Origin of the sequence: Sphingomonas sp. (genome assembly GCF_050725575.1) — a bacterium.
Classification (GTDB): Bacteria; Pseudomonadota; Alphaproteobacteria; order Sphingomonadales; family Sphingomonadaceae; genus Sphingomonas.
On sequence record NZ_JBOHHW010000004.1, the window covers coordinates 1 to 115343 of the forward strand.

Here is a 115343-nt window from a genome sequence, read left to right on the forward strand (position 1 = left end):
GGCGCTGCGGATGCAGCGCCACGGCAGGCGGCGCGAACGGCTTGGGTTCGGACCCTCGATGTGTCATTGGTGGAGGCGCGGGATGCGGCGGCGTTGCGCTGTCAGGTGCGTGAGGGCGTTGATCCGGTCGCCGAACGGCGCAAATAGCGCAAAGTGCTGCCGAGCTTCGAGACGGCCGCCCGAGCCTGTTACGAGGCGATGAAGGAGGGATGGAAGAACCCGCGTTGCGCAAGCTGCATATCTAGCCTTGAAAACCATGTCTTCCAATTGATCGGGAGTAAGCCGGTGGACGAGGTGGATAGCGCGTGCCTCCTGGAGGTGCTGTCGCCCATCTGGCTCGACATTGCCGACACCGCCTGGCGCATCTTGCAGCGCAACGGTGCCGTACTGGCAGGCCACTACACAAAAACCCGCCGATTGGAGCGTAGCCGAGACCAGAGCTCACTTCCAGACGTGCTCGGCGACGCGCCGCCAATTGCCACCCATAATCCTTTTCACATCGACATCTTCGTATCCGCGCGCGAGCAGTTCGGTTACGATCGCCGAGAGCGCTTCAGGCGGCACCAATCGCGGCGGCAGCTGGAAGGTCTTGTCGTCGGGATAAATAGCTTGCATGGAAATAGCATACTCGGCGAGTTCCTGCTGATCGAAGACGTAGTCGAGCGCAATGCCGACATGATCGGGACCGACGAGCTGCACTATATGGTCTATATGACGGACAAGCATGCCGGGACCGTCGTCACTGTCCCCCAGAAAGGGGCCGATACCGTTAACACCGACTATACCGCCCGTTGCTGCGCAGCTCTTGATAAGCTCGTCCGGAATGTTTCGGGGATGCGCGTGAATCGCGCTCGCGTTAGAATGAGAGAAAATGACCGGATTGTCTGCTGCCGCCATGACCTCCATTGCGGTGCGATGCCCTGTGTGCGAGCAACAGACAACCATGCCGACCCGCCTCATCTCCGCAAGTATGCTGCGTCCGTGCAGGGACAGGCCAGTATCATCGTCGTAACAACCACCGCCCGCAGCCGAATTCTTGTTGTAAGCAATGAGCATCCACCGCACGCCGAGATCGTAAAACAATTGGACCAAGCCGTGATCGCCATCGTCAAGCGGCCCCATACCTTCGATGTCGAAGACGACCGCGATCTTGCCAAGCTGTCTTGCCCGATCAATGTCAGCAACACTTTTCACCAATAGATATTGATCTTCGCGCATGGAAAACCACCGTCGAAAACTCGCAAGCGTTCGAAGATGCTCGTCGAGCGACTGTGGCCCGAAGCCGACGTTGAGGCTCACGACATCGACGCCGGCGTCCCGGTAGCGATCAAGCTGCGGCAGGAAGCTCATATCACCCGGTCGCAAAGGCATGCAGGCATGGTTGTCCCAGAGCAACGACCCGCCGATTAGCCGCCGGGCTCTCTTTTCGTGCCGCTTTCGAGACATCGTTCCTAATCTCCATGTACGCCACCTCTGTCAGAATTCCCCGAGGCAGTTCGGCTCGGAACTCTCAATTTCCTCTACCCTTGAAAACTATGGGACACGCACGACAATCCTACCGCACTGGTCACCCTTCGCGAGATCACAATAACCCTTCGTTATGGCATCCTTAAACGGCACCACGCGGTCGATAACCGGTCTTAGGTGCTTTTCAGTGATCGCGTTGCCTATGAAGGCTTTTGCCCTGGCGAACTGTTCAGCGATGCGATTATTGTTGTAGAGCGAAAACCCCATGATCGTCGCGGCCGCCTGAATCAGCGGCAGAAACGGGCCCGTGAGTTCGTAGTTGCCCTCGAGGGCACCCACGATGAAGATTTTGGCGTCGTGCGCCAACCCTTCGAAATAACGGGGCATCAGCGATCCGGCGACAGTGTCGAGGATCACGTCCACACCGCGCCCCGCTGTCTCGGTACGCATGCGTTCGCCCACATTCTGGCTGTCGGTAGCGATCACGCAGTCCGCACCGAGTCCAAGCAGAAAATCTCGTTTCTCGTTCGTGCGGCTGGTCGTCAGCACCTGTACCCCCAACAGTTTCGCCATCTGGATGGTAGCGATGCCGGTGGTGCTAGATGCGCCCGTGACGAGGACGGATTGACCCGGCTGGATATTGGCAAGTTCGATAAGCACATAATAGGGAGTCAAGGCATTGCACCAGACAGAGCAGGCTTCCTCCGGAGAGAGGCCATCCGGCCAAGCAACGAGATAGCGTTCGGGCGTCACCGCAAATTCGCCCGCCACGCAATAGCGACCGTCTTCCTGCACCAAGGAAACAACGCGGTCGCCTACCTTGAAGTGGGTGACGCCTGCTCCAATCGCGTCGACCACGCCGCAGGCTTCATGCCCAATCCGCGCCGGCAGGGCGGGCGAGTTATAATAGGTGTCCGCAAGCCAGAAAAGGTCGCCGCGATTGAGCGAAAATGCCTCTACGGTGTAGCGGACTTCGCCGGGTCCGGGCATCGGCAGCGGGACATCGCGAAACAGCAAATTCTCGGGGCCACCGGTGCGATCGAATTGTATAACTGTGGGCATGTCTATTCTTTCCCGGGCTTAGTTGGAAGCTCTCTATCAGGGCGCTTTGTTCATCTGCTCGACCATGCTTTCATAAACGATTTTAGTTGCCGCCAGGTCTTGGACGGCATGCCCATGAGACTTGTAGATCGTGATCTCGTTCGCATCTGTGCGCCCCGCTGCTGTTCCCGACGCAATCTGGCCAATCTCCGCGCGAAGGAAGCGCTCGTCGAGTGCCCCAGCTTCGAGGGCCTCGAGGAACTCGCCGGCCTCGATCATCACTGAGGCGCGGCTATCGGCGAAATAGAGCGACCTCAGCACCAGCGCACGATCCACTTCAAAATATCCCCGCCGATGCGAGCCGACCAGGTTAACGTGCGCACCGGGCAACACCCACTCGCCAAAAACGACAGGTGTCGGCGATGTGGTGACGGTACACAGGATGTCGGCACGCGCCGCTTGCGGGGCATCCTTCGTCGCCTCAACGGCCAAGCCGGTTTCCCGCGCCAGTTCTTCGGCGGCTTGCGTCGCGCGCTCGAGAGTACGGCCCCAAATCCAGACCTTCTCAAGCTTTCTCACGCAGGCGATGGCACGAACGTGCGCGCGCGCTTGACGGCCGCTGCCGAAAATACCCAGCGTCTGCGCGTCCGGGCGCGCAAGGAGATCGGTCGCCAGCGCGCTCGCTGCTGCCGTTCGGATCGTCGTAATCTCCTCGGCGTCAGCAACGCAGGTTAGCCGTCCGTCGACAGGATCGAAAAGCAGGACAGCGCCGAGATGAGCTTGGCGGCCCGCGTGGTCAGGATCGTCGACGACGCTAATCGCCTTGACGCCGAACGCTCCCAGCAATCCCAGCGAACCGGGCATCAGCGCGAACACCTTATTGTCGAGCGGAATAACACTGCGTGGAATATGTACAGCCTGTCCGGACGAGAGAGCGATCATCGCCTCGCGCACCGCCGCTATGCAGCGTCCGTATTCCAAGTGAACGCGCACGTTGCCTGCATCGGCGAAAACAGGTGCGGCGCTCATCGCCGCCGGCTCCTTGGATGTTCCAGCGCGGTCCTCACAAGGTCCGCTTGTGAAAACGCCCGGCATTCATGATGACCGCCAGATTTTCGCCATTGCCGGCGAGCACAGTGACGTCCTTCAGCGGATCGCCATCGACCACCAGCAGATCGGCCATCGCACCTTCGCGCACGCAACCGAGGCGGCCTTCCTCACCCAGCAACTCCGCGCTGATGGCACAGGCGCTGCGTAGGATATCGATGCTAGGCAGGACACGCGAGCGCAGCTCGAATTCGCTGCTCTGGCGCGTGTGCAAGGTGCCCAAAAGATCAGTGCCGAACGCCATTTTGACCCCTGCGCGCTTCATGATGTCGAGGCCTGCCAAGGCATGATCGGCGACCATATGGAGCTTCGCCATACTCGCCGCCGGGAAACCCATTGCCTTGCCTTCTTCCTTCAACGCAAACGCGATCGCCATGGTCGGCACCGCATAAGCGCCGCGCTCAGCCACGAAGGCCGCCGTTGCGTCGTCGATGAGCGTTGCATGCTCAATCGAGCGCACACCAAGTTCGACCGAGCGGCGTATCGCCTCCGCAGGATGGCAATGAGAGGCGACATATTTGCCCGCGCGGGAGGTCTCGTCGACCGCGACCCTGATTTCTTCATCCGAATATTGGCAGCGCTCCAGCGGATCGGTGGGCGAGGCGACGCCGCCCGAACCCATGATCTTGATGTGCGAAGCCCCACGCCGCAATTCTTCGCGAACCGCCCGGCGCACCGCGTCGACACCGTCGGCGACGATACCCGTCGCATCGGTATGACAGGCGCAAAGGCAGGCGTCGTCATCGGCGAGTTCAGAATCGCCCGGACGCATATCGCCATGGCCGCCCGTCTGGCTCAGCACCCGGCCACCATAGAAGAGTCGTGGCCCTTGCAGGAGGCCATCGCGCAGCGCCGACGCGAGGCCGACATCGGCTCCGCCCACATCGCGGAGCGTGGTAAACCCGCGATCGAGGCTCGCCCGCATAAATTGAGACGCGTAGTGCGCGAGATACGTCCTAGGCAACCGCACGACGCGCGGCATGTTGATGCTGGAGGCATAAACGTGGACGTGGGCGTCGATGAGGCCGGGCATCAAAATCCGGCCGCCGCACGGGACAATCTCGGTTTCGCCACTTACGCTCAGGGGCGTATCGGAAATTTCGCGCACAATGCCATCGGCCACGAGGACGTCGCAGCCATCGCGCGTTTCTTCCGACCAACCATCAAAAACGCGCGCGTCGCGAAATAGCACCTTGGTCATGGTCATGATGCTTTCCGCAATTGGCCGCCCTCTTCACGCGACAGCTTCTTTTCAAGGCCTGTGAACAGGGTCGTGGCACGGTCGGAAGAGTTGGGCATGAACGGAATGTCTGGCGAAACGTCGATGACGCGCTGCTGCGCCTCGATCATAGCGCGATCTTCTTCAAAAGCTTGGAGGGTTACCCCTAGGATCATGTCGCGTACCGCCTCGTCGCCGTAGTCGCGGTGGGGGCCCATGGAGAAGAAGTAGCGGGATGTCTTGGCCGTCATCGGAGTTACAGCCTGACAACTGAAGGTTCGTATGCCTTCCGCATCAGCAAGATCGGGCACCTTTCCTCCGAGACGCGCGGCAGTGCCCGCAGGAAAAGAGCCAAACGCCATGAGGAGGACGCCTGGGATCAAATAGTCGTAACAGTTATAGTTGTCGGTGCGCTTTCCGCCTTCGGGTTCCCCGGGTGCGAGTTCGCCTTCGATCCACTGCCCGATGCGAACACCTCGCTCCAGCGGCTTGATCGTCGGCCTCGTCCTCGCCCAAGTCTCGCTCGACCCAAAGCTGCCCGCGTGAACATAGCTCAAATGGCTAAAATCCAGCAGATTGTCGTTGATCAGCCGGGCTTCCGCCGCATAGTCGAGCTGACCGTGGCCCAGAATGTGGTGGGGATCATCCAGTCCCATCGCTGGCGGAATGAGCGCTTCGTCTGCTCCTGCGGGGTCGCCCATCCAGATCCATACCCAGCTGTGACGCTCGGCAATAGGATAAGCCCGGACCTTGGCACGATCCGAGATCATATCCTGCCCCGGAATCTCCACGACCACTCCCTCTCGGTTGTAGAGCATCCCGTGATACATGCACCGCAGCTTGTCCCCCTCACAGCGGCCGAGCGAAAGCGGCGCCAGTCGGTGAACACAGCGATCCTGCAGAGCGCTGAGAATGCCCGCATCGTTGCGCCAAAGCACGATGGGCTCGTCCAAAATATGAATTGACAGCGGTTCGCCCGGCTTCAGATCATGCGACCAGGCCGCGACATACCAGGCATTGCGCACGTAGTTCATGCCTTCTTCCTCATATCTGGAGTCCGACTGCTTCAGAATCCTTCATGCAAACGCGTGGGGATAATGTTCGCGGGCCTTTTCCTCGGTGACTAGGCCGTATTTAAGATCCAGGAGCACAGCCTCAGGATCACGCTCTGAAGGTTTGCCGTAGCCTCCGCCGCCGCCGCACAGCACCTCGACCCGCATTCCCTTGGGAAGATCGAGTCCGGTAACCTTAGTGGTCGGGGTCACCCGACCATCCGGATAATGCAGCACTACCTGGTTCGCCTTGCCCGGAAGGCCGCCTTCCTGACCCCAAGAGGGCACTTTAGTGCGTTCGATAACGGTTAACATGCTGGCGTCGTTCAACAATCGGTAATGGAGATTCCAGCCCAGGCCGCCGCGATATTTACCCGGGCCACCCGAGTCGCTAGCAAATTCCCATTTGTCGAACTGAACGAAATTCGACTTAGTCTCCTGAAGTTCCGCCGATGGCAATGTCGACTGAGCTAGTGAAAGCACGAGCATTGTCGGACCGTCCGCGTTCGGAAACGCCCCGAGGCCGATCGGCTGCGGAGCGGCCGCGACCTGAATTTCACGGGTCGCGTCATCGAACCTCCAGAACATGACGCCGCACAGATCGGCGGCACTTCCCGACGGCACCTGCCCCGGCATAGCCGCGGCAAACGCCTGGAACAGGGCTTCCATCAGCTGCATGAGGCCCCACCCATACATGAAAGTGGGCTGTGGAGGGATCGGATGGAACATCGAGCCCGGTCGTGTGATGACCTTCAGGGGACGGAAATGGCCCTCATTCGGCGCCTCGTTGCCCGCGAGCATTGCCAGCACGATTCGACAACACGACACCGTCGAGGGAAAAGGATTGTTGAGTGGTCCCCGGAGAGCATCGGGAACACCTGACAGATCGAAGGTAATCTCGTCGCCCTCGACCACCAATTCGACGTCGAAATGAATCTCCTCGTCGTCGATACCGTTATTGTCGAGATGGCCCGTCCCCTTATGGCGGCCGTCGGGGATGCGCTTGATGAAATCTCGGACAACAGCCTCGCCGTGCTCGTACATACGCTCGGTACAGTCGTTGAACGTCTGCATCCCGAAGCGATCGATCACGCGCAACAGTTCGTCGGCACCCGCCCGACAGCAAGCCACCTCGGCCAGAATGTCACCTTTGACGGCGCTTGGCGCCCGGCTATTGGCGAGGATTATCCTGAAAATCTCCTCGACCAGCTGGCCGCGCCTATAGAGCTTGACGCCCGGAAAGATCACTCCTTCCTGAAATAGGTCAATCGTATCGGTACAATAGGGATTTTTGGCGCCGATGTCGGTCAGATGGCCCTTGCTGGCCGTGTAGCCAACGAGTTCGCCGTCTCGAAAGACCGGCATGACTATTGCCAAGTCTTGGGCATGCGAACCGGTCCCGAACGGTAGATTGTAAATGATCATATCACCGGGTTCGAGCGCGGTTTCGCCGCCTACCGCCTCAACCGCCCCTTCAACGCAGAAGCTCATGGTGCCCATGAAGGCAGGTAGCGTGGGCCCTTGGGCAAGCATGCGTATCTGGCGATCATAGATGGCGACGGCAAAATCCAGATTTTCGTATATCGTTGGCGAAAAGGAAGTGCGGATCAGCACACGCTTCATTTGATTCGCGGCTGAATTAAGCGCATTGCGGACAATCTGGGTGGTGATCGGATCGGCACGGTCCGCACGGCCGGTCGATTTGTTATTGTGTGGCGTATAGACGTGCTGCTCAACGAGCCCGTGCATGTTCATCCTATTGCCCTTTCGACTGCAGGGAGAGGCAGCCACTTTCATCGACGCCGTAGGTAAAATCGCTGTCGACGTAGGTCGTCGTAGTTGGCTCGTAGACGATGGCGGGGCCAGAATATCGCTTGCCTACGTCCAGAGCGCCTCGTTGCACGGTGCTGAAAGTCATCCGCCGATCTTCAACGAAGGAGAAATATTCACCTTCCTTCGGAGAACCCAAGCCTTGGTATTCATATTTCTCGCTGCGCACAGGTAGAGCTCGGCGACGAGATGCTCGTATCGTGACCAGTTGGATCTTCGCGTCCAGCGTCGCTCCATAGTGGCGCACATATTCCGCATGGAAGAGCGCCTCAATCTGCTCGAGATTTTGCGTAATCCGTCCGTCTTGATGCTCGGGCGACACCGAAAGCGTGTGCTCCTGCCCCATGAACCGAAGGTCCAGCGTCACTGTCAGCGTCTCTTCAAGGGCCTCTTTATCGCTGTTCTCATCGTCCATGAGGATACGCAACAGTTCGGCAAGCACTGTATTGGCTTCGTCGATTGCTTTGGCCGACAGGGGCGTAACATGTGTGCGAGCCCGACTGCGCAGCAGATCGGCTCCGAGCAATCCCCAAGCCGAAAAGTTTCCCGCATGCGGTGGGACAAGAATCTTGGTAATGCCCAATTCGCGCGCGATCTGCGTCGCCATCATCGGCCCGGCGCCACCAAAAGGCAGCAATTTAAACTCGCGTGGATCGATGCCCTGCTCGATCGTCAGATCACGTATCAAGCTCGCCATGTGATTGCTTGCAATGGCGATCACGCCCTTGGCGGCTTGCTCAATCGTACAATCGAGTCGCTCAGCAAGCGGGGTCAGAGCGCGCTCGGACGCTTCCCGGTCAAGAGACAGGCCCGACGCGAGCTCGCCTCCACCGAGCATGCCCAAATAGAAGGCCGCATCTGTCGTGGTGGCGAGCGTACCGCCACGACCATAACATGCCGGCCCAGGCTCAGCGCCAGCGCTCCTGGGGCCAACTGTCATGAGGCCTCCGACATCGACATCGGCGATCGATCCGCCGCCCGACCCGATCGACCGGACATCGACCCAAGGTGTCTGGAGCGGCATGCCATCCACCTCACCTGCGTGGAGAAGACGCGGGCGACCACCGATGATCAGACACGCATCGAAGCTGGTTCCGCCGACATCCGCAGTAATGAGGTTCGGGATGCCGAGGCGCTGCGACAACTGCGAAGCGCCTTCCGCGCCGCCCACCGGACCCGAATTGATTGTCTCGAACGGGCGCTCCTGCGCGTCCGCGAAAGTCATTGAGCCGCTACCAGAACGCATCATTAGGCAAGTTCCAGCAAAACCGCTCTGCTTCAGTGTCCTATCGATATGATCGAGATAGCCCGACATCCGGGCCCGGACGAAAGCATCAACCACCGTGGTGCTTCCACGCTCATAGTCGCGATACTCACCCGAGACCTTATGCGAGACCGAAATATGGCCGTTGAACCCGGCCCCGCGCAGAATCTGTTCGGCCTGCAACTCATGTTCGGGGTTCGCATAGCTGTGAAGAAACATGATAGCGATGCTGTTCACGTTCGCCTCTCGGAAGGTATCGTACGCGTCAAGTACATCCTGCTCTACTAAGGGTAGCTGGATCTGCCCGTCGAAGGTGCAGCGTTCGCGCACGCCGAGGCGCAAGTCGCGGCTAACCAGCGGCGCCTTCGGTCGCCAGTACATGTTGTAAGGTTCACCCCGCGACGCATTGCGGATTTCAAGGACATCCCGGAAACCTGCCGTCGTGAGCATGCCGATCGTCGGGCCGCGCCGCTCCAGCAGTGCGTTCAGCCCGACCGTCGTTCCATGCAGGAAATAGCGGGCATCTTTAAGCACGGCATGCGGAACACCAACTTCGACGGCATTAATGCATCCCCTTTCGGGGTGAGCCGGAGTGGTAGGAACCTTCGCCACGACAACCGAGCCATCAGTCTCATCATAATAGACAAGATCTGTGAATGTACCGCCGATATCTACACCAATTCTTGTACTCATCAACAATTTCCCAAAGCAATGGCGGCGCGAATTGACGAGCGGTCAGCTAATCCACTATGCAATAGCGACGAGTTGTGCTCGCTTGCCATTAAAAAACTGCCCGAGTTAGCGCTTTGATGCAACGAGTGCGAACGCCAGTTGAACTATATTACTGAGGCAAGTCTGCGCTGTTGCCTCCGGCTTGTGCAATCGCGCAATCGGGTGGGCATGGGCTCATTCCGGGTAGGAATTGTTCGTGCACCAGGAAACGTTGCCCGCGTAGGGCTGACGAGGCTTGCCTCCACGACCGTTTTCGTGGCTCAAGCCCGGTGCTTGGCATCGGGTCGATGCCTTGCTTCCCACACTCTTCGGTGTTGTCTCGTTTGAATTTTGGGCAGTGTCTCAGTTTGAATTTCTGCTTCCGATCGAACTAAGCCGTTCATAGGCTTGAACCGATCGCCCAAAAGCCGACACTGGCGGTCAGCCGCTAGCCCGGAGGGGCGGCGGCATGCTGCCTTGCTCGTTGGCTCTCATCAACCATGCGTCAGGCGACTCGAAGTCCCAGGCAACCGCGATCGCCTGGTGGACGGCGGTGGGCAGCATCGCCTTGGCGCTTGGCCCGATCGTCGGCGGCCTGCTTCTGGGCGTGACAAGCTGGCGCAGCATCTTCCTCGTCAATTTACCAGTTTGCTTTATCTGTGCAATTTTGGCGCTGCGCGTGCCGGAGACCGAGCGGCAAGAGACTCACAAACGCGGGCTCGACCTGACAGGCCAGTTGCTCGCGGTCCTCGCACTCGCCGGCATCACCGGTGCGGTGATTGAGGCAAGACCACTCGGACCCAATCCAATCACGTTCGGCATTGGTGCTGTGGGCCTCGTCGCAGCAGTCGCGTTCGTATGGGTGGAAGCGCGCAGCGCGCCAATGCTGCCGCTCGAGGTATTTTCCGACCACAACTTCAGCGCCGCGACTGTTTACGGCGTGGCGGTGAACCTCACGCTCTACGGCGCGATCATTGCTTGCTGCGGTTAAGCCTCAAAATGCGGCATCGCCCAAGTGCAGGGCGGCTCCTAAATACTCGTTTGGAGGTCAAGCGGTCTGAGAGCAGCCAGGCAGCAGAGTCTCCACAGCGGAAATTCAAACTGAGACACTACCTATAAGGTCTGGATATCGCCAATTTGATTGACTAGGAGATACCATAGTAAGTTTGGCCGCGCTGGCCAACCTGTTCGACGCACCGATCCTGCCTGACTTGGACGCGAAATACGGATCGGCTGCCTTCAAGGAGGTCAAGACGATTGTCGGCGAGCTGGTCTAATATCGACGGTTTGACGATCGCACCCTTCGCCCCCGGCGACGAGGGTGCGATCATCGCCCTGATCGTACCGATTCAGTCGGCCGAGTTCAGTATTTCGATCACCGAGGACGATCAGCCCGATCTGCGCGACATCCCGGGCTTCTACCTACAGGGCCGCGGTGGCTTCTGGGTGGCGCGTGACGGTGGGCGCGTTGTCGGGACGATCGCGCTCAAGGAATTCGGCGATGATCAGTGCGCACTGCGCAAGATGTTCGTAGCGCCGGACTATCGCGGGTCGCCATATTTCCTTGGCCAAGCGCTGCTCGACACGCTGTTGAGGCAAGCGCGCAACACCGGATTGCGTCGGATCCTGCTCGGCACGACCGAGGCATTCGTCGCCGCGCACCGTTTCTACGAGCGCAACGGATTTACTGCCATCGCCAAAGCGCTATTGCCCGCCGACTTCCCGCTCGCGCCAGTCGACACGCGGTTCTACGCGCTCGACCTGTAATCGAGTGCCGCCGCGGCGTTACGCCGCGCGCTAAGTTCGCGGGAAGCAAATTATGCACCAACAGGTGTCGGTAACCGCCACCGAGAATGCCAGCCGACCGGTTTGGTCGGCCGCTCGATGAGAATGCGCGGTCCCGGCAAACCTTCGCTCAACATATCGGACCAGATGGCGGCGAGCTCGCGCAGCCGAGGTATGAAGGCAGCGCGGTTGTAGGCGTCTTCGACCTTCTCCTTCGGCACATGTGCCAGCATCAGCTCGATGACCGCCTGTCGTTTTGTCAGAGACATTCGGGCCGGCAAATATCGTCATCATCCGGCCGCCGTCGCAATCTACAATCCGAACGAGTTACGCGGGCTGGCCCTCGGCATCGGCGTGCTTGTCGGAGTCGGATTGGGTCGCGCCCTCGCGCTCGGCTGCGTCGGGATATTGCCGGACCTCGCGAGGATGCCGTGGGGCGGTTCGTTGCGGCCGTGATACCTATCTTACAACAATCATGATCGGCCAAATGACCGGAAACGGCCGCAACCACGCCCCGCGTATCTGGGCATTAAACCAGAAGCGCATGGGGTGCCGATTGAACTGGCGTCAGGGGCACGCCGGCTTTCGGGCGGTCATGCGTGATACTCCGACGCTGCATCGGCGAACCAAGACCGCAAATGACCGGCTAGCGTCACGTCGGCCACAATATCAAACACTTGATCGCCGTGTTCGGGGATAAAGAGGATGGGGATGTGCGCCAGCAGTGTTCGTGCGCAGGTGCCCGCGCCGAAGACACGGGGATCAGTATCGAGGCTACACCCCTTGGCGATAAGCTCGCGGCACCGGGGGCCTTCGAGCCGCCACCGCCGTCGGCCGGCCGAAACATCGGCAAGATGGTGTAACCGCCCCTTGCAGGCGCGCGCAATGCGTTCACTGATCTTTTCGGCAGAACTGAAAACGGCCCACTCGCCCGGCGCAAGCCACGCGACGCGGAGCGTGTCACTACTCATCGTATTCGGTGCCGAAGGCCAATTCAGCGCGAACGCCTTGCCCAGCGCCTTGGTAACGGCACTATCCGATCTACGGACTCGTAACACGCAGATATCTACCGGGAACTCCGAGATCGACAGCGCGGGCACATTCAACCGCCAATGAGGGTTGTCCTCAGCCATTGAGACGTTCCCCCGTAGGATCATAAGCGCAGAGTGTCGTGATACGCACGCGGCTGCCGCGCGCCTCGCCCGAGACGAGCGTCAATTCCTCCCCCAGCCTGCTGCGACCTCCGCGCACCATGCCAAGGGCGACGCCCCGTGCAAGGCTCGGACTAAAGCCTGCGGACGTAATATAGCCCTCGCTCCCTTCCAGAACACCTGCGCTGCGAAGATGGCTGCCTATGGGATAAGCGGCGTCCGAACCAATCGCGTCAAGCCCGACGAACTCGAGTCTGTCTTGGCGAAGGTTCTCGGGGCGGGTGAGCGAACGGCGACCGACAAAGTCATGGCTGCGCTTGAGTACATGGCCCCAGCCCACATCGCCTGGCGCCGTGGTGCCGTCGGTATCGGCGCCGATGTGCAAATAGCCTTTCTCGGTGCGCAACAAAGTCCAAGCATCTATGCCGACCGGCGTGAGACCAAATGGCATTCCAGCTGTAGTGAGGACGTCCCAGAGCGCCCCCGCCTGATCGCTTGGTACATTGATCTCGAATGAGACCTCGCCGGTAAAGCTGACCCGCTGTACGCGGGCTGGAATTCCGGCTACTTCGCCTTCCCGAAAAGTCATGTGGGGGAAGTCGGCGTGATCGAGAGCAAAATTGGTCCCCGCGGCCGCCAGGACCTCACGTGCTCTGGGTCCACTCAACGTCAGCACCGCCCAAGCGGTTGAGACCGGCGCCACCAGCACGGCGAAATTGGGCCACTCGCATTGCAGCCACTCTTCCAGCCATGCGGCGATACGATCTGCACCGGCACCAGTCGTCCCAACCAGGAACCGGTCGTCCGCCAAGCGGGCGGTGATTCCGTCGTCGATGATGACGCCCAACTCGTCCAGCATCAGGCCATATCGCGCGCGCCCCACCTTCAAAGTCGACATAGTATTGGCGTAAATCCAGCTAAGGAATTCCGCCGCGTCCGGTCCGACAACCTCGATCTTGCCGAGTGGCGAGCCCTCAAATAGGCCGACCGCGCGGCGTACGGCCAGCGCTTCGCGCTGTTCGGCGTCGTGCGGCGTCTCGCCCTCGCGCGGATAATAAGCGGGCCGGAGCCAGCCGCCATAGTCTTCGAAGACTGCCCCCGCCGTCTCCTGTCGTTCATGAGTGGGCAGACGCCGGAACGGCCGGAACAGTTCGCCCCGCGCACGCCCAGCGAGCGCTCCCATGCTGACGGGCGTATAGGGAAAACGGAAGCGGGTGGTGCCGGTTTGCGGGATCGAGCGACCGGTCAATTCGGCCATCAAAGCCAGCGCATTGACGTTGGAGGTCTTGCCCTGGTCCGGCGCCATGCCGAGCGTGGTGTAGCGCTTCAAATGCTCGACCGAAATGAACGCCTCGCGCGCGGACAGTTCAATATCCGCCGTTGTCACGTCATTCTGGAAATCGACGAACGCTTTTCCAGGCGCGTCGACGTGCCATAACGGCTCGATCGTCCAGGCAGGATCCCCCGGCCCGGCTTTTGGAGGGATGCCGTCCGGCGCACCGGCGCCAGCACCCGCGGCCAATATCGCATCGAACGCGAAAACGCCTGCGGCAGCGCCGACGCTCGTTTCCGCCTGAACCGAAACCCCGGGCACGAACGCGGCGACGTCTTCTTCCCAGGCAAGCTTTCCACCCGACTGCGAGAACAAATGCACGACCGGGTTCCACCCCCCCGACATGGCCAGAAGGTCGGCACGGACGGCGCGAACGCGCCCGCCTGCTTCGCGCACGCGAACCGCGCTTAGCGCGGGGCCGCCCCTGGTCCCGACAACCGCGCCCCCGGCGGTCACCTCGACGCCCTTCTCCCGCAACGCTTCGAGGAGTTCCGCGGGCGGCACAGCACGGCTATCGACAAATGCCGCGATACGACCGCCTGCTTCGAGCAACGCGTGCGCGGTGCTATAAGCGTCGTCGTTATTGGTGAAGATAACGGCTTGCTCGCCGGCCAGCACCGCCCAGCGCGCCAGATATTGACGGACCGCAGAGGCGAGCATGACGCCGGGCCGGTCATTGCCTGGGAAAACTAACGGGCGCTCCAGCGCTCCCGTGGCGAGCACGACCCGCTTGGCGCGCACCGTCCACAGGCGTTGGCGCGGCATGTTGGAAGGCGCCTCTGGCCCGATGACATCGCCGACCCGTTCGACCAGAGTCAGACTGTTATGGTCGAAATAGCCGGCGGCCGTCGTCCGCGTCAGGATTGTCATATCAGGTGCGCTGGAGAGTTCAGCCTCCGTCCGCTCCACCCACTCAAGGCCGGGCAAGCCGTCGATTACTGCGGCTTGCCAAAGTAACGTGCCGCCAATGCGCGTATCCTGCTCGATAAGCATGACTCGTTGGCCCGTTCGGCTTGCGGCAAGGGCGGCCGCCAAGCCCGCCGGACCGCTGCCCACGATTAGCAAGTCGCAGTGAGCAAAGCGGCTCTCATAGCGATCGGGATCCGCCTGAATCGACGGTCGACCCAGGCCAGCGGCTCTGCGGATGATTGGCTCGAACAAATGCCAGTTGGGCCAGATGAGCGTCTTGTAGTAAAACCCTGCGGGGAGAAAACGGCCGAACAGGTTATTGAGTGCGCCAAAGTCGAAGCGAGCGCTCGGCCAGCAATTGACCGGTTTCGCTGTCAGACCGCGATAGAGTTCGACTTCAGTCGCGCGGGGGTTCGGTTCGGTGTATGCACCCTGACCGAGCTGCATCAACGCATTTGGCTCTTCCACGCCTGCGGCCAGCAGGCCCCGCGGACGGTGGTATTTGAACGAGCGTCCGACAATGGAGACACCGTTGGCCAGGAGCGCCGACGCCAGGGTGTCCCCGGAAAAGCCGTTCAGCGTCCGGCCCTCGTAAACGAAGTCGAGCGGTTGAGTGCGATCGATCAAACCGCCAAGGTCGAGGCGTCGCGCGCTCATCGGCCGTCTCCTGCACCCGCCGAAGGTGCGGCTTCACCCATTCTAAAGACTGCCTTGATCTCATGGGTGAGAGTGTCGCGAGCCAGATTGAACCACTGTCCGCAGCCCGAGACATGGACCCAGCGTTCAAAGTGGATTCCTCTGGGATTGGCGCGCGTGAACAGATAGTCGCCCCAAGCCTCGTCGGAGACTTGGTTATAGGGCTCGGGTCGCGTGATGTGGCTTTGTCCGCCGCAACGAAACTCGACTTCGTCGCGCGGGCCGCACCAGGGGCAAGCAATCAACAGCATTCTCTTGCCTGTCAGTGCGCGATGCCCGAGGCCGCAGCCTCGTCGATCAGGGCGCCGGTTGCAAAGCGCTTCAGCACGAAGGGTGCGGCCAAGTCGTGCGCCCGACCGGTCGCAAGATGATGCGCCAGGAGGAAGCCGCCTGCCGGAATAGCTTTGAAGCCGCCCGTCCCCCAGCCGCAATTAATATAGAGTCCGGGCACAGGCGTTTCGCCGAGAATCGGGCTCGAATCGTGGACGACATCAACGATGCCCGCCCAGTGACGTGCTAGGCGCACGCGACCGAGCGACGGCATCTGGTCCGCCACCGCCGCGATTACGCTGCGGATCGTCGGTGAATTTCCCCGTTGAGCGTAAGATGAATAGTGATCGAGCGCGCCGCCGAATACCAGCCCGCCCTTGTCAGACTGACTGATATAGAGACCAGTACCCAGCGACAACATGACAGTGTCGAGTACCGGCTTTAACGGTTCAGAAACGAAAGCCTGCAGGGCATAACTGATTACAGGCAGCTTGAAGCCCGCGAGGTTTGCCATCACGCTCGAATGGCCTGCTACCGCTAGTCCCACCTTATCGGCGAAGATGGTCCCTCGGCTTGTTTCAACGCCAATCACGCTACCGGTCGCGTTCTTCAGAAACCCGGTCACCTCACAATTCTGTATGATGTCAACGCCCAGCCTGTCGGCGGCCCGCGCATAACCCCAAGCAACAGCATCGTGCCGCGCCGTACCTGCGCGGTCCTGTACGAAGCCGCCCCAAATCGGCAAGCGAGCCGTTGGCGCGGTGTTGAGGATTGGGATCCGGCGCTTAACCTCCTCGGCCGAAATGATCTCCGTGTCGACACCGTTCAGCTGCATGGCGCCGACCCAGCGCGCCGCGCCTTCCATCTCATGACGGCTGTGCGCCACCGCGACCACGCCGCGCTGGCTGAACATGATGTTGTAGTTCAGCTCTCGTGACAGGCCCTCATATTGCTTGAGGGAGAAATCATACAGACGTGCGCTCTCCGGAAAATAATAGTTGGACCGGATGACGGTGGTGTTGCGCCCAGTATTGCCGCCGCCCAGCCAGCCCCGCTCCAAGACTGCCACGTTGTTCACGCCATGCTTCTTTGCGAGATAAAAGGCGGTCGCCAACCCGTGCCCTCCACCGCCGATAATGACTACATCATACTTCTTTTTCGGCTGCGGTGAGCGCCACAGAGGTTTCCAACCGATCTGGCCCCGCAGCGATTCAGCAAACAGCCGCAGAGCGGAATATTCAGTCATTCTGGACGCTCCAACATGGGGTAATACACAAAACGACGCTCGCTCGGCTGAGGCACCATTTATCGCCTCAAGCTCGGGCGCCCGGCATATTCGGCCCACTGATCATGACGGCAACCATCCGCTTCGCCGCGATGACGCAGCACGCTTCAAATCACATGGAAATACACACCTCCGGCGACGGCCCGATGTGGAGCATCGGTCCGGCGACATCGCTCCGATAACGACCGTCGCTTATCAAAGCGGAAATCGCGCGACGTTGGTCAATTGCCGAGCTACGGGCCGATGCCAATTCCTCATCAATTGTCGCCGCGGTTAGGTCGCTAATATCTTCTCGCGTCGCTTTGCGAGCTTCTAAAAGTCCAACTTTAGCTCAACACCTCCGGTCCGGGGGCTATCATCTGCGGCACGGCCGAATCCGCCATTCGGAAAAGAAAGTGTTCGAAACACGCGGTCGCGTTCGTTGGTCAGATTCTTGACGAAACCGGTCAATGTCCACATCCCTCCTGAGATGCCCGCACGCAAATTGACGAACTGCCGAGATGGGTTTGGATCTGAATTACCGGTGAACAGGTAGGTCAGGCTCCTATAACGGTAATCGGCGTGAGCCAGGAATGATAAATTGTGGGTGATTCGGTGCGACCAATCGGCCGACACGCTCGCGGTCCACCGCGGCGTGTAAGGTGCTCTCCCGCCGCCATTAGCCACCTTGGCATCCAGATAGCCGACGGCGGTAGCAATCGAGAACGATCGCGTCGGATAGAATGTCGCCTCCAGTTCGCCACCGTTGATCGCTGTTTTCGGAATGGTGGTAGCAGTCCTGAACGGCGGTGCGGCAATAACGGTTGAAAACTGCTGATTGGAATAGTCAATGTGAAAAACATTCGCATTGATGACGGCGCGAACACCCCCGATGTTGAACGAGCTCTTAATGCCAGCTTCGTAATTCTCGGTATGCTCTGGTGCCGAAAATGCACCAGTATTAAAGAAGCCAGCTCTGAATCCTTCGGAAAATGTAAAGTATGTCATCAAATCAGGTGACCACTTATATGATAACTGGACTTTTGGCTGAAAACGATCAGCTGTTTCCTCTTGAGAATTCCGAAGAATACCTTGGGCGTCGACGACCTGAATGATGATCGTTCTGTTACGATCCGTATATTGGGTGTCGCGGTATCTTTGGCGATCATAGCGGCCCGCCACGGTCAGTTCCAACTTCGGAGAAATGTCGTAGGCGACCTGCCCATAAATGCCCCACCAGCGATCCTTGCGCTCGTGCCATGAGGGGAAGACATTGATCAGGGGACCGCATTTCGATGAGTCGAGGCCGAACCCATCGGCGCAGCCGGCGGCGCCGCTCGCAGGCGCAAGAACCAAAAGCGTGTCGAACCCGTTGACCGCGGTGCGCTCGAGGTAATTGCCGCCAATCACCCAGCGCAACTTACCTGAATCCCGCGATTGCAGACGTAGATCCTGAAAAAACGTCCGATAATTGTCTGCGCCGTCGAAGATCAGATCAACCGGCGCAAAGGCTGGCGCCGCGGATCCGAACACAGCAAGCGGAACGACACAACTTGGAACGCCGGGCGGTGCAGGGACCGGGGTCCCAAGTGGCCCAAGTACAAATGTCGCGGGAACGACCGGATTGTCTGGATTGTCATAGCAAATGCTGTTCTGAATGGTTTGCTTGGTGCGAGTGTAAGCACTTATGGAAATCAGGTCAGCGAAGCCAGCATCATATTGGCCGCGCGCTGAGAAGCTATAGACTTCATGATCCTGCTTGCCCAAAAAACGGCGCCGTGAGTTGAGGGCCGAGGAGAAGTCTTCAATCAAGACAGGCGATGGAAACTTTTCCTGGAAACCGGCGCCACTGATCACGTGGTTATACGTGCCGGTTAACTCAAAACTCAAATTATCGGTCGGCTGGAGAAGCAGTTTTCCCTTAAACAATGTTTGGTCGATGGGATCATATTGTCTGCCGCTTGACGGATCCGTGAGCAAGCCATCCCGCTTGCGCTTATAACCTTCGATACGGAACAAAACCTTGTCCCGCACAATCGGTCCAGACGCGACGCCCAGAACGTTCCGGTCGTCGCCGGTCGCATATTGAGCCCGCAACATCCCCTCGAAATCGTTGGTCGGGCGCTTCGTCGTTATATTGATCGCTCCCGCGATGGCGTTGAAGCCGTAAATCGCGCTTTGTGGACCGCGTAGAACCTCGATCTGCGCGATATCTGTAAGGGTTCCGTCGGACAGGGAGTCAAGGGAATCGATCGGCACGCCGTCGACCAGAAAACTGACCGAGGTCCAGCCTTGCTGCCCATTGCCGATGCCTCTCAAGGAAATAGTGCTCGCGCCAGCGCTAAAAGAAGAAAAATCCGAGAAATTCAAGTTGGGCGTCAAACTGGCAAAATCGCCAAAGCTCTGAATGCCCGCCTTTTCGATTCTCTCAGTCGTAAAGGCGGTAACGGAATCGGGAACATCCTGGAGCCGCTCGCTGAAACGGCGCGCGGTCACGACGATATCGCCTTCTCCCCGACTCCCTGATGCATTTTGGCTGTCCTGAGCGGATTGGGATTGGCTGTCCTGCGCGGATTCACGCTGAGCCTCGGGTGCACTCTGAGCAATCGCGGGCCCCGTGAGCAATCCGATCAAACCCGCAGCGGCAGATCCCGTTAGCAGCCCCTTCATCATACTTCTCTTAGACAAGCCTCATCCCCTCCCGTCGGTCATTCTTGTTTCCCGAACTTTAGGATGTAGAAGGCATCAGGGAGCCGCTTGGTTCAACCTCGGTGAAGGGTGGGGCAATAGCGCAATCGGGTGGGCAACCTCTAGGTAGACGTTTCGTCTTCGGCTGGTAGCGCCGTGGAGAGGCTAGCAGCCGATGCAGCACTGCGGTTGGTGACGCCAAGTTTAGCGAAAATCCGCTTCATATGATATTTGATCGTATTCTCCGTCAGACCTAGGCGGCGCGCGATCAGCTTATTTGACGCGCCATCGCGCATGCAAGTCACGATTTGCAACTCGCGCTCGCTCAATGCGTTGATCTGATGCCGCCCAAGCGTCAAAGCACGCAGGACCGCCGCTGCATGGCGTCGGGCGCCCGCGGAAGCTTCGCCAGTGGCAGAAACTATTTGAACCAGGGCTTCAACCCTGTGGCCTTCCTCTGCAACCACTGCCGTGGCGTGTTCCTCCGCGGCAAGGTTCAAAGCTGTTTCCATTTCGCGTCGCGCCGCCGCCGTATCGCCCAACGCATCCAGAGCGAGGGCGTTCAGCAGATGTCCCTTAACCCGAGTGCGCAAGCGTTGACCACGTTCGCCGGCCACGATCATAGCCGCCGCCTCCTTCGCCGCTTCGCGTGGTTCGCCGTTTGCCAAAGCCCAAAGCGCAAGGGCCGTAGCGACCGCATCGGTGAGTCGCCAAGGCAGCGCGGCGTCTTTTTCGCCAATCGCCCGGACATGAGCGATCAGCTTCGACGCGGTTTCCAGTTCATCGGCACGGATCAGCCATGCGGCACGGACGGCGATCAGCAGTTGGTCCGTGTGACGCACTCCAACAATCTCTGCCCTAACCATGGCGTGCTTCACAAAATGGTCCATCTCCGCAAGTCCGCCGCGGCGGTAAGCGATCTCGGCCAATATGGGATGGGCGATGGCATAAGGCTCGAACCAAGCCTCCGCCTCGCCGAATAATGCCAATCCCTCGCGCATGTCTTCAGCCGCGTCTTCGACAAATCGCCGTTCGTATATGCTGGCCGCGGTCGCGATCTTCGCCATGGCCAAGATGGGCACGTCGCTCACCATTCTCTCCAACGGGAGCCGTGACATGGACGCCGCAAGGTCCGCCGACTTACGATAAGCGCCGTGGGCGAGGGCGAGGAAGACATGGTGATACTGCAGCCAGAAGCCGGTGAACCGGGTCATATCCATGCTGCGGCAAATCGCTTCGCTACGCGCCAATGCTTCGCGCGCTCCAGCTAGATCTCCGCGCATCTCTAGGATCACGCTCATCGCTGTTTCACATGAGACCCAAATAAGCGGATCATTGGGCGCCGCGGCCTTGATCGCAGTTGTCAGGAATGCGTCGTCTATCTCCGTCCCCTCAAGATAGACGCGGCAAAGCAGTTCTATTGCGTAGCCTTCAATCTGAAGGTCGGTATCATGGCCATGGGGGTCGTGGATAAAACCGCGTGTTTCGCTGCGTACGGCCTCGAGCATTGTCCAGGCTTCGCGGAACAGGCCGGATTTGAAATAGGCCAGCGCCGCCATCACGCGAAGCCGGGGATGTGCGGCAATCTGATCGAGCGGTAGGCCACGCAGGATCGCCCGCAGTTCGCTGGCGCCACCGTCTGAAAAAACATGCCAAGGGCGAAGCTCTGAGAGTAGTCGCGTGAGTACCCTTTGGTCGCCCACAGACTGGGCGTGCGCAATCGCTTCGGGATAACGGCCCTGCCTTTCAAACCAGTCTGTTGCTCTCCGGTGAAGTTCGCAAACGTGAGTGTTTGGCAGCTTCGATTGCGCGCGGGCGTATTCAACGAGCAGTGGATGAATGCGATATCCATCCCCGCCGCGTGGCGAGCCATCCGTTCGGCATCCGATAAGGCCGGGAAGTGCGCTAGCAAGGCCGTCCAGCAAAAGCGCACTGTCTGTGCGTTGGCGCACAGTATCCACCAATCCGGGTTCGACCTCATCAAAGATCGACAGATCGGCAAGAAGGCTTTGCTGTTCGGTCGTCAGAGTAGAAAACACCTGTTCGGCAAGAAAGTCGGCCAAGTCACCGAACCTCCCGCCAAAGTGCCGCGAAAGATCTTCGGTGCCGCCCGACCGTTGGCGCCAAATTCGGAAAAGCTCGACCGCCACCGGCCAACCTTCGGTTCGCTCGATTATCATCGCGAGATCCTGGCTGTCGGCCGGCATGTCCATCAGGCGACTGATCTCATCCCCATTGAACCGTAATTCGGACGAATCGATCACTTGCACGGCACCTTGGACCCGCAAGTGAGAGACAGCCAGTTCGGGTTTTCTACGTGCGCTCAACGCCACGTGAACGCGCTCGGGCGCTGTCTCAACGAGAACTTGAAGCAGACCATTGGTGTCAGGCGTTTCGATCCGGTCGAACGCATCTATGACGATGACGATGTCCTCATCGGCGAATTCCAGCGCGAGAAGGAGGGCATCGAGCGCCCTCTCGGGTTCTGCATCCTCAGTATGGAGCAACCCCGTCTGCGTCATATCGACGCCGGCATTGTGAATGGCGCTCGCCAGCATGCGAATGAAAAGTGCCGGCTCGCGTTCGCGTTCTGCCGCAGTATACCAGGCGACCTTTACGCCGCTGGTCAAGAGAGCTTCGCGCCACTGCGCGAGCGCTATCGTCTTGCCTGCGCCGGCGGGTCCAATCAATTCGGTCAAACGACCGCCACGTGCTAGATTCAGCGACCGCAGTACCGAACTGCGTTCGACTAGCCCCATTCCCACCCGATGCGGAGCGAGACGCGCGGAAGCACCTTCGCTGAGGCGAGGCGGCGTCTCGCTAATAGACTTGGTGGTTTGTGGTCTGATCGTAGAACGCTCCATAACCGCATTTACGACAAAGGACGACCACCTCCATCACGCTACTAGCCATAAGCGTCCGTCGCTTAAACGTCCATTAGGAGCCGGCGAAAGCTCGCTCGACGACGAAGTCGCCAGGATGGCTACCTGAACCTTCAGCCATCCCACATTCTAGTAGAAGCTGCTTGGTTTCGTTGAGCATCGCTGTGCTCCCGCAAATCATGACGCGATCGCGACCACTGTCAAATCTGGGCTGTCCGATATCACTGAAAAACTTGCCGGAACGGATCAGGTCAGTAATCCTTCCCATTGTGTGAAAAGGCTCACGGGTGACGCTTGGGTAATAAATTAAGCGGTCCCTGACGAGGTCCGCAAAAAAATCATGGGCAGGGAGCTCGTCTAACAGGAGTCCTTGATAGCTCAAATCGGCGATTTCTCGGCACGTGTGAGTGATGACGACCTTGTCGAACATCTCGTATGTCTGCGGATCGCGCGCGATACTGAGAAAAGGCGCGAGTCCTGTCCCAGTCGACAGCAGATACAGAGTGCGACCCGGGCGAAGTCCACCCATCACCAGTGTGCCCGTTGGCTTGCGACCGATTAAGATTCGATCGCCACGACCAATTTGGCGAAGGCGAGATGTGAAGGGGCCGTTCGGCACTTTGATACTGTAGAACTCTAGCGTCTCGCTCCACGAGGGACTGGCAATCGAATATGCCCGCAACAGCGGACGGCCTTCAATGGTTAGGCCGAGCATGACAAACTGGCCGCTTTGGAAACGAAATCCGGGATCTCGAGTTGTTTGAAAGCTGAAGAGCTCATCGGTCCAATGGTGGACTGCGATGATCTCCTCATCGAAAAACGCCGGGGATTTGGTAACGACCGCGTTCTCCGTCGTCATTGGAAACTTGAAATCTGGTCGAGCGCCTTTTTCTGCTTGGCGTGTTTGGGAACCGTTGCATTGTCAGCGGGATGTCCAACCACCAGCAGAATGTAGGCCTTTTCATGTTCTGGCCTGCCGAGAATCTTGTTCAGAAAGCTCATCGGGTTTGGTGTGTGGGTTAGCGTGGCGAGGCCAGCGTGGTGAAGGGCCGCGATCAGGAAGCCGGACGCGATTCCAACGGACTCTGGCACATAGTAGTTCTTGCGAGGCTTACCGTTCTCCATACCTTTGCGCTCGCCGAAGATAACGATCAGCCAAGGGGCAATTTCGAGGAATGGCTTGTTTGCGTCGGTACCGACCGGCTCGAGAGCGGACAGCCATTCCGCTCCGGCACGGCCTGAATAAAAGTCGCGCTCTTCGTCCTCTGCCGCTTCCCGGATTTTAGACTTCAGTTCCTGGCCACTGATAACTGCAAAGTGCCACGGCTGGTGGTTTGCACCGCTCGGCGCCGTCCCTGCCGCAAGCAAGCACGCCTCGATAACCTCTCGCGGTACAGGTCTGTCGGTGAAGTCGCGGACGGTGTGGCGGCGCTTGATCTCCGCATAAAACTCTTTCGACCGCGCGATCATCTCTTCGTCGCTGAAATCCATCCGATCGGGCAGCGGCATAGGTTCGTAAGCCATCATATCTCTCCTGATGTCGAGAAGGCCTGTCTATATTACCTGTGTAAATCGCCTGTCAATATTAACTTAAAACTTTCTAAGAGTCTGCGGGTCGGTTACAGCGTCCGAATGGCGAACAAAGCGATGAGCAAATCTGAATCACCGGTGGAAACGGTTGTCGCGGCGCTTGTCGCCGGCATTCGAGAAGGCCATCTTTCCCCGGGCCAGCGGCTCGTCGAAGGCGAACTAGCATCGCGCCTTGGGGTCGCGCGGACAACGATTCGCGAGGCTCTTCAGCGTCTCGAAGTTAATGGCCTTGTCACCCAGGAACGCCATCGCGGTTTTCTGGTCCGGCAGCTTTCTCAGGCGCGCCTTCAGGACATGTATGAGGTCCGCGAAGCTCTCGAAGCGCTGGCTGCTCAACTGGCGGCGCCCAAAATCAAGGTTCGCCCCGACGCGTTAGTAGCCGTCATGGCGCGGCTTAACGAGGCGACGGCGACGAAAGATCTCAAGGCGTTCACCGAAGCAAATCATGATTTTCACAGTCTCATCCGGCATATTTCCGGGAACGAAATTGCGGAGGACATGCTCGAGCGGCTTGATTTGTCTGTTTATCACCTCCAGTTTCGGCTGCTTATCGAACGGCCCCAGGTTTTCTCGACGAACGAGGATCACCAGCGCATTGCCGATGCTCTCTTCGCGGGCGACGGTAATCTTGCCGCGCGCGAGTCAGCCAAGCACGTCCGTCATTCCCTCGGCGAACTGCTAAAGCTTCCGGCAACAATGTTCGGTCAGGGTTGAGAGGCTGTTTGGGAAATCGCAATTGAGGGATTTCGCGTGTGTTTAGTCCCGGCATTGATGGTGTAACATTCAGCCTCAAATGCCGGGACTGAACATCTAACCGGGTGGCGCGCTTAATCGACTGCACGGTTCTCGGTGAACTCTTCGATCGGCCGACTGACTTCGACCTGCTGACCTACTGGTAGGCAGCGACCCGGCAGCTTGAGGCCAAACTCCATCCGCATCGCGCGACGCTGCGGGCCTCGCTCGCGGTGCGAAATTGGTGGACTTGCTGAGCCCGCGAACCTCAGGGCAGACAGCATCGGCAGAGCCGGACGCCGCAGGCTGGCGAACATCATTGTTCGTGTCAGCGGAACGCTCGACCGCGCGACTCACGATCTACTGCGTCTCGGAAACGAAACGGAAGTCCTCGATCCGCCGGAACTGCGCGAGAATATTATCCAAATCATCTTGATCATGCTAGCGATCAATCGAGTCGAAATTTGAAAGAAAAGCCTTCCTGCTACGGCTGAAGCATACTCGGCCCTCATCTTGGCATCCAGCAAGAATTCGATCGTGCCTTACGCAAGGCGCTACCACGACCCTATTCCAGGCGCCCGATCAGCCGTTCGCGCGCAGCGGGCCAGTCGTCTTCGGTGATCGAATAGAAGACGGTATTTCGCCAAGAACCGTCCGGGCGCCGCTTATGCTTGCGGAACGTTCCCTCGAAGCTCGCGCCGAGCTTGGATATGGCGGCGCGCGAGCGTGCGTTGCGCTCGTCGGTCTTGAACTGGACGCGAACCAAGCCGCTCGCAAAGGCGTGATCCAGCAAGAGGAGTTTTGCTGCCGGGTTTATCGTTGTCCCCTGCGCGATCGGGGAATACCACGTTCCGCCAATCTCGATGCCGTCATCTTCGAGGCGGATGTCGAGATAACAGCTTTGCCCAACGACCACACCCTCAGGGTTAAAGACGACGAATGGCATCCAGCGCCCGGCAGCGCGTTCGCCGAGCAGCCAGTCGAAATAGGCGTCAAACCCCTCGGCGATGTTGAACGGCTGCAGCGTCCAGATCGCGGGGTGCGCCCCCGCCACCGCAAGCGACGTACGATGCCGTTCCTCGACCGGTTCAAGTGTGGCGTAAGCGTTGGACAGTTTCATGGCAGTCAGCGTTGCGGACATCTATCGGCCTCCTTCGACGGCGCGGATCGCATCGAGCGAGGTGGTCGAGGTAACCGCCTGCGGGTCGGGTTGGCAACCGTCTGACCTATCGGCGGATTGATTGACTCGCCGCCTAAGTTAGCGAAAATCCCCCGAACGATTGGCAAACGCCGAAAGCGCTATTTCGACTGAGACTCGACTCGCTTCTTCCCGCTAGCCTTGTGCGGCTTGTGGGGGGTGGCAAGCGCGCGTTTTAAAGCCGCCTCCATGCGGGCGGCGGTCTGCGCCTCAGAGTAGGAATCGTCAGGCATGGGCTCATCGGGAACCACCAAGAAGTCTCCAATGGTAGACGTGCTGGCGGACTATCTAAACCGCCAGCCCAAGGAAAGCGACTATGCACTAATCGGGCACATCGCGCTCCAGCAGACCGGCCTAGGTCACCGACTCGTTATGTCGCAACCAAATCCGGATTGAAGCGAGTTGGACGGAGGCGAGGAAGTTGTCGTCGCGTTTGTCGTATCGGGTTGCGACGGCACGGTGTTTGAGCTTGTTGAAGAAGCGCTCGACGAGGTTGCGATATCGGTAGAGGGACGGGCTGAACGCGGGGATGCGTTTGCGATTGAGCATGGGTTTGACGCAGGCCCATGCCCCGCGCACACCGCCGGACAGCGCTGCACCAACTTGCGGCGGCTGATCGTGCATGAGGAGGTTTACGACCGGCTGATCCCCAAGCTGGTGTCGGTTTACAAGGCGATTGCCATCGGCGATCCGAGCGCGCCCGAGACGCTCGTCGGTCCGCTGATCGATGGAGATGCCTTTGCGGCGATGGAAAATGCGCTCGAAGCCGCGCGCGCGGCGGGTGCACGTGTCCACGGCGGCCGCCGGGTCGACGTACGATCGATCCCGATGCGCCGCTGGCCCATAGTGCGGGCTAGTCTAGTGGCGACCTGCTCGGCAAGATGGAGCGCTTCCAGCATGAAGAGTTCGCGCTCCGAAGCCCTATCTTTTCCAACTATGAGCTCTTGTGCCAAGTGACCTCGAACAACGCTCGGATCATCCGCGCCGCTGTGCTCAACAAGGGCGGCGACACGTTGCATGTGATCTTGTAGGGCGATGAATTCGTGAAGCGCTAAATAGGAAGGAACACTTCAGACGCTAAAGTGGGATTTCGGTCGTGTATTTGATCTGACGGAGCGCGAAAAGCGACGAAGCAGTCGCAACGACAGCCTGTTTGAGTAAAGTTCGCATCAGGAAATGCTCGTAATCTTCGACATCCCCGACAATGATACGAAGCATAAAATCCCACTCTCCCGAAATCGAATAGCATTCCATGATCTCGCTCCGCCCGTCGACAAAGGTGCGGAACTCGGCCTCCGAACTTTCTCCATGCGATTTCAGGCGAACATGGCAGAAAACGGTAACGCCCTTGCCCATCAGGGCCGGATCGATCAGCCGCACGGCGCGGCCGAGCACGCCGTTCGCCTCAAGCGCCTTGACCCGACGCCAGCACGAAGCCGCCGAAGCTCCGGCGATGTTCGCTAGGTCGACACTGGACAATGTAGCGTCACCCTGCAGTGCCCGCGTGATTCGCCGGTCGATATCGTCGATTTGAACTGTTCGTTTCAACTGGCACCTATTTCTCGCGTACATATTGCACAAAGCGCTCGGAGATTTCAAATCTGATAAGCATATTTCACGCAAATATGCAATTTTGACGATATGGAAAGCAGTGTCATTGATCGGTTCGCCAGCGCGGCGACGGGAGTACTTGCGTCACTGCGTGAGCAGCAGCCGGACTCGCTTCTGAAGCTCATCGGCGCGCATCGCACGGATCCGCGAGCGCACAAGATCGATGTCGGTGTCGGGGTCTATCGCGACGCCGCCGGACAGACCCCGGTCTTCGCGGCGGTGAAGGAGGCGGAACGGCGCCTGAGCGACACGCAGGAATCGAAGTCATATCTCGGCGCTGCCGGCGATACGGTTTTCGTCGATCTCGTTCACGCGTTGGTGTATGGCGACGCCGTGTCGCGCAATGTCACGGCCGGAGTGCAGACGCCCGGGGGCACTGGGGCGTTACGTTTGGCATTCGATCTTCTGATGGCGGCCAGTCCAGGCGCACGCGTTCATGTCGCGCTACCAACCTGGCCGGTTCATCATTCGATCCTCAAAACGGTCGGCGCGACCGTCGTGACGCATCGGCACTGCGATTTATATACACAAACCTTGTGCTTCGATGAGATGCTGGCGGCGTTCGAGCGGGCTGAAGCGGGCGACGCGGTGCTGCTCCATGGGGCCTGTCACAATCCCACCGGCATCGACTTTTCGCTCGACCAGTGGCGTGCGCTTGCCGTTGTCTGCCGTCAACGTCATCTGCTGCCGATCATCGACTTCGCCTATCAGGGGCTGGGCGACGGCGTGGATGCGGACGCGGCGGGGCTGCGGCTGCTCGTCGCGACGGTCGATGATGCGATCGTTACCTATTCGTGCGACAAAAATTTTGGCCTTTATCGAGACCGTGTTGGCGCACTGTTCGTCAAGGCCGGCGACGCCGCAAGTGCCGAAATATACCAAGCCAATTTGCTGACACTGGCGCGCTCGCTCTGGTCAATGCCGCCAGATCACGGCGCAGCGGTGGTGCGGCTGGTTCTGCAAGACGACGACTTACGCCGGTCTTGGTCGGCGGAACTCGACGACATGCGCATCCGGCTCGCTGACGTGCGCGCATGTCTCGCCGCAATCGATCCACGTCTCGCGTCGATCGCGGCGCAGCGCGGCATCTTCTCGACTCTACCGCTCGGCGACGCGGCGGTGGCGGCGCTGGCTGTGGACAGCGCGGTCTACATGGCCGCACCCGGGCGTATCAACATCGCAGGGCTCGTTCCTGCGCAGATTGAGCCGTTCGCGCGCGCGGTGCTCGCTCATATTCCAGCAGGAGCCAGTCATGAATGATGTCGCCTTGCTGCGCGAGAATGCCGACACGTCCACCTCATGGGGCACGCTCGAATATACCGACTGGCGCGACGAGAACATGTCGTGGAAGCAGACCTGCTATATCGGCGACTGGAGCTATCTCGACGAGTTTCACCTGAGCGGCCCCGATGCGCAGCGCTTCTTTTCCGATCACGCGATCAACAGCTTGGCCAAGTTTGACGTCGGCCAGGCCAAGCACGCAGTGTTCTGCAACCTTGCCGGCAGGGTGATCGGCGAGGGTGTGCTCCAGCGGCTGGGCGAGGAGGAGTTAGAGTTCCAGTCGCGCGGCCCTGCGGTACTGTGGCTCGCCTATCGGCTCGAGAAGGGCGGCTATGCGGCGAAGGCGACCATAAAGCTAGACAAGTTCAAGCTCCAGGTGTCCGGTCCAAACGCGCTGGCAGTCTGCGAAAAGGCGGCTGGTGGCCCGCTCAGCAATATCGGTTTTATGCGCTTCCGTGGGGGTGCCGTCGCCGGAGCGGAGTTGATCTTTTTACGCCAAGGTATGGCGGGCGAGATCGGCTTTGAACTGCAGGGACCGCGCGACAAGGCGGAAGCAGTGCGCGCCGCGATCCTCGACGCGGGCGCCGAGTTCGGCATCCGGCGGCTTGGCTCGCGCACCGCGATGATCAATCATCTCGAAGCCGCGTTCCCGACCGTGACGCATGACTATCTTCCCGCGATTGAAGACACGCCCGAGGCCGAGTTCTACGCACTCCATGCCGGTCGGATGCCCGCCTATGGGTCGCCCGACTGGTTCCGCAGCTTCGCGCGCACGCAGAAGGTGAAGGGCAGCTTCGAAAGTAATGATCCGAGGGACTGGTATCGCTCGCCCATCGAGCTCGGCTGGCAGAAGTCGATCAAGTTCGATCATGAATTCTATGGCCGCGCCGCGCTCGAAGCCGAAATGGCCGACATCAAGCGCGTCCGCCGCACGCTCGTGTGGAACAGGGATGATGTGATTGAGGTGTTTGCCTCGCTGTTCGAAAATGACGTGCCCTACGAGTACATGGAGTTCCCGCGCCACCAGTGGAACGTGATGTACGCGAGCAAAGTAATGGACGGTGAGCGGCTGGTCGGCGTTGCCACCTCGCGCGGCTACAGCTACTATTTCCGCAAGATGCTGAGCCACGTCGTGATCGACGTGGATTATGCGGAGCCGGGCACCGAATTGACGCTAGTCTGGGGCGAGCCTTGGACGCGCCAGAAGACGATCCGCGTCACCGTCGCGCCTTCCCCATTCAAGACGGACAATCGTCGAGCTGACTTAACGGTGCCCACGACATGAGCGCGCCCTTCTCGGTTGAGATTCAGAGGGCGCATTTCATAGATGGCGAATACGTCGCTGGCGACGCGACGTTCGATATCTTCTGTCCGGTGGATCAAGCACCGCTCGGGGCGATGGCGACCGGCGACGAAGAGCATGTCGACGCCGCCGTCTCCGCCGCCACGCGGGCATTCCCGGCTTGGGCGGCGCTGGGTGCGGAAGGGAGGCTGCCTTATCTGAAGCGATTCGCCGAGGAGATCGGCAAGCGTGCCGACGCGCTCGCCATCGCCGAGGCGAACGACGCCGGCGTGCTGCTCGCGCGGATGCAGCACGGTATCGTCCCGCGCGCGATGCTCAACATCACCTGGTTCGCCGAGGCCGCGCTGACGCTCCGGGACCGGGTAATCCAGACGCCGCAGGCGACGCACCATATCCGCCACGATCCGGCGGGCGTGTGCGCGATCATCACGCCGTGGAACTCGCCGCTGATGCTGACGACGTGGAAGGCGGGACCGGCGCTCGCGAGCGGCAACACGATCGTTATCAAGCCGCCCGAATGGGCGCCCTTGTCGTGTGCGCTGCTCGCCGAGGCGGCGGCCGCTGCCGGACTGCCGCCGGGGGTGTTCAACATGGTGCATGGGCCAGGTGCGACCACCGGTGCCGCGCTCGTTGCCGATCCGCGGCTGGCGCGGATCTCGTTCACCGGGTCGGCGGCGACCGCGCGCCTCATTGCCGGGGTCGCGGCGCATAATCTGGTGCCGTGCAGCCTAGAGCTTGGCGGCAAATCGCCGTTCATCGTGCTGGCCGACGCCGATCTCGACCAAGCGGCGGCGACGGGCGCGCTGATGTATCGCAATGCAAGCCAAGTGTGTCTGGCGGGCACGCGCTTCCTGGTCCATGCCGATATCCGCGATGCGTTCGTGGAAAAGATGCGCTCAGTCGTCGACAAGCTCGTCATCGGCGATCCGCGCGATCCGGCGACCGAGGTCGGCCCAATCATCCACCCGCGCCAATTCGAGCGGGTGAAGAGTTATGTCGAGCGCGCGATCGTGGGCGGCGCGACGGTGTTGTGGGGAGGTGAAGCTCACCCATTCGGGCCGCTCTATTTCCAGCCGACGATGCTGACCGACGTGGCGAACGACGCCGAGATCGTGCAGGAGGAGGTGTTCGGCCCCGTCCTCGTCCTCCAGACCTTCGGCGACGATGCCGAGGCAATCGCGCTCGCCAACAGCACCCGCTACGGCCTGGGCGGCGTGTGCTTCGGTGAGACCGTGCATGCGACCTCGGTGGCGGAACAAGTGCGCACCGGCTTCATCTGGGTCAACAGCTTCGGCATCCGCGATCTCGCCGCGCCGTTCGGCGGGCGCGGCCAATCCGGTATTGGGCGCGAGGGCGGCGACTGGAGCTTCGATTTCTTCTGCGACGTTAAGGACGTGATGGTGCCCGCCAAACCCTTCGTCCCCAGTTTCGCGCATCGGTGAGGGCATCGGTATGGGTCAGATCGTCGGCGCGGCGCTGGTGTCGCATCATCCGGGGCTGATGCAGGATCAGGATTTCCGCATCCGCATGGGCAACGGCGCGGATTCGGACCTGATTGCCGGGTTCGCGCGGTTGCGCGAGAAGCTTGATGCGGTGCGGCCCGATGCGGTGGTGATTCTTGATACGCACTGGTTGACCACTGGTTATCATCTGGTCGATGCCGGCGCGCGTTACTCGGGATCGTACATCTCCGACGAGATGCCCTGGTATCTCAACGGCCAGGCCTATGACTATCGCGGCGAGCCCGCGCTCGCGCGGTTATGCCAAGAGGTCGCCGAGGAACGCGGCGTGATGACGCTGGCGATCGACGATCCCGCGCTGCCGAGGCACTATGCGACGATCAACGTCGTGAACAAGCTGATCCGGGGTGAGCGCGTCGTCACGGTCGGCAATTGCCAGAACTGCCAGACCGAACGTTTTCTCGAGATGGGCGCGGTGCTCGGCGAGGCGATCAGCCGGTCGGGCCTCAGGGTTGTACTGCTCGCCTCGGGTGCGCTCAGCCACAAGTTCGTCGAGATCGACTGGCGACAAAGAAATCCGCGCATCTATGATCCCGAGAACATCTCCGATCCCGCCAACGCGACGAGCGACCGCGAGGCAATCGCGCTGTTCGAACAGGGCCGTCACGACCTGATCGTCAAACGCTTTCCGAGTGTCTACCGCAAGATTCCTTGGGAGGGGCTTGGCGGCCATTACCTGCAGATGGTTGGCGCGTTGGGCGGCGCTGAATGCCGCGCCAAGGGCGAAGTGCTGTCCGAATATGAGAATGCGCGCGGGACGGGCAATGTCCATATCTGGTTCGACGTTGACGCGGGAGAGGCGCGATGAGCGTTCTCGACGGACCTCGGATCGAGCGGCGTCAGGTTATTGTTAGGGGCAGCGCGTGTTGGGGGACGATGACGGGCGACATGCTGCATCTCGACGATGGCCGCAGCGTCGATCCGCGCGATCTCGTCCACCTGCCGCCGCTCGCGGTCCCGCCGAGCAAGATCATCGCGGTCCACCTTTCTTATGCCTCGCGTGGGATCGAGAGCCGCGACAACCCCAAACCGACCGAGACGCCGACCTATTTCACCAAGCCGATCACGTCGCTGAACGGCCATGAAGGCGAACTGGTGAAACCCGATGGCGTCGCCTACCTAAACTACGAGGGCGAATTCGCGGTCGTCATCGGCAAGCTCGCGCGCAACGTCACGCCCGACGAGGCGTGGGACCATATCGCCGGCTTCGCGCCCGCGCTCGACATGGGCGCGCAGGATTTCCGCGACACCGATCAGGGTTCGATGCTGCGCGTGAAGGGCATGGACGGCTTCTGCCCAATCGGACCCGGCATCGTCTCGGGCATCGACCCGCGTAACGAAACGCTACGGGCGTATCGCAACGGCCTGCTGGTGCAGGAGGCGCGGATTGGGGAAGAGATGATCTGGGGTCCCGATTACATGATCGCCGACATTGCGCGCTATATCACGCTGCTGCCCGGCGACATCCTCCTGACCGGCACGCCTCAGCATTCGCGCTCGCTCGATCCCGGCGACACGATCGAAGTCGAGATCAGCAATATCGGGCGGCTGAGGAATCGCGTCGTCGCCGGGCCGAAGCCCCGCGCCGAGGGGATCGGCCATCCCCCGATGGACACCCCCGAAGTGCGTCGCGTCGCATTGGGCTTCGACGAGCGCGTGCGCCCCGATCTGGTCGCGAATTATCGCGAGGCAGCGATCCGGAACGGGGAATGATCGCGATCGACTATTTGGCGACAGCCTTTTCGGGGCGACTTTTGACTGACGCCGAGGACATGGTGCCGTTCCTGACCGACTGGCGCGGACTGTGGACCGGCCGCGCGCGCGCCGTGGCGCAGCCCGACACCCCGAACGATGTTGCGCGTGTCGTGCGCTGGTGCGCCGCGCATCGCGTGGCCGTTGTGCCGCAGGGCGGCAACACTGGCTTGTCGGGCGGCGCGACCCCGGACGACAGCGGCACTGCGATCGTGCTGTCGCTTGCGCGGCTCAACCGTGTGCGCGGGGTCGACACCGTCAACGACACGATCACCCTCGACGCCGGGTGTATCCTGCAACACGTGCAGGAGACAGCGGACGCGAACGACCGGCTGTTTCCGCTGAGCCTCGCCGCCGGAGGGACCTGCACGATCGGCGGCAATCTCGCGGCCAATGCCGGCGGCACGTCGGTACTGCGTTATGGCTCTGCGCGCGCGCTATGCCTCGGAATCGAAGTCGTCACCGCATCGGGCGACATCTGGGACGGGCTGCTGGGCTTGCGCAAGGATAATAGCGGCTATGACTTACGCGATCTATTCATCGGCTCGGAAGGGACGCTAGGGGTCATCACCGGTGCGGTGCTGAAGCTGTTCCCGAAGCCGCGCGCGAAAGTGGCGGCATTCGTCGCGGTGGCCTCGCCCGGGGCGGCGCTTGCGTTGTTCGCCCGCGCACGCGCCGCGCTAGATACAGCGGTCACCGCGTTCGAACTGCTGTCGGAAACATGCTTGGCCGTCGTGCTCGAACATGTCGCCGCTGCTCGCCGCCCACTCGAAACGCGGGCGCCCTGGTACCTCCTGATCGAATTGACCGACCAGCGCAGCGAAGACGCCGCGCGCGCCGATCTCGAAACGCTGCTCGCGGCGGCGCATGTTGAGGCGTTGATCCTCGACGCCGCGATCGCCGGCTCGATCGCCCAGTCGCGCGCCTTTTGGGGCCTGCGCGAAGGCATCTCGGAGGCGCAGGGTGCCGCAGGCAAGACCATCAAGCACGACCTCGCGGTGCCGATCTCGCGCATCGCCGACTTCCTCATTGAATGCGACGCAGCGGTGGCGTCGCGCTGGCCCGATCTGCGCTTCGTTACTTTCGGACATCTGGGCGACGGCAATCTCCACTATAACTTCTCAGCGTCGCCCGGCGCCGACCAGGCGGCGTTCCTCGCCCGGCAGGACGCGATCAACGCGCTCGTCCACGATCTGGTGCGCGCGCACGGCGGGTCTATTTCGGCCGAACATGGGCTCGGCGTGCTGCGCCGCGACGAGGCGGCGCGGTTCCGGTCGCCTGTGGAAGACGCGCTGATGCGCGCGATCAAGCAAGCCCTCGATCCGCTCGGCATCATGAACCCCGGCAAGCTGCTTGCCCTACCTGACACCGCAGGGTGAAAGGGCGATCATGGCACTTCCCCGCGACATTATCGACACGCTCGCTCGCCGGCTCGATGACGCCGAGCGATCGTGCACGCAGTTGCGGCAGTTCTCGCTGGCGCATCCCGACATGACGATCGACGATGGCTATGCGGTGCAGAAAGCATGGGTCGCGCGCAAGACCGCTGCCGGACGCCACGTGATCGGCCATAAGATCGGGCTGACCAGCCGCGCGATGCAGCGCGCCACCAGCATTACCGAACCCGATTACGGCGTGCTGCTCGACGACATGCTGTTCACGACCGGCGATACGCTGCCGTTCGATCGCTTCATCGAGCCGCGCATCGAGGTCGAACTCGCCTTTGTGCTGCGCGAGGCACTTGCGGGGCCGGGTGTGACGCTCGAACAGGTGCTGGCGGCGACCGCCTATGTCGTCCCCGCGCTCGAGCTGATCGACGCGCGGATCGACCGGATCGACGCGGCGAGCGGGATGACGCGTAAAGTGTTCGACACGATCGCCGACAATGCAGCCAACGCCGCGATCATCGTCGGCGACATCCACACTCCGCCCGACGCGCATGACTGGCCCTGGGCATCGGCAATCCTGCGGCGCAATGGCGGGATTGAGGAATCGGGGGTCGCCGCCGCTGTGCTCGAGCATCCCGGCAACGGCGTCGCTTGGCTCGCCAACAAACTTGCGCCCCACGGCGTAGCGCTGGAGGCAGGGCAGATCGTGCTCGGCGGATCGTTCACCGCGCCGGTGACGGTCGCGCGCGGCGACGATTTTCTTGCCGATTACGGGTCGCTCGGCATGATCGCGGCGCGCTTCGCATGACGCCGCTCGCCAACCCATTCAAGGCGACGCTGCGCGCGGGCCGACGGCAGATCGGGCTGTGGCAGGCGCTCGCCAACCCCTATACCGCCGAGATTTGCGCGGGCGCCGGGTTCGACTGGCTCCTGTTCGACGGCGAACATGCCCCCAACACGATCCCGACGATGCTCGCTCAGCTTCAGGCGGTGGCGCCGTACCCGGTGCATCCGGTGGCGCGGCTGCCGGTCGGCGAAACTGCGCTGATCAAGCAATATCTCGACATAGGTTTCCAGACATTGCTGATCCCGTTCGTCGAGAGTGCCGAGCAGGCGCGGATACTGGTGCGCGCGACGCGCTATCCGCCCGCCGGCGTGCGCGGCATCGGCACGGGCCTCGCGCGCGCGGCGCGGTGGAACCGGACGCTAGACTATCTCGACGCAGCAGATGCTGAGATTTGCCTGCTGGTACAGATCGAAACGACGGCGGGGCTCAGCGATCTCGACGCGATTCTGGCGGTCGACGGGGTCGACGGCGTGTTCGTCGGCGCTGCCGACCTGTCGGCTGCCATGGGCTATCGGGGGCAGCCGTTGCATCCCGAGATGGCGGCGGTGATCGACTCTGTCATAGCGCGGATCGTGGCGGCGGGCAAGGCGGCGGGAACGCTCGCGCTCGACGTCGACACCATCGCGCGCACCGCCCGCGCCGGCTGCTCGTTCATCGCCGTCGGCACCGATGTCGGACTGCTCGCCAAGGGCAGCGTCGAACTCGCGCGCGGCGCGGGCGGAGTGGTGGCTATTGAAGGAATGACGTGATGAAGATCGGAATCGTCGGCGCGGGTGCCATCGGTGGCTGGCTGGGGGTAAGGCTGGCGCGTTCGGGCCACGCGGTTAGCGTGCTTGCCCGTGGCGACACACTCGCCGCGCTGTCGGACCGCGCGTGGCGGCTGGAAATCGGCGGTGAAACGCTCGACGTCAAGGTGCGGGCGAGCGAGCGTGCAGAGGCGCTGGGACCGCAGGATGTCGTGTTTGTCACGGTTAAGGGGCCAGCGCTTCCTGCCCTCGCGCGGACGCTGACGCCGCTGGTCGGTGCCGATACAATCGTCGTCCCGGCGATGAACGGCGTGCCGTGGTGGTTCCTGCTCGGCGGCGGCGGCGAACTGAGCACAACGCCGCTCGCCTCGGTCGATCCCGATGGTGCGATCACCTCCGCCATCCCGCTCGATCGGGTGCTCGGCTGCGTCGTCCATGCTGCCGCGACGCTGCGTGGACCGGGCAACGTCATCCACAAGGCCGGCAACCGCCTGATCCTTGGCGAACCCTCCGGCGCGGCGTCGCCCCGGCTCGACGCGGTCGCGGACGCCCTCATCGCCGCAGGGTTCGACGTCGAGCGCAGCGACCGCATCCGCTACGATATCTGGTACAAATTATGGGGCAACATGACGATGAACCCCATTTCGGCGATCACCGCCGCGACCTGCGACAAGGTGCTCGACGATCCGCTCGTCGCCGCGTTCGCGCTACGCGCTATGGCCGAGGCACAAGCCATCGGCGCGCGCATCGGCTGCGCGATCCCAGAACGCGGGGAAGATCGCAATGCCGTCACGCGACAATTGGGCGCATTTAAGACCTCAATGCTGCAGGATGCCGAAGCTGGCCGGCCGCTCGAAATCGACCAGCTTATCGCCGCGCCGCGCGAAATTGCGCGGATGCTTGCGATGGACACGCCGAACATCGACGCCTTACTTGGCCTGACGCGATTGTTCGCTCAAACCAAGGATCTCTATCCGCGATCCTCGAGAGCCAGCGCAGACAAGGCCCCGACCGCGCCGATCATCTCAACCGATGAGCAATTGAAAAACACCGAATGAAGGGATCATCTATGGACCGCCTGAAACCATTCGAGTGCCTTGTCGCTGGGCGAAATCTCATCATCAAAAGGCCGCTGCCTGACCGCTCGCATGTTCCGGCGAGGTAGCGCTGAGCTCGCCTGTCACAGGATCGCGGCTGGCCGGAACCCAGTGACCCTCGGCGAGCCAGGCGTCGTCCTTCGCCGCCTGATGCACACTCAGCCCGCTCGCGGCGAGCAGCGCGGGATCAAAGTCGCCCTCGACGACACGCGCCTGCGGGGTCGGATCGTCAGCGTCCATCGCGAACAGCCCGACCGCCGGTGCATTGGCGGCATCGACCGCGTTCATGCCGAAATCGGTCATATTGAGCACGCACTGTACGGTCTTCTGATGCAAGCCCATGTTCTTCGACGCGAAGCCGCTCACCCCGACACCGTCCTTCAGCATGATCCCTACCTCAAGCGGCAACACGGTGTATCCGCCAGGTCCCGCCGCCGCCACCAGAGGTTGTTGGATGGCCGCGGAATCGACGATGCTCACGCCGTCGACAACGATCGTCGTCTTGCCCCAGCACACGCAGTTCGAGGAATGGCAGAGCGCGGCGATATTGCCCCATTGGTCAATCGCGGTGACGGTGTCGGAATGACCGCCAGCGCGCGGTTGCATGAAGCTGCCTGCGCCGTTTATCGCTTGCCATAATGTGTCGGCATGGGACCGGGTCCGGCGGACCTCGGGATCGAAACTGATGTTCTCAAACCCCGGCACGGCCTCTATCCCAGGAAAGCCGGACAACATTATGTTGTTGGTGATGAGGTTGATGTCACGAAAGCTTTCGGGCGAGCGGGTCCAATGCCCCTTCGCCTTGATTCCTGCGGCGTCGGCGAGGTGAAGCGCCTCGATGAGGTTGGTGGAGCCCGCGCCGGCCTCCGGGCCGCCCAGCAATGCGATATCGTAACCGCCGCGCGAGACGGTAATCGGAGCGTGCCATTCGACCGCATAGCTTGCGATGTCTTCGGCGGTCATTGTCCCGCCGTCGCGCTGGACAGCTTGGGCGGCGCGCTTTGCCCATTCGCCCTCGTACATCCAACAAGACCCATATTCGGCGACGCCTCGGAGCGTCGCCGCCAGCGCGATCTGGCGAAAATGATCGCCCTTGCTGTAGAGGGCTCCGTCGGGCCGCACGAATATCGCCGCCGTTTCGGGGAGCCGACGCAAGTCGTCTCCACGCAGCGCGATATAATAGTCAAGCTCCTCGCCAACCGCGAAACCATCTTCGGCAAGCTCGATTGCGGGCGCGAAGATCTCCGCGCGGGGCAACTTGCCGTATCGCGTCAGCATCGCGTCGAGCGCACGGAAGAAGCCGCCGACAAGCGCAGCGCGTCCGGTCGGTTCGCTGCCACCACCTGTGATCAGAGCCTCTTCAGCGGTGCGTATTCCCGCCATCTTGCCGGGGATCGACAACGGATCGGTTTCACCGAGACACGTCTTCCACCCGGCGCTGAGTGTCGCCACTTCGCCGCTCGCCGCAACATGATAAGCGAGGCCGAAGATGCCGAAGAAGCTGATGACCGCCCCGGCGCCGAGCACGATTTGCGCCATCGCCGCCGCCGCCGTAGCGTCGGCCGCGGATCCGCCCTGCTTGAGCGCCTCGAGCCCGATGCGCGCGGGCAGCGCATGATGTGCAGTGGTGACGATGCCATTGCGGCCCGTGGCGGTAGGATTGCCGGGCTTGCGCTGGCCCTCAAGGTGCCACCAGCGTTCGCGTTCGGCTGTCGGCCACGCAGTCGGGGAAAGGGTCATGCGAAACTCCATTCGCTAAGAAGGATTGGTTTGCCTTCAGAAATTCGCTGTCAGCGCGAACGTGGACCTGCGTGGCCGAATCACCGTTTCGTTCGAAGGGACATAGGCATTCAGCTTGCCGGTGGCGGGATCGCGCTTGGTAATCGGATAGGATCAGTCGCGAATTGCTGCAGCAATGTCTGCATCAACCGGATACCGCGCATGACAAGCTCGTCGAGAATCGATCTCTTTCCACAAACGAACCATCGATGGCCTTTCACCGGTGACGCCTCACCTCCCGATCTCGTTCCCTACTTTCGGCAATGCCCGCCAAAGGCGCCGCTATTCATTTCCTTCGGCGCGGCTTGGGCGTTGACTCCAATCGTGCGTCCTTCAGCCGTCCCACGGCCGCCGATTTTTGATCGACCGCCGGCGCCATTAAAAATTCGCCGATGCGGTCAGCGAAAACGTCCGCGGCCGGATCAGATAGGCCTGCGACGGATTGGTCTGTCCCGGCAGTAGGCGAGTAGTCGCGTAACCGGTGAGGCCATTGGCATCGGTGACGTTGGCAACCGCTGCCTGCACGCTATAGTTCCCGAACTTCAGCGATGCCCGCAGGTCCAATGTCGCATAACCTGGCGTCGTGTAATTGGGATTGGCGAAGCTCAGCGGGAACGAGCTGGTGATACCGTCCTGATAGCGCACGGTTGCGCCAAGGCCGGCCTTCACGTCCTGGCCAAGCTCAAACGCATAATCGCCGTATCCCGCGAAAGTGTAGCGGGGAGAACCCGGCAGGCGATCACCGGCGCGGGCGCCGAGAAAAGCGCCGGGTGCGGCGTCGATACGCCGGATCTTGGCAGCGTTATAGCCGAACGAGCCGCCAATCGTCAGCCCCCCGGGGACGGCATAGGACGCCTGTGCCTCTACACCCTTGACCTTGGCGGAACCGCCATTGGTGATCACCGCGAGCCCCAAAGGCGTTAGACTGGTCAGCTGTACGCCTTTCCAGTCGATATAATATAGCGACAGATCGTAGGTCAGCCGTCGATCAAGCAGTGAGCCCTTGGCGCCGAATTCATAATCTGTTGTCGTATCGGCTGTGAACCTCGCGAAGTTGGGATCCGGCGTAATGTTGGGGCCGCCGGGGCGATAGCCCGTCGCGGTGCGCGCGAACAAGCTGAGCGTCGGCGTCGGACGCCAGCGAAGATTGACCTGGTAGAGCACCTTGTTCTCGTCGATCGTGAAGGGCATGTCCACTTTTGGGCCGGGATTGCCCAGCAGCAGGCCATTCGATACCTGTCGTCCACGCTGTGAATTCGACGTGTAGCGAATACCGCCGGTCAGATCGATCTCGTCAGTGAAATAGACCGTCAGATTGCCGAAGCCAGCCGTTTCCTTGTAATTATCAAAGATGTCAGCGTTGATGAGATTGTCGAAAGGTGCCGGCAGCAATGCGCCGGTTGCCGTGAAATCGGTCGCGGTCGTCCGGTACAGGCTGCGCTGAGAGGTGTGATAGAAGCCGAGCAGGAATTCGATGGGGCCGAACTTACGGCTGGCGAAGCGGAATTCTTCAGTATCGGCATTGGTGGTCGGGGCCACATCGAATCTCACGAAAAACCCGGCCGGCGGCGGACCGCCCAAGAAGAGCGGCAGCAATGCGCCATAGGTCCGGGTGCCGTCGCTGGTCTGATCCAAACGATTGGTCGTATGGCTGTAAATCACCGTCGCCGTGCCAAGGTCGGTCTTCAAATCCGCCACCGCTTCGTAAAGTCGCAGCGCGGCAATGGTGTGCGCCCCGGCCTGATCGGACTGCATGCGCTTCCCAAACGAAGACGTGCCCGTCGCCTGGACGTTATCCTGGATCAGCGTGCCGATCGTGTCGGTGTTCTGCGTCAGGTATCGCCCGCGCAGCGTCAGACTGTCGGTCGGCTTGAGGACGACACCAAACGCGCCGCCCTGTGAGTCGGTCTGGCCGTAATTGTCCTTGCCGCTAAAAACGTTGGTAATGAAGCCGGGATCGCGCCGCCGAAAGCCCGACGCGCTGACCGCCAGAACATCTGGCACGATCGTGAGATAGGCCGAACCGCGCGCGGTAAAGCCCAGGTTTCCGCCTTCGGCGACGCTCCCGCCGAACTGGACCGACCCGGACAGGCCGCGCTGCGCGGGATCGGCGTTTTTCGGGATGACGCGGACCAGGCCGCCGAGCGACGACGCCCCGTACAGCGTGCCCTGTGGCCCTTTCAACACCTCGATCCGTTCGACATCGACCAGGTCGGGATCGGGCGTCGAATAGGCGCCGATCGCATAGGCGCCGTTGGGCGTGAATGGCGCTTCGTCGAGATAGGTCGCCGACGTGCTCGTCACCTGCAGCGAACCGGTATAAAGGCCGCGCAGAATGATCACGCCCGTGCCGCCGGCGGAGCCAAGCGCCTGGTTGAGATTGGGGATCAGGCTGGCATAATCCTGAAATGAGCGGACATTTTGCGTTTTCAAGATGTCGGCGCTTATTACCGATACTGCCAGCGGCGCATCCTGAAGCCGCTCGGAGCGCTTTGATGCAGTGATGACGATGTCCGGTTGATCGTTCGAAGGTGGGTTTGCTTCCTGGGCGTCGGCCACGGGCGCGGTCTGCGCATGCGCGGCGGACATCAGCATCATGGACGCGACCGTTGCGACCGATGCGCCTCTCACAAGTGAAATTTTCTTCATTTTCATCCCTCCCTTGAAACAAGCATCGGTCCTTCGACCGTGCCCTTTAAAACTGAGCAGCGCCGGCCTTGGCGGCGAGGCTATGATTACAGGCAAGTGGTATCCGGGCGCTTCTCCAGCGCAGGCCATGTATGATGCCTTCGATGTCTTCGCTCGCGCTGAGCAGATACCGGGTCGGACCGATCCAAGTTGAATGCGCGCTTAGCCCTTCGAGCAAGCGCGCGATGTCCTCCTTGGTCAGGTCGGGTGCCTCGCCGCGGTCGAATGCCCTTTGAACCGTCCCCCGGGAAGATCGGGCCAATCGAGCCAGGATGACGCGACTTTTCGCCGAGATCATTTTCGACTCGCGCTGGAACAGCGGCCTTTGAGACGGTTGAGACGGTCTTCATCGGGTCCCAGCGTGTTCGGATATTGTCATCGATCCGACGTCCCCTAATGCCAACTCGCGCGCTGTGGCCTGATCTTGGGCCAACCCGGGGCGATCCAAAGGCAGCGCCGTGAAGCTGACGGTGGCGAGGGCTGCCTTTGTCATTATGGCGCCCCCAAATAGGAAAAATCCTCACCGTGCATAACACCAGACTTTCTCCACGTGGTGGCGCTAGGATACTATACTGTATTTTGTTGCCGTCAATGCGCGAGGACCGGTGACGCAAAGCACCATGCTTCCGCTGCAAGGTAAATGGAATATAACGTAAAACCAATATGATAAGACGCACCTGCCGCCAGACTCGGACTGCTGTCTAGAATGTATTGATGCATCAATGCGCTCGTACAGGCTTGTCTGTTGGTCGAAAGCGTCGCAACCTCCGCGGTGGCAGCATCGTAGTACGCAAGCCGAAGGTACCGAAAAAGCTGATCACCGCCCCGAGCAGGGACTGCGTGAGCGCTGCGGCGAGCATCCCGTGGTCGCCGAGCGCCCAGATCGAATGCCTCGATGCTGACATGTGCTGCCAACGAATTGTCGCTGTGGTCACGATCCCGTTGGTCTCGGTTGCTGTCGGATTACCGTGCTTGCGCCGCCATTCGAGCGCGAACCAATGGCCGGGGTCTTCGGTGAATCGGCTTCGCCGCATGCTCGTCTCCATCTGACGAGCTAACTTACCGATGGCATGATTCCCGGGGAGCATGTGTGGACGACCCCTGCGGTGCAAGAGCTTTTTTGCTGCGATGAGCACCGGTCGGGTGCATCCATGTGTTCGGCCTGTTCGCGCAGCACCGCATGGCTGCTGGCCCTGATGAAGTCCGCGGATCGATTCCCTAATCACGTCATCGCGCTCGAAGCGCTCTGCTCCCCTGGGTTTGGTCGATCCCCGGTCTGACCGGTTTGTCATCACTACTCAGCCGCTCCTACACCATCCTGCCACCAGCTTCAGCGAGCAGCGCGGACAGCGGTCACGCGGCGGCCGCCACGTAGACCTCGTTTCGCACCATCACCGTCCAGGCGATGCGTGCTGTCTTATTGGCGAGCCCGACGGTCGCGATCTTCACTGGCTTGCGCTCGAGAAGCTGCGCTAGCCAAGGCTGGCGGCTCGCGTCCTTTCGGGCCATGCGCATCACCGCAGTCGCGCCGACGACTAGCAGCTTGCGAAGATATCCGTCGCCTTGTTTGCTGATGCCGCCGAGCCGCTCCTTGCCGCCAGAGCTGTTCGCGCGAGGTGTCAGGCCTAGCCACGCTGCGAACTAGCGGCCGGACCGGAACAGCGAAGCATCCGGCACTGCGGCGGCGATCGCCGAGGCCGTGATCGGACCGATGCCGGGGATCGTGGCCAATCGACGGCTGGTGTCATTGGCTCGGTGCCAGGCGAGGATCTGGGTCTCGAGGCGATCGACCTCGCTTGCCAGCGATCGTAGCTGAGCGCCAATGGTGTGGAGCGCTGACCGGGCATGCGCTGGCAGCGTCTCCTGTCCCTCGTGGAGAAGCTTCATCAGCGCGGTGACCCCGCCGGGCCCCTTGCTGGCAACGATGCCATACTCCGATAGATGAGCCCGCAGCGCGTTGATCGGTGCGGTACGTTGCCGGCTCAACAGATCACGGGTCTTATGGAGCATCAGCACCGCTTGCTGCTCGACGCTCTTCACCGCCACGAAGCGCATCGTCGGGCGGGTCACCGCTTCGCAGATAGCCTCGGCGTCCGCAGCATCGGTCTTCCGGCGCTTCACGTACGGCTTCACATATACCGGCGGCATTAAACGGACATCATGACCAAGCGCGAGCAACTCCCGCCCCCAGTGATGCGCCGATGCGCACGCCTCCATCCCGACCAGGCATGGCGACAAGGGCGCGAAAAACTTCAGCACCTCCGCGCGTCGCAGCTGGCGGCGGATCAACACCGTGCCATAGGCGCTAATCGCGTGGACCTGAAACACACTCTTCGCCAGATCTACTCCGACGGTGAAGACATCTTGTTGCATGGATCGACTCCTAGACGTGGCTCAACGACCACATCATTGCACAGCTACGCTGGCGCAGGGGTCGTCCACCCCATCACGTCACAAGGCGTGCATTTCATCTCTATTGCCAATCACTCGGATGCGCGTCTCCTGTGTCAGTGCATCTCGGGTCGCCCGGCCAGCACCTTTTTCCCGCCGGGCTGCGGTTCGCTCAGGAAGGTGTGAATGTCCGTCACATCCTTCTCTGAGAGGACATCCGAAAACGATGCCATGCCTGCATAGGAATATGCGCCGCCACGCACGATATCGTTAAACGCCGCATGGGTTTCGGGGCTGATTTTCCAAAGATTGGGATAGGCGCCCAGCGTGTTGCGGACGCCATGGCATCGAAGGCAATTCGCGTAATACAGGGCCGTGCCGCGGTCCACCGAGGCCATGTCGCCGCGATATTGGGCAGGCGCATCAGTAAAAGCGATCGGCGTGCGACGCAGCGGCATCCGGACTGGCCCGCCACCGATTTTGAACACCAGCAACCGTTCGTTGTTCTCCCGCTCGATCGCTGCCGCGCCGGGTGGGAAAGCGATATGCATTGCGCCGCCATATCCGGCCGCGACCGCGATATATTGAACGCCATCGATCGTGTACGCCATCGGGGACGACATGATCCCCGTGCCGATGTTGATCCTGCGAAGGATGGCCCCATTGAACGCATCGTAGATCGTCAGAACGCCATCACCATTGCCCTGAAAGACAAGCCCTCCGCCCGTCGCCATCGTGCCGCCATTCCAGAAGTGCTGAGGCTTGGAGCTCCACACGGCCTTATGTTTCACAGGATCCCACGCGGTCAGCATGCTATCGAAACGCGGACGCGGCTGACCGGCAAACATGGCTTGCCTGGACTTGTCCTGCATCGAACCGTCCAACGCGGGAAGCGATGTCGCAACCCCCTGGAGGATACTATAAGGCTTGTAAGGCTGCTCTGCGACCGTGAAGGACATCGGCGTCTGGAGCACCGGAATATAAACAAGCTTCGTTTGCTCGCTATAAGCCATGGGTTGCCAATTATGCCCGCCGGATTCGGCGGGCCAAATAAGTTTTAGCCCTTTCGAATAGTCCGACTGCGGGGATATGACCGGGCGTCCCGTTTTCTTGTCCACCCGCTCGGCCCAAGTCACCGTCGTGTATTTCTCCGCCGACAAGAGCGCGCCCGACACGCGGTCGAGCACGTAGAAGAAGCCGTTTTTCGGTGCTTGCATGATCACCTTGCGCTTTTTTCCGTCGATGTCGATGTCGGTGAGCACCATGTTCTGGGTGGCGGTATAATCCCAGCTATCGCCCGGAGTTGTCTGATAATACCATTTCATGCGCCCGGTCTTCGCATCCAGCGCAAGGATCGAGGACAAGAACAAATTGTCCCCGCCTTTAGGGCTTCGCGTCCAAACAGGATGCGGCATACCATTGCCCGTGCCGATGAAGACGATATCGGTTTCGGGATCGTAAACCATGCTGTCCCAGGCGGTTCCGCCGCCGCCCAGCTCCCATTTCGAGTCCGAATCCCAGGTCTTGCGCGCCATGGCGACCTCGGGATGCTCGTCGCCTTTCGCCGGATTTCCGGGAACGATGTAGAAGCGCCATGCCAGCTTACCGGTTTTGCGGTTAAAGGCTGTCACATAACCTCTCGCGCCAAGTTCGGCACCACCGTTGCCGATCACGACGACATCGCCAGCCACCCGGGGGGCGCCGGTGATCGTGGAACTCATCTTGCGATCGACGAAGCTGTCGGACTTCCAGAGTTGCTTGCCGGTTTTGGCGTCCACGGCGGCGAGATAACCGTCGAGCGTCCCAACATACACAATCCCGTCCGAAATCGCGACGCCGCGATTGACGACATCGCAGCACGTGCGCCGCGCATACTGGCCGTCGACTTCCGGATCATATTGCCACAGCGGCTTTCCCGTTTTCGCATCGATCGCGTAAACGACACTCCAGGGGCCGGACAAATACATGACGCCATCGACGACGACAGGTGTCGCTTCCATGCCGCGGTGGGTCCGGCCGCGCACGACAAAGTCATCGAACTCCCAGGCAAGGCCGAGCCTGGAGACGTTATCCTTCGTGATGTATGCATCGGTATAGTAGTGCGCCGTCTCGCGCTGCCAGCCGGAGCTTTCTTGCCGGTCGCAGGCAGTCGCAAGCATCAGCAGGCCCGCACAGCCAAGCCATAATGACGGACGCGCTGTGCGTGATGTTTGATGTTGCATGAAACGGTTCCTTATCCCTTGGTCCGACATGAAGAGCACTCGCTCAGGGTTCGCTATCGGCGATCAGCGTTGTTGCCGCCCGATAAAGAACCACGCGGTCGGGAGCAGCACCAGCGTCACCAGCATCAATGCATAGCGCAGCCCGACAGAGCCCATGATCGGGCTGATCTGGGATCCGGCGACGAACCCCAGCAGATAGCCGACGGTCGCCGATGACATGAACAGCGCCAGCGCGCGTGCCCGCTGCTCGACGGAGAAATAATCGGCGATCAGCGATTGTGCCGGAGGGATCGAGCCAGCCTCGCCAGCCCCGACGCCGAACCGCGTAAAGGTAAGTCGCCAGAAATTCTGCGCCATCCCGCACAGTGCAGTCGCCCCGCTCCATACAATCAGTGCGACCGTGATGACTGTGCGGCAGTTGCCCCCGTCCACCAGCCGCGCGACGGGGATACAAGGTTGCATAGAGCGCCGCAAAACTGAATCCCGACGGCAGGCCGAGCATCATGTCAGATACCTTGAATTGTGTCTTGATCGGCTCGAGTGGAACCGAAATTATATTGCGATCAACATAGGACGAACAGATTAGGTCCAGCGCTGGCCGGGGAATAGAGCGACCAGACCGGCGCAGGTTCTATTCTGTCCACCCTGTCATTGCACCTGAGCAAGCAACCGCTCCGTCGCGGCCTCCACATTCGCGGCAACCAGCGGCAACGGTAGCGCGCCGGGTTTCAGCACCACATCATGAAAGTCGCGAATATCGAAACGGTCGCCGAGTTTTACCCGCATCGTTTCGCGCATTCGCAGAAGTTGGGTGTCGCCGAGCTTATAGGCGAGCGACTGCCCAGGAATGTCGCAACTGTAGCGGATGCTTTCGCTGCACACTTCAGCTTCGGGCATGAAGCCGTTCTCGCGCATATAGTCGCGCGCCTGATCGAGGCTCCACCCCAGCGCGTTCATGCCTGTATCTACAACGAGCCGACAGGTCAGGAACGCATCCATCATCATCCGCCCGAATTTTTCCTCCGGCTCTATGTACATCCCCATTTCGCCGGCGAGCGTGGCGGCGTATTCGGCCCAGCCCTCGTTATAGGCATTGATGAAAGATGCCTTGCGCAGCGGGTGGAGCAGGTCATTCTCGCGCTGGCTGGCGAGGTGGAAATGGTGCCCCGGCACAAGTTCGTGATAGTTGAGCGCGCCGATATTAGGCAGTGCGTTGCGCGACAGGTTTTGCACGTTGAAAATGAAGCGCCCCTTCTCCTGGATCGGGCTTGGCGGTTCGTAATAGCCGAAGGTCATCGATCCCGAGAGGGCAGCAGGCAGCGCGGCAACACCGTGATCGGCCTTTGGCTTGAACGCGAAATAATCACCAATATGCGGCGCGATGCGGTCGATATAGCGGCGGAAGAAAGCACCGATCGCGTCCTCGCCTTCGGCGCGCCAGGCTGGATCGGCCTCGATCTTTTGCAGATAGGCCGGGGCGTTGCCGACAAAGCCGATCTCGTCGAACAAGCCCTGCATCTGCGCGCGCACCCTCGCCATCCGGTCATGCCCGGCCTGGTGGATCTGCTCCGGCGTCATGTCGAGGGTCAGATGCATCCGGGCGAGCTCGGCATAGAGTTCGGCGCCCCCCGGATATTGCGAGAGGCCGACCGTGTCGGGCGCAAGACGGCGATAGTCGGGGTCATTGAGCGTCGCCAGCAAGGCGTCGAACGCGCCGTCAACTTCGTCGGCGATCCGGGCTAGGATAGGCTTGCATGCCGCGGGGCCACCGACGGCCGCCAAACGGCTGGGATTGACGTCGAGCATTTGCGCCGATGCCTCCTTGAGGCCCGTCATCAGCACTATCGCCTGATCGAGCTGAGCCCGGGGCATCCGGATCCCGCGCTCGGCCTGGCCTTTGGTTCGCGCGTCGAATTGTCGGACCAGGCGCGCAAAGTCTGACACAAGTCCAAGATAGCGATCGACATCGCCAAATGATTCGAACATAAAACTTGCAAACAGAGTACGATACGATCCGAGCAAAAATCCTCCCGCATAAGCGGTAGGCGCGAACATCGCGAAGAAGCCTGCCTTGACCGGATCGAACACCAGCCAGTACCATTCGCCTTCGCGTGCCCAGCGCGCGGCATTCATCCGCGCAACCGCCAGTGTTGTCGCGACATCGTGCGGCAGTGGAGATGCGTCGATCGTGTCGATGTCGGCAACGAGCGCGCCCGCGCGAGCGGAGCGCGCGATCGCTGCAGCTTCGGAGAGATCGGGCAGGCGATCGATCGGCCGTTCCCTATCCGATATGGTCCATGGCCCAGCCTCGGTCATTTGCCACACCCGATCGATGAGGCACAGGGCGCGAGCAAGCGCGTCGTCATCCAAATACGACATTTGCGTCCTCTCAGTCAGCCGCCGGCCTTAAATGCATCATTGCATTCAATGTCAACTGATATGATTCGACGAATTGCCCTGAGGATCGGACTCGAGCATTGTCGACAACGAGCCGAGCAAATAAAAATATGCACTATCGCTTAAAGGTGAAATCACAGAGACAAGTGATCACTCAGGATCGGCGAGCGCAAAGCACCGCCGGTTGAGGCGAGGGTCAGCGCGTTCGCACTGGCGGCTAGCCCTCTGTAGGCGCAGGAAACGCCGGACGAGTAGGCGCCAGCGTCTCTACAGAGATCATTGTCACGGCGAGCAAACGCCAAGAGAAGCTGCGCGACGTGCCGTCGGCTGTAAGCGCGGTATCCGCAAAGACCATCATTGGTCACGTCGAAGTTTCTTGCGCACCACGACGACGCCGCTGCGGTCAGCGGTAGCGACGTCGACATCTCCTGATCATGCGGAGGAACTCGTCAGGCGCACCATAGGGCGCCGAAGGGTCTCGCTGACCGTCGAAACCGATCACGCCATGGTCGTCGTAGAATCTACGCCGGCCGGACAGATCGTGCTCATGTCGCTGGGTGTTTTCAAACCTTCCCGGGCTGCGTCCAGCCATCTCCGTAAAGCTGGGGCCAGCGGACGCACTCCTTTTTGGCGAACCCGCGCCGGCACGATCGGTGGAGACCGACGGCTGGCCGTTCCAATCGATACCGCGACACGCGTCGCTCCCCGACTTGTCTCAATCAACCACCAATCGACGACGGTTCGTTGACAGATGCACTACTGTCTGCCATCGTCCTGCTCGGCTTACCCGCCCAGGAATCGGAGCCGCGCGCAGGAGGCGCCGCCATGGTCAAGATCGCCCGCACCTCACGCGATCTCGTCGACTACGTCGTCTATCCAGGACCAAATCTACCGGTCACTGGCCTTAAGGCGGCAGCCACCACGGATTCGGCGATCGTCACCGAAACGACGATCAAGGTGCTGAAAGCGCGCGGCAAGCCGGTCCATGCGGCGATCATGGTGCAGGCGGCGGTCGAGCCGTTCATGACGAACCATGCTGATCTGATCACCTTCCTCTTTTATGAAGCCAAGACCGGCAGGGCGCATCAGCTCGACAGCCTCGGCGGCTTCCCGTCAGGGCTGCCATCGTTCAAGCCGGTGCCGACGGGAACGGGCCCCTATGCCTCTCCCGGCATGGCACCCTCGGGGATCATTCCAGGGTTCCTGCCGGGCCTTAAGGCGATCCACGAGAAGTTCTGCACACGGCCTTGGGCGGAGTTGTGCGAGGGCGCGGTAAGCAGTGCCGAGAGCGGCAACGCCGTGTCCAACTTCGAATACGGGGTCAATATCTTCGGCGAGAAATTCATCGCCTACTTCCCCGAGGGTCGCGGCCGATGCGCCGCGGATGCTGCCGATGACCGAAGCGCGCGCCGTCACGATCGAGGACCGCCTGCGGTCCGGCGTCGTGGAGGATCTTCACAAGCTCGGCGTCCGTGTTTCAGTAACGCCCTGCTCCGACCCCCACATGGGTTCGTATTCGGTAATCGCGCGCGATGAAACCAGTAGCTCCCAGTCCGCGATCGCTGCCTCACCGCGCTGCGCTGCCGCGGATTGACTATCGTGATGCACGTCCGTGCTCTTTCAGAGCTTCCGCAGCGCACATGACCGCCCGCGCATCGATGAGTTGGCGTGTCTATCAGAACAAGGCGCATCATGATGAGATGTGACGCCTCGGACGAAGGTCACGTTCACGACCTTGTTGGAAGGGGCGACCGGCGCGTGCCTCTCGGCCGCGGCCCTGAGCCGTCATCTGCGCCAGCGCTACTTGGAAGAGGCCGCACCCGAGTTGTCGAAGCTATGAATTTCGCCCTCGAGCCGCGGAGCCGTCCGGAAAACCCGACGTCAACCTGCAGCGACGATATTCCGTGCCAACCTACCATGCGACGGCGCGGCTGACCCCGCCCAATTTGGAGATTCGTCATGACCACCGCGTCCGACCTCATAAGTGAAGCCGATCGTGAATCATTCAGGAAGAACGGCGCAGCGGTGATCCGCGGCGTTGTCGAACCTGAGCTCATCGACGCCATGCGGGTGGCGATCGATGAAGCGATGGCGGACGGTTGCGCTCCACACTATTGGCTGCAAGAGCAAGGCGACGGCGCCTTCTACAATGGCCTGTTTCACTGGATACACTATCCGGCGTTCGCCAGTTTCGTGCAGTGCTCACGACTGGGAGAGGTCGCGGCTGCGCTGCTCGACGCGGAACGGATCAACTTTTTCTACGACCATCTGTTCGTGAAGGAAGCCGGGTCGCCGATGCCCAGCCCGTGGCATACGGACGCCTATTACCATCCGGTCGTAGGCGGCCAAGTTCTCACCATCTGGACTCCGTTCGACCGGGTGACGCCGGAGAGCGGATCGCTGACCTACATTGCCGGATCGCATCTGTGGTCCGATGAAAAGATGGGCGAACGCCTCAAGGATATGCCAACGCCGGGAGAGGCGATCGAAGGCGAACAGGTGTTGACCTGGACGCTGGAGCCCGGCGACATCCTAGTCCACGACGCCCGGACGGTTCATGGCGCGCCCGGCAATCTTACGCGGGGTCGCCGCCGAGCCCTGGCGACTCGCTGGTTGGACCAGGACACACGCTATCAGCCCGTCGAAGAAGACCTTTGGGCGATGGGGCGCAAGGCCGGCAATTTGCTACCCGAAATCGATGTCGCGATCGGCCAACCTTTTGATTCGAAGCTGTTTCCGCAGGTCTGGCCCCGCTGATCTCATTCCCCCGTGTGATTAGTGGAGTTCAGGTGCAAAATGCGCTCTTCCCTGGCCCATAATGTCATCAACCGACGCTCTGTTCCCGCCATCTGAGGTTCCTCAAGCGTTAGAAAGATTTGGTAATGATGTTGAAATATTCAACCCCTCTCGCCTGTCTGGCATGGTTCGTCACGGCGCCCGCCCTGGCGGGCGCCGTGACGAATGCGCCGCCGCACGTCACTCAAGGCTACGACGCCTTCGAACAGACGATCGCCGCCCCGTGCCACGAGGTTTTTCGGTTGATGGAACAGCCCGACCTCTGGATAGCGCAATATGGTCCGCTGAAACCCACTAATCCGGAAAGTGCGTACCAGGTGGAACATCTCAGGGGCACGATGGAGGGGCAGCTCCGTTACGAGCGCCGCATCGCGCGGATTCCCGACCGCAAGCTTGTCGTAGCCATGACCGATGGAGATTACCAGGCTTTCGCCGTTCAGACCTTACGTCCGGTCACTGGCGGTTGCCGCGTGGGAATCGAAGTACTCTTCGGAAGTCCCTGGACGACCGAGACCAAGAACAGCGCAGACGCTGTTCGGTTCGAGGAGAGCTTGCATCGCCTGAACATGAAATTGCTATCCGAGATGGGGCTCAGGTTGAAAGTCTTGGCTGAAAAGCGCTGATCCATTGAGCGGACAGGCTGGTCGCTAGCTTCCTATCGATAGGCTATGACGAGTTTGCTGCTAATGCTAGGACGCCTTGATGAAGGGAACAAATAATTTGGACTCACATCTGTCCGGAGCGGGTAACGATCGGATGATCGAAGGCCTCAATTCTGGCCTGCGTTGGATCAGCGCCAGTGACGGCGCGCGCATCCCTTATGCCGTCGACGGCCCTGGAGACAAAGTCTTGTTGCTGCTTCATGGCGGCAGCGGATCTTACCGCGATTTCGAGCACTTGGTTCCCCTCCTTGTCCGCGCCGGACTACAGGTTGTACGGCCGGAGCTCAGACCCCATGCGCTTACTGAAATTCCCCTAGGTGCGGATATCTCCCATGCCCGCATCGCCCGTGATCTCAAGGAAATTCTCGATGCGCTCGGTGTTCAGACCGCACATGTTGCGGGCTGGTCGCATGGGGGCTGTGTGGCCCTGCAGTTCGCTCATGATTTCTCACATGCGACCCGAACGCTAGGCGTGTTCAACGGCTTTGCCTTCTTCGATCACGGGGGCTGGTTCAAAGCCTTGCGGTTCAAGGTTCGAAGCGCGTGGCTGGCGCTGCGTGCTCCGCGGTCCCCCGTCATCCGCGAGCGAAATGCGCGCGAATTGCTGCACATGATGATGCTCGGCGACGCTGCGCAACAAGCGAGCCCTGAGGCGTGCCGACTCTATGAAGAGGCGGCGATCGGTAACATGTTCGGACCACAAGCTCGTCTTGTACGACGGTCGATGGCCAACACATTGCGGTTCGATGCGCGATCCTGGCTTGCCTCCATGACCATGCCGGCGTTGGTCGTGACCGGGACTCGCGATCATGTCCCGACGGCCTTCAGCGACGCGCTGGCGCACATGCTGCCAGATGCCGAACTCGCCCGTTGGCCCGATGGCGACCATGGGATCCTCTTGGCCGACCCCGAAGGCTTCGCCGCCCGGTATCTTCGATTCATTGCCGAACATGGCGGCCGCCCTTGAACTAATTTGTGCACGAGCATCGCGCCTTGCCGTCCCTCGAGAGCTTGGCGAACGCCAGGTTGCTGAGGCGAGGGAAGGGGACGTCAATCGCGCCGTCGCGGCCCGCGGAGCTTTCGACCACGGGCCATGGCCGCGCCTGTCGCATGCCGTCGGCTGCGTCAATCAGGATAAGAACGCATTGTTCGAGGGCAACGGTCTATGGCGTGCGGTACGCCCTGAAAGGTGCACAGCCGCTGCTTGTGCCCAGGGCAGGGCGCTGTGGCTCTGCAGGCGTTCACTCGAGCACGACGCTTAAGCCTGATCGATTGATGTTTCCGCTTCGGCAGACGAGGTCGCCCTCCAATGTTGGGCGCGATACCTTCCAAGTCCTTGGAGGCGCTCTTCCAAATCCGCCATGATATCATGCGCGGGCCGATCAGCACATGATAAGATGAGGCTGCATATATTCCTTGAACCCGTCGTGGCCGAACAGCCAGCCGACGCCCGATTGTTTGGCGGGGCTGGCACCCTGTCCATTCGTGCTGCCGTTATGCGTGTTGATGTGGACAACAGCCGTGTCGATCCCGGTCGCGAGCGCCGCCGCGCGCGCGCGATCCGACGACCAGACTGAGGCGGTCAGGCCATAAGGACTATCATTCGCCCTTCTGACCGCATCGGCATCGTTGTTGAATTTCATAATCGGCAACAACGGCGCGAATTGTTCTTCACGAACCAGCGGATGCGAATCGGAAAGATCGGCAATGAGCGTCGGCGGAACATAAAAACCGCTGCTGCCCGGGGGTATGTTCGCGCGCGCGATCACGCGTCCCGCCGCCTCGGCCGCGCTCAGCAATGCCATGGATTTGTCATACTGTATCCTGTTTTGCACCGGGCCAATCGTGGTATCGGGCAGCGAGCCCGCGCCGACCACGGCCGAGTTTACATGTCCCGCAAGCGCCTCGCAGAAGCGCTCGTAAACGGCGTCGTGCACATAGACCCGCTTCACCGCTCCGCAGATCTGGCCGCAATTGGTGAAAGCACCCGAGTAGATGCCCGCCGCGGCGGCAACCGGCTCGGCATCGTCAAGGATAATGGCGGCATCGTTGCCGCCCAGCTCCAGCGTCAACCGCTTCAGCGTCGGCGCGGCGGCGGCCATCACCGCGCGTCCGGTAATGGTCGAGCCGGTGAAGGAAAGTTTGCGGATGTCGGGATGTTCCGCAAGCATGGGGCCAACAGTGCCATCGTCGCCGAGGATCTGTATGAGGCCCGGCGGCACGCGATCAGCCCATAAACGCCCCAGTTCAAGTGTTGCGGCCGGTGTGGTCGGCGCGGGTTTGACGATGATCGCATTGCCGGTCAGCAAGGCCGGGCCGATCTTCATCGCCGCGAGCACCAATGGGTAATTCCAGGGAATGATCCCCGCGACGACGCCGAGCGGCGTAAAGATGCGCCGATGATCGGGATGAGTTTCGTCGAACAGCGACTCGGTTCGATCGGAATGGAGCGTCGCGCTGTAGCGCAGCATGAATGCGGTGAATTGCACCTCCTGCTGAGCTTCGCTTATCGGCTTGCCTTGTTCGAGCGTGAGCAGATGCGCCAGATTGTCGGCCTCGCGATCGACGCAATCCGCCAGAGCATCTAGCAGCGCGCGTCTTTCGGACAATTGCGACGACCGCCATTGTTCAAAGGCCTGGACGGCCGCGCTCATCGCCTCTTCAACCATTGCTCGATCGGCTGTAGCGTAGGAGCAAAATGCCTGCCCCGTGGCCGGATTCACCACCTCTGCACATTCGGCGCCGGACGTTAGCCGGCCGGCGACGAGGCAATCGAATGGTTTCAGGCGGTCCATAGATGATCCCTTCATTCGGTGTTTTTCAAGCTTCAGGCGTCAGGCCGCTTCGGTAGCGCATACCGCAGCGATCCAGTCGTCGATCAGGTTCTCAAGCACCGGGAGGGTGACGGGTCCGGCCGCCATCAACGCGTCGTGGAAGTCGCGGATGCGGAACGCTTCGCCGAGCATCGTTTCGGCGCGCTCCCGCAACTCGCGGAACTTGAGGTTGCCGAGCTGATAGGCGAGCGCCTGACCCGGAAAGCCGATATAGCGATCGACCTCCGCTGCGATGGTTTCGAGCGGCATCGCCATATGTTCCTGAAAATAAGCGATCGCCTGGCCCCGGCCCCAGCCCTTGGCATGAATGCCTGTGTCGATGACGAGCCGCACCGCGCGCCACATTTCCATTTCCAGCCGGCCATAGCGCTTTTCGGGCGTGTCGTAGAAACCCATCTCCTCGCCCAGTCGCTCGCAATAAAGCGCCCAGCCTTCGAGGCAGGCCGAATAGCGCATGCCGGCAGCGCGGCGGAAATCGGGCAGATGCTCCATTTCCTGGATAAGTGCGAGATGCATCAAATGGCCGGGCCAGGCCTCGTGCAGCGCGAGCGGCAGGTGCATGTAGCGCGGACATTTGCCGGGAAGCGATGTTATCCAGTGCACGCCCGCCAGGCTGGCGTCGGCCGGGTTGGGCTGCGCATAGGCCGGGGGCATTTTCTCGGCGATGGATTCGGGAATGCTCTTCACGCCATAGGTGGTGCGCGGCGTCCGGCCGAAAAATTCAGGAATGCGAGCGTCGATCCGTTTCGAGAGAATCTCGATCTGCTCGCGCAACGCCTCCGCGCTTTCGGCGAATTGACTGTTGTCGGTCTGTAGCCGCCGGCGGAGGCCGGCAATATCCCCTTCAAAACCGGCATCGGCGGCAACGGCAAGCATGTCGCCGCTGATGCGTTCGACTTCCAGGCGGCCGAGGACATGGATATCCTCCGGGTGATGGTTCTCGGTCGTGTATTGCTTGATGAAGTGGCGATAGAGTTCGGCTCCTCCGACATCGTCGATGCAAGCGAGGCCGTCGCGCGCCACGGGCAGCAACTGTGTCTCCAGAAAGTCGGCATAGTCGAGGAACGCCCGGTACACCTGGTTCTCGACCGCGGCCTTTCCTTCCTCTGCGAAGGCCGCCCAGGCCGCAGACCGGCCCGCCACGCGCGCCAATGGCTGGTAAAAGGCGTTGTCAGCGACCGGCATCGAAACCTGGCCACGCAACAGTCCGATCGCGCGCTCGATCACCAGTCGCGGATAACGGAAGTCCTTTTCAACGCCGGCAGCGAGCGCGGCACGGACGCTTTCGAATGCCGCAGGAATCGCGGCCAGACGGGCGATGTAAAGCCGTGCATCGGCCGGGTTCGCGAGTGCACTCGTATTCGCCCAGTAGATCAGCCAGAATTCGGGGCCCATCGGGTAAAGCGCCGGCCGCAGATGCGCGCCGCACGCGACCGTCTCGATCAGCGCGTTCAGCTCATGATCGAGCAGCGCCCAGGTCGCCCGGTCTTGCGCGCCGAGCGCCCCCGGGTCGGTCGCCGTCAGCTCGGACAGGGCATTTCGGGCCCATGACGCGCGCCGTTGGTGATCGGCCGGCGCCTCGCGCAACAGCAATTCGGCGTCGGTCGCGACTCCCGCCTGGATCGCGCTGATCGGGAATTCGTCGCACTGGAACGCCCAATAATTCGCAGCCAGGCCGGCAAGAGCGTTTGCGGCGGACCTCTCCTCATCTGGCGAAGCGGACGGACTTGGCTCGCCCCTCGCTCCTGCTGCGCCGCTCACGCCCGGACTCCATCCGCGACGGCCATGCGGCGCGGGTCGGCGACGGCGGTGAGCGTGCCGGTCGCTTCGTCGCGCGCGATCACCGAGAAGCTGCCCATGTGACAATCATAGCCCGAGACGACGCCGACGCGCACGCCGAGCTTGTGCAGATCCTCGACCACGCCTTCGCTCAGCCGGTCCTCGATCACCACGGTGCGGCTCTCGGTCATCGGCAGCATCCGCGGCGCGTCGACCGCCGCATAGGGATCGAGCTTGAAGTCGAGCAGATAGGCGAGCACCTGCGGCAAGGTACAGTGGATGTTGCCCGGCGATCCGGCCGAGAACACCGGCTTACCGTCCTTCAGCACGAGCGTGTTGCCGATGATGCAGCGCGCCCTGGCGCCGGGCACCAGGGTCGAGTCCATCGGGCTCTGCAAATTGCCGAAGGTCGCATGGCTGCCGACCATCGGGACGCCGCCGATCACCATGCCGGGGATCCCTGAGCCCTGCAGCGTGTCCATCATCTGCACCCAGTTGCCCTCGGCATCGACCACCGCGATCTCGCAGCTGCCGCTCGGCTGCTTGTCGTCCTGCTTCATCAGCCGCGGCTTTCCGCCGCCGCCTCCGAACGCCGACATGAAGTCGCCACCGCCAACGCCGTCGCCGGCGAGCTTGATGTGTTGCGTCAGATCGACCCTGGGCCGCGACCCCCGGATCAGCTTCGCCAGATGCGCGTGATAGCCATCGTCGAGCACCTCCGCCGTCGGCACGCCATAGACCTGATCGTCCTGCGCATATTCCCAGTGGCGCGCGCCCTGCCTGAGCGCATGACCCATCGCCCACCAATGCTCGGCTGATCTCGGCGCCATGTCGCGGATGCCGAGATGCTTGAGCACCCCCATCGCGACGCCGGTGAAGAACCCCTGTGCCTGCGGTGGGCCAAGGCAGACGATCTCATATTCGTTATGCTGGAAGCGCACCGGATCGACCCAGCGCGGCGGCGTCTCGGTCATGTGTTCGGGCGTGATCTTCCAGCCCATGTCGTTTGCCTTGGCGACGAACTTTTCGGCCCAGGCACCGGTGATCATATAGTCGGGATCGGCCTGCACGCCGCGCATCGTCGCGGCCAGCCCTAAGGGCACGAACACCTCGCCGACGTTCGGAAAATAGCCGTTCGGCTGATAGAAATCCCGGCCCTCGGAGAAATAGGTGATGAACTTCTCGCCGAAGATATTGACGCCATATTCGAAGGTCGAGACGACGTGGCCGCTCTCGGCCCACGCAACCGCATCCTTGCACAGTTCGGCCCAGGGCTTCGTCGCAAACTTCGCGTGGATTTCCTTCAGCCCTGGCATAAAACCCGGGACTATCGCCGACGGCGGCATCGCGGCGTAGGGGCCGTTGCCCGGCGGAATAGGGCGGAACGGCGGCAGGCCCGAGGGGTGCCCGCCGAGACTGTCGAGCTGGTGCAGCCTGCCGGTCTTCGCTTCGTAGTAAAGGAAGGTGATCAGCCCGGCATGATTGGTCATGAACGGTTCGACCGCGGCCTGCACCATGCAGCCCGCAATCGCCGCGTCGGCCGCGTTGCCGCCCGCCTTCAGCACGTTGAGCATCGTTTCGGTGACGATCGCATTGTCGGTCGTCACCGCTGTCTTCAGACCCGCCACCGGCACCTTCGGGCCGGGATTACGGAGGTAGCTGTGCAGGTTCTTGGTCATTACGCTCTCCCGATCGGTTCGATTCTCACCCCAGCACGACGGTCTTGTTACCGTTCATGAATACGCGGTGTTCGGCGTGCCAACGGACGGCGCGCGACAGCACCGAGGCTTCGACCTCGCGGCCGATCGCGACCATCTCGTCGGCGGTGACGGCGTGGGTGACGCGGCGGACGTCCTGTTCGATGATCGGGCCTTCGTCGAGATCGGGCGTGACGTAGTGCGCGGTGGCGCCGATGATCTTCACGCCGCGGGCGTGCGCCTGGTGATAGGGTTTGGCGCCCTTGAAGCTAGGCAGGAAGCTGTGGTGGATGTTGATGCAGCGCCCCTGGAGCCCTGCGGAAAAGTCGTCCGACAGGATCTGCATGTAACGCGCGAGCACCGTCAGGTCGGCGTCGGCTTCGTCGATCAGCCCGGCGAACGTGGCCTCCTGCGCGGCCTTGCCGCCGGTCATCGGGAGGTAGTGAAAAGGCAGACCATGCCATTCCACCGTCTGCTGCATCGCTTCGTGATTGGAGACGACGCCGACGATATCGATCGGCAACTGGCCGATCTCGGTCTTGTGGATGAGGTCAACCAGGCAATGCCCGAACTTCGAGACTGCGATCAGCACGCGCATCCGCTTGGCGAGATCGTGGAGCCCCCAGTCGAGCCCCAGCTCGGTGGCGACCGGAGCGATCGCCGTACCCAGAGTATCGAGCACGACCGGGCTGGCGATCGCGATCCGCGAGAAGAACGTCGCCGTATCGGCGTCGCCATAGACCTCGGCCTCGCGGATGTCGCAGCCCTGTTCCGCGAGCAAAGGCGCGATCGCGGCGAGGATGCCGGGCCGGTCGGGCGCGCGGAAGGTCAGGACGAAACGATGATCGGTCATGCAATGGTTCCCCCTGGTCCGGCGAACAGGCGCGCGGCATATCCCGCCATGGTCTGGTCGACGACGATGCGGTAGCTCGGCGCGCCGGCCTCATCGGCACGCCGCCCCAGCAACAGGCTGGCCTCGCCGAGCAGCGAATTTGCCACTGCGGTGACCGGAAAGACGTCATCGGAAAAATCGAGCGGACAGTGCGCGGCGAGCGCGTCGCGCGCACCTGCTCCGCTCAGCCGGAACGCGGCGCGGGCATGCCCGAGGTCGGTGATGAGCGCGGCGACTCCGGCGCATTCGCGCCGCAATCGTTCTACCAGTTCCGACACTGCAGTTTCCTCACCCAGCAAGGTCCATTCTCCGGGCGAGGTCCAGCATATCCCGACCGTTTGCGAGGCGTCGGCGACGCCGCGTCCTGGTGGGGGCAGCGCGACACCCAGCACATCGGCGAGCGGCTGGTCCGCGCCGCGCAGCTGCACGCGGACGACGCCATAGAACGGGTCGAGATCGAACGTCATGCCGGCGCGCGCAATACCCGCCGAATTCGGTGCGCGGCGGTCCAGAAGCGTCGGCTCACCCATCCAGCTTTCCTCCTTCCGGGTCGTGGAAGCGTGGATCGGTGAGCCGTCCCTCGCGCCATTCGCCCATGTCCCACAGCCTGACCGCCTCGCCGATCCGCGCCTGCCCCTGGCGCACCAGCGCCATCGCGAGCGGACGGCCGAGCGTCGGCGACAGCACCGTTGAGGTCACCCAGCCCTCCGTGCCGCAGGGTTCGCGCGCATCGGCTGGCAGGACGTGGGCGCCGGCGTTGATGACGCCCTTGCCGTCGGTCACCTCGACGCCGATCAGTTGGCGGCGATCGGTGCGCAAGCCGTCGGGCCGCGTGGTCGAGCGTCGGCCAACGAAATCGCTCGCCTTTTTGGCGACGACCGCGCCGAACCCGACATCCTGCGGCAGGGTCGTCCCATCGGTGTCCGAGCCAACGTGGAGGAAACCCTTCTCGATCCGCATCGCCATCAGCGCTTCGACCCCGAAAGGCGTGATCTGATATTTGCACCCCGCGCGCAGCAGCGCATCCCACAGCGCCGCGCCATAGCCCCACGGTACTGCGACCTCATAGGAGAGTTCGCCGGTGAAACTCACCCGCTGCACGCGTGCTCGAACGCCCCCGACTTTCCCCTCGCGATAGGCCATGTGCGGGAAGCTGGCGGAGGCGAGATCGATATCGGTGCCGAGCTCGCTCAGCACGTCGCGTGCCTTCGGGCCCGCCACGTTCATCACCGCCCACCCGGTGGTGACGTTCTCCGTCAGCACCTCCAGATGCGGCCATTCGCACTGGAGCCATTCCTGCAGCATGTCGGCGGCGGCACTGGCATGGCCGCTCGTTGTGCCGACCAGAAAATGATCCTCTGCGATCCGAGCGAACACGCCGTCATCCCACACCACGCCATTCTCGCTCAGCATCAGCCCATAGCGGCAGCGCCCGACTCTCAGCGTCTTGACCTGGTTGACGTAGATGCGCTCAAGGAACTCGGCGGCGTCCCGCCCCTTGACCTCGATCTTGCCGAGTGGCGAGGCGTCGAACAGCCCGACCGAACGACGCACCGCCAGCACCTCGCGTGCGACTGCGGCCTGTTCGTCCTCGCCGACCTTCGCGAAATACGCCGGGCGCGACCAGCCGCCGTAATTCTCGAAGACGCCGCTCGCTACCTTTGCCGCATTTTCTGACGGCGTATGCGCGAGCGGCATCAGGTCGTCTCCGACCGCGCGGCCGGCTAACACGCCGATTGTCACAGGATCGAATGGGGGACGGAACTTGGTCGTCCCGATCGCCTCTGGCGCCTTGTCGAGGAGCCCGGCCATCACCCGGATTCCGGCGACGTTCGAGGTCTTGCCCTGGTCCGAAGCCATGCCGAGCGTCGTGTAGCGCTTGACGTGCTCCACTGAGCGGAAGTTCTCCCTGACCGCAAGCTGGACGTCGCCGACCGTCACGTCGTTCTGGAAATCGAGCCACGCCTTTGCCGCCGCCGGATCACCGTCGGCGTAGTCGCGCGTCGGGCCGACCGTGGCGTCGAAGTCGTACTGGCCTGCCGCGGCGCCGACCAACGTCGCGTTCTGCGCCGCCTCGGTCGCGAGGAACGCCTGGGCGGACGCGTCGAACCCGAGCCGCCCGCCGCTTTGCGAATGAAGGTGCACCGCCGGGTTCCAGCCACCCGACATAAGCAGCGCATCGCAGAGCAGCGTCTCGCCCGTCGCCCCCCCCCTGACCGGGCCGATCGTCACCGCCTTTACTGCCCGGCCGCCCTTGGCGGTGACCGGCGCCTGGCCGGCGATGACACGGATGCCGCGCTTCGCCGCCTCGGCCACCGGCGCGGCATCGGCGCGAGAATCGACGATCGCCGCGACCTCGATCCCCGCGTCGTGTAGTGCGAAGGCGCTCGCATAGGCGCTGTCGTTGGTCGTCGCGAGCACCACCTGCTGCCCGACCGCGACGCCATAGCGCTCGGCATAGGTCCGCGCCGCCGACGCCAGCATCACGCCGGGCAGGTCGTTGTGGGCGAACGCCAGCGGCCGCTCGAACGCGCCGGTCGCCAGGATCACGCGGCCCGCTCGCACCTTCCACAGCCGCTGCCGGGGACCGCAGCGCTCAGCCGGCGGCAGATGATCGGTCAGCCGCTCGGCGAGCGCGACGAGGTCGTGGTCGTAATAGCCGAACGCCAGCGTCCGGGTGAGTACGGTCAGGTTCGGTGCCGATAAGGGCGCGTCGAGCGTCGGCTCGCTTTCGATCAGCAGCACCCGCTCGCCGCTGCCGGCGGCATCCAGCGCTGCCGCGCGCCCCGCCGCCCCGCCGCCGACGACCAATGTATCGACATGCGCGAAGCGATGTTCATAGGCGTCGGGATCGGAGGTGGTCGGTGCGATGCCCAACCCGGCCGCCTTGCGGATCCATGGCTCGAACAGCTTCCAGCTCGGCCACATGAAGGTCTTGTAATAGAAGGCCGCCGGGATGAAGCGCTTGGCGATGCCGTTGACCGCCATCAGGTCGAGGTTCGGACTCGGCCAGGAATTGACCGGCGCGGCGACCAACCCCTCGTAGAGTTCGACCTGCGTCGCCTTCATGTTGGGCACGGAATGCGCGCCGGTCTCGAGCTGGACGATGCCGTTCGGCTCCTCCAGCCCCGCCGCGATCAGGCCACGCGGGCGGTGGTATTTGAAGCTGCGGCCGATAACGTCGATCCCGTTGGCCAGCAGCGCCGAAGCGAGCGTGTCGCCCGCAAAGCCGGTCAGCGCCTCGCCGCCCCACCGAAACGTGAGCGACCGCGCGCGGTCGATCCGTGTGCCACCGGTCGCCAGCCGCCAGCCGCTCACGCGGCGTCCTCCGGACACGGATCGCCCATTGCATAGACCGCGCGGATACGGTGCGTCACAGTATCGCGCGCGACGTTGAACCAGCGCCGGCAGCCCGCGGCATGGAGCCAGCGCTCGCGATGCTCGGCCTTGGGGTTCTGGCGATAAAACAGGTAGTCCGCCCAAGCTTCGTCGCTCACCTCGCCAGCTCCTGCGTCGGTCAGCGGCCCCGGCCGCTCGATATGGCTCTCGCCGCCGCAGCGGAACTCGATTTCGCTGCGCGGGCCGCAATAGGGGCAGTTGATCAGCAGCATCAGTGCGCGATCCCCGACGCTGACGCCTCGTCGATCAAGGCGCCGGTGCTGAAACGCTCGAGCTGGAACGCGCGCGCCAACTCATGCGGCGCGCCGGTCGCCATTGCGTGCGCCAGGCACCAGCCGCCGGCTGGGATCGCCTTGAACCCGCCCGTTCCCCAGCCACAGTTGACGTAGAGTCCGTCAACCGGCGTCTTGCCGATAATCGGCGTCGAATCGTGGACCACATCGACGATTCCCGCCCATTGCCGCAGGAACCGCATTCGCGAAAACGCCGGGAACAGCTCGATCACTCCCGCCGCCGCGCGCTCCATCCACGGGAGATTGCCGCGCTGCGCATAGGAGAGGTAGAGGTCGAGGCCCGCGCCGATCACAAGCTCGCCCTTGTCCGACTGTGACAGGTAGGTACCGGTCGCCGGCGACAGCACCACGGTGTCGAGGCATGGCTTGACCGGCTCCGACACGAATGCCTGCAGGGCATAGGAACTGACCGGCAAGCGAAAGCCCGCCTTGGCCGCGAGCGTGCTGGTATGTCCCGCTACAGCCATGCCGATGCGGTCGGCCATCATCAGCCCGCGGCTGGTCTCGATACCGCGAACCCGTCCGCCCTCGATAATGAAATCCTTGACCTCACAGTTCTGAATGATGTCCACCCCGAGCGCCGACGCACCGCGCGCATAGGCCCAGGCGACCGCATCGTGGCGCGCCGATCCCGCGCGCGGCTGGCACAACCCGGCGAGGATCGGGAAGCGGCGTGGTTCCAGGCCCGGGATGCGCCGCATCACCTCGTTGCCGTCGTGCAGCTCTGCATCGACACCGTTCAGCCGCATCGCATTGGCCGAGCGGCGCAGCATCTCCACCCCGTGCCGGTCGTGCGCCAGCATCCACATGCCGCGCTGCGAGAACATGATGTTGTAGTTGAGGTCGCGGCTCATCGTCTCGTACAGCCGAAGCGAAAAATCGTAGAACGCTGCGCTTTCAGGGAAGAAATAGTTCGAGCGGATGATCGTCGTGTTCCGCCCCGTGTTGCCGCCGCCCAGCCACCCGCGCTCGATCAGCGCGATGTTCGTCAAGCCATGGTTCCTCGCCAGATAATAGGCCGTCGCCAGCCCATGCCCGCCGCCGCCAATGACGATCGCGTCGTAGCCCGCCTTCGGCTTGGAATCGCGCCAAGCAGGCGCCCAGCCGCGCTGACCGGCGAGTCCCTCGCGTAACAGCGCCAATGCGGAGTATCGACTAGTCAAGATCGCAATCCATGAGCCTAGGATGCAAGACTGTATGGCAATTGGCAACCGCCTTTTCGCGATGGCGGTTTTTTTGTGAGCGCGGGAGTGCGGACAGGAAAAAATACACTATTGCACTTTAGTGAGCTTAAGCGGATAGTCCGACGATCGTCCACGCCAGGTCGCACCAGGGATCAGACGTGAGCGAACGGCCGATTCAAGAACGTGATCGAAAGCAGAGGCGGCCGTCTGAAGGGGGAGCGTAATGAACTTTCGCTGCACAAGCTTTGTATGCGCCAGTGTCTTCGCGCTCGTCGTCTCGGGTAGGGTCCGGGCGCAGGACCGGCCGGTGCCGGCGTCCGCCGCGGCGCCCGAGCCCGACCAGGGCAACGACATCATCGTCACCGCGTCCAAGCGCGCGGAGAAGCTGCAGGACGTGCCCTCGGCGATCAACGCGATCAGCGGCGAGCAGCTCGTCCTGGCCGGCGTGCAGAATCTGCGCGACTATTCCTCGCTCGTGCCCGGATTCTCGCTGCGCGACATCGGCAATCCCGGACAGGCGACGATCGTGCTGCGCGGCCTCAACACAGGGCCGCAGCAAGGCACCGCCACCTCCGCTTTCTACATCGACGATGCGCCGTTCAGCGCCAGCGGGTTCATCTCGGCGGGCTCGTTCATCAACCCCGATCTCGACATCGCCGATGTCGAGCGGATCGAGGTGCTGAAAGGCCCGCAGGGCACGCTTTACGGCGCGAACAGTCTGGGCGGCCTGGTGAAGGTAGTCTCCAAGCGCCCCGACGCGCATGCGCCGCTGTCGGGCATGGCGATGATTGAGGGCACGACGATTGACGGCGGCGGCACCGGCTATGCGCTGCGCGCGGCACTCAACGTGCCGCTGGTCAGCGACGTACTCGCGATCCGCGCCAACGGCGTCTACCGCCGCGCGCCGGGCTGGACCGACAATGTCGGCACCGGCACCAAGGACGTGAACCATTCGCGGATCGCCGGCGGCAAACTGGCGCTGCGCTTCACGCCCGGCAACCGCTTCACGTTCGACCTGACCGGCATCTATCAGGACATCGACAATAACGGCTACGCGCAGCAGGACAACGTCACCAGCACGCTGACGCCGCGATACGGCCGCGACAAATACCTGAACGTGCTGGATTTGGGCAGCCACCTCAGATACACGCTGGCCAGCGGCATCGCCACCTACGATCTCGGCCGGGTGTCGTTGATCGGCTCGGCGTCCTACGCCAAGTACGACACGCGCGTGAACTACGATTACACCGAAAACTATATCGGCTACACGCAGATCGTGCCGACGCTGGCGGCGATCATACCGCCGGGCTCGCAGGGCATCGCCGAGCTCAGCCCCAACATGAAGAAATTCTCCGCCGAGCTCCGGCTCGTCTCCAGACGGATCGGGCCGATTGAGTTCGTCGCCGGCGGCTTCTACACCGACGAGAAGAATCATTATCGCGTCGATATCCTGGTGAACAATGCGGCGGGCGTACCGCTGCCGGGCGCCGCCAACCTGCTGCTGAAATCGGATACCCTGTCCAATTACGAAGAGGAGGCGGCGTTCGGCAACCTGACCTTATATCTTACCGACAAGCTCGATGTGACCGGCGGCCTCCGTTATGCCCACAATTCGCAATTCGCCGAGACGGGTGGGCCGGGATCGCTGACCTTCTACGTGCCGCGCGCGACGGTCGATTTCAATTTCAGTGACTATGTCACGACCTATCTAGGCGCGCTCCGCTGGCGGCCCACCCCGTCGCTCAGTTTCTATGCCCGGGCGGCGAGCGGCTACCGTCCCGGCGGTCCGCAGACCAACCCGACGCCGCCGGCCGGCGCGCAGACCTCGATCCGTGCCGACACCACCTGGAACTATGAAGCCGGTGTGAAGGGCTCGATGCTCGGCGGCGTTTTGTCGTTCGACGCCTCGGCCTACCATATCGACTGGAAGGACATCCAGCTCAACACGCTGTTCGGTGGCGTCACGCTCCAGGCCAACGGCGGCGACGCGAAGGTCGACGGCGTCGAGCTGTCGTTCACTGCGCGACCGACACGGCTGCTGACGTTCTCCGCCTCGGCCGGCTACACGAATGCGAGAATCAGACGGATCGATCCGGGCGTGCGCACCTCGACCGGCGCGAACATCGGCGACCGCCTGCCGCTTACCCCCGACTGGACGGTGTCTCTGCTCGGCGACCAGCGCGTGCCGCTGCGCGGCGATGCGACAGCCGATCTCGGCGCGACCCTGCGCTTCCGATCCGACATGCCGAATTCCTATCCGGGATCGGCGCTCAACCCGAACATCGAGATCCCCGATCTCACGACGCTCGACCTGCGCGCCGGCGTCGATTTCCACCGCTTCACGGTTCAGGCGCGGGTCGAGAACGTGCTGAACGCGGCAGGCTACACCACCATCACGACCAACAAGATCTATGCCGCGCAGCCGGTCGCGTCGCAGGGCATCGTGATCCGCCCACGTAGCTTCACGCTGAGCCTCACAACCAACTTCTGAACGAGACCTGATGCCATCATGACCGTTTTCACCAACGCCCGCCTTTTCAACGGCACGAACGAGCGGCTCATCGGCGGGGAGGCGGCCTTCGCCGACGGCCGCATGGCCGAGATATGGGATCGGCCGCCCACTCTCGACGATGGCGAGGCGATCGACTGCGACGGGCGCACGCTGATGCCCGGCCTCATCGACGCACACATTCATGCTTATTCACAGAGCGACAATTTCCACGACAATGTGGGTTCGTCGGAATCACTGGGGGCGTGCTGGGCATATCAAATGCTGGAGCGGATGCTTGATCTCGGCTTCACCACCATGCGCGATACGGGCGGCGCCGATTACGGCCTTTTCCTGGGGCTGGAGCGCGGCTGGATCAGGGGCCGCAGCTCTATTATTGCGGCAAAGCGATCAGCCAGACCGGCGGTCACGGCGATTTCCGCAACTCGCACCATTGTGGCGACCATCCTCTGGTGTGCTGCTGCGGCTCGCTCAACGTGATCAGTGCGGTCGTCCACCGGCGACGCTCTCGATTCGATCCGATTCGTCGACAACGAAGTGCTGACGATTGTGGACGAAATGGACTGCTACGGCGCCTATTGCGCCGCGAATATCCATCCCGACAACGCGCTGAAGCGCGCGATCAAGCTTGGATGCATCGTTGCATTTGTAAGGCGCGCGGGCGAACCGGAACGTTTGGAGCCAGGGGGGATGAGCGCGCTTGATCACGGGCGGGATGCAGCGAGGGACGCTCAATGTCGGCGCATTACTCGACTTCGCGGCGGTAGCGCATCCGGATGTCCCGATCGTTTCGCAAGCCACTGACGAGCCGACCTTCCAATACGATTATGCCGGGCTTTCGCGCCGCGTGGCCGCGCTGGCGCACGCGTTGCTTTCGCTGGGGATTCGCTCGGGAGATCGCGTGGCGACGTTGGCCTGGAACACGCACCGTCACGTCGAGCTCATGTACGCCGTGCCGCGCATCGGTGCGGTATTGCGTACGGCCAATCCGCGGTTGTCCGACGATCAGCTCGTCTACATGCTCGATCACGGCGGTGCCGGTTATTTGCTCCTCGATCCCACCATGCTGCCGCTCGTCCAACGAATTGCGCCGCGGCTCGCGCATGTCCGCCGATTCGTGATGCTCGGCGCTGCGGCCCAAGACGGCAAGGACGCGCTCGGGGCGCTCGATTACGAAACGCTGATTGCGTACAGAAGTGTGTCGTTCGACTGGCCGGAGGTCGACGAATACGCGGGCGCCCTGCTGTGTTATACCGGCGGCACCACCGGCGATCCCAAGGGCGTGTTGTACAGCCATCGCTCGATCGTTCTTCACGCGCTCGCGGCGGGCCTGACCGGGGCGATGAACCTCAGCGCGTTCGATGTCGTGATGCCGTGTTCGTCGCTCTATCGCGCGAGCGGCTGGGGGTTGCCTTATATCGCCCCGATCAACGGGTGCGCCCTCGTCCTGCCGGGTAGCGATTTTTCGCCGCCGGGCCTGCATGCCCTGATCGAGCGCGACGGCGTAACCTTTGCCGGCGGCGTGTCGACGATCTGGACGGGTCTGCTTGCGCATCTCGATGCAACGGCGGCTCGAACCTCGCTCAGGCGCGTGATGATCGGCGGCTCGGCGGTCTCGCGCACGATGTTCAACCGGTTTCGCGAGCACGGCGTCGAGGTACTGCAGTTGTGGGGGATGACCGAAACGAGCCCGCTTGGCGTCGCCGCGACGGCGACGCCCGCGCTGGCCGCGGCGACCGGTGGCGATCTGGAGGCGACCCTGTGGGCGCGACAAGGGCGCCGGGTGTTCGGCCTCGAATTGCGGATCGTCGATGATCGAGGCGGCCCGGTCCCTTCCGACGGCGAGACTTCGGGCGCGTTGCAGGTGCGCGGACCGTGGGTCCTACAGCGCTATTATGGCGCGCAATCCGACGCGGTTGATGCCGATGGCTGGTTCGACACAGGCCACGTCGCGACGATCGATGGTCAAGGATTCGTTCGCCTGACCGATCGCGCCAAGGACGTGATCAAGTCGGGCGGCGAGTGGATAAGTTCGATCGACCTCGAAAATGCCGCGGTGGCCTGCCCCGGCGTGCGGATCGCCGCCGCGTTCGGCGTCCCGCATCCCAGATGGGACGAACGGCCGGTGCTGGTGATCGAGCGCGATGACGACGCCGGAGTGGATGCTGCGGAGATCAGGGCGTTTCTGTCGACCCGGGTCGCGAAATGGTGGATACCCGACGCCATACTGTTCGAATCGGTGCCGCTGACCGCGACCGGCAAGATCGACAAGAAGGCGTTGCGCGCCCGGTACGACACTTTATTCATGTCAGGAGCAAACGAATGACACAGATCATCCTGGAAAATGCGCGTCTGTTCGACGGGTTTAGCGAGGATTGCGCGACCGGCATTTCTGTATTGGTCGAGAATGGCACGATTCGCGAGGTTTCGGACAAGGAGATACGTAGCGACGATACCCGGCGCATCAACGTCGCGGGCAAGACGCTGATGCCGGGGCTCATCGACCTTCACATCCACGCTTACGCGAGCGATGTCAGCATCGCGAAGGTCGATTTCGCCGACGCACCTTATCGTACAGCGCACGCCATCCGGATGCTCGGCCATGCGCTCGATTGCGGCTTCACCACGGTGCGCGACATCGGCGGCGGCGACTGGAGCCTTGCCCGTGCGATCGAGGACGGGCTTATCCGCGCGCCTCGCTTCTTCTACGCGGGCAAGATCCTGTCGATGACCGGCGGCCACGGCGACATGCGCCAGATGAGCGAAAGCGAGCATAATCACGGCTATTGTTCTTGCAACAGCATGAATACTCTTGCCGTGGTAGCAGACGGCGTTGACGAATGTCTGAAAGCGGTGCGCGAGGAGTTGCGGCGCGGCGCACACTGCATCAAGATAATGGGCTCGGGCGGGGTCGCCTCGCCCACCGACCCGATCTGGATGAACCAATATCGCGAGGACGAAATCCGCGCGATCGTCGGCGAATGCAATGAGCGCCGTACGTATGTCGCGGCGCATTGCCACCCTGCAAGCGCGGTCCGGCGCTCGATCGAATTCGGTGTGCGCTGTATCGAGCACGGCACGCTGATGGATGCCGATACGGCCGCGTTCGTCGCCGAGAATGGCGCGTTCGTCGTACCGACGATGGCGATCATCTTCGCGCTGGTCGAGATGGGCAAGCAACTCGGCTTCCCACCGCAGAGCCAGGAAAAGGCCGAATTCGCAGGCAAATCGGCGGTCGCTGGCATGGATCACATGCGCTCCGCCGGCGTGAAGGTCGGGTTCGGCACCGACCTGCTCGGTGTAACCTACGACCAGCAATGCCGCGAATTCACGATCCGTAGCGAGGTGTTCACGCCGCTCGAAATCCTGCGCCAAGCGACGTCAGTGTCGGCTCAAATCCTGATGCAGGACGACAATCTAGGCTGCGTCAAGCCCGGCGCGCATGCCGATCTGATCGTCGTCGATGGCGATCCGCTCGCCGACATCGGGCTGCTTGCCGACGACGGTGCAAAACTCGACCTGATCATGCGCGGCGGCGAACTGGTCAAGAACCGGCTGTGACGCGTTCTTAGCGGCTCGCTCACAGGCGCGCTGCTCCGAGCGCCGCTTCGGCACTTGCGTCCGTCGTCGATGATACTCGGATTGCGTTCGGATCGACGGCCGCCGGCCTCGGCATCGATAATCTATGTCGTTAGGTTCGCGCGGGCGTTCAAGGCGGCGATCCGTGGGGGCCGAATTTTGCCGTCGGTTTTGCCGCGTGCGGCATCCATCGCGTCATGGCCGCACAATATATCCATGTAAATACGGGCTGTCCGACGGCGCTCTGCGGTGGTGTTCTTCACGCCAATCGCATAATAGCCGATCTGATGAAAATATAGGATGCGTGCACGAATCACCGCCTCCTCGTCCAAATAGCCCAGCACCCGGAAAAAACGTTCGAGGACTGCCATGCGATGGCGGTCCGCGCGCTCGACCGCCCATGCCGCCCGCTGATCCGATCGTGACCATTCGCGCACGGCCATGTCGAAACGATGGTCATAGCCATCCTCTTCGATCAGTCGGGCAATGACGTGGTCGATCCATTGGGCGGCCGAACTCGGCGTGGTCCCCGGCCCTTCGTCGGGAAGGAAGTGACATGTGCTGTCCCAGCGGGCCAGCAGCGCGCTGAGCAGTTCCTCGCGATCGCGAAAATTGTGGTAAAAGCCGCCGCGGGTGACGCCGAGACGAGTCGCGAGCCTATCGACCTTTACACCGGACACCCCCTCCTCGATCAGCGCGCGACGCGCGGTGTCAATCCAGGTCTCGACGGCTACCTTGACTGAGCGCCCTGCCATGCGTTGCTCCCATTCTGACCGAATTTCATGCAGACGCTATGCTTTATCCGATGCCCGTCCGCAATGCGGCTGGTGACGTCCGCGAGCATGGCAAGGGCATATTCGGTATTTACACTTCAATTCGATGCACTAGTGTATCTCTATTGTTAACAGGGAGCAGCGCCGTGACACGCCACGACGAAGCGATGATGATGAAGGCGATCGTCCAGATCGAACAGGTGTGGCGGGAAGTCCGGCACGGCCTGTTCCTGCGCCGCGATCTTGGCGAGCCCATCACCGACCTGCCCGATATCGGAGAAGAGGCGGCGATGGCTCGCGGCGCCCGCGCGCGCGGGATCCTGAACGACATCGATGCGATCGACGCAACACTGCTTCCCGGCGAGATCGCGACGACGCTGGCGGTCGCTCGGGTTGTTGCGACGCGGCTCGCGCGCGAGGGTGAATGGTACTGGCTGGTGTTCGACCCGCTCGGCGTCGGTTTCTTCGCAATGTTCGCGCCGACCGCCTATTGTGCTGGATTCCTGCTCAATTCCATCCACGCGATCCTCGCGGCGCACCCCTTTGCTCGGGTCGGCGATCTCGATCGCTACCTGGCCCTTGTCGAGGATTACGCGCGGCTCATCGACCAGATTCGTGAGCGGACCGAGGGACAGGCGGCGCGCGGCATCCGCATGCCCGTCGTGCAGCTCGATCAGTCGATCGAGCTCGTCGCGCGGCTCTCCGCGTCCGCGCCGGCAGCGCTCGCGCCTTCACCCGACCGGCTGGGCGCGGTCGGAACGGAGGAGGGGCGCAGGCGGATCGACCAACGCATCTCCGACCGTGTCGTCACCGCCTTTGCGAACCTGGCGGCGTTTCTGGCCGATCCTGCCTATCGCGCCGCCGCGCCGGAGGGGGTGGGTATCGCGCAATATCCCGGCGGCGCGGAGGTTTATTCCGCACTGATCGAGCAGCACACGACGCTCGCGCTGACCTCCGCCGAGATTCATGCGGAGGGCATCCGGCGCATCGCTGCGATCCGCGCCGAGATGGGGCGGCTGAGCGAACAGGCCGGGCTCGATGGCACACCCGAAGCCTATGCCGCAGCGATCGATGCCGATCCGGCGTGGCGCGCGGTGGATGTCGACGGAGTCGAAGCGGTGTTCCGCCGCTATATCGACCGGATCGCGCCGCACATCGACACGCAGTTCAACTTCAAGCCGCGCGCGCGACACGACGTCGCGGCGCTGCCCGCTGAGCTCAGCGCGTCGATGACGTTTGGTTATTATGAGCCGCCCACTGCCGACCGGCCGATCGGGCGCTACCTTTTCAACGCCGAAAACCTGGCGCGCAACGCAATGCACAACGTCGCCGCCCTGAATTTCCACGAGCTGGTCCCGGGCCATCATTTCCACTTCGCCTCGCAGCGCGAGAACGACATGCTCCATCCGCTGCGCAAGAATGCATTCTTCAATGCGTTCAACGAGGGCTGGGCTGAATATGCCGGTAAGCTGGCGGGCGAGATGGGCATGTATGCGGCACCCGAAGAGCGGTTCGGACGGCTCGTCATGGACGCATTCCTGACCTGCCGACTGGTCGTCGATACCGGTATGAACGCGCTCGGCTGGAGCCTCGAACAGGCACGCGACTATATGCGGGCGAACGCGTTCATGCCCGAAACCGAGATCGCTTCCGAAAGCGTCCGCTATTCCTGCGACATTCCGGCGCAGTCGCTTGCCTACAAGCTCGGCGAGCATTTCCTGGTCGATCTGCGCGAGGCGATGCGAAGCGCGCTCGACGATCGCTTTGACATCCGTGACTTCCATGACGCGGTACTGAAGCCGGGAGCGTTGCCGCTGCCGATGGTCGCGGCCAATGTCGCGACCGCGACGAACGAACTCGCGGCGACGTGAGCGGCACGGCCACCGTGCAACCCGCCGGCGCGGCGGTGTGGCACCGTTATAGCCCCGCCCGGCGCTGGGGATTGCTGGCGATCCTGTTCCTCGTCTCGCTATCCAACTATGTCGATCGTCAAGTGATGTCGGTGCTGATCGAACCGATCAAGGCCGAGTTTCAGGCCTCCGACACGATGATGGGGCTGCTCAGCGGCTTCGCGTTCGCGGCCTGCTATGCCGTACTCGGCATTCCCGTCGCGCGATTGTCGGATCGCGGCAACCGGCGGATAGTCATCACGCTGTCGCTGGCAATCTGGAGCATGATGTCGGTCGCCTGCGGGTTCGCCCGGAACTTCACGATGCTAGCGCTAGCGCGTACCGGCGTGGGCGTCGGCGAAGCAGGAGCGATTCCGCCGGCACAATCGCTGATTGCTGATTATTTTCCTCCCGAACAGCGCACGCGCGCGCTCGGCATTTTCATGGCCTCGGCAACGGTGGGCTATCTGATCGCGTTCATGGCGGGGACACAGCTCGCAGCAACCTATGGGTGGCGTATGGCGTTCATCGCACTGGGCTTGCCCGGTTTGCTGCTCGCGGCGCTGGCCTGGCTCGGGCTTCATGAGCCGCGCGCCGGACGCTCGTCGGCGACCGCACAAGCGCAACACGAGACATTCCGCCAGACACTTCGTGCGCTTGCAGACAAGCCGAGCTACGTGTTCATCAACGTCTCAATGGCCCTGTATTTCCTGGTCGCCTATGGCGCGATCACATGGCTTCCGGCCTATATGGGCCGCGTTCTGCGACTGGAGCTGACCGAGATCGGCGCCGCTTATGGCGCGGTTTCAGCGCTGGGCGCGTTGGTGGGAACGCTTGGCGGTGGTTTTGTCATCGATCGGCTCGCCAAGCGCAATCCACGCCAACTGGCGCAGGTGCCGGGACTGATCCTCATCGCCAGCTGTCCCCTTTATGAACTGGGGTTGTTGACGAATACTTTCGGTGTCTTTCTGGCAATGGTGTTTATCGCCGGCGTAGGCCTGAGCGCGGCGGCACCCGCGATGTTCTCGGCGCTCCATCTGGTCTGCGGCTCGGCGCGGCGTGCGATGGCGGTGGCGATAGCGTTCTTCTTTGCCAACCTGCTCGGGCTCGGCTTCGGGCCGCTGATCACGGGCGCATTGAGCGATCTGTTCACGGCGCAGTTCGGCCCTGTTGGGCTGCGATATGCGCTGATGGCGGCGCTGGCGCTGCTGATACCGGCCGGCATCGCGCTGTGGCTGGGTGGGCGGACGCTGGAAGCCGATCGCGAGGCGTGATGAGGACCGCAAATATGTCGGATATGATTGGGCGTCGGCTATTCGGCACGTCGCTGAAGTCATGACCGCACGAATTATCGATGGTCGCGCCTGCGCCGCGCAACTGCGCGCCGAATATCCCACGCGAATCCGGTCGCTGCACGAGCAAGCCGGTGTCACCCCCGGACTGGCGGTGCTTTTGGTCGGTGACGACCCGGCGTCTGCGGTTTATGTGAGCAACAAGGTCCGGGCGTGCGACGCGGTCGGCATCCGGTCATTCACGTTCTGCCTGCCGACCACGATTACCCACGCCGAACTTCTTGGGCGGATCGTCGAATTGAACAACGACGATCGCATCCATGGCGTGCTCGTGCAGCTGCCGCTCCCACCACATATTGATATGCGCGAAGTCTTGGCGACGATTGCCGTCGATAAGGATGTCGATGGCTTTCATCTCTATAACGTCGGTGGACTCGTTACGGGCGGAACGGTCTTTTCGCCATGCACGCCCTATGGGGTCGTCAAATTGTTAGAAAGCGAGGCGATCCCAATTGAGGGGCAGAATGTCGTCGTCGTCGGCGCTTCGAACATCGTCGGCAAGCCGATGGCGCTGATGCTGATGGCGCGTAATGCGACCGTTGCGATCTGCCACGCCAAGACGCGCGATCTCGCGCAATTCACTATCCTGGCGGACATTCTGGTCGTCGCAGCCGGGGTGCCGAACCTCATCCTGCCGCAAATGGTCAAGACCGGCGCGGTGGTCATCGATGTCGGTATCAATCGCCTGCCCGACGGGCGTATTGTCGGCGATGTCGATTTTGAAGGCGTCGCGAAAAAGGCTTCCGCGATCACGCCGGTCCCAGGTGGCGTCGGCCCGATGACTGTGACCATGCTACTCGACAACACCATCCGGTCCGCCGAGCGCATGACGGCGGCTGCGGTCGGACTATGGCGACCATCGTCTCTCTAAAAAGGGGGCGCTATGTCAGCAAACTCACTTTCGCCGATTTGAGGCACTGATCACGTAAACAGGATGTCTCCTGGCGCGAGCGCGCCGACAGCGTAACCATCCGCCGAGAATGCCAGAACTACCTCATCAAGCCCGGGGATTCGTCAGCGTAATCTCATCAGACTCAAGTGTCCCGAATCTGAAGTTCGCTATTGTTTAGACTCAATTGTGCGCGAGGCCGGTTTCCTGCGAAGGGGAGGTCGATGAGGAAGTTGCGCCTGGCGATAGTGGAGTTGACGGCGTCGGATCGGGCCGAACTGGGGGGTTTGCGAGCCGGCGGAAGACGGCGCAGGCGCTGGCTCTGCGAGCACGGATCGTGCTTGGCTGCGCGTCGGGGATGCACAACAAGGATGAGGCGTCAGCGCTTGGCGTTGACCCGGTTGCGGTGAGCAAGTGGCGGCGCCGTTTCCTGAGCCACGGCCTTGATGGTCTGCGCGACGAGCCGCGTTCTGGCGCTCCGCGCACGGTTGACGATGTCCGGATCGCGGCGGCGATCACCCTGACGCTCGAGAGCCTGCCTGAAGATGCGACGCGCTGGAGTTCGCGGGGGATGCCGCGGGCCAGCGGCCTGTCGGTCTCGACGGTGCAGCGGATCTGGTGGGCCTTCGGGCTTCAGCCCCACCGCGAAGGCACTTTCAAGCTGTCGACCGACCCCGATTTTGTCGACAAGGTAAGGGATATTGTCGGCCTCTATGTGAGCCCGCCCGCGCACGCCATCGTGCTGTGCGCGGACGAAAAGTCCCAGATAGAGGCGCTTGATCGCAGCCAGCCGCTGCTGCCGATGCGCCCCGGCCAGATCGCCAAACGCACCCATGACTATACCCGCCACGGCACCACATCGCTGTTCGCCGCGCTCGATATCGCGACCGGCCATGTGATCGGCAAATGCTATCCCCGGCACCGGGCGAGCGAGTTCCGCAAGTTCCTCGACGAGATCGAGGCCAATGTCCCGGCCGATCTCGACGTCCACCTGGTCATGGACAATTATGCCACCCACAAGACCCAGATCATCCGCGACTGGCTGGTCAAGCGCCCGCGCTGGCACGTCCACTACACGCCAACCAGCGCCTCATAGGTCAATCAGGTCGAACGCTTCTTCGCGTTACTCACCGAGCGGCAGATCGGGCGCGGTCCATCGCAGCCTCGACGCCCTCAGCCAGGCCATCACCAGCTTCATCGAACAGCACAATGCCGATCCCAAACCCTTCCGATGGACCAAATCCGCCGATCACATCCTCGCATCCATCGAGCGATTCTGTAGCAGAAATATGCCCCAACGAACTTCCGGTTCAGGACACTAGGGGCTGTGGGGATTTAGGATTTCCACAGGGGGCGAGAACGTGATTCAAGCTTTTGAAGCAAGCGGTGCTATGGATTGTGCGAAGGTGCGCATCGCTGTCGGTGCCTTCGGCGGGCTCAGTTCACCGTCGCACCGTACGGAGCGAGTTCAAGCACGAGGCTGTTGCGCTGCGGGAGACGAGCGGGTGAATAACAGTACGACCCGGCTTGGAATTGGGTGGCCGCACCTCGACCGAAATCGCCGTTGCTTCCCAACGAACACTCATCAGGGAAGCCCTCGGCCCTGCACCGGCTCAAATTCCGCGACCCGCGCCGGATAGGGCAGGTAGGGAAAGCGCACCTTCAACCAGTCAGGGTGGGTCGCGCGCTTAAGGTAACCCTCCCGATTGCCCAATTGCATAATCTCGCTGGCGAGCGCCACGTCTTCGACCGACCGCTTGGTCTGCATCGACATCGATCGCGACGTGAATCGCCCGCGGGTTCTAGAGCGGCTAATATCATCGCGCTCGACTTCGCGCCCGCCGATCAGCTGGGACGCCAGCTTGGCCGTGCCGCCGCCATCGCTGGCACCAGCTCTGAGCAATAGTAAATTTCCGCAGTTCTCGATGATCGTGTGGGCACCCTCGCCGTAGACCGCCTTGACCTGGGCGAACGACTGAAACCCGATCGTAACGCAACCGCCGAACTTCCGAAGTCGCGCCTGTGCGTCCCTGAGCCCTTCGATTCGGCCAAGCGCGTCGAGTTCATCGACATGGAACCAGATGCGCCTATCGCGCGAGGGTGATAGCGACAGCGTCTCGAGAATGGCAATGTTCATCCAGCAGGAGAGGAGGCCCCTCAGCGCTGCGATCTGATTGGCAGCATAGGGCATCCAGAGCGAGCCGGGCGCTTCGCGGACCCATCGCCGGATGGAGAAAGGCTCTCCCTGCAATTGGGCAATGAAACGGAGATGACCGATCACGGGCGCCAGCGTCCCCAGAATGCTGGCCAGCATTCGCTCGCCGCCTTTTTCGAAATACCTTGCGGCTGAGGTGCCTGCGCAAAGGCTCTTGAGTTCCTCGACGGTTCCCTCGCCCAGCATCGTGATCAGCTCGCTCGAGTTGCCGAGGCGGAGCGTGACGAAATTCTCGATCGCGGCGGCGAGCAACTGCTGGGCATAGGTGATCCACTGGTCGTGATCGCCTTGGCCGAGGTGCGGAAGCAAGGATTGGGCGAGGAACGCATAGTCGCTCGGCCGCTCGATCTCACTTAAGAGATCCCAGCGGGCGCAGCGACGATCGAACGGATTGAGGATGACGTCGCCATCTTGGAAGAATGCGCTCATCGCCGCGCCTTCCGGATCGGCGACCACCTGTCGATCACCGCGCGCGATCGCATCCGCCATCAACCCGCGCAGCGCCGTCGACTTGCCGGAGCCGGTCGCGCCGATCGCGGCGACGTGCATGGTCTCGTCCTCGGCGGAAAGCGGGACGCCGGCGAGCGCCACACCGCTGGTGAGGCGCGCGCGAAGTAGCCTTTTCCAGCCGCCGGCGGACACGCGCAGCCGTGTGCCGCGAAGATGCTTGGTGTTGCGAGGCGAGGCGGCGAGCCGCGCGGCGATCACACCGATCAGAAATGCGAACGTCGCAGGCATCATCACCGCCATCGGCCAACTCTCCGCGCGGAAGGCCTGGTAAAGCCACACTCCCAGCGCGCCGCCGCCGAGCCAACCGAGCACGGCAAACACGATCGGCCGCGCGGTGCGCCGGTCAACTCCCTGTACGACGCCGACCGCGACAACGCCGGGCAGTACCGCGAGCGCGAACCAGAGATGGTAGTGGTGAAGCGCAAGCCAAGCCCAGCGCTGATCGAGCCAAGGCTCGAGGTGATGGCGATGGTTCCAGTGCTCGCGCATCAGGTCAGGCATCGCAAACCGATCGCCCAGCGGGATGACAAGACGGATCAGAGGCCAGCACAAGCCAATAGTGATCGCTGCCGACAGGAACGCGATCTGCTGGACACCAGCATCGATGCCGCCACCGCTTGCCGTTGAAGCGCCTGTACTCAGGTTCGCCATCAGCGTTCGGCTCCATAATCATAGTCGCGGCCCTGGGTTGGCGAGGCCTTCGCCGCGGCGAGCGCGTCGCGCATATTCTCAGGCGTGGGTTTGGGCGCGTTGACCCGCGCCGCAACCATCGCGCGCAATTCCTCGGCGCGCTTGCTCGTCGGTGCAGCGGCCGATCCCGCGCTTCTGCCAACCGCGCCGAACCGCTCGTGCGACGGGCTGCCTGAAACCGGCGTGGTGGGCGCTCGCTTGCGTTCCTCCCCCGCGGACGACGCGCCGGTCTGCTCGGGCGCGGGGCGCCCAAGCACCTGGCGCAGGAGCGCGGTTACACCGCGTTCCTTCTCCCGGCTTGACGGAACGCCGGTGTAAGGAAGCGTGTCGCTGCCCGGACGCGATGACGATGCGCTTCCCGGCTCATAATCGAGCGCCATGTCCTTTGGCCGCTCGCGCGCGAGCGCGTGACGCAACTGCGCTTCGTCCGCGAAATCGTCGCGGCCATAATGGAGCGCGGCGCCCGCGCGGTGACGCGACAGCGCGACATAGGTAGCGTGCGCGTCCAAGCCCGGTGTTGCCAGCACATGGGTGCGGTCGACGGTCATCCCCTGAGCCTTATGGACGGTCGCCGCGTAGCCATGATCGACATGCGCGTAGGATTTGAGATCGACATGGATCCGCCGCCCGTCGTCGAGTCTCACTGCCAAGAAATCGCTCGCCGCCTTTTCGACGGTGCCGCGCGTGCCATTCTTGACGCCGAGATCGCGCTCGTTCCTGAGGAACAGGATGCGATCCTGTTCGGCGAACTGGCGTAAGCCCCCCTCGGTTTGCACCGTGACATCGCGGCCAACGTCTCCCGCACGCGCGAGGCGCTCGCGTGCGGCCTGGTTCAACATGGCGACCTCCTTGTTCAAATGGGTGAGGATGATGCGCGATGCAGCGGGGTCGGCCCGGCGTTCGGCGTCCCAGCGATCGATCAGCGTGGCGCGGGCGGCGTCGCGTGTATCGGCGGCATGGACCATGCCGGCGTCCGAATACGCGGCGATCGCCTCGCCGGTACGCCCGGTGGCGAACGCTGTCGTCGCCTCGCGCATCCATTCGGCAGTCTGGCGTCGCACCTCGCCGATCTCGGCAGCGCCGTGGCGCTCGGCGAGCAATCGGAACGCAGCCCCAGCCTCGATCGCCTGGAGTTGCTGCGCGTCGCCGACCATCACCACCTTGGCGCCGGCACCGGCGGCTTCGGCGAGCACGCGCTGCAATTGCCGCGTGCCGATCATGCCGGCCTCGTCGACCACCAGCACATCGCGCGATGTCAGCCGATCGCGGTCGCGCGCCCAGGCATGTTCGAGGCTGGCGACCGTGCGCGACGCTATGCCAGAACCGCCTTCTAGATTCTCGGCGGCGATGCCCGAGAGCGCTGTGCCGCGCACCGTATAGCTGGCCGACTCCCACGCCTCACGGGCGACGCCGAGCATCGCCGATTTGCCGCTGCCGGCATAGCCGACGACAAGGCTAAGACCGGTGGGCCGGGTGACATGGTCGAGCGCGTTGCGCTGATCGGCACCCAGCATCATGCCCTGCTTTTCCGCGGCGGCGACCGCATGCGCGACATCGTGCGTACCGAGCGCATGCCGCTCGGTGGCGAGCTCGTCCGCGCCTCGAATCAACGCTTCTTCGGTGCTCAGCATCGAAGCCGTCGTGAAGCGCTCAGCACCGCGGCCGTCGCGGCCCAATGCGAGCACCGAGTCATGGCCGCGCATTGCGGCAAGCACTTGGTTGAACTGTTCGTGCCCATCCGAATGACGATGCGCGAACATCGCCAGGTCACGATGCGTGAAGGTCGCCTGTTGCCGCGTCAGCGTCTCGAGCCCCACGCTGGGGTTCGTGATGATCGCGACGCCATTTCTGCTGGCGATCTCGCGATGATCGCCAACTCGTTCTGCCTCCTCGCCCTTCTCCTCGCGCCGCGCGGCGGCGGCACCGATCTTGTGCTGCGGTTCGAGCTCGACGCCCTGCTCTTCATAGCTGCGATGATCGATGCGCGCTTCGATACCGAGCGCCGCGCACCGGTCGTTTACGTGGGACGCCCAATTCTCGCGCCAGCTTTGCAGTAGCGCTGTCCCGTTCCACTCGCGAACTTTGGCAGCGAACCCGTCCGGTCCGACCGCGCGCATCGCGAGCATGACATGCGCGTGCGGCTTGGCCTCACCGTCGGCGCCGACGTCCCAATGCACATTGAGATCGGCGACCATGCCGCGATCGACGAACTCGGTCTTCACAAAATCGCGGGCAAGCGCGATCCCCTGTTCCCGCGATATCTCGCGAGGAATGGCAAATTCGACCTCGCGCGCGAGCTGCGCGTCCTTGCGCTTTTCGGTCACCTCGACCTCGTTCCACAGCGCTTCGCGATTGCGCAGGTGCTCGGGCGCGCCCTCGGGCAGCATCACCTCGGAATGGACAACGCCGGCCTTGTTGGTGAAATCATGATGTCGGCCAAGCCGCTCGTCATGGAGGCGGGCCGCCGAGCGATAGGCCGCCGCCGCGACGGCGCTGCGGCCCGCGCCGCGTCCGATCACTTTTGCCGAGAAATGGTAGATCGCCATGATGGCAACCCAATTACGCCACAGACCGCGACGTCGGTACGACGTATAAGCGCGCGCTCATACGCTAGAGCGCTCCTGAGAGATTTCAGCCGTTGAACCGGGGATCAGACGGCCCAATTCGGCTGCATCGACACGCCAAATGGAGATGCACGATGCGTAAGGTCAGGGACTTTGATGCCGAACTGAAGGCGCTGAACGACCGTGCCAAATTGCTCAAGCAGCGCAAGGTCCAGCAATTCGGAGAGCTGATCGAGGCGACGGGTGCCGATGCGCTCGAGCCTGATCTGCTTGCCGGCGCTCTCCTTGCGGCGGTTGCGGAAAAGGACAAGGCAACCACGTCGGCATGGGGTCGTCAGGGTGCCCAATTCTTTCGCGACACAAGCCGGCGATCCTCGCGGCGGGCTGCTGGCGGTGGTGAAAGCGGCAAGGCGACAGACGCAGGCTCGCAATCGGCTTGATGCGGCACGATCCCGGTCGGACACGAGGGCTTGGGTAGTGGCACGCCGCGAACGCACGCGGCATCTGATTGAGCTGGGTGGTCTCGTGCAGAAAGCCGAGCTGGTCGGCATCGCCGACGACGACCGTGCTTTGCTGTACGGGGCATTTCTCGCGCTGGCGCTGCAGATGCAGGGCGAGGATGCGGCCGAGGTCAAGCTGCTCTTCCGGCGCCGGGGCGCGCGCGCCTTTGCGACCGAAGCGGAAGAAGCCGCCGCCACCCCCGCGCAAGGCAAAAGTCCGAGAACTCCGAACATGGATGCCAGGCCAAAGGACGAAGCATAATGTCTGTCTCAAACCTCCCGAATAGCGGCTATTCGGATTGAATCATGGCCGACCGCGAAACGACCGTGCCTGTGCAAATCATTCGTCGCGCAGATGCGGCAACGCAGCTTCGACCGCCGCTTTCGCCGCAGGCAAATAGCTCTGCCACATCGGCTTGCCTTCGAACTTCGTGTTCTCCGGATTGCCGTCTGAGCGACAAAGCGCACGGGCGGCCGCTTCAACGGCTTTCTCGATGTTCAACATGATCGGGTCTCCATCCAATCGGCCGGCGCTGAGACGCGGGAGAGCATAGTTCAAAGTCGGCGCGAGGACACCCATTCCCGGTCATATGCGCCACGTCATGGACGAACGCCGGTGGCGTTGTCGCCGTCAGGAGCACGGGGAAAGGGGAAGAGCGAGTTGCGGGGCTGCACCTCAACATTCCCGGCGGTCGTAATTGGCGTTGCTGGTAGCGCTGCCGCGCCCTCGAACGTCGGACGGGCCATGAACAGGCGCGCCTCCTGCCAGCGCGGCGCCGACGCAGCCGCTGGTGGACGCTCGGCATTTCGACCGATGCGCGCGGTGTAGGCGATAGTTTCCGCTGGCAGGGGCACGCCGCCTTGCACATAGCGCTGATAGCGACCCGGACCTGCATTGTAGGCGGCCAGGGCACCCGGCCACCCGTAGCGCGCGGCGAGCTCGGCGAGGTATATCGCGCCACCGATCATGTTCTTCCGCGCATCGAACGGATCGGCACCGAGATTGTAGCGCGCGGTCAGATAGGCCCATGTCGCCGGCATGATCTGCATGCAGCCGATCGCTCCCTTGACCGAGACGATCCGCGCATTGCCGCCGGACTCCGCAAGCATGACGCGCGTCACCACGTCCTCGGAAAGACCCGAGCGCCGCGCCGCTTCCGGCACATATACGGCGCATCGGTTGGACATCGCCGACTCTGGCGCAGCGCGAAGCGAAGGCGAAGCCGAGCCGGCGATGGCGACGACGGCGAGCGTGTTGATCCACCGCATCGTCATGACCATGTCCGCAGCGGAATCGCACGACCGATCACTTGCGCGCGATCGACCGGACCGAAATAGCGGCTGTCGAACGACGCGCGGAGCGCAGGCGCGATCAGCACGAGTTCGTTGCGGGCCAGACGCCGGCACCTTGACCAGCGCGGCAGCGGACGGCCGAAGCGGTCGCGCGGCAGCGCGGTCGCAACGGCGCGCCCGTCGATCGTGACACGCATATTGGTGCGGCAGAAGGTCGCGCCGGCGAGCGCCGCGACCGGCTTCACCAGCAGCGCGCCTGCCTCGACATAGCGGCGCCCCGCCATGAAGCGGGTCAGTGCGGGCGACGGTCGCACCGCGACCAGATCACCCACGCGCGGGACCGCGTGGGGCTCGATCCGATATAGACCGAGCGGCACGCTCGCCGAAGCGTTCCAGACGAGGCGCAGTTGCGGGCGATGCAGGGCCGGGAGGAGAAGCGCCGCGAGCGCGGCACCCGCCCCGGCGAGCACGCCGACGCGGAGCGGATGGCCGCGCAAGCCAGCGGTCGCCGCAGCGGCGCCGGTGGCGTTCCGGTCGAGCGCGCCGGCCATCACTGGCGCTCCGCCGTGTCGCTGGGACGGCGCATGGCTGGCAGCACGGTTCCGTTATTGGGATCGGAGGTGGACGCGCATGCGCCGCGATCGCACCAGGCGCGCAGGTCTTCGATCGTATAGACGACGCGGCCGCCAATTTTCCGGTAAGCGGGACCGGTGCCGTAGGTGCGATGCTTCTCGAGCGTTCGCGCCGAAAGACCGACATAATGAGCGGCCTCCTTCGTGCGCAGATAGCGCGTATCCTTGATGATGTCGGGCATGTTGGACTCCGTGGATTTCGAAGCCCGCGAGGCGATGCGGGCAGCGCCTCGCGAGCCCGGCGATCATCGGCGTCGAACGGCGTCCACGGGTGGCCGGAAAGCGGGGGCGCGCGATCCGACCACATGCGATTGACGATAGCGTCTATGCTTTGGGGCGTGCTCCAAGCAGCCCCCTATACCCTCCGGCCACCATCTCGGTCGCCGCCTCGGCGAGACGGCGCAGATCCGAACGCTCGGAACTCAGGCGCCAGTCGTCGGGAACCGGGTCGAGCAATTGCCCGGCAATGTCGCGGAGCGACGCGCCGTCGCGTTGCAGATCGTGGATGCAGATCATCGCTGCCTGCCGGTGCGCGTAAGGGTTCGTCGGCGCGCGCAGCGGTGCGCCAATCCCAATCGCGCGTCGGAACAAATCCGCAGCGCGGATACGGTCGCCGTGGCAACGGTCAGGGTGAAGATAGAGCCCGAACGGCTTGCCGGGCACCGGCTCGAGATCAGCGGAAATCCAAAGCGGCAATTCCGGCATCCCATGCCTTCGGATCAGAAGAGACGCCCCACCGGGCGCGGCAATGCGAACGACACGGTCACCCCAGTTCGATGGCCGGAAGAGCAAATCGCCTATCGTGCGTGCCCAAGGGACCGGCCGCATCACCGTCAGAGCGGTCGTGTCGAGCGATGGCAGCCAGGTGATCGGCGGCGCCTCGGTTGCCGGCGTGTCGGTATCGACCGCGAAAGGTGAGGCCCCAAAGGGACCACCTCCGCGCCAGCGGGTGCTCGGGGAGATCTATGATGGTTCGCGCCGAACGCCGGATGGCGGTTTGGGCGAGCTCGGAACTGCGGCGAGCGGCCGCACCGGCCCCCGCCCAGATCGCGCGGAAGTCGGGATTGCGGCGGACCCATTCCCATGCAAAGCCGCGCGCATTCAACGTCAGCAGCACCCGATAAGCCTCGGGCAAACGCATTCTCTGATAACCTGGCATCGCCATACTCCTCGATGCCCCCTGCGACGTCGAAGTATGTTGCGAATGATTCGCGATACAATGCCAGCTACGCTTATCGTCGAATAAGCATGACTTATCCCAAGTGGTTAATATTACAACCAAAATGGATCAAACGAAAGCCCCGCCCGGTCGGTCCGGGCGGGGCTTGATCCGGTCGGCTCAGTCGCCGTTGCGGCGGGTCGGGCGCGACCAGATCAGGTTGTAGGTCTCGCCGTCCTCGTCGTCGAACAGGTTGGCGTAGATCGGAGCGGTGAAGCTCGGATCGTCGAGCTTGAGGCCCAGATATGCGCGGCCTTCGTTGGACTCCTTGGTCCAGGCGGCGCCGATTTCAGCCCGGCCGACGAAGACCCGGTGCGAGGGCGCATTGTCGTTGGCGCGATTGCTGTCGGGAACGATGCGGACGCCCTTGGCCTGGACGCCGAGGGTGACGATGTCGCCGACGAACTCGTTGTTGGCGGTCTTCTTGAAGGTGCCGATGGTAGCCATGTTAAGTCTCCAGTCTTGATCCACGAGCCCCGTGCCCATCACGGCCTCGATGGCGTTGAAGGTGACCGGGGCTGCCGCGGCTGCAGGCCTCAAGGGACCCGGTGCTCGCACCGGGATGGGACCCGCAAGCGAAGCTGGAGGACGGCGGAGGGGCGCTTTTTTGTCCCCGCGAGGAATGACGGCAAAGCCGGCAGGGGAAAAAAGTGACCCAAAGCCGTTGCGGCCCCGAGCGGCAGAGGCGAAGCCGGTCTCGGTCATCAAGCCATTTCGAGAGGCCGTTTGGGCGTGGGTCCGGATCTGCCGGAAGGAGACGTGGCCCCAGCATCACCGCCCGTCCAGAAGCCCGACACCATGAGCGAGCTGCCGGATAGATCCACCTGCAAACAGGCGGGGTCCGCTCGGTCTCGATCCCCGCTCCACCAACAGAAGCCCCGTTGTTAGAAGGCTTCAGGCCGTGCGGAGTCGCGCTCCTGGAACCTTGTCCGACGATGACCGCAGCATAGTGGACCGCTGGCTCGCCATCTGCATGCCGCAACCATCGAGCCCTCGTTTTCTGCGGCGAGCGGCGAGACGCCTGATCCTATCGCCCCTTCCGGGCAATGGCATCGTGGACCTACAGAAAAGCCCCGCCCGGAATGACCGGGCGGGGCGATGTGAGGAGAAATGACGTCGATATTGCTGCGATCAGGCGACCGGATCGGCGAGCCTGTGCGCGGCGACAGCGCCGCTCAAGCCACCCGCGACAAGCGCAACGGCGAAGCTGGCAAAGCCTGCAAGCGACGCGAAAGCGCTTGCGACCGAGAAGCCGGCAATCGCAGCGGGGATCGCGAAAACGGCGATCAGCATACCGCGTGCTGGGCGGCTGGAAAGCGAGACAGCCGCGAAGCGACCGAGCGCGATGACGCCCATGAAGGCGGCAATGCCGATGACAATCGACGGCAGCGGAGCGATGCCGAGCGCGGCGCTGCCAAAGCCGGCCGCCAGGCCGGCGCCGATCGGCAGCGCCAGCGTCGCACTGGCGAACAGCGCGTAAATCAGAAAACCGACACCGATCAACGTCAGTGGAAACAGGATAAGCATGACGTCACGTCCTTTTCGTCAAAGGGTTGGACGCGCTTCCACCAGCCACCACAGCGCGTCAGGAATATAGCAGAAAATGCCCGACGACGAAACCGTCGCCGGACTCGGTTCGGCGCTCGCGCGTACCGATCAGGTTGAAAAAACGTCATATTCGCGAACGACATGGTCGGCGTCGCCGTCGTAATCGTCACTCGGCATCGCGTTGTACCCATCGTCGGTCTCGATTAGGATGATGATGACCTTGAGGGTGCACGCCAGGTTCCAGGCGTAGCGTTGTGCTGTTTCAAGTGACATGTCCGGTTCCTGTCGATCCGGAGCGGGGCCTCTCCCCGCTCGACAGGCGCCGACGCATCCGGCGTCCGGCCGCGATCACCGCGTCAGGAGGCGCAGCCGAGTAGCGGCCGCATGCAAAGCATAGCGGACCCTTTACGGGTTGAACGTGGAAGGCCGTAGGTCGGAAAGGACTAGCGCCTCCAAGAGCGGGGAGAGGTTCCGCGGATGACCGGAAGGGTGATGGTGGTTGATACCGTGGGAATATCGGCTTGGCTTATCGGGCACCGGGAACGTCCAGACGGTTCCATCGGCAAAAACGTCTGCCGTCTCGATCGGCGCGAACTTGCCCTGTGCAGCGGTCGTCTGTTCCGATCTTTCCCGTCCGACTGCGATTTGCTTCTATGGCCGGCTCAGGAGGTTGAGCCCGCACATGGACCGAGTCGAAGCATTGATCACCAGGCTCGCGCCCGTACCGATCTGCGACGAATGTATCGTCGAACGCCTCAATCTGGCGGCGCTCCATCAGGCTAGCCAGCGCACGCGTGAGCTTGCCGGCCAGCGTGGTTATGAGCGCACAACGGCCGAATGCGCCACCTGTGGCGAGTCCAAATCCGTAGTCCGGAGATGTCCGCGATAAACGCTTGGTCGGCGCGGAACCATGGGCACATAGCAGCGGTCATTCGAACCGCCAGACCGGGATGCCCATCTTGCGGGCCTTGTCGAACAGATTCTCCTGGATGCCGCCGCCGGGGAACAGGATGATCCCGACGGGAACGGTCGCGAGCACGGCGTCGTTGCGTTTGAAGGGCGCCGCTGCTTTGCTGTGCTTGACGAAATCCGGCGCGAACGGGATTTGCGGGACATTGCGCTGATCGGCCCAGAGCGATGCGATCTTTTCGGCGCCGCTTTTCGATCCGCCGTGCATCAGGACCATCGTCGGATGCTTGGCGAGCACGCTGTCGAGCACCGACCAGATGGTGCGGTGATCGTTGTAACTGGCGCCTCCGGAGAGATAGACCCGTTCCCCCGATGGGATCAGCACCTGCTTGTCAGCCCAGCGGCGGGCATTGATGAAATCCCGGCTGTCGACGATGCTGGCGGTCAGCGCCTTGCGGTTCACCATCGATCCCGATCGCGGCATCCACGCTTTTCGAAGATGGGTGCGGAACTGGTCGGCGAACGCCTCGCGGAAGGCTTCCATCGCGTCGCGGCGCTCGATCATCGTGCGGCCTTCGGCGATCGCCGTTTCGAGTTCGACCGATCCGACCTCGCTGCCATCCTGCTCGCGTTGGAGGCGTTTCTGCGCCAGCTCGTTGCGATCGAGTTCGCGTTCGATCCGCTCACCTGCCCGGTGGAACACATTAGTGAACCCCCAGAGCAAATCTTCGAGATCGGGTTCGAGCCGCGTATCTGCCAGGCAGGCGGCCATCGCGTCGAAGGTGTCGGCGGCCGCGGCCTCGACCAGGCGACCCTCTGGCAATGGTCTTGGGTCTGCTTCGTCCTCGAAGGGTCTGCGCCCGTATAGTTCAAGTTCCTGGAGGAGGTGGGAGAGCGAGGATTCCTCATGCTCGGGTTCGTCGTGGCGTTCGGGGTCGGTTGTCATGGTGGTCGCCTCGTCGTTTGACCGCGCCTCTCGCGGCCTTCGTGGCGACGACAGGACGGTGGGCGGACCGGGTGCGCACCCTCGAGCGAAGCGCTCGGGCGCGACAGCGCCCGACGGGGGCCGGAGCACAGCGGAGGACGGCGAAGCGCGGCTATTTTGCTTCGCGATGCAAAGCGGACCCGAATGGTGCGCGGCGGAAAATAGCCGCGGCGCAGCCGTTGCGCGGCAGGCCCGCCTGCCGTTCCAGTCGCCCTCTCAAGAAGGCCGACAGGCGCGGCTCTTGGTCGACGGAGTGGCAGTATCGGACTGAGCCCGCATGTTGCGAAGAGGCCGCCGCTACCCCTCGCTCTTCTCGGCCTTAACCTGTGGGCAGGAGCAAGCGTGTGGCATCCTCGGGGAGGAGCTGGCGCGCAAGGTGCGCGCGAAGCCGGTCGAGACCCAACAGCCGAAGGTCGGCATTGAAGTCGTCGAGCTGGGGTTCGAGCACGATCATCGCGATGCCAGCCGCATGGGTGCGCTCGGTCAACGTCGCCACGGCATGGGCGCCGGCGGGATCGTCGTCGCGGGCGACATAGAGGCGTCGCAACTCCGGCGGGAAGGCAGTCGCGGCGAGATGAGGTGCAGAAAGACCCGCGATCATCGCCAATGGAGGGACCGCCATGCGCAGGGACAGCATCGTCTCGATGCCTTCGCCGGCAACCATCACCGGTCCTGATGTGCCCAACCGGACGCCGTGTCCGAGCAGGTCGCCCATCGCCCTGCGCGGCGTTGCGACCGGCGCCTTGTCGGTGCCCTTGGCATCGAGCCAGGTGCGATGAACGCCAGTGATAGTGCCGTCGAGGTCGGTCACCGCTGCGATCAGTGCCGGAAAGGCATGCGGCGTGTCCGGTACGTCATCCTCATTCGGGCGATACCAGCAACGGGAATGGAAACGCAGCCAGCGTTCCGATGGGATGCCGGTGATGATGCGATGGCGAATATAGAATTCGGCAAGAGTGCCAGCGATCGGCTTCGATGCCGCGAACAGGCGCCGGGCGGCCTTGCGCGATCCTGCCGGCGGTCGAGGTTCGTCCGGATCGAAGTCTGGCCGCGCACGGGGCAAGGACAGGAAGGTGCGTGCTTCCTCGATGGTCTCGGCGAGCGAGCGGTGCCCGCAGTTGAGCCCAATCAGGTCGAGCAGATCGCCATGTTCATGGGTCGCGGCGTCGGTCCATTTGCCGGCAGCGCCCTTGCCATGCTCGCCGCCTTTTAGCCGGACATAGAGACTGCGTCCCGCTGACCCCAAGGCGTCACCGACAATCCAGTATCGGCCTTCGCGCCGGCCATTGCCGAGATAATGGCGACAGACTGCCTCGGCATTGCGCGCCAGGGCACGCGACAGGTCTGATGCGGGACCAGCCATGACATCCTCCGCAAGAAAAATGGGGCCTGCCGCTGCGGACAGGCCCCGAAGGAAGGGCGTCTATTCAGCAGCGACCGCGTACGCCTCTTCGGCCTCCAGATCATGCTGTTCATCCGGCGCGACGATGTCGACGGCCTGTTCGCCGTCGTTTGCCGCCGCCGGTTCGAGTGCCGGCGTGCGCAGCGGTTCGGCGAGCCAGCCGCTGCCGGCGAGCAGCCTTTCAGCTGCCTCCGCCATCTCCGGCTTCTTGAGACCGGCAAGACGCCCGGCTGCCTCGTTTCCCTTAGCCTCCTCGACCGCCGACAGGATGCGGGGCTTGGTCACCCGACCGAGATAATTGCCGATCGTGGCAATCCATCCGGCCGCGACCATGTCGAGGCTCGCGGCCCGCGCCAACACATGCGAATGCGCGATCCGACCCGCGACCGCGCGCGCGGACACCCGGCTTTCGTTGTAGCGATTGGCCGGCTCCCACACCGCATTGATGCCGAACGCCGCGCAGTGCGCAAACAGCGCCGCCTGTTCATCACCGTCGAAGGCGATCAACGTCTCCCACAGTTCGGCGGGCGCATCGGGCAGACGCTCCGACCAGCTCTCTTGTCGCTGGTTAATCGCCTTCGCCGAACTGCTGTCGTTGAGACCCGGCGCGTGAACGCCAAGTCCGGCACCTCGGACCGACACCTGCATGCAGCTGTTCTCCGCGGCATAGGTGTAGAAGGTGTCGAGCACGAGCGCATGGAGCACCGCCGCAAATGCGATCTGCGGGCTCGTCGCCACGGCATCGCGCAAGGCGAGCGTCCGGTGGGTGGTGAGCTCGGTCACCAGGCGGTCTGGAAGCGGGCGGAGCATGTCGTCCTGCTCGTCCTCATCCTCGGTCTCGGCTGCCGTACCCGGCACGCCGCCGACACTGATGATCGGCCCCGCACCAACATCACCGAGGTCGGAACCGTCATCGCCATCGTCGATGGACCGGCCTTCGCCATCATCGATCACTGGCTCTTCGGCGGGCTCATCCGCTGGCCGGACGAAGCCGCGCTCGATGTGGAGCGAGCCGTCGACGTCAATGCTGACGAACACGCCGGCACGCGCCATCTCCGTCGGCTGATAGACCAGCGGCCGCGAGACGATCGCACTGATCTCCTCGTCGATCGCCGTGACGCGGGCATCGACCTCGTCTGGGACGTCGCCCGCGCCCGACCATTCTTCCTCGAGTGCCTCGGCTTCCTGGCGAAGCGACGCGAGCTTGGCCTCGTCCTCGTCGGTCATCTCGGGCTGTTCGCCGTCGATGACCCGCATGCCGTCATCATAATCGTAGGCGAAATCGACCGCGACCGCGATCCACTTCCAGCCTTCTTCCCCGATCCGGGCGCCCTCGGCTTTGAGCTTCTCGTCGACTTGGGCGTCGAGCAAGGCGACGTCCTGCAGGAAGCCGCCCTGGTCGTCCTCGAACAGATCGCGCAGCACATAGCCGCCGGCCGCGACATACGCATCGAGTCCCAGGAAACGCACCCGCTTGTCCGTCGCGCGCACCGAATCCTCGGTGAGCTTGGCGCGAATCATGTAGGGCTGCTTGTTGTAGCTGGACTGGAGCAGATCCCAGACCTGCTCCTGGCGCTCGTGGTCTTCGGAGACCGAAAAGGCCATCAGCTGTTCGAGCGTCATGCCATCGTCGACATAGACCTCGTGCAGCTTGGGCGAGACGGAGGCGAGGCGCAGCCGCTGCTTCACGACGGCGGGGGTCGTCATGAAGGTGGCAGCAACAGTCTCGACGTCGGTGCCCTGAGTGACCAGCTGCTGCATCGCCCGGAACTGGTCGAGCGGGTGCAGTGCCTCGCGGTGCACGTTCTCGGCGAGCGAATCTTCCTCGGCCGAGATCTGCTCGTCCTCGCGGAAGATGCAGGGCACGGGCTCGGTCTTGGCCATGCGGCGCCGTTTCACCAACTGCTGCAAGGCGCGGAAGCGGCGGCCGCCGGCGGGCACTTCGAATAGGCCGGTGTCGTTGCCGTCGACATCGCGCTGGACGCGGACAGTCAGGCTCTGCAACAGGCCACGGCGGGCGATGTCGACGGCGAGCGCGTCGATCGAGACGCCAGCCTTCACCCGCCGGACGTTGGCCTGGCTCAGCACCAGCTGATTGAACGGGATGTCCCGCGAACCGCTGAGGACGATCTTCACATGCTTGGTCATGGGTCTTCTCCATGACGGGCGGCCGGGAGACTCTCTCTCGACCCTCAACCCGTCATGGAGCCGGCGCAGCCCTCTCCCTCTAAAGGGTGAGAGCCGCGCCAGCGGTGATCGACAATGAGATCGGATCAGCCCGGGCCTGACCGCGGTCGATCCGATCGGCCGAACAGGATTTCGGTCGCCGGGATCGACCCACAGCGCCTGGCGCAGGATGCCCAGACAGAGAGCGGCACGCCGGTGTCGAAGGCGATGTCGATCTCGATCCGGAGCCCGAACGGCAGCCGGACTTCCGCGAGCTCGCGGAGGCTCCAGGGGCCGGTCTCGGGACAACCAAAGCCCAAATCGGCGAGGCCATGAAGCACGTCACCATCCGCAGCGAGCTCGGAAGCTAGCCAGACTTGCGGCCCCAGTGGGTTGAAGAACTTCACCACTGGGGCGGGATCAGGCTCCGGTTTGTCGAGCCGGACAGCGGCCCGTCGATTGATGTCGTTCGCCCGCAACCCGTGGCGAATGGTGGGAGGGAGGACGATCATCGGATCGCTCCTTTCGATATCAAGAGAGGAGCCGCGCCGCTCAGGCGGCAGCCGTGAGAAGCTTGGCTGCCTTGCCTTCGAGCTCAAGGCGGGCGTCCTGATGGGGCTTGTCGCGCGCGAGCGCGGTGATGCCCTGGACGAAATCGAAGATCGAGGCGGGCGGGTGGCCTTCTTCCTGCAACACCGTCGCGATGATCTTCACGGTTTCGCCGCGCGAGAAACCGCGCTTTCGAAGAAAGGTCTCGCGATCCTCGTCCTTGCGGGCGACGATGCGTTCACGCGCCGCTTTGATTCCCGCCATGAATGGGGCCGGCGACGATGATGCGAAATTCTCCAGCGCTGGCGCCGCCTCATGCGCGAAGCGATTGGCGGCGAACTTGCTGTGCCGGATGCTGATTTCCTCGAAGCCTTCGGCACCCCAGATGTTGCGGTTCATACACACCGCCCGGAGATAGAAAGACGCCATGCCCAGTGTCTTCGAGCCGACCTCGCTGTTCCAGCAGTAGAAGCCGCGAAAGAAGAGATCGGGATCGCCGTTGGGCAAGCGCCCGGCCTCGATCGGGTGGAGATCGTCGACGAGGAATAGGAAGACGTCGCGGTCGCTCGCATAGAGCGTCGTGGTATCCTTGGTAATGTCGACCAGCGGATTATAGGTCATGGTCGACCAGTCGAGCAGGCCCGGCACCTTCCAGCGCGTGTCGCCGGTGCCGTTGCCGGCGATCTTCATCACTGCGGCGACCAGTTCGTGATCCCAGATCCGGCCGTAGTCCGGGCCGGTGACGGCGCGCAGTTCAACCCGGCCATCCTCGGTTTCGAGGGTCTTCATCAGTTCGGCGCGATGCTCGATCAACCCATGCTGCAGGTTGATTCCGGCTAGTGGTGCCGGGAGCTGGCGCAGATAGCCGGCCGGGGCACCGACCAAGCTGGCGAGCTGGCCGAAAGACCAATGGGTCGGCGTGACGGGCTGATCGCGGCCGGGCACGATCAGCGCCAGTCGTTCGGCGTTGTCGCGGCTGGCCTCGACCCGGACCTCGCGGGTTTCGACGGTGCGGGTGGTCGCGCGCTCGGACCGGGCCTTCACCGCGGCATGAAGTTCGGTCAGCGAGAGGAAGCGCTCGTCGTCGGGACGCGAGAACCATTCGGACGAGACGCGGCCGATGCGCTCGCCACGTGAGATATCGACCTTGTAGCCGGCGGAGGCCGGACGCGGCGCGGGGGATTGGGACAGAAGAGTAGCCATGGATCATCTCCGCGACGGGCGCCGAGAGCCTCTCTCTCAACCTCAACCCGTCACGGTTCTTCCGGCCTCCCTCTCCCTCTGGGCCGGTCGGCGGCGCGCCCATCTGGCACGAGCCGGCAGACCCCTGAAAACACAATGGCGCCCTTGGTGAAGCCGGCCGGCGCGGCGGCGTGCGCGCGGACCTGGGGGCCAGCCGGCGCCGTGCCCTCCGGCCCGAGCCAAGAGCGCATGCGCGGTCGCGAAAAGACGCGCGACCTCTGGCGGCGCCCGCCGCCGCCAGTGTGCGCACCACTGAAACCGCGTGCAATTGGGGGCGTTGCGGGGGCGGAGCCGCCCGCAGAAGGGGTCCGACGCGACCTTGGCGCGGCGGCAGGGGAAAACCTTCCCCTCAAGGTTCCCGCGGCGCCAGAACTTTAATTTGCTGGGGAGCAATGCTGACTCGAGCCTTCGATCAACCGCTGAAGGCTACGGTAGAGGATCAGCCGGCGTCGGCCGACCGTAATGGTTTCGAGCGTCCCGTCTGCGATCAACGCGAACAATTTGGTACGTCCGATGCCGGTAATGCGTATCGCATCCGCAATCCGCACCGACAGCATGGCGGTGGTTTGGGCGGTGCTTTCGAAGGGAGCTGCTTGGGACATAGGCGCATCGTGAACACGCTGCGCGCGGCCATCAAGATCACGAATGGCCCGATCGTATGATGGGCTACGTTGCGGCGCGTCCTTCGTAGATTCTCATCGGGCCATTATAATGGCGAACGCTTGGATTCTTACCATGCGGCGTCGGTAATCCGCCGTCGCGCCTGTTCATGCTGCCTCCTTCAGCTTCCGTTTCGACAACTTGCTGACTGACCCGGCGGCCCGCTTGGCGCGACCCGTGACATAACCCTCCCAATCTCCCATCAACGGCCGGCGCTTCAGAAAAGCGTCGCGCCGCCGATAGGCGCGGGTGGTCTCATCCCCGATCTGATGTGCAAGCGCCTGCTCCACGACGCTTTCAGGATAATCGGTCATCTCTCCCATGTAGTCGCGGAATGCACTGCGCATGCCATGGACGGTGTAGTGACCAAGCTTCATTCGCCGCAGAACCATCGTCATCGCCATCTGGGACAATGACTTGCCTCGTTTTTGCCCTGCGAAGACGAAGCTGTCGGGTCCGCAATTTGACTTTCGTGCGAGCGCACGCAGCATATCGACGGCGGTGGAGGGGAGCGGAATGCGATGCTCAAGGCCCATCTTCATCCTCTCGGCGGGGACGGTCCAGACGGCGGCGTCCAAATCCACTTCAGCCCACGTCATACGCAGTGTCTCATTCGTCCGAGTGGCGCACAGGATCGTCAGCTCGAGCGCTCGGGCGGCAGTTGCCGGACGCGTGTTGAGCGCCTGCCAGAACGCAGGCAGCTCTTCGAAGGGCATCGCCGCGTGGTGGCGGGCTTGTTTCTTGCTGCGGCGTTTCGACAGAAGATGTTCGAGGTTGCCCTTCCAGCGGGCCGGGTTCTCCCAAGGGCTTTGGATGTGGCCGGCGACTTTGGCCGCATCCAATATAGTCTCGATCCGACCGCGCAGGCGCCCGGCGGTTTCCGGCACCACGCGCCAGATCGGTTGGAGGATAGCGAGCACGTCTTTCTGCGTGATTTCGGCCATGGCCTTCGTCAACACCGGCTTTGCATAGGTCTTGATGGTGTTGCGCCACTGCTGCCGATGCTTTGGATTTTTCCAGTCGGCTTCGTGAGTATCGATGTAGCTGTCAGCGAAGGCGCCGAAGAGATTCAGGTTCTCGCCGGCGCGTGCGGCTTCCTCCTCGGCCTTGGCCGCCGCCTCCAGGGCGAGGCGCCGTTCCTCGATTGGGTCTAGCAGAGCCGCAATCTGTTCGCGCGCGTCGCTAGAGAGCTCACGCGCGCGGGCAAGCGAGACGTCCTGGGCCGATCCGAGGCCCATCTCGCGCCGCTTTCCATTACGCTCCCAAGCATACACCCATCGCTTGGAGCCATCCTTAGTGATGAAGAGGTTGAGCCCGCCACCGTCGCTGTGCTTGCCGCAACGCTTTTCGGTCTGAACACGCTTGGCGCTGAGTTTGTGGAGGGACCGTCCCATTGACTACTCCAAGGCCAGACGACCTTCTCGGCTCCCGCAGCAACCCGGTTAGCAACCCGGTTTGAGTCGCGGTTTGCAGTGAACCAGGGCGAACTTTGATGAATTGTTCGACTCAAGCCACGAGCCAGAAAAGTCTTGTTTTTCTGGGCTTTAGGTAGCAGAAAACGGTGGAATTTGAAAGGCCTGCGGCCGGGGAGTTCGAATCCCTCCCGCTCCGCCAACCACCCCCTTCGGGGGACTCCCAAAAACCATCCTAAAGTGCTATAAAACCTCACGAAATCCGGTGATTTTTGGTTCACCGAATTTCACTCAATCCCAAATTACCCCGCACAAAGTGTGGGGTAAAATGTGGGGTAAAAATGAGGTGATTCTCATGGGAAAGCTCACGGCGCTCAAAATTAAGAACCTGACCGAACCCGGTCGCTACTCCGACGGGGACGGCCTTTCTCTCGAATTGAATGGCAAAGGATCGGGAAGATGGGTCCTTCGGGTTCAGTCGAACGGCAGGCGACGCGACATTGGCCTCGGGTCTTTGAAGGGAGTTTCCCTGGCCGACGCCCGCGATGCGGCCTTCGTCATGCGCAAAAAGATCGCACAGGGGATCGATCCGGTCGCGGAACGCAGGCAGGAACGCCAAATTGTCCCAGTCTTCCGTGATGCCGCCAAACTGGTGCACGAGGAACACGAAAAGGCGTGGAAGAATGGCAAGCATCAGAACCAATGGCTTGCGACCCTGACCACCTATGCCTTTCCCAAGATCGGCGACCTTCCCGTCGATAAGATCGAGGGCCCGGCGATTCGGGAGGTGCTGGTCCCGATCTGGCTGTCCAAGCCGGAGACCGCGAGGCGAGTACGGCAACGGATTGGCACCGTTCTCGATTGGGCCTGCGCCAAGGGATTTCGCGCCACCGAGGCGCCGATGCGGTCTCTTTCCAAAGGGCTACCTCGTCAGCCCAAGAAAGATGGCCACTTTGCCGCGATGCCTTATTCGGACGTTCCGGCCTTCGTCGAGAAGCTTAGCGAACGTGAATCGGTTGGGCGGCTCGCATTGGAAGCGCTCATCCTAACAGCCGCGCGTTCGGGCGAGATCCGGGGTGTGATCTGGTCGGAGATCGATCTGAACCTTGCCCTGTGGACGGTCCCAGCCGAGCGCATGAAGATGGGGCGGGTCCATGTCGTCCCGCTGTCGCCGCAAGCCATCGCCGTGTTCAAGCGCGCCAAGAAGTATAAGGCTGGAGTTGGGAATCTGGTTTTCCCTGGTCAGGATGTGAAGAAGCCCCTCTCCGACATGACGCTCCTTAAAATCCTTCGAGGCATGGAACTCAAAGTGACTGTGCATGGCTTCCGATCCGCATTTCGGGATTGGGTAGCGGAGCAAACAGATTATTCCGGCGAAGTAGCGGAAGCTGCGCTCGCCCATACGGTCTCGAACAAGGTGGAAGCGGCTTATCGCCGGACAGACTTCCTAGACAGGCGCAGGCTCCTGATGGGCGATTGGGCGACCTTCTGCAAAAAGTTGTCTGCCACATCGGATGACGAAAGAGAAAACACGCCGGAAATCGCAATCGCCTGAGCAACAGCCCCCGCTCGGGAGCCACTCTTTGCTGAAGGTGTTATCCAAAAATAATTTTTCGAAAAATCGCTAAACAATCGCCGATTTCCGCTGATCACCCATGGAAGGGGCTGCGCCTCAGTTTGGCCTGCAGCCCTCGAACGTTGGGGAATTATCTAAATGGTAGCGATCTTCACCGGCGCGGGCACCGGCATCGAGCGGAGTTCGGCACGGACGCTTGGTGGCTCGGGGCTGCTCGGATCGGCAACGCTGGGTCGCTCGGGCGAGCAGGCCTATGTCAACGCGGCGACCGGCAATCTGATGCTGACGGCGGTCGACGAGATGCTGCTCGGCCGCGGTCCGGATGCGGTGATTTCGCGCACCTATAACAGCTTTGGCGGCTGGGACGGCGACAATGACGATAATTGGCGCGCGAGCGGGTATCGCCGTGTCTTCGGCCTGGCGGGCGGGACCGGCTATGGAACGGTCGGCAGCACGGTCAAGCGCACCGACTGGGACGGGTCGGAGGTCACGTATAGCTGGAACGCCGCGAGCAGCGCTTATGTCGCGACCGATGGCGCGGGTGCCTATGACACGCTGACCAGGACGGGCACGAACTGGACCTGGGTCGATGGCGACACTCAGATCCAGGAAGTCTATGACGACAGCAATTCGGGCCGGATCACGAGTCAGTCCGATACCAGCGGCAACAACAGTGTCAGCTATGGCTATACCGGCACGCTGCTGACGCAGATCACCACTGCTGACGGTGGGTACACGCTGCTTAAATATGGTGGCACGGGCGGCCTGCAACTTCAGTCTCTCGAGACCCACAGCACCTCGCCGACCGCGACGACCACGCGGGTTTTCTACAGCTATGACGCCAATGACCGGCTCAGCAAGGTTCAGGTCAACCTGAACCCGGCGGATAATAGTGCGACTGTAACAAGCGGCGTGCCGACGACCTATAATTACGAGACCACCTACACCTATGACGACGCCAACGGCATCAGCCAGCGTGTCGCCTCGATCAGCCAGAATGGCGGCGCGCTGGTAGAGTTCAAATACGACACCGGCTTCCGGGTCTCGGAGATCAAAGAGACGATCGCGAGCGGCGCCACACCCGTTACGCGCACCACCACCATCGCCTATGATACGGTCGCGCGCATCACCACGGTGACCGATGCGTTGGGTCAAGCCACTCAGCTAAGTTATGATGCGTCGGGCAATCTGCTGTCGCTGACCCTGCCGCCATCCGGCACCAGCGATCCCGCGCCATCGGCGAGCTTCACCTATGAGGCGGATGGCGACCTCGCCACGATGAAGTCGGCCGGCAATACCGTGGTCTATAGCTATGACAGCCGCGGCAACCGCACGCTCGAGCGTGACAGTCTCGGCAACACGGTCACGCGCACCTTCAGCGCGAAGAACGAGCTGCTCAGCGAGACGCATTATACCGTGCCCGATCCGGACGGCGTTGGCAGCACCCCGCCCTCCGGCGCGATGACGACGCGCTACGCTTATGATGCCAAGAGCAATCTGCGCTTCGTCGTCGATGGCGAGGGACGCGTCACAGAATATGTCTACAACCTCTATAATCAGCGCACGGCGGTAATAGGCTATGCGGCCAATCTCTATACCGGCACGCCTGACCTGGAGACCTGGGCGGCGGGCATTGCCGACAAGAGCACGACCCAGCGCACCGAGACGATCTACGACTTTCGCGGCAATATCAGCGAGGTCATCAGCTACGCCAGAGTGACGACGACAGGCGCGTTCGACACCACATCGGAGCGCAACCGGACGCTCTATGTCTATAACGGGCATGGCGAACTCCTGTCGCGCTATGCCGATGGCACGGGCGTGACCGAAACGTTCGTCTATGATGGGCTTGGGCGCGTCATTTCCTCGGCCGAAACCGTTACCCCGCCCAATCTTCATGTCGGCGCCGATAATCCCGGTTACTGGACGACTGCCAACACCGACATCGACCAAGTTACGGGCACGGCAGCGGGTACTGCGCTGTCGCTGACCGCAAAATCCCAGAATCTGGCGATCGCAAGTTCATCGACCCACCAGACTTCGGTTGCGGAAGGCGATACGCTTACCTTCACCGTTCAGCTGATCGGCGGCACCTTCACCACTGCCAGCTTTGGGTTGCTCGGCGGCTCGTCCTTGTTCGGCGACACTATCAGTGACTCCAGCGCAGTCATCGTCTCGGGTCAGGGTACCCTGACGCGCGTCGGTAACGGCAGCCTGTTCCAGGTCTCCGGCCTGGCCACCGATGCCGTCACCACGGTCAGCATCACACGCAAATTCACTCGAGTGGGTGGGGAGAGTGTCACGTCGCGGGTCTATGTCGGCTCGGCCTCGGCCGGCACTGCTCTTGGCAATTCGATCATCTTCTCCAAGGCCACCCTCACCCGCACGCCGGCTGCTGCATCCACCATCACGACCAATTTTGCCTTCACCGACGGCTCGGGCAACTCGGCAACCAAGGTCACCCTTGCGAACGGTCTGGTCCGCACCTCGACCTATGACCGCACCGGCAACCTGCTGAGCTATGCCGAGTCCGGCACCGGAATCGCTTCTCCGTCGACCACCAGCTACAAATATGATGCGCTGGGACGGCTGCGCATGGTCACCGACCCCACCGGCCAGCGCGATTTCTTCTTCTACGATGCCGATGGCCGCAAGATCGCCGCCGTCGACAGCGACGGCTCGGTCACCGAATTTCGCTATAATGCCGCAGGACGCGTCACCACCACCATCGCCTATGCGACAAAGCTCGCACCCCAGCTCCTCGTGCCCGGACAACCTGGATCGCTGATCGACAGCAGCGGCAATCCCGCCAGCCTCACTTTCGCATCGATCCGGCCCGCCACCGACACCGCCAACGACCGCTGGGGGTGGAATTACTACGATACATCCCAGCAGCTCATCCGCACGATCGATGCCACCGGCGCGGTCACGGTGTTCGAGTATGACGGTGCCTCACAGCTCGTTACCACTGCGGAACTGGCGACACGAATGACCGTTGGTGAGTTGACGGCGCTCAAGACCGGGGCTCCGCCGACCAATATCTTCCCCAACCCCAATGCGGCGTCGCAATGGGGCACGGCCAACGGCGCAACGATCAACCTCGACGGTCTGATCGGCGGTGCCAATGCCTACCGGCTGAAAGCCAGCTCCAGCGGCCTTGCCTTTGTGCCGGCCACGACCAGCGTGCCGGTCAGGGCGGGCGACACGCTGACCTTCACGCTCGATCTGCTCGCCGGCTCTTCGACCAGCATCACCGCCAGCATCGGTCTGAGAGGGAGCACGAGCGATTGGGGTGCCGCCGTGAATTCAACCGCGGTCGTGATATCGGGGACAGCCACGATCACCCAGACGGTCGGCGGGCTGTTCATTTCCGGGCTCGACCCCAATGCGGTCACCCGGATCTCAATTACCCGCACATTTCTGCGGACCGAGACCGCGTCTGCCATCGTCTATGTCGGGTCGGGCGCCTCGGGATCAGCCCCCAACAACTCGATCCTGTTCGGCAATCCCGTCCTGATCCGACCGACCGGTACGCCGCCCGCGCTTCCAGCTCTTGATGCTGTGAACGACCGTGCCTCGCGGCTGTTCTACGACAATGCCGGCCGGCTGATCGGCAGCCTCGACGCCGAGGGCTATGTCTCGAAGGTCATCTACGACAAGGCCGGGCGCAAGATCGAGACGATCGCGCGCAAGACCAAGCCGAGCACCACCACCGGCAGCTTTGCCACCATCTTCGCCAGCGCCGCCGTCGACGACGCAAGCGATATCCATAATTGGTGGGTTTATGATTCGCGCGGCCTGATGCGCGCGACGGTCGATGGCGAAGGAACGCTGACGCGCCTTGACTATGGCCCGGGCGGCTATCTTGCGAAACAGGAGAGTGGGCAGAAGCTCAACGTCGCAACTCTGATCGCTACCGCGCCGACCTTTGCCGGCCTGCCCGCCGCGGCCGGCGGCGAGGTCCTTGCGACCACGAGCTGGACGCGCAACGCTCATGGCCAGGCGCTGAGCGAAGTGACCGCGCTCACCGGCAGCATCACGACGACCACGAGCTACACCTACGACAATGTGTACAATCTGCTGTCGAGCGTGACTCAGTCCGGCGGTACCGATCCGCGGACCTACAATAAGCGCTACGACACGCAAGGGCGCCTCATCAGCGAGCTGTCGGGCATTGGCAGCGCCGTGCTCGCAGCGCTGGGCGGAAGTGCATCGCAGACGGACATCAATAACACCTACCTCGATTATGGTTGGAGCTATGCCTATGATGCCGCCGGCCGCCTGATTTCCAAGATCGCACCGCGGGGCCCCGGCATGCCCGTTGGCACGATCGGCCCGAAAACGCTCTATTACTACAATGCCGATGGCGCGCTGATCTATGAGATCGACCCGCTCGGCCAGACCATCGAATATCGCTACAACGCCTTTGGCGAGAGCACCGACACGATCGTCTACGCCACACCGATCGCCAATCTTTCGAACATGGACGGGGGGCTCGACATCTCGCTGGTTACCGCCCGGCTCATCGCCGACAGCGCGCGCGACACCGCTGTCCATCGTGATTTCAACGTCGGCGGTACGCTCAAACAGTCGCGCGACGCACTGAGCAACGTCTCGACCTATGAGTATAATGCGTTTGGCGAACTGTTCAGCAGCACGGTGCCGCTCGACGGTGCGGCGACGATCCTGTCGACCCGCGCGTATGACCGCCGCGGGTTGCTGAAGACCCAGATTGTCGATGCCGCCGCCGCCGGCAAGGCGATCACCACTCAATATGGCTATGACGCGTTCGGCCGTGCTGTCGAGCTCACCAACGCCAACAACAAGAAAACCACTTCGGAATATGACCGTGACGGCCGCCTCGTCAAAGTCACGGACGCGCTCAACAACAGCACCAGCTACACCTATGATGCACGCGACAATCTCGTCGCCGTCACCGATGCGAACAACAAGGTCACCCGCTACGTCTATGACAAGGCGGGCCGCAGGATCGCGACGATCGATGCGCTGGGGGGCCTCTCCACCACCACCTATGATGCCGACGGCCGGGTCATCGCCTCGCGCGACTATCTGAATGCGATCAGCCTGACCGGGCTCGCGACCGAAGTCACCGAGGGCAATGCAGCACTCACCGCAGCGCTCGCCAACACCAACGCCGCTGACCGCATTACCCGCTATGCCTACGACAAGGACGGGCAGCTCCGCTTCGGGATCGACGCGCTCAACCATGTCGTCGAACATGTCTATGATGCGCGCGGCAACGCCATCCGCACGATCGCTTATGACGGCACGATCGGCACCGACGGCACCGGGCAATATTCTGCGACCTGGATCGCGACCCAGGTCGCCAGCCTCGCCTCGGCACCCGGCACGCGCGTCTCGCGCGCCGTCTATGATATCCTTGGACAACAGATCTACAGCATCGACGCCCTGGGCCAGGTCTCTGCCCGGACCTATGACGCCAAGGGGCAGCTGACCAAACAGGTCCAGTATTCGGTTGCCTATACAGCACCCGGGAACCCGAGCCTCGCCGACATGACGGCCTGGCGCGCCACCGCGCCTGTCGTGGCCGGCGCTGCCAATGACCGCACGACCCGCGCCTATTACGACAATAAGGGCCAGCTCAATTATTCGGTCGATGCGCTCGGCAATGTGACCCGCACCGAATATGACAAGCTCGGCAATGTGAAGCGGACAACCGCTTATGCCGCCGCTGCTGCGACGACCATCACCGACGCCACGACGCTCGCCAATCTGAACGCGGACACCTATCTGTCGTCCTCGCCAGCCGACCGGCACGTCACCGAATTCAAGTATGACAGCGCCGGCCGTCTCGAAGAGACGCTGTTCTATCTCCGGTTCAGTCCTTCGGTCATCACGATCAGCACAAAGCTGGTGCGCGATGCGATGGGCCAGATCCTCTCGTCGACCGACGCGTTCGGGACTGCAGACGCCAGCACCACCGCCTATGAATATGATGCCGTTGGCAATGTGACACAGCAAACCCGGGGACAGGGTACGGCCGAGGTGGTGATCACCACCTATGCCTATGACAAGCTGGGCCAGCTGACCGATCGCACCATCGCGGCCACCACTGCCGATGCGGCCACCACTCACTGGGAATATGACGCGCTTGGGCGCTCGATCAAGGAACAGCGCGGATATGCGACGCCGCAACAGGTGGATACGCTGTTCGAGTATAACGGGCTCGGCGATCTCTGGAAGGTCACCGACCCGCGGGGCAACGCGACTTATCGCTGGTACGACAATCTCGGCCGCGCGACCTATGTGCGCGACGCCGAGAACTATCTGACGCAGACCAGCTATAACAATTTCGGCGAAACGGCCTCGGTCACCCGGCGCTTCAACCAGGTAAGCGGTACGGCGGTGATCACCACTCCGCCAGTGGTCACCGCCACCGTTCCCAATCCTCTGGTCAGTTATATTCTGACCGACAGCGCGCGGGACGCCACGACCAGCTTCGTCTATGACAAGCTCGGCCGGTTATCAGACCAGACAGACGCCGAGGCCTATCACACCACTTATAGCTACACCCGCGGCGGCCAGATCTCGACGGTCACGCGCGGGGGGGCGACGACCCGGCTCGATTATGACAAGCTCGACCGGCTCAAGAAATCGACCGATGCGCTGGGGTTCTATGAATCCTACGGTTATGACGCGTTTGGCAACCGGACGTCGGTGACGGCCAAGTCGGAGACCGGCGTTATCGCGGCGGGCGCCACGACCATCTACACCTATGACAATCGCGGTTTGCTGCTGACCGAAACCTTGCCGACGCCGACCTATGACAGCGCCGGGACCCAGACCAGCACGACGGTCGTCAATCGCTATGAATATGACGCGCGCGGCAATCGTACCAAGATGGTCGAGGCCGACAACCTCTCCTACAAGCGAACCACCAGCTATACATATGACAAGCTCGACCGGCTGAGCACGAAGAGCGGCGACGCGGTGCCCATTGACCCTGCCGGCACTCTTCAAACGCCGATCGAATATTATTTCTACGATCGGCGCGACAACCTGATCGAAAGCCGCGATGCCGCGGGCGCACGGACCCTGTTCCGGTTCGACCAGCTCGACCGCAAGACCGGTGAGATCAATGCGCTCGGAACGCTCTCGACCTTCGGCTATGATCCGGGCGGCAACCTCACTACCAGCCGGGTGTTCGGCACACAGGTGGCGCTGCCGGCCACGCCGACCGCCGCCTGGCCGGCCGATCCGTCGGGCGAAGTGCGCCTGACAAACTATGAATATGACCGCCTCGGTCGCCGCACCGCGACCCAGATGACCGGGATCACGACCGGGTCGTGGAACGGATCGTCCTACGTCACGACGCCGGGCGACACGTTGCGCAGCACCGTTACCTATGATGCACGCGGTAACGTGGTGAAGACGACTGATGCCAGTGGCGGCGAAATCTTTTCCTATTATGACAGGCTCAACCGCAAAACCGCATCAGTCGATCAGGAAGGGTATCTGACCGGATGGGTGCTCGATGCCGAGGGCAATGCCACCTCCGAAACGCGCTATGCGGGGAGACCGGCTGCCCCGGCAATCGGCACCCCGCCCACGGTCACCACCACGCTCGCCACGGATCCCGCCAATCGGATCACCAATTTCACCTATGATCTGAACGGCCAGCGCAAGACCGAGGCACGCAGCAATGTTGTCGCCTATACGCTCGACGCAAATGGCGTGCTATCATCGGCCACCACCACGGCCACCATCCGTTATGACTATAACGGTCTCGGCCAGGTCACCCGGAAGACCGAAGCGACCGGTGATGCGTTCACCTATAGCTATGACGGCGCGGGCCGGCTGATCAGCGAGGCGCGGACGCCCTATAACGACTTCACCAGCACAGCCGGAACTCCGGTCAGCGTTACCCCGACGCTGCGCTATTCCTACAATGGGCTGGGTGACCTGACGCGAACGCAGCAAGGCGGCGCGACGATCGATAACACTAACGATCATATTACCCGCTATGCCTATGGCGCGGGCGGGCGGCTGACGTCGATGACCGACGCCAACAATCAGGCGCGCAGCTATTTCTACGACATTGTCGGCCGCAAGACCGGCGAATCCTACGCGCGTGCCAACAGCAGCGCGACCGCCATGCCGGAGGGAATCGCCTATCAGTACGACCTGCTCGGCCGCCTGACGCAACAATCGATGAACACCGTCTCCGGCACGACCTGGACTCAGGTCGGCGACAGGACACAGATCGCTTATAACAGTTATGGCGAGGTCTCGCAGCGCGGTATCAACGGCTATCAGGAACAGTTTGCCTACGATCTCGCCGGCCGCGTCTGGCGGACCAATTCGGGCGACGGTGTCTGGCGCTTCGCAATCTACGATAAGAATGGCAACCAGACGCTCTCGATCGAGAGCGAAGGTACCGACCTTGCGGGCAAGACGCTCGATCAGGTGGTCGCCATTGCCACCAATGGCGGCGGGAATGCTATCGGCGCGGCCTATGTTGACGGCATCAATGCCACCATCACCCGGTACGAACGCCGAAATCTCGCCACCGATACAATCCAGGCCAAGCGCCAGTTGAGCAGTTCTGTCACGACCGATCTCAAAACATCACGAGATTATAGTGCGTTCGGCGAGGTGATCTGGGAGCGCGACCCCAGCCAAGCGGCCTATGCATCAAGCGAAACAAGGACCAATTACACCTATAACACGATGGGCCGCCTCATCTCGACTGAGCGCCCGCAAGTCTCTTTCACCAATGCACAAGGCGGGACCGCCACTACGCGGCCGATAGACGAATATTTCTACGATCTCTCAGGTCGCCTGATCGGCACGGAAGATGCCAACGACAATCGCACCACGCGCAGCCTGCTTGCTGGCACGGGGTATGGCGGTGCCGAGGCGCTGGTGACCCGGGAATGGCATCCAGGCGGGAATATCCAACACGGCTACGACGTGTTCGGCGACCTGCGCAAGACGACCGATGAGATCGGTCGCGAAACGACGATGCAATATGACAAGCTGGGTCGTCTGACGCAGGTCACGCATCCAGGCGGCCTGACCGATAACTATACCTATGACCTGCTTGGCCAGCGCATCTCGCACTGGAATTCGTTCCTCGGCAGTTCGGTGGTTGAGAAGACCGACTATGATATCCAGGGACGTGTCATCAGCAGCGTCGCATTCGGTGGCGACACCACCACCATCACCTATGCGTTCGATGCGAACCTGGCCACAAGCGGTCTTGGCACTTTTGGCGGATGGACGAAGCAGACGACCGGCCATGGACGCACATTGACGGAGGTAACCGACCTGTTCGGCCGAACGATCGACAAGATCGATCTTGGCAATCACAATTACGACTTCACGTATGACAAGGCCGGAAGGTTAATATCGCGCACCAATAATGTTGGTGAAAATCTCTCTTATAGCTATTTCAACACCGGCTTCGTGTCATCCCTTGAATCCGGCGTGATCGATCGCGTCAATCAATATGGACAGGCTGACGTCTTTACTTACGGCTATGACACGAACGGCCGGAAGAATTACGAGCGCTTCGTGCACGAGGCATATAATTCCGACCCTGAGTCCGGTTCTTATCTGACGACCGATCAGCATCAGCTCGCAACAACGACATATGACGCGCTCGGTCGCATGATCCACTATGAGGATGTCGGTGATCAGGGCACGACCAACGGCAACCCGATCTCGGTCGATTATAAATACGACAAGGTTGGGAATATCCGGAAAGTCGCGGCAAATTATCGCGACGTGAAGTCCGGCAGCATGCTGCCGCAAACCTATTGGTACGCCTATGACGAAATGAATCGTATGACCATCAGCATGGGCATACTGATCGGGGCGGAAGGATCCGGTACGATCGACCGTGGTACCTATGGCGGTATCTCGATCAACTACGATGCCACGGGTCGACGGACCGATATCACCCGCGCTATTACCGTACAGGTCGAAATCCCCGGCGACGAGACGACTTTTACTTATTCGGCACCGGGCGTTCGGCGAGAAGAATATAAGTACACGACCGCCGGCGACCTCGAATCGGTTTATGCCGACGAAACGACTTACGACTATAATAATGTAAGATATGATCCGGTCCCCAATGAGCTGATCAAAAGGTCCGATTACACGCGCGATGCAATGGGTCGCGTGACCAACTACAAGGAATATTTCAGCGACGGCATAACCGTCAATTATTCGGCGGCGACCACCTATGGAACCGGCCTGACCACGATGCTGGTGGTCAGCCAGACGGAGCAGCAATATCAGCCGGGGACTGGCGGCTTTCAGACGCGCGTAACGACCACCGATTACCAGCTCGATACGACTGGCTCAGCCTGGAATGGCATTACCCACGGGACGTTCAACGGCACCTTTGTCGGGGTACAGACACATACCCGCACGGTTGTGGACAACAACACCTCGACCGCATCCGAAACCGAGACGCATTATGTCTGGTGGGATGCGGCGCTCGAAAGTCACATTGGGACGTTCCGCTCGCCAACGGACACTCTCCCGCCGGTCAGCGACTTCACGCGCGATTCAAGCGGTCACCTGGTCCATCTGACGCGCAATTCGGGAAGCTCGGCAACGCAGGTGGATTTCACCACCGATGCCGAAGGGCGGGTGCTGGCGCGGCGCGAATACAACACAGACCGCAGCCAGATGTCGACCGAGTATCATTATCTGTTCGACGGGGCTGTGCGCGGGGCGACCGGCAATAATGGCCAGCCGATTGCCGGAGATTATATCGAGGCGCTGAACCAGCGCGGCACGACGCCCGGCGCGCCGTTCCGCAATGGCGGCCAGGTCTCCTACGCCAATTTCGACCAGAATTATGAACCGATGTTGCCGCAAGGCGCGGGCAGCGGCGGCAGCTATGTCGTGCGTGAAGGCGACACGCTGCAATCGATCGCCGCGCAGATCTGGGGCGACGCGAACCTCTGGTACAAGCTGGCCGAAGTCAATGGACTCGGCGCCGGCTCGCTCACCGCGGGCATGACACTGCGGATACCGGACGGTATCTTCTCCGTCCACAACAGCGCCTCGACCTTCAAGGTCTACGATCCCAACGAAGCAGTCGGAATGGTCGGGCCTGTCGCGCCACAACCCAAGGGCGGAAACAAATGCGGCTTGCTCGGGCAAATATTGCTGGTGGCGATCGCAGTGGCGATTGTTGCAATTACCAAAGCGCCGGTATCGAACTTCTTTGCAGGGCTCTTCTCGGGCGCGACCGGCAGCGCTGGCGCGATTGCCACCGCTGGTGCCGGGCTGGCGGCCGGCAGCGCCGCCTCGATCGCTGGTGGAGTGGTCGGTGGTGCGATTGTCGGAGCCGCCGCGAGCGCCGTCAGCCAAGGATTCGGGCTGCTAACCGGCATCCAGCAGGGCGGGTTCAGTTGGAAGGGCGTTGGCCTAAGCGCGATCGGTGGAGCGATCGGAGGAGGCGGCTCTGGGGGCGGGTTCTTAAACAACGCGCTCAACGGTATGATTTCGAATGCCGTCACTCAAGGGATCGCCTTAGCGACGAAGCTACAGAGTAAGTTCGATTTTGCTGGTCTGGCAGCCGCTGGAGTTGGTGCTGGGTTCGGCGGCGAATTCAGTGGTAAGCTCGACGGACTTGGTGAGTTCGGCGCACGGGTTGTATCCAGCACCGTTGGAGGACTCTCCAACGCGGCCGCTCGCAGTCTGATCAACGGCACCAATTTTGGCGACAACCTGATAGCCGCGTTGCCCGATATCATCGGAAATACCATTGGGAGTTTGGTAGCGGGCGGCATCGCCGGAGGTGGTCGTAAGGGGCCGATCAACCTGCTGGATGAAGTGAAGGACGGCTCATATAGTCCGCAGGCGATCCATGCGGCCGAACTGTCCGACCGCTATGGCGTGGCGTTCAATGCTGATGAGGATGGCAATTACTACACTAGCGCCAGTCCCGCTGATCTAGCGTCGGCGATCACCCAGACCAATCCGAATATCAACACCGGCACCGAGAAGATAACCTTCGCAGGCGCCTATCAATACAACCAGGAGACGGATGATCCCGCTGGCCGGGTGATCAACTACTTCCTCGATAATCCGATGTATGGCGGGGATTGGGAGAGCGCTCCGAAGGCAACGACGTTCGATGTCCTCTGGGCCGGCAATGCAGACCTTGGCGCAGTTCGGTTCATCTCGGGTGGGTCGAACGGCCGAACCTATCTGTATGATGGCGGTGCGACGCGATACTCCGATCTGGGATTGAGTGCGGTCTTTGCGGCGCCAATCGCGGCGCAGACCGATCCGAACTTCGTTGCCTACGCACAAGTTCACAATCAGATGGTGGGCGACATCGTCCAGGCGCGCGTCGATAAGGCACTGGCCCAGGTGGACTTCGAGGCCGGCATTGCGATGAACATCATGATGCTACCTACGATGTTCATGGGAGGTAGCGGCGCCAGCTACGCTATCCGCGAAGGGGGATATCTCACAACCGGCGCCATTGCTCGCGGGGCAGTCGTCACACGAGTCGGGCAATTTCTGCGCCCCGCAGAGAGTGGAGTCTGGAAACTCAATCCATTCACGCGCGGTCAGCAGATTGAACAGGCGCTCGGGCATAATCTGCCCGGCAACTTCCCGGTCATCGACAAGTTCGAGAATGGGCTGGCGACGAGTATCAAGAGCCTCGATCTTGATGCCGCGACATACCAGAGCGGCTCCACGCTGACGCGAACTCTCAACGGCTATGTGGATAAGGTCGCTGGCTTCCAAGGAAGGACCTGGGCCGGTGTTCGTATTCGGCCGCAGGATGTGACGGGTCGTGCGCTTGACCTTGCGATACCCCATAGCGGATCGGCGGCGCAGCAGGCTATCATCAGTCAGACGGTGAAGTATGGAGCCTCACGCGGTGTCGCTGTGAATGTCATACACTTCCCCTAATGAGGCGAGCCTGACCAATGAAAGCTGCGACGATCTACGAGCGTAAGGGCAAGCTGTATGTGCACAGCTCATCAAAAACGACCGCCGGGGTTTGGGTAATTAATCCCCCGATTCTGGCCGTAGAAAAGGAAGATGCCGGCGGAGTTGGTCGTGCGGTTAGAGAATGTCTAGCGGCATCCCGCGAAGGCGTTCCGCACCCGAAGGCGTTCACAAACCTGTTCGATCCTGTGCTTGATCTTGCGGGTGTCAAATCGTTCGGCACGTTCGTGAAATTGGCCAAATGCGTAGAGGCCGAGACGAGCGACGATGCGACCGTGACGTTGATCCCGACACGAAATGAAGGTGTCGAGGACGGGTTCACCCCGCTGCCCACCAAGACGGAAACCGCTCTAGGTTCAGATGAGGCTTTGGGTTCTGCGGCTGCTGCGGCGCTTGCGATGTCGGAATGATGAGCGGGGATTTGCGGGCTAGGAGCGGCATTTAGTGAAAGCAAGATAAAAGCAGTGGCTCCCCCTATGGGGTAAGCCATTGTCTGCACATCGTTTTTTAGCGAGATAGACGGCACTGGTAGCGAGACTCCCGGTGCCGTTTTGGTGCCAGGTAGGTGGTAAGCTGTTGGGTTACCTCAACAATCACTGCCTCCCTGTTGGAGACATGGCCAGGTCGCTCCGCTCCCGCCGGGCGTTGCCCGGCAATGCGGTCAGCGCGGTTCCCGCGCTGGCGTGGGGCCTCGGCCAGCGAGGTGGGCGTCGCTCCCCTCTAGGCTCGCCGCGGCGCGGCGCAACCGGCTGCGCCGGTCCTTCACTGCGTTACGGCCCTTCGGGTGCGCCCCGCCTCGATCGGCGAGCCTGCCGGTCCGCTCTTGCCGCCCACCCCGCCGTCCGAGGCCGTGTGGTTGAAGGCAGGGAGAAGTGATGACCGATGATGCCGATCAGGCGCGTCTGCGCCAGCGTCTCGCCACGCTGCCGATGGTGCAGCGTGCGGTGTTCTTGCTGCACCGGATCGACGACCTCAGCTATGGCCAGATCGGCTTCCGGCTGGGGATCAGCCGGGCGCGTGTGGCGTGGCATATGACGCGGGCGATTTATGTGATGGCGTTCGGGTCGAGCGGGGATGAGTGAAGCGGTGCCTGCGGACCTGGCCGAGGAGTTGATCGGGCGCCGGCTGGACACGATGCCGGCGTTGCCGCGCACGGTGTTCCTGCTGCGTCATCTGGACGGCCTGGACGTGGCCGCGATCGGCGCCCGGCTCGGCATCGGGATCGAGGTCGTCGAACAGGAGTTGGCGCGTGCGATGCGGGTGCTGGTGTTCGGGGTGGATGAACCGACTTGCGATCCGGGGCGCCTTGGGGGAGATCGGGCATGGTGAAAACAGATCTCGACCATCTGCCCGAACGGAAACGGCGCGACCTGGAGCGTGCGGTGCGAATCCTGTTCGCCGAGTTCGCCGATGCGACGGCGCTGGCGACGCAGAAATGGAAGAAGCAGGGCCGCGTCCTCAAGGTGATCCTCTACGGCTCCCATGCGCGCGGCGACTGGGTGGCGGACACCAAGGGAGGCTACTTCTCGGATTACGACCTGCTCGTCGTCGTCAATGACGAGCGGCTGACCGACCCGCTGGAATACTGGGCGAAGGCCGACGACCATCTGCTGCGCGCGGTAGCGATCGCGAAGGAGATCGGCGCGCCGGTCAACTTTATCGTCCACAGCATGGCCGACGTGAACGACCAGCTCGCGCGCGGGCGCCCCTTCTTCATCGACATCATCGAGCAGGGGATCGCCCTTTACGAGGCCGAGGGGCACCCGTTCGGCTCGCCCAAGCCGCTGACGCCGGACGCGGTGCGCGCCGAGGCGCAGAAGAGCTTCGATTACTGGTATCCACTCTCGGTCCATGCGTTGAAGCTGGCGCGCACGAGCATCGAGGACGGCGTGCTGCGCGACGCGGCGTTCATGATGCATCAGGCGGCCGAGCGGGCCTATCACTGCGTGCTGCTGGTCCTCACTCTCTACAGCCCCAAGTCGCACAAGCTCAACTTCCTGCGCTCGCAGGCGGAGGGCCTCGCACCCGACCTGATCGCGGTATGGCCGCGCGACACCCGGTTCGGCCAGCGTTGCTTCGAGCTGCTGCGCCAGGCTTACGTCAACGCGCGCTACTCGCCCCATTACAAGATCAGCGTCGCCGAACTCGAATGGCTCGCCGAGCGGGTCGAGCTGTTACAGGAAACGGTGAAGGCCCTGAGCGAGGCGCGGCTGGCGTCGCCGCGCGCCGACGAATCCGAATAGAGAGCGGCTGACAGGTCTAGCGAGGGGCCGGCGTGTATGCCGGCCCCTGCGTCGTTCCATCGCTGTAGCGCCGCCCCAGCGGGCGCGGCAGGCTATCCGTTCGCGTGTTGCGCGATCATCGCATCTAGCAACTGCCACACGGCCTTCTGACTGGCCTTGGGGAGCCGGGTGACGGCATCGATCTGCTGCTCGATCCTGGATGCAGGACCGCGCTTGCCGGGAAGCCGGATGGTGGGGCGTCCGACCAGCAGCTCATCGAGCGACAGATCGAGCAGCTCGGCGACGCGCGGGAGGAGCGACGCGGCGATGCGCGCGCGGGCAACCTCGTAATGGGCCAGCGTCTGTTGTGCGATGCCGAGCTGCTCGGCGAGCGCCTGTTGCGTCAGGCCACGCTCCTTGCGGGCGTGCGCGATGCGCGCTCCCAGCTCCTTGAAGAAGCCCGTATCCTTGCTGTCCATGGTCGCGATGATCCGTTGAGTTACGGTCATGGCCTTACACCCTGTTTTTAGAGACGAGCTTGACTCTACTCCCAATGGGAGTGATACGAAAGGGAGTTATTTTACTCAAAACCCTCTTGACAGCTTTTTGGAGAATCCCGCGATGGCCCGCATACCGGACAGCGAGATCGAGCGGTTGAAGAGCGAGGTGAGCCTGATCCGCCTGGTCGAATCCTCGGGCGTCACGCTGGCGAAACGCGGTGCGGATATGGTCGGATGCTGCCCGTTCCATGACGACTCCACGCCGTCGCTATCGGTCAGCGCGGCCAAGAACCTGTTCCGGTGCTTCGGCTGCAATGCGGGTGGCGGGCCGATCGACTGGGTGATGAAACGGGAGGGCGTGAGCTTCCGCCATGCGGTCGAGCTGTTGCGCGACGGTGCGCCGCTGGGTGGCGGGGCGGATGTTGCCCCTGGCGGGATCAGGCCGACCCCGACCCGCAAGCTGGCGTCGCCGGTCAGCCTCGACATGGACGACCAGGCGCTGCTCGATCAGGTGATCGGCTATTATCACGAGACGTTGAAGGAAGCGCCCGAGGCGCTCGCCTATCTGCAATCGCGTGGCCTCTCCGGCGAGCTGATCGAGCGGTTCCGGCTCGGTTATGCGAACCGCACGCTGGGGCTGCGGTTACCGGAAAAGAGCCGCAAGGCCGGCGCGGACGTGCGCGCCCGGCTGGAGCGGATCGGGCTGTACCGCGAAACCGGCCATGAGCACTTCACCGGTTCGCTGGTAGTGCCGATCCTGGACGAGGGCGGACACGTTCAGGAGGTTTACGGCCGCAAGATCAGGAGCGACCTTCGCCCCGGCACGCCGCTGCATCTGTATCTTCCCGGCCCGCATCGGGGGGTGTGGAATCTGGCCGGCATCGCTGGCGGCAAGGGCGAGGTGATCCTGTGCGAAGCGCTGATCGATGCGATGACGTTCTGGTCTGCGGGATACCGCAACGTCACCGCCTGCTATGGGACGGGCGGCTTCACCGACGATCATCTTGCCGCGTTCCGCCAGCATGATGTGAAGCGCGTGCTGATCGCGTTCGACCGCGACGATGCCGGCGATCGGGGCGCGGCCGAACTGACCGCGCGGTTGATAGCAGAGGGTATCGACTGCTTCCGCATCATGTTCCCCAAGGGGATGGATGCGAACAGTTATGCGTTGAAGGTGACGCCGGCAGCGCGATCGCTGGGGGTGCTGGTCCGCAAGGCCGAATGGCTGGGGAACGGGCGCGCGCCGGCACTGACCAGTGCGCCCAGGGATGAGCTGGAGGCCGCGCTCGCCGCGCCGATGCCAGTCGATGCCGTCCCCGATCCCGCCACCCCTTTAGCCGCCGATCCGCCCGAACCGACGATCGCCACGCCGTTGCCGGCAGCGTCGGCCGAGGACGTCGCGCTCTCGCAGAGCGACCAGGAGCTGGCGCTGATGCAGGGCGATCGGCGCTACCGCGTGCGGGGCTGGAAGAAGCCCCTGAACCCCGAATCCCTCAAGGTGAATCTGCTGGTGAGCCGCGACGAGCGGTTCCACGTCGATACGTTCGACCTCTATAGCGCGAAGGCGCGTAGCGCGTTCGTCAAACAGGCCGGCATCGAACTTGGCGAGGCCGAGGACACCCTGAAACACGACCTTGGCCGGGTGCTGTTGAAGCTGGAGGCGTTGCAGGAGGCCGAGCTGACCTCGGCGCTGGTGAAGGCCGAACGCCCCGCGCTGACCGACGAGGAGCGCGAGGCTGCGCTGGATCTGTTGAAGGCGCCGGATCTGATGGAGCGGATCCTCGCCGACTTCACCGCGTGCGGCGTGGTCGGCGAGGCGACCAATATCCAGACCGGCTA

Annotated in this window: 86 protein-coding genes and 4 pseudogenes (1 of these 90 running past the window's edge); 37 read left to right on the forward strand and 53 right to left on the reverse strand. The window is 62.4% G+C overall.

Annotated elements, in window-relative coordinates:
- Positions 1-198: 198 nt before the first annotated feature.
- A pseudogene (locus tag ACRECS_RS03895) lies at positions 199-333 on the forward strand (phage integrase central domain-containing protein); the annotation flags it as partial.
- Between the two features lie 108 nt (positions 334-441).
- Here the strand turns inward: ACRECS_RS03895 and ACRECS_RS03900 are convergent.
- From ACRECS_RS03900 to ACRECS_RS03930, 7 genes are all read right to left on the reverse strand, one after another.
- Positions 442-1446, reverse strand: a complete 1005-nt coding sequence (locus tag ACRECS_RS03900) for a dipeptidase (RefSeq protein WP_431581647.1) — start codon at positions 1444-1446, stop codon at positions 442-444.
- A gap of 87 nt (positions 1447-1533) precedes the next feature.
- Positions 1534-2529, reverse strand: a complete 996-nt coding sequence (locus tag ACRECS_RS03905) for a zinc-dependent alcohol dehydrogenase family protein (RefSeq protein WP_431581648.1) — start codon at positions 2527-2529, stop codon at positions 1534-1536.
- A 36-nt stretch (positions 2530-2565) separates the two neighbouring features.
- Positions 2566-3537: an ornithine cyclodeaminase family protein gene (locus tag ACRECS_RS03910; RefSeq protein WP_431581649.1), complete on the reverse strand. Its 972-nt coding sequence runs from the start codon at positions 3535-3537 to the stop codon at positions 2566-2568.
- 34 nt (positions 3538-3571) lie between these two features.
- Positions 3572-4822: an amidohydrolase family protein gene (locus tag ACRECS_RS03915; protein ID WP_431581650.1), complete on the reverse strand. Its 1251-nt coding sequence runs from the start codon at positions 4820-4822 to the stop codon at positions 3572-3574.
- On the reverse strand, positions 4819-5868 hold the full coding sequence (locus ACRECS_RS03920; RefSeq protein ID WP_431581651.1) for a Rieske 2Fe-2S domain-containing protein: 1050 nt from the start codon (positions 5866-5868) through the stop codon (positions 4819-4821). Before ACRECS_RS03920 ends, ACRECS_RS03915 begins: the two co-directional genes overlap by 4 nt.
- 42 nt (positions 5869-5910) lie before the next feature.
- Positions 5911-7635, reverse strand: a complete 1725-nt coding sequence (locus ACRECS_RS03925) for a hydantoinase B/oxoprolinase family protein (RefSeq protein WP_431581652.1) — start codon at positions 7633-7635, stop codon at positions 5911-5913.
- A 7-nt stretch (positions 7636-7642) separates the two neighbouring features.
- The gene (locus tag ACRECS_RS03930; protein WP_431581653.1) at positions 7643-9673 is read right to left on the reverse strand and encodes a hydantoinase/oxoprolinase family protein; all 2031 of its coding nucleotides are present in this window, start codon (positions 9671-9673) and stop codon (positions 7643-7645) included.
- A gap of 487 nt (positions 9674-10160) precedes the next feature.
- On the opposite strand from ACRECS_RS03930, the gene ACRECS_RS03935 reads away from it, so the two are divergent.
- Positions 10161-10682 (forward strand): MFS transporter, encoded by a 522-nt coding sequence (locus ACRECS_RS03935; RefSeq protein ID WP_431581654.1) that lies wholly within the window; start codon positions 10161-10163, stop codon positions 10680-10682.
- Positions 10683-10978: 296 nt separating this feature from the next.
- The gene (locus tag ACRECS_RS03940) at positions 10979-11458 is read left to right on the forward strand and encodes a GNAT family N-acetyltransferase (protein ID WP_431581655.1); all 480 of its coding nucleotides are present in this window, start codon (positions 10979-10981) and stop codon (positions 11456-11458) included.
- A 50-nt stretch (positions 11459-11508) separates the two neighbouring features.
- Here ACRECS_RS03940 and ACRECS_RS03945 read toward each other — a convergent pair whose 3' ends face one another.
- The gene (locus ACRECS_RS03945) at positions 11509-11709 is read right to left on the reverse strand and encodes a hypothetical protein (RefSeq protein ID WP_431581656.1); all 201 of its coding nucleotides are present in this window, start codon (positions 11707-11709) and stop codon (positions 11509-11511) included.
- A gap of 7 nt (positions 11710-11716) precedes the next feature.
- Between ACRECS_RS03945 and ACRECS_RS03950 the strand changes: the two genes are divergently transcribed.
- On the forward strand, positions 11717-11932 hold the full coding sequence (locus tag ACRECS_RS03950; protein WP_431581657.1) for a hypothetical protein: 216 nt from the start codon (positions 11717-11719) through the stop codon (positions 11930-11932).
- A gap of 137 nt (positions 11933-12069) precedes the next feature.
- Here the strand turns inward: ACRECS_RS03950 and ACRECS_RS03955 are convergent, their stop codons facing one another.
- The 8 genes from ACRECS_RS03955 to ACRECS_RS03990 form a co-directional block, all read right to left on the reverse strand.
- Positions 12070-12609 carry a sarcosine oxidase subunit gamma gene (locus tag ACRECS_RS03955; RefSeq protein WP_431581658.1) on the reverse strand — a complete coding sequence of 180 codons (540 nt, stop codon included), beginning with the start codon at positions 12607-12609 and terminating at the stop codon, positions 12070-12072.
- Positions 12602-15526 (reverse strand): sarcosine oxidase subunit alpha family protein, encoded by a 2925-nt coding sequence (locus ACRECS_RS03960; protein WP_431581659.1) that lies wholly within the window; start codon positions 15524-15526, stop codon positions 12602-12604. Before ACRECS_RS03960 ends, ACRECS_RS03955 begins: the two co-directional genes overlap by 8 nt.
- On the reverse strand, positions 15523-15816 hold the full coding sequence (locus tag ACRECS_RS03965; protein ID WP_431581660.1) for a sarcosine oxidase subunit delta: 294 nt from the start codon (positions 15814-15816) through the stop codon (positions 15523-15525). The genes ACRECS_RS03960 and ACRECS_RS03965 overlap by 4 nt, the downstream gene beginning before the upstream one ends.
- An 11-nt stretch (positions 15817-15827) precedes the next feature.
- Positions 15828-17081, reverse strand: a complete 1254-nt coding sequence (locus tag ACRECS_RS03970; protein WP_431581661.1) for a sarcosine oxidase subunit beta family protein — start codon at positions 17079-17081, stop codon at positions 15828-15830.
- Between the two features lie 351 nt (positions 17082-17432).
- Positions 17433-19769 carry a TonB-dependent receptor gene (locus tag ACRECS_RS03975; RefSeq protein WP_431581662.1) on the reverse strand — a complete coding sequence of 779 codons (2337 nt, stop codon included), beginning with the start codon at positions 19767-19769 and terminating at the stop codon, positions 17433-17435.
- A gap of 140 nt (positions 19770-19909) precedes the next feature.
- Positions 19910-22486 (reverse strand): LuxR C-terminal-related transcriptional regulator, encoded by a 2577-nt coding sequence (locus ACRECS_RS03980; protein WP_431581663.1) that lies wholly within the window; start codon positions 22484-22486, stop codon positions 19910-19912.
- A gap of 238 nt (positions 22487-22724) precedes the next feature.
- Entirely contained in the window at positions 22725-23528 is an 804-nt protein-coding gene (locus tag ACRECS_RS03985) for a ferredoxin--NADP reductase (RefSeq protein WP_431581664.1), read from the reverse strand.
- Entirely contained in the window at positions 23525-24193 is a 669-nt protein-coding gene (locus ACRECS_RS03990) for a nitroreductase family protein (RefSeq protein ID WP_431581665.1), read from the reverse strand. Before ACRECS_RS03990 ends, ACRECS_RS03985 begins: the two co-directional genes overlap by 4 nt.
- Before the next feature lie 108 nt (positions 24194-24301).
- Here ACRECS_RS03990 and ACRECS_RS03995 point away from each other — a divergent pair, with 108 nt between their 5' ends.
- Positions 24302-24973 carry a GntR family transcriptional regulator gene (locus ACRECS_RS03995; protein ID WP_431581666.1) on the forward strand — a complete coding sequence of 224 codons (672 nt, stop codon included), beginning with the start codon at positions 24302-24304 and terminating at the stop codon, positions 24971-24973.
- A 583-nt stretch (positions 24974-25556) separates the two neighbouring features.
- Here ACRECS_RS03995 and ACRECS_RS04000 read toward each other — a convergent pair.
- Together ACRECS_RS04000 and ACRECS_RS04005 are read right to left on the reverse strand one after the other, a co-directional pair.
- The gene (locus ACRECS_RS04000; protein WP_431581667.1) at positions 25557-26132 is read right to left on the reverse strand and encodes a GNAT family N-acetyltransferase; all 576 of its coding nucleotides are present in this window, start codon (positions 26130-26132) and stop codon (positions 25557-25559) included.
- 411 nt (positions 26133-26543) lie between these two features.
- Positions 26544-26729, reverse strand: a pseudogene (locus ACRECS_RS04005) (IS5/IS1182 family transposase); the annotation flags it as partial.
- Between ACRECS_RS04005 and ACRECS_RS04010 the strand changes: the two are divergent.
- Positions 26649-27146: an aldehyde dehydrogenase family protein gene (locus tag ACRECS_RS04010; RefSeq protein WP_431581668.1), complete on the forward strand. Its 498-nt coding sequence runs from the start codon at positions 26649-26651 to the stop codon at positions 27144-27146. The pseudogene ACRECS_RS04005 and the gene ACRECS_RS04010 sit on opposite strands and share 81 nt — an antisense overlap.
- A gap of 120 nt (positions 27147-27266) precedes the next feature.
- Here the strand turns inward: ACRECS_RS04010 and ACRECS_RS04015 are convergent, their stop codons facing one another.
- A complete protein-coding gene (locus tag ACRECS_RS04015) occupies positions 27267-27737 on the reverse strand; it encodes an Lrp/AsnC family transcriptional regulator (RefSeq protein WP_431581835.1) in 471 nt (156 codons plus the stop codon).
- A 93-nt stretch (positions 27738-27830) separates the two neighbouring features.
- Here ACRECS_RS04015 and ACRECS_RS04020 point away from each other — a divergent pair, with 93 nt between their 5' ends.
- The 9 genes from ACRECS_RS04020 to ACRECS_RS04060 are packed head-to-tail and all read left to right on the forward strand — an operon-like array spanning position 27831 to position 37695.
- Positions 27831-29060 carry an aromatic amino acid transaminase gene (locus ACRECS_RS04020; RefSeq protein ID WP_431581669.1) on the forward strand — a complete coding sequence of 410 codons (1230 nt, stop codon included), beginning with the start codon at positions 27831-27833 and terminating at the stop codon, positions 29058-29060.
- A gap of 7 nt (positions 29061-29067) precedes the next feature.
- Positions 29068-30366: a hypothetical protein gene (locus tag ACRECS_RS04025; RefSeq protein ID WP_431581670.1), complete on the forward strand. Its 1299-nt coding sequence runs from the start codon at positions 29068-29070 to the stop codon at positions 30364-30366.
- Entirely contained in the window at positions 30363-31826 is a 1464-nt protein-coding gene (locus tag ACRECS_RS04030; RefSeq protein ID WP_431581671.1) for an aldehyde dehydrogenase family protein, read from the forward strand. Before ACRECS_RS04025 ends, ACRECS_RS04030 begins: the two co-directional genes overlap by 4 nt.
- 10 nt (positions 31827-31836) lie before the next feature.
- Entirely contained in the window at positions 31837-32712 is an 876-nt protein-coding gene (locus tag ACRECS_RS04035; protein WP_431581672.1) for a catechol 1,2-dioxygenase, read from the forward strand.
- On the forward strand, positions 32709-33617 hold the full coding sequence (locus tag ACRECS_RS04040) for a fumarylacetoacetate hydrolase family protein (protein ID WP_431581673.1): 909 nt from the start codon (positions 32709-32711) through the stop codon (positions 33615-33617). The genes ACRECS_RS04035 and ACRECS_RS04040 overlap by 4 nt, the downstream gene beginning before the upstream one ends.
- The gene (locus ACRECS_RS04045; RefSeq protein ID WP_431581674.1) at positions 33614-35035 is read left to right on the forward strand and encodes an FAD-binding oxidoreductase; all 1422 of its coding nucleotides are present in this window, start codon (positions 33614-33616) and stop codon (positions 35033-35035) included. The genes ACRECS_RS04040 and ACRECS_RS04045 overlap by 4 nt, the downstream gene beginning before the upstream one ends.
- A gap of 10 nt (positions 35036-35045) precedes the next feature.
- Positions 35046-35852, forward strand: coding sequence for a 2-oxo-hept-4-ene-1,7-dioate hydratase (gene hpaH / locus ACRECS_RS04050; RefSeq protein ID WP_431581675.1), 807 nt, complete (start codon positions 35046-35048; stop codon positions 35850-35852).
- Positions 35849-36640: an aldolase/citrate lyase family protein gene (locus tag ACRECS_RS04055; protein WP_431581676.1), complete on the forward strand. Its 792-nt coding sequence runs from the start codon at positions 35849-35851 to the stop codon at positions 36638-36640. The genes hpaH and ACRECS_RS04055 overlap by 4 nt, the downstream gene beginning before the upstream one ends.
- Positions 36640-37695 (forward strand): 2-dehydropantoate 2-reductase, encoded by a 1056-nt coding sequence (locus ACRECS_RS04060; protein WP_431581677.1) that lies wholly within the window; start codon positions 36640-36642, stop codon positions 37693-37695. The genes ACRECS_RS04055 and ACRECS_RS04060 overlap by 1 nt, the downstream gene beginning before the upstream one ends.
- 63 nt (positions 37696-37758) lie before the next feature.
- Here ACRECS_RS04060 and ACRECS_RS04065 read toward each other — a convergent pair whose 3' ends face one another.
- From ACRECS_RS04065 to ACRECS_RS04095, 7 genes and pseudogenes are all read right to left on the reverse strand, one after another.
- Entirely contained in the window at positions 37759-39474 is a 1716-nt protein-coding gene (locus ACRECS_RS04065; RefSeq protein ID WP_431581678.1) for a gamma-glutamyltransferase, read from the reverse strand.
- A 417-nt stretch (positions 39475-39891) separates the two neighbouring features.
- Entirely contained in the window at positions 39892-42162 is a 2271-nt protein-coding gene (locus tag ACRECS_RS04070; RefSeq protein ID WP_431581679.1) for a TonB-dependent receptor, read from the reverse strand.
- A gap of 758 nt (positions 42163-42920) precedes the next feature.
- Positions 42921-43235 (reverse strand): hypothetical protein, encoded by a 315-nt coding sequence (locus ACRECS_RS04075; RefSeq protein ID WP_431581680.1) that lies wholly within the window; start codon positions 43233-43235, stop codon positions 42921-42923.
- Between the two features lie 319 nt (positions 43236-43554).
- Positions 43555-44574 (reverse strand): annotated as a pseudogene (locus tag ACRECS_RS04080) (IS110 family transposase).
- 134 nt (positions 44575-44708) lie between these two features.
- On the reverse strand, positions 44709-46814 hold the full coding sequence (locus ACRECS_RS04085; RefSeq protein WP_431581681.1) for a PQQ-dependent dehydrogenase, methanol/ethanol family: 2106 nt from the start codon (positions 46812-46814) through the stop codon (positions 44709-44711).
- A 63-nt stretch (positions 46815-46877) separates the two neighbouring features.
- Positions 46878-47276, reverse strand: coding sequence for an MFS transporter (locus ACRECS_RS04090; protein ID WP_431581682.1), 399 nt, complete (start codon positions 47274-47276; stop codon positions 46878-46880).
- A gap of 186 nt (positions 47277-47462) precedes the next feature.
- Positions 47463-49193: a DUF885 domain-containing protein gene (locus ACRECS_RS04095; RefSeq protein ID WP_431581683.1), complete on the reverse strand. Its 1731-nt coding sequence runs from the start codon at positions 49191-49193 to the stop codon at positions 47463-47465.
- An 843-nt stretch (positions 49194-50036) separates the two neighbouring features.
- Here ACRECS_RS04095 and ACRECS_RS04100 point away from each other — a divergent pair.
- From ACRECS_RS04100 to ACRECS_RS04115, 4 genes are all read left to right on the forward strand, one after another.
- Positions 50037-50747, forward strand: a complete 711-nt coding sequence (locus ACRECS_RS04100) for a hypothetical protein (protein ID WP_431581684.1) — start codon at positions 50037-50039, stop codon at positions 50745-50747.
- A gap of 423 nt (positions 50748-51170) precedes the next feature.
- Complete coding sequence (locus ACRECS_RS04105) at positions 51171-51968, forward strand: phytanoyl-CoA dioxygenase family protein (RefSeq protein WP_431581685.1); 798 nt, start codon at positions 51171-51173, stop codon at positions 51966-51968.
- A 125-nt stretch (positions 51969-52093) separates the two neighbouring features.
- Positions 52094-52630, forward strand: coding sequence for a hypothetical protein (locus ACRECS_RS04110; protein WP_431581686.1), 537 nt, complete (start codon positions 52094-52096; stop codon positions 52628-52630).
- Between the two features lie 79 nt (positions 52631-52709).
- Positions 52710-53636 (forward strand): alpha/beta fold hydrolase, encoded by a 927-nt coding sequence (locus tag ACRECS_RS04115; protein WP_431581687.1) that lies wholly within the window; start codon positions 52710-52712, stop codon positions 53634-53636.
- A gap of 415 nt (positions 53637-54051) precedes the next feature.
- Here ACRECS_RS04115 and ACRECS_RS04120 read toward each other — a convergent pair whose 3' ends face one another.
- From ACRECS_RS04120 to ACRECS_RS04155, 8 genes are read right to left on the reverse strand one after another with little or no spacing between them, the layout of a single operon-like run.
- The gene (locus ACRECS_RS04120) at positions 54052-55464 is read right to left on the reverse strand and encodes an aldehyde dehydrogenase family protein (RefSeq protein ID WP_431581688.1); all 1413 of its coding nucleotides are present in this window, start codon (positions 55462-55464) and stop codon (positions 54052-54054) included.
- 39 nt (positions 55465-55503) lie between these two features.
- Entirely contained in the window at positions 55504-57264 is a 1761-nt protein-coding gene (locus tag ACRECS_RS04125) for a DUF885 domain-containing protein (protein ID WP_431581689.1), read from the reverse strand.
- Positions 57261-58961, reverse strand: coding sequence for a gamma-glutamyltransferase (locus ACRECS_RS04130; RefSeq protein ID WP_431581690.1), 1701 nt, complete (start codon positions 58959-58961; stop codon positions 57261-57263). Before ACRECS_RS04130 ends, ACRECS_RS04125 begins: the two co-directional genes overlap by 4 nt.
- A 25-nt stretch (positions 58962-58986) precedes the next feature.
- The gene (gene purU / locus ACRECS_RS04135) at positions 58987-59832 is read right to left on the reverse strand and encodes a formyltetrahydrofolate deformylase (protein ID WP_431581691.1); all 846 of its coding nucleotides are present in this window, start codon (positions 59830-59832) and stop codon (positions 58987-58989) included.
- Positions 59829-60401 carry a sarcosine oxidase subunit gamma gene (locus tag ACRECS_RS04140; protein WP_431581692.1) on the reverse strand — a complete coding sequence of 191 codons (573 nt, stop codon included), beginning with the start codon at positions 60399-60401 and terminating at the stop codon, positions 59829-59831. Before ACRECS_RS04140 ends, purU begins: the two co-directional genes overlap by 4 nt.
- Positions 60394-63189 (reverse strand): 2Fe-2S iron-sulfur cluster-binding protein, encoded by a 2796-nt coding sequence (locus tag ACRECS_RS04145; protein WP_431581693.1) that lies wholly within the window; start codon positions 63187-63189, stop codon positions 60394-60396. The genes ACRECS_RS04140 and ACRECS_RS04145 overlap by 8 nt, the downstream gene beginning before the upstream one ends.
- The gene (locus ACRECS_RS04150) at positions 63186-63482 is read right to left on the reverse strand and encodes a sarcosine oxidase subunit delta (protein ID WP_431581694.1); all 297 of its coding nucleotides are present in this window, start codon (positions 63480-63482) and stop codon (positions 63186-63188) included. The genes ACRECS_RS04145 and ACRECS_RS04150 overlap by 4 nt, the downstream gene beginning before the upstream one ends.
- On the reverse strand, positions 63482-64726 hold the full coding sequence (locus tag ACRECS_RS04155) for a sarcosine oxidase subunit beta family protein (RefSeq protein ID WP_431581695.1): 1245 nt from the start codon (positions 64724-64726) through the stop codon (positions 63482-63484). Before ACRECS_RS04155 ends, ACRECS_RS04150 begins: the two co-directional genes overlap by 1 nt.
- 328 nt (positions 64727-65054) lie before the next feature.
- Here ACRECS_RS04155 and ACRECS_RS04160 point away from each other — a divergent pair, with 328 nt between their 5' ends.
- The 4 genes from ACRECS_RS04160 to ACRECS_RS04175 all read left to right on the forward strand — a co-directional run bounded on the left by ACRECS_RS04160 (position 65055) and on the right by ACRECS_RS04175 (position 70817).
- A complete protein-coding gene (locus ACRECS_RS04160; protein ID WP_431581696.1) occupies positions 65055-67238 on the forward strand; it encodes a TonB-dependent receptor in 2184 nt (727 codons plus the stop codon).
- A gap of 18 nt (positions 67239-67256) precedes the next feature.
- On the forward strand, positions 67257-67736 hold the full coding sequence (locus ACRECS_RS04165) for an amidohydrolase family protein (protein ID WP_431581697.1): 480 nt from the start codon (positions 67257-67259) through the stop codon (positions 67734-67736).
- A gap of 220 nt (positions 67737-67956) precedes the next feature.
- Positions 67957-69582 (forward strand): long-chain fatty acid--CoA ligase, encoded by a 1626-nt coding sequence (locus ACRECS_RS04170; RefSeq protein ID WP_431581698.1) that lies wholly within the window; start codon positions 67957-67959, stop codon positions 69580-69582.
- Positions 69579-70817, forward strand: a complete 1239-nt coding sequence (locus ACRECS_RS04175; RefSeq protein ID WP_431581699.1) for an amidohydrolase family protein — start codon at positions 69579-69581, stop codon at positions 70815-70817. The genes ACRECS_RS04170 and ACRECS_RS04175 overlap by 4 nt, the downstream gene beginning before the upstream one ends.
- Before the next feature lie 122 nt (positions 70818-70939).
- Here ACRECS_RS04175 and ACRECS_RS04180 read toward each other — a convergent pair whose 3' ends face one another.
- A complete protein-coding gene (locus ACRECS_RS04180; RefSeq protein WP_431581700.1) occupies positions 70940-71590 on the reverse strand; it encodes a TetR/AcrR family transcriptional regulator in 651 nt (216 codons plus the stop codon).
- A 164-nt stretch (positions 71591-71754) separates the two neighbouring features.
- On the opposite strand from ACRECS_RS04180, the gene ACRECS_RS04185 reads away from it, so the two are divergent.
- The 4 genes and pseudogenes from ACRECS_RS04185 (at position 71755) to ACRECS_RS04200 (ending at position 77060) form a co-directional block, all read left to right on the forward strand.
- Complete coding sequence (locus ACRECS_RS04185) at positions 71755-73479, forward strand: DUF885 domain-containing protein (RefSeq protein ID WP_431581701.1); 1725 nt, start codon at positions 71755-71757, stop codon at positions 73477-73479.
- Positions 73476-74771, forward strand: a complete 1296-nt coding sequence (locus tag ACRECS_RS04190; RefSeq protein WP_431581702.1) for a spinster family MFS transporter — start codon at positions 73476-73478, stop codon at positions 74769-74771. The genes ACRECS_RS04185 and ACRECS_RS04190 overlap by 4 nt, the downstream gene beginning before the upstream one ends.
- Before the next feature lie 61 nt (positions 74772-74832).
- Positions 74833-75720, forward strand: a complete 888-nt coding sequence (folD, locus tag ACRECS_RS04195; RefSeq protein ID WP_431581703.1) for a bifunctional methylenetetrahydrofolate dehydrogenase/methenyltetrahydrofolate cyclohydrolase FolD — start codon at positions 74833-74835, stop codon at positions 75718-75720.
- 242 nt (positions 75721-75962) lie between these two features.
- A pseudogene (locus ACRECS_RS04200) lies at positions 75963-77060 on the forward strand (IS630 family transposase).
- Between the two features lie 263 nt (positions 77061-77323).
- Here the strand turns inward: ACRECS_RS04200 and ACRECS_RS04205 are convergent.
- Both ACRECS_RS04205 and traA read right to left on the reverse strand, forming a co-directional pair.
- Complete coding sequence (locus tag ACRECS_RS04205) at positions 77324-79114, reverse strand: type IV secretion system DNA-binding domain-containing protein (protein ID WP_431581704.1); 1791 nt, start codon at positions 79112-79114, stop codon at positions 77324-77326.
- Positions 79114-81699 carry a Ti-type conjugative transfer relaxase TraA gene (gene traA, locus ACRECS_RS04210; protein ID WP_431581705.1) on the reverse strand — a complete coding sequence of 862 codons (2586 nt, stop codon included), beginning with the start codon at positions 81697-81699 and terminating at the stop codon, positions 79114-79116. Before traA ends, ACRECS_RS04205 begins: the two co-directional genes overlap by 1 nt.
- Positions 81700-81851: 152 nt before the next feature.
- Here traA and traD point away from each other — a divergent pair, with 152 nt between their 5' ends.
- Positions 81852-82157: a conjugal transfer protein TraD gene (gene traD / locus ACRECS_RS04215; protein WP_431581706.1), complete on the forward strand. Its 306-nt coding sequence runs from the start codon at positions 81852-81854 to the stop codon at positions 82155-82157.
- A gap of 37 nt (positions 82158-82194) precedes the next feature.
- On the forward strand, positions 82195-82479 hold the full coding sequence (locus tag ACRECS_RS04220; protein WP_431581707.1) for a conjugal transfer protein TraD: 285 nt from the start codon (positions 82195-82197) through the stop codon (positions 82477-82479).
- Positions 82480-82557: 78 nt separating this feature from the next.
- Here the strand turns inward: ACRECS_RS04220 and ACRECS_RS04225 are convergent, their stop codons facing one another.
- The 14 genes from ACRECS_RS04225 to ACRECS_RS04290 form a co-directional block, all read right to left on the reverse strand.
- Entirely contained in the window at positions 82558-82722 is a 165-nt protein-coding gene (locus ACRECS_RS04225; protein ID WP_431581708.1) for a hypothetical protein, read from the reverse strand.
- Between the two features lie 95 nt (positions 82723-82817).
- Entirely contained in the window at positions 82818-83492 is a 675-nt protein-coding gene (locus ACRECS_RS04230; RefSeq protein WP_431581709.1) for a transglycosylase SLT domain-containing protein, read from the reverse strand.
- Positions 83489-84061 (reverse strand): S26 family signal peptidase, encoded by a 573-nt coding sequence (locus tag ACRECS_RS04235; RefSeq protein WP_431581710.1) that lies wholly within the window; start codon positions 84059-84061, stop codon positions 83489-83491. The genes ACRECS_RS04230 and ACRECS_RS04235 overlap by 4 nt, the downstream gene beginning before the upstream one ends.
- Complete coding sequence (locus ACRECS_RS04240; protein WP_431581711.1) at positions 84061-84324, reverse strand: helix-turn-helix transcriptional regulator; 264 nt, start codon at positions 84322-84324, stop codon at positions 84061-84063. The genes ACRECS_RS04235 and ACRECS_RS04240 overlap by 1 nt, the downstream gene beginning before the upstream one ends.
- Positions 84325-84466: 142 nt before the next feature.
- Positions 84467-84847: a DNA -binding domain-containing protein gene (locus ACRECS_RS04245; RefSeq protein WP_431581712.1), complete on the reverse strand. Its 381-nt coding sequence runs from the start codon at positions 84845-84847 to the stop codon at positions 84467-84469.
- Positions 84848-84905: 58 nt separating this feature from the next.
- Positions 84906-85301, reverse strand: coding sequence for a transcriptional regulator domain-containing protein (locus ACRECS_RS04250; RefSeq protein WP_431581713.1), 396 nt, complete (start codon positions 85299-85301; stop codon positions 84906-84908).
- Between the two features lie 180 nt (positions 85302-85481).
- On the reverse strand, positions 85482-85808 hold the full coding sequence (locus ACRECS_RS04255; RefSeq protein ID WP_431581714.1) for a DUF736 domain-containing protein: 327 nt from the start codon (positions 85806-85808) through the stop codon (positions 85482-85484).
- Positions 85809-86492: 684 nt separating this feature from the next.
- Positions 86493-86888 (reverse strand): hypothetical protein, encoded by a 396-nt coding sequence (locus ACRECS_RS04260; RefSeq protein WP_431581715.1) that lies wholly within the window; start codon positions 86886-86888, stop codon positions 86493-86495.
- Positions 86889-87017: 129 nt separating this feature from the next.
- On the reverse strand, positions 87018-87182 hold the full coding sequence (locus ACRECS_RS04265; protein WP_431581716.1) for a hypothetical protein: 165 nt from the start codon (positions 87180-87182) through the stop codon (positions 87018-87020).
- Between the two features lie 655 nt (positions 87183-87837).
- Positions 87838-88764: a DUF2493 domain-containing protein gene (locus tag ACRECS_RS04270; protein WP_431581717.1), complete on the reverse strand. Its 927-nt coding sequence runs from the start codon at positions 88762-88764 to the stop codon at positions 87838-87840.
- Positions 88765-89122: 358 nt separating this feature from the next.
- Complete coding sequence (locus ACRECS_RS04275; RefSeq protein ID WP_431581718.1) at positions 89123-90166, reverse strand: DUF7146 domain-containing protein; 1044 nt, start codon at positions 90164-90166, stop codon at positions 89123-89125.
- A gap of 60 nt (positions 90167-90226) precedes the next feature.
- On the reverse strand, positions 90227-92353 hold the full coding sequence (locus ACRECS_RS04280) for a ParB/RepB/Spo0J family partition protein (RefSeq protein WP_431581719.1): 2127 nt from the start codon (positions 92351-92353) through the stop codon (positions 90227-90229).
- Between the two features lie 125 nt (positions 92354-92478).
- Complete coding sequence (locus tag ACRECS_RS04285) at positions 92479-92883, reverse strand: DUF2958 domain-containing protein (protein WP_431581720.1); 405 nt, start codon at positions 92881-92883, stop codon at positions 92479-92481.
- A gap of 40 nt (positions 92884-92923) precedes the next feature.
- A complete protein-coding gene (locus tag ACRECS_RS04290) occupies positions 92924-94123 on the reverse strand; it encodes a DUF932 domain-containing protein (protein WP_431581721.1) in 1200 nt (399 codons plus the stop codon).
- Between the two features lie 431 nt (positions 94124-94554).
- Between ACRECS_RS04290 and ACRECS_RS04295 the strand changes: the two genes are divergently transcribed.
- The gene (locus ACRECS_RS04295; RefSeq protein WP_431581722.1) at positions 94555-94824 is read left to right on the forward strand and encodes a hypothetical protein; all 270 of its coding nucleotides are present in this window, start codon (positions 94555-94557) and stop codon (positions 94822-94824) included.
- Positions 94825-94929: 105 nt separating this feature from the next.
- On the opposite strand, the gene ACRECS_RS04300 is transcribed toward ACRECS_RS04295, so the two are convergent.
- Positions 94930-96216, reverse strand: a complete 1287-nt coding sequence (locus tag ACRECS_RS04300; RefSeq protein ID WP_431581723.1) for a tyrosine-type recombinase/integrase — start codon at positions 96214-96216, stop codon at positions 94930-94932.
- Positions 96217-96589: 373 nt separating this feature from the next.
- On the opposite strand from ACRECS_RS04300, the gene ACRECS_RS04305 reads away from it, so the two are divergent.
- The 6 genes from ACRECS_RS04305 to ACRECS_RS04330 all read left to right on the forward strand — a co-directional run bounded on the left by ACRECS_RS04305 (position 96590) and on the right by ACRECS_RS04330 (position 113025).
- A complete protein-coding gene (locus ACRECS_RS04305; protein WP_431581724.1) occupies positions 96590-97789 on the forward strand; it encodes a tyrosine-type recombinase/integrase in 1200 nt (399 codons plus the stop codon).
- A gap of 159 nt (positions 97790-97948) precedes the next feature.
- On the forward strand, positions 97949-110743 hold the full coding sequence (locus tag ACRECS_RS04310) for a LysM peptidoglycan-binding domain-containing protein (protein WP_431581725.1): 12795 nt from the start codon (positions 97949-97951) through the stop codon (positions 110741-110743).
- A gap of 17 nt (positions 110744-110760) precedes the next feature.
- On the forward strand, positions 110761-111192 hold the full coding sequence (locus tag ACRECS_RS04315; RefSeq protein ID WP_431581726.1) for a hypothetical protein: 432 nt from the start codon (positions 110761-110763) through the stop codon (positions 111190-111192).
- Between the two features lie 465 nt (positions 111193-111657).
- Positions 111658-111864, forward strand: a complete 207-nt coding sequence (locus ACRECS_RS04320; RefSeq protein ID WP_431581727.1) for an RNA polymerase sigma factor — start codon at positions 111658-111660, stop codon at positions 111862-111864.
- Entirely contained in the window at positions 111857-112111 is a 255-nt protein-coding gene (locus ACRECS_RS04325; RefSeq protein ID WP_431581728.1) for an RNA polymerase sigma factor, read from the forward strand. The genes ACRECS_RS04320 and ACRECS_RS04325 overlap by 8 nt, the downstream gene beginning before the upstream one ends.
- On the forward strand, positions 112108-113025 hold the full coding sequence (locus ACRECS_RS04330; RefSeq protein ID WP_431581836.1) for a HEPN domain-containing protein: 918 nt from the start codon (positions 112108-112110) through the stop codon (positions 113023-113025). Before ACRECS_RS04325 ends, ACRECS_RS04330 begins: the two co-directional genes overlap by 4 nt.
- Before the next feature lie 92 nt (positions 113026-113117).
- Here ACRECS_RS04330 and ACRECS_RS04335 read toward each other — a convergent pair whose 3' ends face one another.
- Positions 113118-113513: a helix-turn-helix domain-containing protein gene (locus ACRECS_RS04335; protein WP_431581729.1), complete on the reverse strand. Its 396-nt coding sequence runs from the start codon at positions 113511-113513 to the stop codon at positions 113118-113120.
- 112 nt (positions 113514-113625) lie between these two features.
- Here ACRECS_RS04335 and ACRECS_RS04340 point away from each other — a divergent pair, with 112 nt between their 5' ends.
- Positions 113626-115343, forward strand: the 5' portion of a protein-coding gene (locus tag ACRECS_RS04340; protein WP_431581730.1) for a CHC2 zinc finger domain-containing protein. Its footprint extends 1306 nt past the window's final position; the window shows 1718 of its 3024 coding nt (coding positions 1-1718); it begins with the start codon at positions 113626-113628; the stop codon falls past the right edge of the window.

Coding starts and splice junctions, on each gene's coding strand:
- ACRECS_RS04060 (WP_431581677.1), top strand. CDS start 36,640: ATGAAGATCGGAATCGTCGGCGCGGGTGCCATCGGTGGCTGGCTGGGG.
- ACRECS_RS03900 (WP_431581647.1), bottom strand. CDS start 1,446: ATGTCTCGAAAGCGGCACGAAAAGAGAGCCCGGCGGCTAATCGGCGGG.
- ACRECS_RS04075 (WP_431581680.1), bottom strand. CDS start 43,235: ATGCGGCGAAGCCGATTCACCGAAGACCCCGGCCATTGGTTCGCGCTC.
- ACRECS_RS04030 (WP_431581671.1), top strand. CDS start 30,363: ATGAGCGCGCCCTTCTCGGTTGAGATTCAGAGGGCGCATTTCATAGAT.
- ACRECS_RS04315 (WP_431581726.1), top strand. CDS start 110,761: ATGAAAGCTGCGACGATCTACGAGCGTAAGGGCAAGCTGTATGTGCAC.
- ACRECS_RS04045 (WP_431581674.1), top strand. CDS start 33,614: ATGATCGCGATCGACTATTTGGCGACAGCCTTTTCGGGGCGACTTTTG.
- ACRECS_RS04140 (WP_431581692.1), bottom strand. CDS start 60,401: ATGGGTGAGCCGACGCTTCTGGACCGCCGCGCACCGAATTCGGCGGGT.
- ACRECS_RS04020 (WP_431581669.1), top strand. CDS start 27,831: ATGGAAAGCAGTGTCATTGATCGGTTCGCCAGCGCGGCGACGGGAGTA.
- ACRECS_RS04270 (WP_431581717.1), bottom strand. CDS start 88,764: ATGACAACCGACCCCGAACGCCACGACGAACCCGAGCATGAGGAATCC.
- ACRECS_RS04255 (WP_431581714.1), bottom strand. CDS start 85,808: ATGGCTACCATCGGCACCTTCAAGAAGACCGCCAACAACGAGTTCGTC.
- ACRECS_RS03945 (WP_431581656.1), bottom strand. CDS start 11,709: ATGCTGGCACATGTGCCGAAGGAGAAGGTCGAAGACGCCTACAACCGC.
- ACRECS_RS04115 (WP_431581687.1), top strand. CDS start 52,710: ATGAAGGGAACAAATAATTTGGACTCACATCTGTCCGGAGCGGGTAAC.
- ACRECS_RS04070 (WP_431581679.1), bottom strand. CDS start 42,162: ATGAAGAAAATTTCACTTGTGAGAGGCGCATCGGTCGCAACGGTCGCG.
- ACRECS_RS04150 (WP_431581694.1), bottom strand. CDS start 63,482: ATGCTGCTGATCAACTGCCCCTATTGCGGCCCGCGCAGCGAAATCGAG.
- ACRECS_RS04130 (WP_431581690.1), bottom strand. CDS start 58,961: ATGACCAAGAACCTGCACAGCTACCTCCGTAATCCCGGCCCGAAGGTG.
- ACRECS_RS04205 (WP_431581704.1), bottom strand. CDS start 79,114: ATGGCGAACCTGAGTACAGGCGCTTCAACGGCAAGCGGTGGCGGCATC.
- ACRECS_RS03935 (WP_431581654.1), top strand. CDS start 10,161: ATGCTGCCTTGCTCGTTGGCTCTCATCAACCATGCGTCAGGCGACTCG.
- purU (WP_431581691.1), bottom strand. CDS start 59,832: ATGACCGATCATCGTTTCGTCCTGACCTTCCGCGCGCCCGACCGGCCC.
- ACRECS_RS04035 (WP_431581672.1), top strand. CDS start 31,837: ATGGGTCAGATCGTCGGCGCGGCGCTGGTGTCGCATCATCCGGGGCTG.
- ACRECS_RS03995 (WP_431581666.1), top strand. CDS start 24,302: ATGGCGAACAAAGCGATGAGCAAATCTGAATCACCGGTGGAAACGGTT.
- ACRECS_RS03970 (WP_431581661.1), bottom strand. CDS start 17,081: ATGACTGAATATTCCGCTCTGCGGCTGTTTGCTGAATCGCTGCGGGGC.
- ACRECS_RS04175 (WP_431581699.1), top strand. CDS start 69,579: ATGACACAGATCATCCTGGAAAATGCGCGTCTGTTCGACGGGTTTAGC.
- ACRECS_RS04265 (WP_431581716.1), bottom strand. CDS start 87,182: ATGTCACTTGAAACAGCACAACGCTACGCCTGGAACCTGGCGTGCACC.
- ACRECS_RS04180 (WP_431581700.1), bottom strand. CDS start 71,590: ATGGCAGGGCGCTCAGTCAAGGTAGCCGTCGAGACCTGGATTGACACC.
- ACRECS_RS03960 (WP_431581659.1), bottom strand. CDS start 15,526: ATGAGCGCGCGACGCCTCGACCTTGGCGGTTTGATCGATCGCACTCAA.
- ACRECS_RS03975 (WP_431581662.1), bottom strand. CDS start 19,769: ATGAAGGGGCTGCTAACGGGATCTGCCGCTGCGGGTTTGATCGGATTG.
- ACRECS_RS04335 (WP_431581729.1), bottom strand. CDS start 113,513: ATGACCGTAACTCAACGGATCATCGCGACCATGGACAGCAAGGATACG.
- ACRECS_RS04280 (WP_431581719.1), bottom strand. CDS start 92,353: ATGACCAAGCATGTGAAGATCGTCCTCAGCGGTTCGCGGGACATCCCG.
- ACRECS_RS04305 (WP_431581724.1), top strand. CDS start 96,590: ATGGGAAAGCTCACGGCGCTCAAAATTAAGAACCTGACCGAACCCGGT.
- ACRECS_RS04325 (WP_431581728.1), top strand. CDS start 111,857: ATGAGTGAAGCGGTGCCTGCGGACCTGGCCGAGGAGTTGATCGGGCGC.
- ACRECS_RS04260 (WP_431581715.1), bottom strand. CDS start 86,888: ATGCTTATCCTGTTTCCACTGACGTTGATCGGTGTCGGTTTTCTGATT.
- ACRECS_RS04245 (WP_431581712.1), bottom strand. CDS start 84,847: ATGCCGGAATTGCCGCTTTGGATTTCCGCTGATCTCGAGCCGGTGCCC.
- hpaH (WP_431581675.1), top strand. CDS start 35,046: ATGGCACTTCCCCGCGACATTATCGACACGCTCGCTCGCCGGCTCGAT.
- ACRECS_RS04165 (WP_431581697.1), top strand. CDS start 67,257: ATGACCGTTTTCACCAACGCCCGCCTTTTCAACGGCACGAACGAGCGG.
- ACRECS_RS04290 (WP_431581721.1), bottom strand. CDS start 94,123: ATGGCTACTCTTCTGTCCCAATCCCCCGCGCCGCGTCCGGCCTCCGCC.
- ACRECS_RS04110 (WP_431581686.1), top strand. CDS start 52,094: ATGATGTTGAAATATTCAACCCCTCTCGCCTGTCTGGCATGGTTCGTC.
- ACRECS_RS03990 (WP_431581665.1), bottom strand. CDS start 24,193: ATGGCTTACGAACCTATGCCGCTGCCCGATCGGATGGATTTCAGCGAC.
- ACRECS_RS04000 (WP_431581667.1), bottom strand. CDS start 26,132: ATGTCCGCAACGCTGACTGCCATGAAACTGTCCAACGCTTACGCCACA.
- ACRECS_RS03930 (WP_431581653.1), bottom strand. CDS start 9,673: ATGAGTACAAGAATTGGTGTAGATATCGGCGGTACATTCACAGATCTT.
- ACRECS_RS03905 (WP_431581648.1), bottom strand. CDS start 2,529: ATGCCCACAGTTATACAATTCGATCGCACCGGTGGCCCCGAGAATTTG.
- ACRECS_RS04285 (WP_431581720.1), bottom strand. CDS start 92,883: ATGATCGTCCTCCCTCCCACCATTCGCCACGGGTTGCGGGCGAACGAC.
- ACRECS_RS03920 (WP_431581651.1), bottom strand. CDS start 5,868: ATGAACTACGTGCGCAATGCCTGGTATGTCGCGGCCTGGTCGCATGAT.
- traD (WP_431581706.1), top strand. CDS start 81,852: ATGCGTAAGGTCAGGGACTTTGATGCCGAACTGAAGGCGCTGAACGAC.
- ACRECS_RS04230 (WP_431581709.1), bottom strand. CDS start 83,492: ATGACGATGCGGTGGATCAACACGCTCGCCGTCGTCGCCATCGCCGGC.
- ACRECS_RS04240 (WP_431581711.1), bottom strand. CDS start 84,324: ATGCCCGACATCATCAAGGATACGCGCTATCTGCGCACGAAGGAGGCC.
- ACRECS_RS03950 (WP_431581657.1), top strand. CDS start 11,717: ATGACCGCCTGTCGTTTTGTCAGAGACATTCGGGCCGGCAAATATCGT.
- ACRECS_RS04095 (WP_431581683.1), bottom strand. CDS start 49,193: ATGTCGTATTTGGATGACGACGCGCTTGCTCGCGCCCTGTGCCTCATC.
- ACRECS_RS04065 (WP_431581678.1), bottom strand. CDS start 39,474: ATGACCCTTTCCCCGACTGCGTGGCCGACAGCCGAACGCGAACGCTGG.
- ACRECS_RS04300 (WP_431581723.1), bottom strand. CDS start 96,216: ATGGGACGGTCCCTCCACAAACTCAGCGCCAAGCGTGTTCAGACCGAA.
- ACRECS_RS03955 (WP_431581658.1), bottom strand. CDS start 12,609: ATGGCTGAGGACAACCCTCATTGGCGGTTGAATGTGCCCGCGCTGTCG.
- ACRECS_RS04120 (WP_431581688.1), bottom strand. CDS start 55,464: ATGGACCGCCTGAAACCATTCGATTGCCTCGTCGCCGGCCGGCTAACG.
- ACRECS_RS04295 (WP_431581722.1), top strand. CDS start 94,555: ATGCTGACTCGAGCCTTCGATCAACCGCTGAAGGCTACGGTAGAGGAT.
- ACRECS_RS04040 (WP_431581673.1), top strand. CDS start 32,709: ATGAGCGTTCTCGACGGACCTCGGATCGAGCGGCGTCAGGTTATTGTT.
- ACRECS_RS03915 (WP_431581650.1), bottom strand. CDS start 4,822: ATGACCATGACCAAGGTGCTATTTCGCGACGCGCGCGTTTTTGATGGT.
- ACRECS_RS04275 (WP_431581718.1), bottom strand. CDS start 90,166: ATGGCTGGTCCCGCATCAGACCTGTCGCGTGCCCTGGCGCGCAATGCC.
- ACRECS_RS04090 (WP_431581682.1), bottom strand. CDS start 47,276: ATGCAACCTTGTATCCCCGTCGCGCGGCTGGTGGACGGGGGCAACTGC.
- ACRECS_RS03910 (WP_431581649.1), bottom strand. CDS start 3,537: ATGAGCGCCGCACCTGTTTTCGCCGATGCAGGCAACGTGCGCGTTCAC.
- ACRECS_RS04310 (WP_431581725.1), top strand. CDS start 97,949: ATGGTAGCGATCTTCACCGGCGCGGGCACCGGCATCGAGCGGAGTTCG.
- ACRECS_RS04085 (WP_431581681.1), bottom strand. CDS start 46,814: ATGCAACATCAAACATCACGCACAGCGCGTCCGTCATTATGGCTTGGC.
- ACRECS_RS04105 (WP_431581685.1), top strand. CDS start 51,171: ATGACCACCGCGTCCGACCTCATAAGTGAAGCCGATCGTGAATCATTC.
- ACRECS_RS04225 (WP_431581708.1), bottom strand. CDS start 82,722: ATGTTGAACATCGAGAAAGCCGTTGAAGCGGCCGCCCGTGCGCTTTGT.
- traA (WP_431581705.1), bottom strand. CDS start 81,699: ATGGCGATCTACCATTTCTCGGCAAAAGTGATCGGACGCGGCGCGGGC.
- ACRECS_RS04250 (WP_431581713.1), bottom strand. CDS start 85,301: ATGCCAGGTTATCAGAGAATGCGTTTGCCCGAGGCTTATCGGGTGCTG.
- ACRECS_RS04320 (WP_431581727.1), top strand. CDS start 111,658: ATGACCGATGATGCCGATCAGGCGCGTCTGCGCCAGCGTCTCGCCACG.
- ACRECS_RS04235 (WP_431581710.1), bottom strand. CDS start 84,061: ATGGCCGGCGCGCTCGACCGGAACGCCACCGGCGCCGCTGCGGCGACC.
- ACRECS_RS03925 (WP_431581652.1), bottom strand. CDS start 7,635: ATGCACGGGCTCGTTGAGCAGCACGTCTATACGCCACACAATAACAAA.
- ACRECS_RS03985 (WP_431581664.1), bottom strand. CDS start 23,528: ATGACGACGGAGAACGCGGTCGTTACCAAATCCCCGGCGTTTTTCGAT.
- folD (WP_431581703.1), top strand. CDS start 74,833: ATGACCGCACGAATTATCGATGGTCGCGCCTGCGCCGCGCAACTGCGC.
- ACRECS_RS04055 (WP_431581676.1), top strand. CDS start 35,849: ATGACGCCGCTCGCCAACCCATTCAAGGCGACGCTGCGCGCGGGCCGA.
- ACRECS_RS04100 (WP_431581684.1), top strand. CDS start 50,037: ATGGTCAAGATCGCCCGCACCTCACGCGATCTCGTCGACTACGTCGTC.
- ACRECS_RS03965 (WP_431581660.1), bottom strand. CDS start 15,816: ATGCTGTTGATTGCTTGCCCCTGGTGCGGCCCGCGCGACGAAGTCGAG.